Origin of the sequence: Parasphingorhabdus sp. JC815, assembly GCF_040717415.1 — a bacterium.
GTDB lineage: Bacteria > Pseudomonadota > Alphaproteobacteria > Sphingomonadales > Sphingomonadaceae > Parasphingorhabdus.
On the sequence record NZ_JBFEFM010000003.1, the window covers coordinates 1 to 115,343 of the forward strand.

Below are 115,343 nucleotides of genomic sequence, written 5' to 3' on the forward strand. Positions count from 1 at the left end.
GATGCATGACGCCGCAGACTGGCTATTGGGCGAAGCCAAAACGCATGGTGGCCGGATGCTGCCGATGCATATTACGCCTTATATCATGGGGCTGCCTTACCGGATTACGGCTTTTGAGAAACTGATCGCTGATTTTGCTGGTCGCGCTGATATTGCTTTTGCGCGCGGTGATGAAATCTTCGAAACATGGAAGGAACAGCAATGAAAGTCGTCAACCCCCGCACCGGCCAAGCTGATTATGAAATTACGCCGCTGAATGCTGATGACCTGGCTACCGAGGCGAAGCGCCTGCGAAAGGCCCAACCCGATTGGGCCGCCAAAACTCCCGAGCAGCGCGGTGAAATCATGCGCCAGTGGGCCGATGCAATCGAAGCGGCATTGCCACAGATTATACCGGCGCTGATAGCCGACACCGGACGCGGTGGTATTTCAAAAATTGAAGCCTCCGGTGTGCCGGGGCAGATCCGCCGCTGGGCCGATCAAGCACCAAAGCTTATTGCCGCGGGCCAGCCTACCGGAGAGCCGACGTCGCATGAGACAATCACGACCTCTACCCAGCTTGTTCCCTACCAACTGGTCGGTGTAATCAGTCCGTGGAACTTTCCGATGACTCTGGCATTGATCGACGCGGTTCCGGCGCTAATGGCGGGCAGCGCGGTGCTAATCAAACCGTCTGAAGTAACGCCGCGCTTTATCAGGCCGCTGATGGAAACGGTGCGTTCGATCCCTGAATTGGCAAAGGTTCTGTCGCTGATCGAAGGGGACGGAGCCACCGGCGCTGAGATGGTCGGCAATAGCGATTATATCTGTTTCACAGGTTCCGTGGCGACTGGCCGTAAGGTCGGGGAGGCCGCTGCGGCTGCCTTCATCCCAGCCAGTCTGGAACTGGGCGGTAAAGACCCGATGATTATCATGGATGATGCAGACCCTGACACAGCCGCAGCTATCGCGTTGCGCGCAAGCATTGTGAATACCGGGCAGGCTTGTCAATCAATCGAGCGGATCTATGTCGCACGCAATATTGCCGATGATTTTCTCAAGGCTTTGACAGAAAAAGCGGAGAAGGTTCAACTCAATTATCCGGACATAGAGAAAGGTCATATCGGACCGTTTATTTTTGGCAAACAGGCGCAGCTTACGCAAAGCCAGATTGATCAGGCTGTTTCCAAGGGCGCGAAAGTTCTGTCGGGTGGTAAGGTCGAAAATCTGGGCGGCGGACAATATCTGCGGCCCACCGTGCTGGCCGAAGTCACTAAGGATATGGATATTATTTCCGAAGAGAATTTCGGGCCAGTCATACCGGTGACTATCTATGACGATATTGAGGACGCGATTGCACAGGCGAATGACAGCAAATTCGGCCTGTCGGCGGCGGTGATCAGCGCCTCGATCGAACGGGCAGAAGAAGTTGCCGGCAGACTTAACGTAGGTGCGGTGTCCATCAATGACGGGTCGCTTACAGGTATGGTCTGGGAAGCCGAGAAATCAAGTTTTGGTTTTTCCGGTCTTGGCGCGTCGCGGATGGGAGCGAGCGGCTTGCTTCGCTTCTTCCGCAGTCGTGTTTTGATGCGCCAATCGGGTGATGCGGCACAGATAGCCAGCTTCGCCGAAGAGAATTTCGCATGAAGGCATATGAAATTGGTTCACAATCCGGGTTGAACAGCCTGCGCCTTGTAGAGCGTGATACACCTGTGCCGGGTCCCGGAGAAGTTGCGGTAAAGGTTCATGCTGCTTGTTTGAACCACCGTGATCTGTTGACCCTGAAAGGGCAATATGGCGCGATAAAAGCGCAAGACCGCATTCCTGTATCTGACGGAGTTGGCAGCGTGACCGGCATCGGTGAGAATGTGTCCGGAATATCAATCGGTGAGCGGGTTACAGCGCCCAATTTTGTCACTTGGCTAAGCGGCAAATTCACGCCCGCAATTTTTGCACAGGATCTGGGGATCAGCCGCGATGGCTGGTTGGCAGAAACCATTATCTTGCCTGCTGACGCCATTATCGCGCTGCCGGACAATGTTACCGATGCTATGGCCGCAGCCATTGCCGCAGCCGGCAGCACAATTTGGCATTGTATTGTGGCGTTTGGCGATGTGCAAAAGGGCGATCTTGTCCTCACCCTCGGCACAGGAGGCGTGTCGATACTGACATTGCAGATTGCCAAGGCGCTTGGCGCGCAGGTCGCAATTACTTCCTCCAGCAATGACAAGCTCGCTCGTTGTAAAGAGATGGGCGCGGATTATGGCATCAATTACCGCGAGAATGAAGATTGGGCAGCTGCGCTCATGGCGGCAACCGGCGGACGCGGCGCAGATATTATTGTGGAAACAGCAGGACTCAATTCAATTGAAGAGAGCATCGCGGCTTGCGCGCCAAATGGCCGGATAGCCCTGATAGGTGCTTTATCCGGCCAGCTTGACAACGTCCCGCAACTAGCAGGGCTAATCGGCAAAAATGTGACCATGAAAGGTATTACTGCCGGCAGTCGAGAGATGCTGAGCGAACTGGTCGCCCTGATCTCTCGCGCCGGAATAGAACCTTTAATCGACAGTAAATTCACCTTTGATAATGCGCCTGACGCTTTCGCTTATCTTGAAAGCGGCGATCATATGGGCAAGGTGATGATCACATTCTGATACTCAACGGCTTAGCGTTTTAACTCGGCCAGTTCATACCAGGTCATCATATAGCCGCCAACGCCGCCCTGGACAAAAATGCCGTCCTCGTCATCGGTGATCCACACATCATAGGGAGGATGTTCGCCTGCCATACCGCCGGTTCCCGGAATGATGCTCGCATCATCTATAAACTGGAAATGTTTACACTGGAATGTACCGGCTGGCACGGTAATTTCCTCTTTACCGATATACATTGCGCCAATTTTTACTTGAGCAATCTGTGGTGGTGTTGCTCCGCGATGATCAGGGGAGGGGAGATAGAAATTAAGCAGCTTTTTATCCCCTTCCTTCCATTCCAGAGTAGAGAGCATATAGCCGTCCGACACGATAGGGTGCGTGCCAAAGCCGGTTAGCGGCAATTCCGCTTCGACTTTTTGAGACAGGCGGCCGATTGAGGGACCGTAAGATTCCATCTCGATATGCTGGCCATCAAAACGCATCCAGCCAGTACCCATGAACATATCCCCGACTGTCAAACGCACATGCAGATCCATTGGCTGGCTGTTTTCGTCCAGCGAATAAATGATGTCGCGCATCACCGTTGGTTCCGGTTCGTATATTTCGCAATGCGCCCGCAACGTAACTTTACCGTCACCATGCCGTGTGAACATGAAGGTTTCAAAACCGCGGTTTTGACCCTCCATTTCGGGTTTGCGTGACGTATATTCTAGTCGGCCTTCAATAATTCGGTGCTTCATCAATTTTCTCCTGTGTTTTCACCATGCCAGTGCATTTTTCGCTTGCCAAGAGTAATTTGTCTGGACAAATTGCCGCATCAATTCGAGGGATGCAAAATATGGAATTTTTAATAACAAACGAGCTAAGTATTCTGCGATGGATACATATTCTCGCAATGGTTTACTGGCTGGGCGGCGAATGGGGTGTTTTCCAGACCAGCTATAATGTTACTAACCGCAATCTTAACCTTGATGAGAGGCGGCGGCATATGGAAACCGCCTATCGCATCGATATATTGGCGCGTACCGGTATAGTCTTGTTGTTACCGCTCGGCCTGCATATGGGTAAACTTTATGGCTTCGTACCGTTTCTAGAAGGAGCGGGCGTTTGGTGGATGTGGCTGTTTTTTGCTGTCTGGTTAGCAATGACCTGGGCTGCGTTCATCAAGCGGCAAACGGATATAGGTATCACAATAACCAAGGTCGAAGAATTCCTTCGCTATCCGTTGATTGCGCTGTTGTTCATCGTTGCTTTCATGGCATTCGGGGGCAACGGGCCAGTCGAAACAGGCGAAGGTAACTTCTGGTATCCTGCAAAAATCGCACTTTACGCCTTTGCTTTAATCATAGGTTTGTTCTTGCGGGTGGTTATGCGCCGGTGGACTGCCCGGTTCCAGGTTCTTGCCCAAGGGCCAAATGCCGCAGAAGAAGCAGCGTTGGAAAAAGAGATCGCACAGGCCCGGATTGCAGCTTATATCTATTGGATCACAATTTCGGGAGTTTGCTTTTTGGGTGCGGTAAAGCCGTTCTAAGGCAACGCTATAAGTATATTACAGGCGCGCCTGCGATTATTCGCATGGCGCGCCTTTTTTATGAGGCTTCCATTCTCGCAAAAGATCTAAGCCAGCGCCGTTATCTCATAAACAAAAGTTTCGGACATCGTCGCCGCATGAACTAGAAGTTCTCCGACAAAAAAGAAGCGACAATTGGCATGGCTGCACAGAGCAATTGTCTGTCCTACGCAGAAAGGCATAAAAAAGGGCTCGTGTATACGAACCCTATATGCGGCGCTTTGGCGCTATTAAGTAATCAATAATGAGCGACCGATATCGGGTCCGTTCAACCAGACCCGATATCAAGCCGTTTAATCTTTTCTAGATTTCTTTGAGTTCCGCGCTGATTTCCTCAACCGGACGGTCGGGATTTTCTATCTCCTGAACCATCTGATGCGGACCACGCATAACGCGGTAGATATATTCACGGATCATCATACCGCGTTCATAGGCCGCCTGTTTGTCAGGAGTATAGCTTTCTATATCGTCGCGCGTGATGCTGCCTTTGGTTTCCAAAAGGCGTTCGATTGTGTCCATCCGCTCACGAACGACCGAAACTTCTCCGACCACTGCCATCAGGATCGACAGTATCCGGTCGCTTTCCGGGGCATCGAAATAGCTTGGGCGCTTGCCTTTGGCTCTTTTGTTAGCTGCTGCCATCCAGTCAAAAACTTGTTCGGTCATTCCGCTGCCTCCTGCATCTGTTCACTGTTTTTCCATGCACCATAAGCGTGCCAATATGCCGCACGGCCGTGGTCTTCGGTTTCATCAGTTGGCGCTTCGGGAAAAATTTCACGGTCCACGACTGCACGGACGCCTGTTTCAAACAGCTCGCTGCGATCAAATCCGGCAGCCACCATTTCGTCTTTCATGTCGAGCGAATGCATGGACGACCAGAAAGGTTCATTATTGTTAAACGCATCCCAGTCACGCTGAAACTGTTCGAATAGCGGCATTTCGTCGCTATATTCCGGCTGTTCCAGATGCAGCATCAAGCCATCATCAGCAAGCACCCGGTAACATTCGGAAAGAATTTTCGGCAGAGCCTTGCCGCTGGTTTCGTGCAGGAACATCGTAGTCTGAACCCAGTCAAATGTTCCGTCATCCCAGCGGGACAAGTCCTCGGCATTGGCTTGAATGAATTTCAGGTTGGTCGCACCAAGCGATTGCGCGCGCGCATGAGCAAAGCGCAAAATCGGCGCAGCAGTGTCGATAGCTATGACCTCACAGTCCGGGAATGCGAGCGCCAAGGGCACGATATTATGCCCTGTGGTGCATCCTACATCCAAAATACGGCGCGGCTGCCATCCCGGGCGTTTTGCCTTGATCCACTCGACCAGTGCCTGACCGCCGCCGTCATTTAGCGCACCCAGACCACCAGCAGTAGTCGCGAAAATACCGCAATCATAATTGGCTCCGGCTGAAATATCACCGGGGCTTTCTTCACCGTGATAGCTTCCTGGCATACAGTGAATATCAACCGCGCTTTGATAAGGTGGGATTTCGATGTCAGGATTAAGTTCTAAGGTATCGCGGCCTTCGTTAAATTGACGCGCCTTGGCATTGAGCTCATCAATCTGGCGCAAAGTCATCGCGCGGCCGTTTTGCTGGCGCATTTCCATAGAATTGCGTTTCAGTGCAGACCATAATCTGTGGAAAGGATCTTCATTCATCGCATGGCGGATTTCAAACCGGTCTTTGGGGTCGCGGTTATGTTCCTTGCGGAATTTGGGCAATACGCGTGTATCATAAGCCACCTTGTTACCCGCACCAAGTGGTCCGGACATGAATTTGTTGAAATTCGCGAGAAAGTCAAAACGGGCAATTTCATCATGCGACGCGATTGGTGATACGCCATGCTGGGCCACTGCGTTATAGGGCGGCGCTACATCTAGCTTGTTATCATTACTCATATCAAACCATCCTTTATCATGCGTTCAATTGTTTCTTCCTGAGTGCGTAAGAAATAATCGCGGTCCGGGGTCTTGATGTCATTGTTCTGGATCAAACCATCGGCTTTTTGCGGTGAGTTTCCGGAATAAGTTGCGGCAAATAGCTCAAGCCTCTGCCGCGCCAGAAAATTGCTCATTGCCGGTTTGCGCCGCGTTGCACGCAGGGATTCAATGTTGATATCGGCAAAGGCGGTAAATGTTTCGCCGGTGTTCGATTCCGACAGAATACGCCCTTTGTAATCGACTACCATACTGTTGCCGTCAGCTGAGGCGAGGGGCATTGTCGTATCTTTGATACCTGCGGTGTTGGCCGATACCACATAGGCCATATTTTCCTGTGCCCGTGCACGCTTGCCAATGTCCTTTGGTGTATCCAGCGGTGAGCCTATTTCAGAACTGCTATGGGCGAATACTTCGGCCCCGCGCAGGGCCAGTGCTCTTGCGATTTCGGGATAAAGTATCTCTTCCGATGCTATGGCTGCAAGATTGCCAATCTCGGTCTTTGCGACCGGAAACACGCCGTCTATTCCGTAAATATCCAGATATTTTGACCAGACATCATGCGGCGTTGGCGCAAACATGCTGTTTAACCGCCGATAGCGCAGCACGACATCGCCCGAAGGGGCAACGATGAAACAGGTTTGGAAATAGAGGCCGGGAAAATTTTCGTCGGTTTCATAGGCATTGCCTGCAACAAACATTTTCAGGCGCTGCGCCATTGCGCCGAGGGCTTCATATTCGGGTCCATTAACTTCAAGAGCCGCCTTGTCAGCAAAATCCGGAATCGAAATCCGCCCCGGATAGCTGGTTAACAAATATTCAGGCAGCACCGCGAGCTTGACCGGACTACCGGAATATTGCTGGATGAAGATGCTGGATGAGCGGATCTTGCCCTCTACTTCACCGATCATGTTCATCATCTGCTTGCGGGCAGCTGCTTTATCGGGTGTTTTTTCAATCGAATGCGCAGCCAGTTGCATAGCGACGGCGGAATATGTCTTGGTCATGTTTGTCTCTTTACCAGTTTTGCGAGGGGCAGCCAACACGCCGGCCGGAGCGGCGGCGCAAATTGCCGCTGCCATAATCTGCCTTCGATCAAAATCCATAGCTTGTCCTATAGGCCCTTTATAAGCCCAAAGAACCGGGGTTCATCAGTCCTTTTGGATCGACTGATTTCTTCAAATCCGACAATAGCGTATCAGCGGCAGGGGACAAGCTATCGCGGTAACGATAGGTCCGGCCAATCTGCATATGCACCGCTCCTTGTTCGTAAAACAGGTCAACCAGCGCCTGCTTCATCTTTTGTGCCATTGCCCATGCTTTCGGATTGGCAGCCAGCTTTGGCAATTTGGCGAAATGGGAGTTCTCAATCGTATCTTCATGTAGCGGATTAGAGGCATCGGGCCAATAAAGGCACGGCTCGATGAGGATGCCTGAACCCCCGACTGTAGAAATCAGGGTGCCGGTAAACATTTCCACTTCGTCCATTTCAGCGCGATGTTGGTCGAACAAGGCCTCAATTGCTTTATAGCAGTCAACGGCTTTTGAATGGGAGAGCAGTCCGTGAATAGGCGCCCAGCGCTGACCACCTGCCCCGAGCATGGAGTTGAGCGGGCCAAAGGGATTCGCCCGAATGATTTTCGGTATGGTATTTTCGGTTTCGGTTGCGCCATGGGAAAGCGCTAGTTTACGAGCCCGTTCAAGATCATCATCAGCTGTGGCCTGAATGCGGCCTTCGGTGAGGACGTGGAGCGAGAATTTCGCTTCATCCATGAAGTTGCGACCCGCGGTGACAACCTTTGCGCCTTCTTTCAGGGCGCCCCAGACTGAACCTTGTTTTTTCATCATATTGCCAAGCGCCTTGGCATCGCTGCCCAGACTATCGCGCTTCATGCGGATGGCGTTCAAATTGGGGTCAAAGCCGAAACATTCTGTCGACGTGCCGGAGCGTTCAATCTCTGCCGCCGCGGTCAGGGTCTCAGCGTAGGTTTCAAAGCTAAAGCTCGCATAGGCATGCGCCTCGGCTTCCGGGATCAATCGAAGGGTAATGGTTGCCTTCATGCCAAGAGCGCCCGTGTCGCCAAGGAACAATCCGGTTAAATCAGGACCATAGGGCCGCGTAAAATCGCTGCCGGTTTCCAGAATCGTGCCGTCTGCCAGAACCACATTCATCGAGATACAGCTTTGTGCCGCAGTGCCGTAGCGTCCGGTCCCCCAGAAAATGCTGTTTTGGCTCATGCCGCCGCCAATGCTGGCTTTCAGGCCGGACAATGTGCCCCAGAACGGAGTACGCAATCCTTTGGGTTGCAATGCTTCATAAAGGCTTGCCCACGTACAGCCGGCCTCTGCCGTTACGGTCATATCCGTTTCGTTAATCTCGAGAATACGGTTCATCGCGGCCAAATCAAATAGCACTGCGCCCGGCTGGTTGGATGTATAGCCGCCAGTATAGCTCATGCCGCCGCCGCGCGGGATTACCGGAATATTTTGAGCGGTGGTGGCCGCAACAGCAGCTGAAAGCTCTTCTTTATTCTTAGGGCGCACGACGGCCAGCAAATCTGCGCCGCGTTCATACACATCATGCGCATAGAAATTTAACGTGTCGCTGTCGGTCAGGACTTCAACGCCGGCTTCGGCAATTAAATCCGTTGCATTGGAAAGAACTTTGGTTGCCATCATTTTTACACTTCTACTAATTTGTCAGTTGTGGTCGCTTCCGTTTCCGGAAAACTCTCAGGGTAACGACCAAGGAAAAGTAATAATCCGCCGCCAATGACAAACGCGAAGATGGCGACATATAATATTGAATCATAGCTTCCCGTATTATCCCGCACACTGGCGTAGATGATCGGGGAAAGCGCGTTGAAAAATCCAAAAGGCATGTAAAGCATCCCATAAATTTTTCCATAATTCGCCATGCCGAAATAGCGGCCCGTCAGATACGCAATCAGGTCGCTTTCCGCGCCTGCCGCAAAGCCGAGCAGGAAGCCCGCTATGGCTGCTATAAAGAAAGTGATATCATCACCCAGCAGCAAATAGCAGGACAATGCTGGTAAACAAAGGAGCGGAAAAGCTACAAAACCCTGCCAAAAGCGGTCCAGTAAAGCACCTGTGATCAGACGGCCTCCCAATATTCCGACACCTAATATTCCCATGATAGAAGCGGCTGACTGGGCATCCAGTCCGCGATCTGACAACATGGTTGGCAAGTTGATAAAGGCACCGCCAAATGCACCCGCGATGATAGCGACCGATAACCAGATCAGCCAGAAGCGATAATCTCTTAATGCATCGCGCAATGTAACTCCGGTGAGGTTGCCGCTATCGCTCAATATGGCTTTGGGCCGCTCATCGGGCCGTGGCTCGCGGAACAGGAAATAGCCGATTGGGAGTGCCACAAAAAGCGGTAAAATCGCTACAATTGCGAACATTTCACGCCAACCGTAATTTTCAATCGCCCATACAGCGAGCTTAGGAACAACAATCGCCGCGAGGCTGGTTCCCAATAGCAGGATACCAAGGGCAAGCCCGCGATGTTTGAAAAACCACAGGTTGATTGCTCGGCTCCAGCTAACCGGGGTTGAACCGATCCCGATCAAGCCAACCACCACCCAAAGAGCATAATAGATGTAGAGTGTAGAACTGGCCTGGGCTGTTGGTGTCAGTGATATCGCTGCGAACGAAAGCCCAAAGGCAAGCAAGGAATAAAGCGCAACTTTTCGAACGCCGTATTTATCGGCCAATGATCCAAAAAAAGGAGCCAGCAATGCAGCTATTATTCCAAAAATAGTGATCGGAAAGAGAATTTGCGTTCGGCTCCAGCCGAATTCCGCGATCATGGGTTCAACGGTAAACCCAATAACATTGAAGGGGAGGGGAGATGCGCCGCATGCGACGCCCAAAACACCCGCAAGAAGGACAGTCCAGCCTTTAGAAAACTCGTTACGGACTTCCGTATTTTCAGCCATGCGCACCTCAGGTTATTATTTGTCCGGACAACTATAACACAATATTATAGCTATGCCAGCAAAAGTCGCACAACGGGATATTTAAGGTAATTGTTGTTGGTATAACGATTTATCTACCGGGATCCCCAGCGGAATCCCGGTAGATATAGATTGTTAGCAGATTAGAATTCAAACCGGCCCTTGATAAGGAATGTCCGGGGCGCATTGAGGTATGTGTATTGCGCCAGAGATGTGGCTACAGCCTCCTGATCCAGACAGTTGGAGCATTCTGCTGAAATTGACCAGCCATCATAGCTCTTAAGGGTGATATTGCTGTTCACAATCCAGTGTGCCTCGCTGAACGATCCCACGATGAAATCGCCGTCATAGGGGTTGGATGGAAATACGGTGCCTGACGAACTGGTAATAGAGCCTGTGTAAATGCTCTGATTGTTCGTACCAACCTCGCTATCACCGCGCCAACTGACATTGATTGACGGAATAAGAGTCAGGTCGCCACCAAGGTCAGCTTTATAGCTACCGCCAAAGGCAAAACTGAAATCGGGTGTGCGAATTGGTTCAGCCAGACCGCCATCCGCTGCAACAATTCCGGCACCACAGTTAGTTGCTTCACCAGCGCCGCCTCCTGGCACAAGGCCCGCAGCCAATTGCGCCTGACATGCGGCCTGTTGGCTCGCGACCGAACTTACGCCAAAAGCATCAAACAGAGGTGCATTGCGGTCAATCTTATATTTGTCATCCTGATAACCGACAGAAGCAAAAAGATTAAGACCATCAACCGGAGCAGCATTGATTTCCAGTTCGATACCCTTGTTGACATAGTCAGCAAAATTGCGGGTAATAAATGCAACCGAACCGTCAAGACGATTAAAGCTGGAGGGAGTCTGCAAATCCGTCACATCAAGGTAGTAAGCGGTCAGGTTGACGCGCAAACGATTGTCGAGCAGTTCGGATTTTACACCTGCTTCATAACTCCACGCTTTTTCTGGCCCAAACGGCAGCAATTCGGACGGGGTTGTGCCGCGTGCGTTCCAACCACCTGATTTGAAGCCGCGCGTTGCAGAAGCAAAGAATAGTGTATCGTTATCAAGTTGATAATTTATCGCAAATCGCGGAGTCCAGATTTTCGTGGAGGTTTCACGTGGTATCGCTGTGCCGTTCTGAGCAAATAAATTAACATTACTGACGCATGTTGCTTCAACCGTACCATCGTTACAGCTAGCGCGATTATCACTGACACTGAACTTTTTTGTTTCGTCTGTGTAGCGAATGCCTGCTGTCAGGGTCAGTTGATCGGTGATGTTCAAGTCACCCTGCATATAGCCCGCGTAAGCTTTTGTTGTATTGCGCAGGGTTCTGTCGGCAAGAACAAGCGGGAATCCACCCGGTACTGTTGAAAACGGCGGAAATGGCTGTGTAGGTATCGAGAAAATATCTGCAAAATCGGTGTAATTATCTTCTTCGAAATAAAATACACCGCCCACAAGATCGACTAGACCGTCCCCAAGCGAAGCATTTACTTTTATCTCTTGGGTAAATTGTGAAAACTTGCCTTCATTGGCGACTGTAAATCCTCCAAGGGTGTATCCTCGAACAGCGGGCACAGGGGAGCTGAGACTTGGCAATGCGCGGCCATCGGCAAAGTCGAGCGCATATTCCTGAGACGTGTAAACATAGCCTGTGATGATATTCACACTAACATCTTCACCGCTACCCAATTCCAGATTGGAAGAGACAAAGTCCATGTTTGTGTCGTTTCCAAGACCGTAGCCATCTTTTTCGCCAGACAGGCGTCCGCCAAAATTGCTGTCTCTTGAAAGACCGGTTGTAACAAACCGGCCATCACAATCGGTCGGATTTGCTGGATCACAAGCGAAGTTCAGAAGGTTCATCGCCTGGGTATTGATGTGCATATAAGAGCCGGTCCAGCGAGCAGTGTCTGATAGCTCTCCGCGCAGACCCAGTCTTACACCCCAGCCATCATTTTCGTTAACACGCTCGCCGGTCGTGGTATTTTTGGCATAGCCTTCATCGTCTTGATAATATCCCGACACTTTTACTGCAAAACTATCTGCAAGAGGTATATCAACGGATGCGCGGGCCATATAGCGCTCAAAGCTGCCATAACCTGCTTCTATATAACCGGCAAACTCATTGCCCGGTTCTTTCATATACAAGTTCACGGCACCGCCTGTGGTGTTGCGGCCAAACAATGTTCCTTGTGGACCACGGAGAACTTCAACGCGCTGCACATCAAAGAGGGACAGGTTGTTCGCATTCTGGCGGCTGATGTAGATATCGTCCACATATGTGCCAATAGGCGGATCAAAGGTCGCAATCGATTCACTGTTACCGATTCCGCGAATAAAATAGGCATTAGCCGAGCCAAGACCGGTATTGTTCAGACCAACAAAGTTCGGGACATATTGCGCGATATCCAGTGCACTGGATACACCGCGACGTTCCAGTTCTGCAGAGTCGAACGCGCTAATCGCGATCGGCACGTCCTGAACGCTTTCCTGGCGACGCTGAGCGGTCACGACGATGACATTAAGGCCATCATTTTGATCGGCTTCGTCGGTGCTAACCGATTCTGCGGCCTGTTGTTCTGCAACCTGAGCGTGGGCGGGCATTGCCGCCATGCACAACGCCGTGGTAGACGTGAGGAATATTTTTTTCATTGCTTGGGCTCCCAAATATATAAAATTCTTGAAATTGCTTTATCATTTGTCCGGACAAATTTACACGATGGAATGGTGGTGGCAAGCGAATTGATTCGCCGAGTATGCAAAATCACACACGTGTGTTGCAAAAAAGTTACAAAGGTGCGGTTATGACAATCACATTTTACCAGTTGCTGGTTTACATCCATCTTTTGCTGTTCGTGCTGTGGCTTGGTGCAGATGTCGGGGTTTTCATGCTGGGGCAGCATTTCAGGAAGCGAAAGAAATATGATTTGCCGCAGCGTCTGATCCTGCTGCAACTGCTCGTTAATCTTGATATGGTCCCGCGAACAGCCTGGGCGCTCATGGTACCGTTGACGCTGACCATGGTTGATGCGGGTGGCTGGTGGGACTTGCCGATCTGGGCCATTGCGCTGGCGTGGCTGGCTGGAGGTGCGTGGATATGGCTCGTCTGGGATGCTCATAGTCATGACCAGACCGGACGGGCTGCGCGCGATCGCAAAATCGAGGGCTGGCTTAAAATTGGACTGACAGCATTTTATTTAGGCCTTGGTATCCTTTCGCTGGTCAAAGGCGCACCGCTGATGCCGGTCTGGCTTGCGACAAAAGCACTGATGTTCGGGTTGATCTTTGCTGCGGCAATCATGATTGATGTAGCGTTCAAGCCGGTCGGGCCACTACTTGGCAAGTTGATAGCCGAAGGGTCATCCGATGCCACGGAAGTTCCTTTGCTCACCACCATGAATCGCACGCGAATTTGGGTCTGGGTGGTTTACGCGCTTTTACTGGCGACGGCATTTCTGGGAAATATCAAGCCGTTCTAACCAGAAATATAGTCTGAGCGTTTGGCCGGTATATTCCGATTTGCAGAAACACAGGCAAGGAGGCCGCTTACTGTCATAATTCAAAGACAGATATAGCTGTTCAATCTGTTTAATATTGCTGCATTTTACGATTTTTTTTGGTTGGAAAGTGCAAGTAATTTTATTTTCTGGTTGACTTTATATTTGTCCGGACAAATTGTGGGGGCGCAATATGTAATTTTTATGATTTTGGGTGATATGACCAGTTTTACCAATTTTCTTTTTGTACCCGCCAATCGTCCGGAGCGCTTTGAAAAGGCGGTTTCCAGCGGTGCTGACCTGATTTGTATCGACCTGGAAGATTCGGTTCCTGGCGATCAAAAAGATAGTGCGCGTGATTCTGTCATTGCGGCACTGGCGGGGCTGGAGCGTGAAAAAGTAGCTGTTCGGATAAACGGATTGAAAACCGAAGCGGGACTTGCCGACTTGCTTGCACTGGCCAGTAGTGATCATAGTCCTTCGTTGGTGTTTATCCCAATGGTTGAAAATCCTAGCGAAGTTGAAATCGTCCAGACTATATTGGGCGAGCAGGTTGATGGTCTGGTTCCGCTGATCGAAACGGTCAAAGGTTTGCGCGCTGGTGATGCTATCGCCGCTAGTGAGGGGGTCACGGCTATGATGTTTGGCGGCGGTGATTTTTCCGCTGAACTGGGCACGAAGCTGGAATGGGAGCCAATGCTTGCTGCACGTGGGGCTTTTATCATGTGCTGCGCTACGGCGCGGGTTCTGGCGGTTGATGTGCCTTATATCGACATGGGCAATGAAGCGGGATTGGCGGAGGAATGTGCTCGCGCAAAAGCCATCGGCTTTTACGCCAAGGCAGCAATTCACCCCAAGCAGCTCCCTGCTATTAAAGCCGCCATGCAACCCACTGAAGCTGAAATTGCCGAAGCGCAAAGTGCTGTAGATGCCTATGATGCAGCAGGCGGCAAGGCAATCGCCCATGAAGGGAAAATGCTCGAGGCGCCGGTAATGGAGCGTTATCGGCGGATGCTCGCAGCAGCAAAATGAACTAAGCAAATATTTTAGAGAAAAAACAGAAGGATAAAATTATGCGTGATGGAGTAATTGAAGTTAGCCCGGGTCGGTTCCGTGAAACATTTGGCCGCTATTTTGAAGATTTCGAAGTAGGGCATATTTATGAACATCGTCCCGGTCGCACGATTACCGACACTGATAATGTGCATTTCACCTTGTTGACGATGAACACGCACCCTGCACATTTCGATTACGAATTCGCCAAAAAAACCGAATTTGAAAAGCCGCTGATCTGCTCGCCGCTAACTGTTGCGTTGATGGTCGGAATGAGCGTTTCGGATACCAGCCAGAAAGCAGTTGCCAACCTTGGCTGGGACAAGATTAAAATGACGAAGCCGATGTTCCCGGGTGACACGCTTTACGCGGAAAGCGAAGTTCTGGAAAAACGGGAATCTTCCTCGCGTCCTGAGCAAGGCATCGTCACGATCAAGACCATCGGCAAGAATCAGCACGATGATATTGTATGCACGTTTGAACGTACCATGCTGATCTGGAAGCGCGGTTTCGGTAATACGGACGATTAATTTGATTATTTGCAAGCATAGCAAAAGACGTTTTCAGGAGTATCATAATGGCTAATTCAGCCTCGGTTCCAACAGAAGAATTTATACCTCGAACGATTGACCCCGATGATGAACGGGCATTTATGGATGCCATTGAAAAATGGGTCGAAGGTGAAGTCAAGCCCGTGGTCATGGAGCATGACCACGGTGACATCTGGCCTGAAAAGCTGGTTGACCAAATGGCTGAAATGGGCTTGTTCGGTGCCACTATTGGTCAGGAATATGGCGGCCTTGGCTTGCCCGCGACCACCTATGCCAAAATCGTGACCTATGTTTCATCTTATTGGATGGCGCTGACCGGTATCTTTAATTCACATCTCATCATGGCTGCGGCGGTAGAGCGTTTTGGCACAGAAGAGCAAAAGCAGGAATGGCTGCCGAAATTCGCTAGCGGAGAAATTCGCGGCGGTCTGGCATTGACCGAACCAAATGCCGGTACCGACCTCCAAGCCATCCGTACCGTAGCTACGCGTGACGGCGATGATTATGTTATTAACGGCACCAAGACATGGATCTCAAACGGCATAAAAGGCAGCTGCTTTGCTCTGCTCGTCAAAACCGATCCCAAGGCTGAGCCGCGTTATAAGGGCATGAGCCTGATGATCGCGCCAAAGGGTGAGGGCTTTACCGTTGGCAAGAAGTTCGAAAAACTGGGCTATAAAGGTATCGACAGTGCCGAGTTGATGTTTGACAATTACCGCATCCCGGCCAAAAACCTGATCGGTGGTGTTGAAGGACAGGGCTTTTTTCAAGCCACGGGCGGTCTGGAACTTGGCCGTATCAATGTGGCTGCGCGCGGCGTTGGTCTGGCCAAAGGATCATTGCGGCTGGCAACAGAATATGCACAGCTTCGTGAAACCATGGGTAAACCTATTAGCGAGCATCAGGCCATTCAGCTTAAGCTAGGTGAAATGGTCACCCGCGCCCGTGCATCCGAATTGTTGACCATGGATGCAGCGAAAGCATATGATCGCGGTGAACGCTGTGACATGCAGGCGGGCATGGCCAAATATTTCTCTTCGGAATCTGCTGTACGGAATTCGGAAGAGGCCATGCGTATCCATGGCGGTTATGCTTATTCCAAAGAATATGAAATCGAGCGTTTCTACCGGGATGCACTGTTGATGTGTATTGGTGAAGGAACAAACGAGATGCAGCGCATGATTATCTCGAAGCAATGGGTAAAGCAGAATCCGGCATGAGTAAAAAACTTCCTTTAGAAGGCTTTCGCGTCCTGTCTGCCGAGCAATATGGTGCCGGCCCTTACGGCACCATGTATCTCGCGCAGATGGGCGCGGATGTTATCAAGATCGAACCACCGTCCAAAAACGGTAAAGGCGGCGGTGATACGGCGCGTCATGTTGGTCCGCATTGGTTGCGCGAGGAAGAGAGTCTGTATTTTCAGAGCTTCAACCTCAACAAGCGGTCATTGACTCTGGACTTGCGCAGCGAGGAAGGTGTGGAAGTTCTGCACAAGCTGGTCAAAAACTCGCATGTCATGGCCAATAACCTTCGCGGCGATGTGCCGGCGAAAATCGGTCTGGATTATGACAGTTTGAAATCGGTAAATCCGGCTATTGTATGCGCGCATTGCTCTGCTTACGGCCGCGATAATGAACGCGCCAAATGGCCCGGTTATGATTATCTGATGCAGGCTGAGGCCGGCTTCTGTTCCCTGACCGGGGAGCCTGACGGGCCACCGGTACGTTTTGGTCTGTCGATGGTGGACTTTATGTCCGGTACCCAAATGGCGGTCGGTCTCTTGGCTGCGCTGTTGGACGCACAGCGGTCCGGTGTAGGATGTGACGTCGATGTCGATCTGTTGTCCGCAGCAGTGCATCAAACAAGCTACCCCGCACTCTGGTATATGAATGAAGGGGATGTGACACCGCGGGTTACGCGCGGGGCGCATCCGTCCGCAACGCCTAGTCAAATGTTCAAGGCCTCTGATGGCTGGATGTTTGTAATGGCACAGATACCGAAATTCTGGCCGATATTGGCGAAGAAAATCGGTCACAGCGAGCTGATCGACGATCCGCGTTTTGACACACCGGCCAACCGGTTGAAAAACCGCGCTGTGCTTTCGGGCATATTGGATGATATCTTCAGCAAGCAAAGCATGGCACATTGGCAGGCTCTGCTGGAAGGTGAAGTTCCTGTTGCACCTGTTTACAATCTGGATCAGGCGCTGGATAACCCGTGGCTTGAAACCATTGGTATGCGCGATACCATCAGCCATCCTGACAAGCCGGACATGAAAGTATTGTCTAGCCCGATCAAAGTGAACGGCGAGCGTTTACCCAATAAAGCGGGGCCACTTCTGGGCGCCGATAGTGACGCGGTTTTAGCTGAAATCGGTTATGATGCAGATGCGATTGAAGGATTGCGCGCAAAGGGTGTGGTCTGAATAATGGCAAAACTCACCGGCATAAAAGTTGTCGATCTCTCGCTTTTCCTCCCCGGGCCTATGCTCACCTTGATGATGGCCGACCATGGTGCGGATGTTATCAAGGTAGAGCCGCCTACCGGTGATCCTGCGCGGCAGATGGAGCCTGTCGAGGCCGGTCAATCGGTCTGGTTCCGGAATCTGAATCGCGGAAAAAAGGCGTTGGCACTGGATTTGAAAAGCGATGAGGGTCGGGAGCGGCTTTGGGAATTGCTTTCCGATGCCGATGTGATGATCGAAGGGTTTCGTCCCGGTGTGATGAAGCGGCTGGGTTTTGATTATGAAGCGGTTGCCGCCAAAAATCCGCGCATAGTCTATTGTTCGATTTCTGCTTTCGGGCAGGAAGGCGAGATGGCGCACCATCCGGCCCATGATTTGGCCGTGCAGGCACTTTCCGGTTTTCTGTCGGTCAATGATGGTGATGACGGCATGCCGGTTGTCCCCGGCGCTCCATCAGCTGATATGGCGGCTGGACTTAATGGCTTGTCTGCGGTGCTAATGGCCCTGATCGGACGAGAGAAAACCGGTAAGGGTGATTATGTTGATATCGCAATGTTTGATTCGATGTTGCCATGGTGCGCGCACATTGCGGGCGGTGCGATAAGTGGCGACGATGCTCCGGTCTCGCAAACGCAACGCTCTCTGGGCGGTGCTGCCTTTTATAATGTCTACAATACATTGGATGGCAAATATGTTGTTTTGGGCGCCCGCGAAATCAAATTCGCAAAGACCTTGCTGACCGCGCTCGACCGCCTCGATCTTTTGCCGTTGGCCGAGGAAGAGGCCGGCCCGTTACAGAAGCCGCTGATTGACTATCTCCGTAGCACCTTTGCAAATAAAACCCGTGACGAATGGGTCAAATGGTTTGCTGATAAAGATGTCGCTTTCTCTCCAGTGCTCAATTTTCGTGAAGCATTGGAACAAGGCTTCGTGAAAGAGAGGGGGTTGCTGATTGAAGCAAATGGCTCCCATCAGATTGCACCCGCTTTCCGTTTCAAATCCGAAAAAAACTGGCAACCATCAGTCGCACCGGAACTGAAATAATGAACAGTTCTGTCTCCACCAAAGAAAGCCTGACCCAGCAGCTCTCGGCTCATTTGATGAGACCGATTGATGATGCAACGCGGCAGCGGGCGAGATACCATCTGCTTGATTGGTTGGGATGCGTCGCCGGTGCGATAAAAAGTGAGGCCGCCGGGCGATACCTAAAGCATATGGATCAACCGGAGAGCTGGCTGGGCAATATTCTGGAGATGGATGATGTCCACAGATCAGCGATATTACATCCGGGTCCGGTTATCTGGCCATCGGCATTGAAACACGAACGCGATCTGGAAAAGGCACTGAACTCCGCAATAATCGGATATGAAGCGATGATTTGTGTTGGCGCGACATTCGATAGCCATCATTACAGTCATTATCATCCAACGGCCACAGCCGGTTTTTTCGGTGCTGCTGCCACGCATATTCATCGCCATTTGGGGCAGGATATTGCTTTGGTTGACGACTATGCCTCTGCGATGGGATTGGCCGGTACTGTCTCAGGCGGTCTTTGGCAAACAAGACACGAGAATGACGATGCCAAACAGTTTCATGTTGCCCATGCGATAGAAACAGGTGAGCGTATCTCGGCATATATAGCGGGTAAGGTCAAAGGCTCCCGTTTCATTCTTGAAGGACCTCAAGGGCTTTACGCTGCCACCTGCAACAATACCAATCCGATGCGCTTGGATGATCAATGGCGTATTCATGAGGTTAGCTTTAAACCCTGGGGTGCCTGCCGACATGCACATCCGGCGATTGATGCCGCCTTGGAGCTAAAGCGCAAGACGGGCAAACTGACCGGTGAGATACGGGTCGAAAGCTATGCGGATGCGATTATATTTTGTGACCGGCCCGATCCTCAAACGGTTCTTGATGCCAAATTTTCGTTGCAGCATGCTCTGGCAGTTGTAGCTGAGCGCGGTGTCCCGACACTTTCCGATTTCGAACCGGATGCGATTAAACAGCTGGCTAGTGCCCGCACGCGGGTCAAAGTATCGGAAGCCTCCGACATTACATCGCGTTATCCGCAACATTATGGGGCACGTATCACTTGTGACGGTGAAACTTACGAGCTTGCGGATACGTTGGGTGATCCCGAACGAAGCATGAGTGAAGATCAGATTATTGATAAAGCGCGCCAGCTTATTGCCTGGGGTGGATTAGCTGACAAAGAAGCCGACCGGGCGATTGATTTGGCGTTAAAGAGTGATGATAGCACCGCCATTCAAACTATGCTGAAAGAGTGGTTGTCATGAGCAATATTCAGAAAATTCTCGACTTTGCGTGCGCTAACCACAGCCTTCCCGATCAGGCACGCTGCGATGCAGAACGCCTGTTAGCCGATACGCTGGCAGTAGGGGCCGCAGGTGCCGCTTCGCCAGAAGCGCAGGCTTTGCTTTCGACAGTGCAAAGTTGGGGCAAGAATGATGATGCACGCATTATTGGCAGCGCTCTTAAAGCTCCTGCGCCCTCAGCAGCCTTTTTTAACGGTTTTGCTATCCATTGCCTTGAATGGGATGCTGTCCACGAACCAGCAGTTGTCCACGCGCTTTCCGTTGTAACTGCTGCATTATTAGCGGCTTCGGACCGGATGGGCGGGGCCGAACCTGATGCGTTTCTTACCGCTTTAGCTGTCGGTGTAGATATTGCCAGCGGACTTGGCATTGCGGCTACTGGTCCAATGCAGTTTTTTCGTCCAGCGACAGCGGGAATAATAGGAGCATCGCTCGCGGTAGCCCGTTTGCAAGGATTGCCGCGTGAGAAAATGGCCGATGTGCTTGGCCTTGCCTACAGCCATGCTAGCGGGACGATGCAAGCTCATGTGGAGGCCTCCATAGCCTTGCCCCTGCAAATTGCCAATGCAGCGCGAGCAGCAATTTCTTCGGTTGATCTTGTCGGTACCGGAATGGATGGCCCGCATGATGCTCTGGAAGGGCCATTTGGCTATTTCAAGCTCTTTGAGCCGGGCGATCTGACGCGTTATACAGACATAATCGGTAAAGAATGGCTGATCGAGGATGTGAGTATCAAGCCGTTTCCTTCAGGGCGGGCTAGCCACGGAATATTGGGCGCTATTGATAATATGCTGCGTGACGGGACACTGGATCCGGCCGCAGTGCAATCTGTCGAAGTAGCGGCTCCGCCTCTCATCCACCGGCTGGTCGGGCGGGCTTATAAGCCCGATATGACGCCAAGCTATGCACGGTTGTGCCTGCCGTTTCTCGTTCCGTTAATGCTGCGCGACAGGATCATTGATCCGCGCTGTTTTACGGAAAAGGAGTTTGCAAATCCGGCGCTGGTCGAGCTTGGTAGGAAAGTTGTGGTCAGTATAGACGATAACCCTGACCATAATGCTCTTGCACCCCAGAAACTGGCGCTACATTTAGCGGATGGAAGTGTCATAGAACGTATAATAAATGACAATCTTGGGAGTCCATCTGCTCCAACGTCGCCAATTCAGACACAATCCAAATTTGATCTCGCACACAGTTTGGCCGGTGACAATTGCGTCCCGGCAATTTTTGACAATCCTCTAGCCTATGCAACGGAGCCACAATGAGTTTTCCAACCTACTTCGAAAGTTTTGACGCGAAAGCGATGCTAGACCAATATCCGGTCGGTGATGAATTTATCACGCGCTATACTAATATGAGCCGTGATGAGCTTTTTGCCATACAGGACAAACAGTTCAAGAAATTGATGAAACGCGGATGGGAAATCCCGTTCTACAAGCGTCTTTGGGGTAACAAGGGTATTGAGCCCGGCGATATCAAAGGGCTGGCGGACATCACGAAACTGCCGGTTTATGATAAGTCTGATTTAATGGCTTCGGTTAACGAATATCCTCCTTATGGTGATTTTGACGGACGCGGTGATACGCCTGTCGTATTTCATACAACGTCCGGAACAACGGGACGGCCGCAACCTTTGATGTTTGGACCAAAGGGTCGTGAGATTACCAACTTGCTGGTTGGGCGTATGTATCGCTGGATGGGCCTTGGGCGGGATGATGTGGTTCAATCGGTATATGGCCACGGGATGATTAATGGCGGGCATTATATCCGGGAAGCCGTGACCCATTTCACGAACTCGCTCTTCCTTAGTGCGGGAACAGGCATTGAGACGCGCTCGATAAACCAAGTAAACCTGATGGCGGATTTCAACGTTACCTGCATGGTTGGTTTCGTCGATTATGTCCGCAAACTGGCTGATGTTGCGGAAGCGGAGAAGCTGTTTGACCGGATCAACCTGAAGATGATCATCGGCCATTTGGGAACCGAGGACCGCGCATCAACCGAAGCTGCTTGGCATGGCGCAAAGGCTTATGACTGGTACGGGGTCGGTGATACCGGCACGATTGCCGGTGAAGGACCGGAACGCGATGGCATGTATGTGTGGGAAGACGCGCAATATCTGGAACTGCTGGATGTCGATACCGGCGAGCCGATTGCTCCTGGTGAAACTGGTGATATGGTCGTTACATGCCTGTTCAAGGATGACATTGCGCCGTGCATCCGGTTTAACACGCATGACATTACCGAGGAGCGGACGGATAGCAACTCGACCGGTATGGTGTTCAAGCGCATTACCGGTTTCAAGGGACGCAGCGACAATATGGTCAAACTGCGCGGCATCAACATCTTCCCGCATGCGATTGGCGCGATCATTGAAGGGCGCAGTGATCTGACCGGAGAGTATGTCTGCCGCGTGACGCGTGATGAATCGGGGCGTGATGATATGCATGTCACGCTGGAAAGTCGCGGTGGCAGTGACCGAAGCGACATTGCAGCGCTGCTACGCAAAGGCATTGGTATTGACGTTGATGTTGCTTTGGTGGGTCCGGGTGATACCGCAGATGATACCCAGATTGATACCCGTCAGAAGCCGATCAGGCTGATAGACGAACGGGGAGTATGATCCGGCAATGATCGACTGGGATGACCTGAAAGCGGCGAACAAGCCTCTTAACGCCTTTACGGACTTTGACACGGCTGCACAGTCCGCAAAGGGGCCGCTAGAGGGCATGACGATTGGCGTGAAGGCCAATATCGCCGTTGCGGGTTTACCATGGACCAGCGGCGTAGAAGCCTATCGCGACCGCATTGCCAAACGTGATGCAGAGACTGTGAAGCGGCTTCGTGATGCGGGGGCCGCAATCATTGGCTCTCTCAACATGGAAGAGGCCGCACTGGGCGCAAAGACGGACAACCCGTTCTTTGGAGCAACCCATAACCCGCACCGGATAGGCTATACGCCCGGCGGTTCATCGGGCGGTAGCGGCGCAGCGGTAGCGGCCGGGCTTTGCGATGCGGCATTGGGCACGGATACGATGGGTTCGGTGCGGATACCGGCGGCTTATTGCGGGGTCTATGGCCTGAAGCCGACCCGCGGTTCGGTCAGTCAGGACGGGCTGGAGCTGGTTGATAGCTGGCTTGATAGCATCGGACCGTTGGCGCGGTCGCTGGACTCAATGGAGACCATAGCGCGGGTTCTCGCCTCTCTTAGTGAGGGGCAAGTCATTGATAACGTTGCATTGTTGGAAAATCTAGGTGAGGTCGAGTGTGAGCGGGCTGTGCTGGACGGCTATGAAAAAGCCAAAAATATTCTGGGCGCGGAGGCAAGTTTCTCGCTTCCCTATCCGCTGACCCGTATCCGCTTTGCGGGCTTCATCATGTCTTCGCTCGGTCTGGCGAACAGCCTTAAGCAAGTACTGGCCGATAATCCGGCAGGACTCTCCGATCATCTGAAAAAGCTGCTTACCTATGGGCCGCGGCGCAGCGCGGATGATCTGGCGGAAGATAGAAAAATACTGGAAGAGACAAGCAAAGCGTTGGGCGCAGCGGTGGATAAATATGGAGCGATCCTGCTCCCCACCGCGCCGCAAGCCGCGTTCAGCCATGACGATAATGCGCCAGCCAATCAGGCCGATTTCACTTGTCTGGCCAGTATCGCCGGTCTCCCCGCGATTAGCATCCCGGCCGGATGGACCGACGATGGATTGCCCGTGGGCGTACAGATCGTCGGCGCAGCCCGTAACGAAGCCGGATTATTTGAACTGGCGCGCAAGCTGGACAATCAGCTTGATGCCTATCGCGCCCCCGATAATTTCATGAAAAACCCGTAAGGAGAAAGACTATGCGCATCATCGTTGTGTTTAATTTGAAAGACGGCGTCAGCGCGGCTGATTACGAAGCATGGGCAAAGAAAGACGATATTCCCGGCGTAAACCGTTTGAGCTCGGTCAAAGGATTTACGGTGCATAAAGCCACCGGCCTGCTGGGTTCGGAAGATCCCTCGCCCTATCAATATGTCGAAGTGCTGGACATCACCGGCATGGACCCGTTCGTAGCCGAAATTTCGACCGAAGAGTTTCAGGCGATGGCCGCACCGTTTCAGGATTTTGCCGACAACCCGCAATTCATCCTGACCGAAGATATTTGAACTGACTGCCCAAAGGATCAACTATGAAGTTTAAGGGAAAGACGATCGTTGTTACCGGCTCCGGCAAGGAAAAGGGACTGGGGCAGGGGATATTGCAACGCTTTGCCGATGAAGGGGCAAATTGCGTGGTATCGGACATTGCCATCGGAGATCAGGAAGAGGGCGTAGCCGAAGAGTTACGCGCTCGCGGTGCCAAAGTAGCGACTATTGCTTGTGATGTCAGCGACGCGCAGCAATGTCAGGCGCTGGTCGATCAAAGCGTTGATGCTTTCGGGGCTGTGGATGTTTTCGTCAATAATGCCGGTATCGGCTTTATGATGAAACCCTTGCTTGACGTTGATCCGGCGGACTGGGCATCGGTTATCGGTGTAAATCTGTCCGGTGCATTTTATTGCACGCAAGCTGCGGCAAAAGCGATGGTCAAAGCCGGAAATGGCGGACGAATTATCAATATCGCTTCGCAAGCTGCCAAAAGTGCTTTCCCCCATGTGCCAGCCTATGTCAGTTCCAAACATGGCATGGTCGGTTTGACAAGAGCCAGTGCGATGGAACTGGGCGCGCACGGAATTACGGTCAATGCGGTTTGCCCGAACCATGTAACAACCGGGCTGGGCGCAGCGCAAAACGAGTATTTTTCAAAGCTGCTCGGCTTTGCCACGGTTGAAGATTATATGGCCAATATGAAGGCCAAAAATCCCATGGGACGCCCGGGCCTGCCATCCGATACCGCAGCGGCCTGTGCGTGGCTGGCTAGCGATGACGCTTTCTATGTTACCGGAGAAGCGATCAACGTATCCGGCGGCGAGGAAATGCACTGATATAATAGCCCTCTTCCTTTCGGGGAGAGGATTGGAAGAGGGGAAGTCCTCTAAAACATTTGATTGGGCCGGAACGAGAGACTGCCCCTCTCCCCGGCTATCTTCCCTGAAGGGGAGAGGGAGACATGATGAAGCAGGAAACAATAGATTGGCCGGACGGCGCAAAAATGGCGCTAAGCATTGTCGTCAATGTGGAAGAAGGCAGCGAAATGACCATAGCGCGCGGGGATCGCGGCATGGAGCCAGTTGATGAACTGGGCATCCATATCAAATCGCCGATCCGCAACTATGGCAATGAAAGCAATTATCTTTACGGAATAAAAGCTGGTGCCCCGCGCATTGTAAAACTGCTTAAAGAATTTGACATCATGGCAAGCTGGACCGTTGCAGCGCTCAGCCTTGAAAACCATCCGGAAATTGCCGGTGCGATTGCCGAAATGGGGCATGAACCTGTCAGCCACGGCTATCGCTGGGTCCACCAGTTCAAGATGGACGAGGAAAAGGAACGCGAGTTTATTCGCAAAGCGGTTACGTCGATTGAAAAAACAACCGGAACCCGGCCCTATGGCTGGTTGTCGCGTTATTTCCATACAGACAACACGCGGCGCTTGTTGATCGAAGAAGGCTTCGATTACCATATGGATGATTATTCCGGTGATGTGCCTTTCTGGGACCGGGAAACCGTGCCGGAAAAACCCATTGCTATTGTGCCCTATCAGCTAGATTCCAACGACATGAAAATGTGGACCGATCCCGCGATGACGCCGCAAAACTGGCTGGATTATGCCAAGCGCAATTTCGATCAAATGTACCGCGAAGGCGAAGAGGGCAATCGGGGTATGATGTCGCTTGGTCTGCATCTGCGGATCATTGGCAGGCCGGGGCGCATCTGGGCATTTGAAGAGTTTTTGAAACATGTGCGGTCCAAAAAAGATGTGTGGGTGACAACCCGCCACCAGATCGCAAAGCATTTGGCGAAAGTTGATCCGGCATGAGTAATGTAAGTGATATAATTCCTCCCATTCAGGGGTGGGGGCGATGTGTAACATCGCTCGCACAGACGAACTCGGTTATTGGCGGTATCCCCCACCCCCTAACCCCCTCCCCTAAAGAGGAGGGGGGACTATGACCCTACGTCTCGAAAAAAATGGCAAAATAGCGCATCTGCTGATTGACCGTCCGGAAAAACGCAACGCTTTCACGCAAGATATGTGGGAGCTGTTCCCGGAGTTGTTGGCGGATGCAATGGCGGATGACACGGTCCGCGTGTTGACGGTCAATGCCAGCAAGAAGGACAGCGCCTTTTGTGCCGGAGCCGATATTGGCGAATTTAGCACCGGTTCTACCGATCCCGAATGGCGAGCGAAGAATCAGGCCGCGATTAGCAAGGTGCAGCATGAATTGGCACAGGCGGTAAAGCCTACAATTGCGGTGGTTGATGGCGATTGTGTCGGCGGTGGCTGCGGCATTGCCTTGGCCTGCGACATGCGGGTTGCGGGGCCAAAGGCGCGTTTTGGTATTACTCCTGCAAAACTGGGTTTGGTTTATCCGCTCCATGACACAAAATTGCTGGTGGATGCTGTGGGGCCGTCCCAGGCAAAACGCATATTGTTTACCGGGCAGATATTAGATGCCCAGGAAGCGTCGAGGATCGGCCTTGTCACCATATTGGCAGATGAGCCTTATGAAGAGGCGATGGCTTTGGCGGACACTATGGCGTCGGTCTCTTCTCATAGCCAGCAGATGAGCAAATCAATCGTCAAACGGATATTGGACGGTCAGGCAGATGATGACGCAGAGTCGCGCGCATTGTTTGATTCCGCCTTTACCAGCGATGATTTCAAAGAAGGCGTCAGCGCGTTTCTGGAAAAACGTAAGCCGCAGTTTTAGCGCCTCCCGCGGTTACAGCATATAACGGAAGAATAATATGACTCATAATTTGCAACATGGCGCCATATTGGGCGGCGTAGCAACCGTTCCGGACCTTGATGCGGCTGTGCGCGATTATCACGATGTGCTGGGTATGACGCTTGTCGAAACAGACGTTGTTTCTGATGATCTTGCGGCTAGCTGGGCCTCTCCGGCCAGCGCGGGCAAGCGAATGGCAGTGTTGCAGCCGGTCAGCGGCGCACAATGTTTCATCCGGCTGGTCGAGCAACCCGATCACCCCGATTTCAAACCGACGACGACTTATGGCTGGGCGGCTTATGAGCTAAGCGTGCAGGATGTATTCGGCTGGCCAGAGCGTTTGTCGGGCAGCGGTTTTGATATTGTCGGACCGCCAAAAGAACTCGAAGGTCTGCCATTTTTTGTACCGATGCAGGTATTGGGTACCGGGCGCGAGATGATTTACCTGAATGAAGTGCGCGAAGATATGCCCACGACCGATCTTCCCAAGGCGCGCTCGCTAACCGATCATATTTTTATCTGCATATTGGCGACGCCGGACCGGAAGAAAACCGTGGAATGGTATAAGGATAAGCTGAACCTGATCGAGACAGACACGTTTACGCTTTCCTATAGTATGATTAACAATGCCTTCGGCAAGCCAGCGGATTTCAAGACCGATCTGACCATGGTGCAATCTGGCCGCCTGCCGATTTTCGAGGTGGATGATTATCCTGCCGAGGCCACTATACGCCCGCGTCATGAGGGGATGTTGCCGCCGGGCAATGCGATGGTGACATTGGCTGTGGACGACCTTGACGAGATCGTGGTTGACTGGATTAGCCCCCCGCAAGTGCGTGAAGGCGCGCTATATCAGGGACGCAGAGCTGCGACTACCAAAGGCTATGCCGGGGAGCTACTGGAACTGATCGAAATTGGTTAGATAGGGTGAAGCCCTCACCAGATCTTTCCGCCAATCCAGTCGCCCGCAGCCGGGATAAACTCTGAAATCCGGATGTCCTGCCAGATATCAATCCGGAAATAAGGATCACTTTCGAGCAGCTTGCGGGCATGCGAGGCATCGTCAGCCTTTACGATTAACAGCGAACCAATGGTAACGCCATCCTTATCGTTCAGTGGGCCAGCGATAAGGAAATTATCAAGCGTCTTTTCAATATGCGAGAAATGCGCATCACGGGCGTCGCGGCGTTTTTGCGCTGTATCCGGCTTGTCAGTGCAATAGATGGCGAAGGTTTTCATGTGTTTCCCGATTAAAGTTTGATTTTTTCCTATGTTCTGACCGATTAGGCGGTCGCTTCACCCAGCTTTTCCATCTGTGCCAGATACAGGCGGCGGGTCAGTGGCATCATAAGCAGCGGCACGAGAGCAAACAGGATCGGCACGCTGGCTAAGGCATAGTGCAGATTATCCTCGCCAAACAGGCCGCTGGACAATTCTCCCACCGCGATGGGGCCGAGCGATCCGAACCAGCTTATCGCCAGATAATATAGCGCGACAATCTGCCCGCGAATTTGTGCAGGCGTAATCACCAGCAATGCCGTGACGCCGATGGTCGTAACCATACCGATGCCAACGATGTTCAGGCATAATATGGCAAAGGCCAATTCTCCGTTTGGCATGAAAAACGGTAGCGCAGCGGTTGGTATCAGGATGAAAAAACCGATAAAAAGAAGGCGAAGCGAGGCGTCCCGCACGCCCTTTTTGGTCCAACGGTCTGAAATCGCGCCCATAGCCAGCATGTTCACCGGCCCAATGACCAGCATCGCTAAACCATAAGCAAAAGCAAATTTTTGCGGCGACCAATCCCATGTGCGTTCAAAAGTAGGGGCAAGGAAACCCTGACTATAGGCAATAGCCGTCATTGTGCCGATGATTGACAGAAAGCCGAAATATAACAGCTTATTATCCCAGATATATTTCATCGCATCACGAAAGCCGCTGCCGCCGATAACGTCGGATGATGCGGCGACCGGACGACGAGCTGGCTCTTTGATAAACAGAAATGCCAGCGCCAATATGATACCGGGCAGGCCGACGATGATCATGGTAAACCGCCAGGGTGATAGCTCTCCGAAGAGCGGTAATGTCTGGTTACCGCTTGCAGCTGTCCACGCGATGATTGCTCCGCTTACAAGCGAAGCAATGCCCGCGCCAAGGGGCAGGGCAGCAGAATAGAAAGCAATCGGTTTGCCGCGCCGCTCGGTCGGGAAACTGTCGCCGATAATTGAAAAAGCTGCCGGACTCAGCGTCGCTTCACCGACGCCGACACCCATACGGGCGGCGAATAGCTGGACAAAGTTTTTCGCTGTGCCGGTTGCGATAGTGGCTAGCGACCATAAGGCAACACCAACGGAAACGATCCAGACACGTTTTCCGCGGTCGATGAGCCAGCCCATGAAAATTCCGACAAAGCCGTAAATCAGCGTAAAGGCGCTGAGCAGCCAGCCTATTGAGCGGTCGGACAGGTCAAATTCCGCCTTGATCGGTTCGATCAACAGTCCAAGGATATAGCGGTCCACGAAGCTGAAAATATAGGCAATGGTAAGCATTATTACTATGAACCAGCCGGTCGCAGCCCCCGGATAGGGTGGCTGGGCCGCGGTCATATTGGTTGACGGGGTTTCATTCATTCCCTGTTTGCTGACATCAACCATTTATCTTCGGGCTTTCGATAAGAAGAACCTGGCAATCAGCGATGTCTTCGCGCAGCTTTTTCACTTTGGCATATTCCGGACTGTTCCAGAATGTTTTTGCGGCTGCCTTGTCCGGCCATTCCGAAATCACCATAGAAGCGCCGTCACCAAAGCTGCCTTCCAGCAGTTCGGCTCCCGGCCCGCGCATGACATATTTACCGCCAAATTTTTCAATCAATGCGCCAGCCTGTGCGCCATAACCCGAGATAAACGCCTCTCTATCCTTTATGTTGGCGGTGACGATCATATAGGCTGGCATGAGGTAAACTTTCTATTGGAGTTGTCCGGACAAATTAGACGCAGGCGGAATGATTGCAATGTTTAATTCAGCCTGCGTCCTATTTCATAATTTACCCCTATTTAGGCCAGCGGGCTTTATCGCGCAGATGGCGCTTCGCATCGACTGTGTCTTTCGGTTGATAGCCACTGAACAGGTTCGGTCCAAATTGTGAACGATATTGCTCATATACCGGCATAAATATTTCACTATGAACAACCGGTTGACGGTGCCGTGCACGAAAATCCGCAATGGGAATGCGTGCGGGGACCAGCGTCTCAAACGCAGTTTTGGCTTTGCTTATTACCTCGCCATCGGGGCCATAAATGGCTGTGCCGCCGCCGCCTGCATCTTCAAAGAAATATTTGTTCTGCGGTGAGGCTGCATTATTCGCCACTGCGGTATATATACCGTTATAAAGGGACGTGGCCTGCATATCGACCGGAGAGAAACCGCCCGTAGCCGTACGCAACATGATTTCGGCCCCCTTCATAGCCATTGCGCGAAGCAATTCGGGTTCGCGCTGGGTTGATGTCGTGGCGATATTGCCAATCGGTGTGCGGGTAACCGGGACAACGGCATCGGCTCCATACATTTCGACATAGCGGTCCAGCACATCATAGATTGATGTGGTGAACAGTTCGAAATTCTCGCCAAACACGCCTTTGATATTGCGCGCTTTCCAATGTTTATCGACCACTTCACCCTTGTCATTCATGATGGTGGTAATGGATAGCAGACTTTCGGGCCAGTCAGGATCGCGGACATAGGATCCGAAGACCAGCCAGCAGCCATATTCGCGTGCCTTTTTGGCCAGCATCTCGGTTTCTTCGCCCGGCACTTCAATGGCAACCTTGCGCGCATCGGTAAGGTTCCAGCCTTGATAATAGCCGGTAATCGGAAATTCGTGAAAGAACAGCAGGTCTTTTCGTCCGGTAAACCCATTAGCAGCGTCAATCAAATCCATCATATGTTGAACATTCGCGCGGCGGGTTTGTTTGAGATTAGATAGTTCCACGGGCACTACACGCGATTGTACTGCGCCAATAGAAATATGCGTTTTGGCAAGCGGCACCGTCGCATAGCGGCCATCGGGAGTAATATTGAGCTTGTCCGGCCCGCCTTTTGTGCTTGCCTGCACCACATTGCTCCAGCCCAAGGCCGCAGTGGCGGCAATTCCTGCTCCTGCTCCGAACAAGCTTCTTCTCGAAAAACCTTTGTTTTCTGTCATTATTTCTCTCCTGTTAGTGTGTTGGATTGTTGCTAGCTATCAGGCTTGCCAGTCATCAGGTCGGCCAACTTTCGGGTTATCAGCCTGGATAGATTGAGCAGCATGGCGGCTGCTCCAAACCGATTTCGCGAGGGGGTGCTGCATAGAATAAAGGCCGAATCGGTGATTCGTTTTTCATTTGAGCGCCGGCAATGGCTAGCGGTGCCGGATATGTTTTCGTGAAAAGAAAAGCAGGTTTCTTTGCTGGCATCATATTCTCCTCGCGGGACCAACATCAACGAAACCTTTCAAAAAGCAAGCAATTTGTCTGGACAACTAATGATAGCCACAACAAAAAAGCGATATTTCAATCGGCGTTCACGGGATTTTTTTGTTCAGATAAGCATAAAAATACTTTTGTTTTGCTATTTGTCTGGACAAATTAAACAGACAATGAAATCTATATTCTGCAAAAGAAAATGCCACCAAAATGGTGCAGGGAGATATATTGATGAGAAAAATTACAAACAGGACGATTAAATCCACATTGATGGTGGCAACTGCCTTGGCAGTCACGCCCGCTTATGCCCAGGATGATGCCGGTGCACGAGCCGGAGCGAATTCCAACGTCATTGTTGTTACCGCGCGTAAAAAGGAAGAGAATCTTCAAACAGTACCAGTCACCGTCACCGCTTTTGGTGAGCAGATGATTGATGATGCGAATATTGCCGGTCTTGAAGAACTTTCAGATTTCACACCCGGGTTTCAGCTACAATCAGCTTTTGGCCGTAGCGGCGATCGCCCTGTCATTCGCGGTGCATCGAACATATTGTTTGCCGAGGGCAAGGTCGGTTTCTTCATCGACGGTATACCTTTTATTGGTGCTTCAACAGCGCTCGACCTGGAAAATTTTGGCAGGGTAGAGGTCGTTAAAGGGCCGCAAAGTGCAGTCTTCGGACGCGGAACACTCTCCGGCGCGGTCAACTATGTCACAAGAGGTCCGGTCAATGATCTGGGTGTTGATTTTGAATTAACCGCGGCGACGCATGACAAATATGAGGTTTTCGGACGCGTCGCTGCTCCGGTTGCTGATGGCCTCAGTGCGTTTGTTTCGGGAAAATACAGCAAGTTTGCCGGTTTCTATACCAATAGCCTGAGCGGTGAACGTCTGGGCCAGGAAACATTAAGCATTTCTGGCGGGCTGAACTATCAAAGCGATGATTTCGAAGCGAGTATCATGTACCTGCATACCGAGGATGATGATGACCATTTCGCAATCGGGCTTCAGGATTCTTCATATAATAATATATATACCGCCGGAAGTCGCGGTTATTATAAAGGTGTAGTGTCGCTGCGCGGTCCTATCGGCCTGAATACGGACGAGCTGATTGAGCCGGGTATTAACCGGAAAGCCGACCGCGTATTGGCCAAGGCGACTGCCGACCTGGGTGATTCCGGTTTTACGGCGACAGCTCTTTTTGGATATACGCATATAAATCAAAAAGCCGGTACCGATCAGACTTATGACGCGAGAACGGCATTGTTTATCTCATCGCCTTTCGTGTGCGCTAATTTCATTCCTGACTGTGCGTTTGGTGTCTCGCCATTTAACAGTGACGGTGAAACCAACCGTGAAGCAATATCTGCTGAACTGCGGTTTGCTTCTCCAGCGGACAAGCCGGTTCGTGTAGAGATTGGCGGTTTCTTTTTTGACGATACGACCAAGCGCACAGCTTATGGTCGCAAGCAAACCGAATTTGGCTATGACAAGATCGGCGAAACGGATGAGACAACAAACCTTGCTGCTTTTGGTTCAATAGCATTTGATGTCACTGAACGCCTTACAATAGGTGGTGAATTGCGTATTGGCCGGGACGAGATCGGAACCCGGCCCGGTGCTTCCTATCGACTTGGCGATCTGTTCCCCGGTGCAGCCATGCCTAACCGGATCATTGCCGGCGAAGGTGCGGTCCGTAATGCCGTATTCAAATCCATCCTGCCTCGTGTAACGGTGGATTATCAGGCAACTGATAATATACTGCTCTATGCAGTGTATTCCGAAGGAAACTCACCAGGCGGTTTTAATGAAATCGGGGCTCCTAATGCTACTTTTGGTGAAGAGCGTCTGAAAAACTACGAAATCGGTATTAAATCCGAGCCTGTCTATGGCTTGCGTATCAACGCCGCGGGCTTTTTCAACGATTATTCGGATCAGGTTCTCACAAGCACATTTACAACGCCGCAGGGTGGGGTGAATTCGTTTAGCGATAATGTTGGTGACACAGAAATCTGGGGTCTGGAAATAGATGCATCCTGGAGTGTAAACGACTTTTTGACGTTCTCGGCAACCTATGCGTTTACAGATGCGCAGATTGTAAATGGTTCCAGTCCTGAACAATCATTGCTGCTGGGTGGATCAACCGGTCTGGGCACTGTGCCTGATCCCAATAATCCCGGAGCTTTCCTGCCAACTGCCGACGGCTGTGCCAATCCGGACACGACGTTGAATGCCGGCCAGTTGCTGGGTGATGGCACATTGACGACCGGGCCAACGCCATGTTCGACCTTTGCAGATCTTTCCGGTAACAGACCGCCGCTGGTATCCAAGCATCAGGCAACTTTTTCTACTGCCATCGACCTGCCACTTGGCAACAGCGGATGGGATGTATTTGCGCGCGGTGACGTTATTTTCCGTTCGTCTTTATATGCTCAGATTCACAATCTGGCTGAAACCGGAGATTCAACGAAAGCCAATTTCATGGCCGGTTTCCGCAAGGATGACTTGTCCATTCGTTTCTGGGTAAAAAATGCGTTTCAGGATAAAACGCCGCGTGGCATCTTGCGCTATGTTGATTTTCCTGCGCCTAGGCTCAATGGAGAGTTGCAGCGTGCATTTGCCATCACACCGCCTGATAAACGCCAGTTTGGTGTGACTTTAAGCGGTAAATTCTAAAAACCGGGGAGAGCGGTTATGACTGTTTCAATTGGAAAATCAGCGGTCATGGCCGCTCTTCTTTGTTCCCCAACATATGCTTATGCGAATGAAAAAGAAAATGCAGATAATGCTATAGCGGCGGCACTGTCGCAAATCCGGGATGCGGCTCTTGCCAGCAATCCGGATATGGCAGCCTCTGTATTTGCCGAAGATCTGGCGCTCGTATCCCAATCCGGCAAGCTGTATGGCAAAGAAGCCGCGCTGTTCGATTTGCGTAACGGGTTTGAGACATGGGACAATAGCGATGTTGTTGTTCGCGAGAAGGGCGATATGACCATTGTCACATTCGTCAATAATCGGACGCGCACAAATATGGAGCCAGCCAAATTCCTCGTCATGCAGGTCTGGCGGAAAAATGCCCAAGGCTGGTTGCTCAGTGCGCAAAGCAGCACCCGGATAAAACGTAAATAACTGCAAACACCGGTCAGTCCGGTTTTGAAAGTCTCGCTATAAATTCATGCCGATCCATATGAATCGGCAGGAAGCTATGTTTGTGATTTAATATGGAGAGAATGATGAAATTGACTAACAAGCTGGCTACGCTGGCTGCTTCCGCATCGCTGCTATGCATGGCCGGACAGGCCGTGGCCCAGACAGTTCCGGCTACTGAAGCGGCTACCGAGATGCCTGTTCTTGTCCGCGCCGATGGCAGCTATCCGACCAAGCCGCTGGCCAAGGATAAAATTGTCGTGAAAGTCTTGCAGACTACAGTTGATTCACTGTCCGATTTTCCGACCGTTAAAGAAGGTCTGGATCACAATCTTACCCACATGGAAGAGATCGCACACAAAGCCTGCACTACCGGAAAGAAGCCGGATTTTCTTCTCTACCATGAATTTCCGCTGACCGGCTATTCTGCCGGAACACGTTCTGAGAAACTGAAATATACTGTTCAGGTTCCCGGGCCGGAAACCGAGCGACTAGGCAAGATCGCCAAGGAGTGCGATACGTATCTTATCTTTGGCACCTACGCGACAGACGATGACTGGCCGGGGCATATATTGAGCCTGAACACCGTTATCGGTCGTGACGGTAAAGTGGTAAAAAGCTTTTGGAAGTCACGCAATATCAAACGCCTCTATCCTGATCGTGAAATCACCACGACAACGATCGAGGCCGTGCGCGATAAATACCGGGCGATGTATGGACCGGAAGAAGAATTTCCTGTGTTGCAAACCGAATATGGCAATATCGCAGTCAGCACCGTCCAGATGGACCCGTTTATCTTTGCCGCTTTTGCGATGCGCGGCACGGAAATTATGGTTCGCACGGCAACGCTGTTTTACGAAGATGATGTGACCTCGATGGCGCGGCTTAACAATTTCTATTCGACAATGACCAATATCGCCTTTCCCTCCTCAGGCGAATATAAGGCGGGGGAATCGATTATAGTGGACCCGACCGGGAAAATAATTGCGAAAGACCCCAGTGTTGACCAGGACGGTATCATCGAAGCCGAAATTCCGATTGCGGAATTCCGCAAGGGTCGTAGGCTGCCAAGCTATGCTCTGGATATGGTAAAACCTGTATTTGACCAATATGTGCAGGAATTTCCGCTGAACCATCTGGACATTTCGCGTGAAGAACTACCCGAAACCGGAGCGGAAATGAAAGAACTGATGGAAAATGTAAGCCAGTACGACCGATAGTAGCGCCGATGCCCCTGCTGTTCACCCCTGGTTGTTCAGCAGGTGCATTGCCGTTTGTTCGCCGCTTTCCATCGCGCCTTCCATGCCGAGATTTAAATGCGAAAGATGTTCACCGGCGAAATGCAGACGCCCGGCAGAAGCACCGACATTGCCCGCGGCCCAGCCGATTTGTCCGGGAGAATAATGCATATATGCGCCGCCAGCCAGCGGATTGCTCTCCGTCCAGCGCACAATCTTGAACGCGTCGATCTTGCCCTCACTGGCCGGACGCATGCGTTTCAATTCCTCGGAACACAGCTGCACCAGTTCTTCATCTGACTTGGCGTTTAATTTGGAAGCCCCTTCGCCGTTTATCCATGCCCTGATCACACCATCGGGCTTGCCATCCTCGCCGGGCCGGGCGAGCAACCGCTCAAGCGGGCCATCGCTCCACATTGATGCCCCGAACCCGTCCTCTTCCCAGAACGGGCGCTTGGCCTGAAAATGGATCTGTATGATCTGCGTATAGGGCAGTTCATTATATGCGCGTTTTTGCACGTCGGAAAGCGGAGCATTTACCGCCATTTTTGCCAAAACAGGCAAGGGAACAGAGCAGACAACCTGTGCAGCCCGCCATATTTTTCCATCCTTGCTTTCTATTTCAACGCCGTCCGCGCCCACATCAATCCGGACGATATGCTGGCCGGTCTCCACAGATCGTGGCAGTGCTTTTGCCATCGCTTTTGCAAGGGATTGCGCGCCGTTTACAAAATAGCCGGTTTCTCCAAGAGTGCGGTCCTGTTTGAAGAGAGCGCCGGTACGGAACGCATTGAGCATGGAATAATCATCCACGCTGTTGGCATTGAACGCGTGGTCAATGGTTGCGATCCCGGCGTCATCAAAGCCCATGGATTTAAGGAAGTCCGCGGCTGAAATATCATATTTCGCAAATTCAGGTTTACGCCAGCTCGACACATCGGGAAGGGGGTTTTGGGAACCGGCCATGACGGGGAGGGCGTTGATTGGAGTCAGGTTTCTGGCCCGCCCTTCAAATGGATTGCCGCTGAAACCAGGCCAGTCTTTCTCTGCCAGCAGCTTTCCTTCCTTATGTATCGCGGTTGCCGGTGGCGCTGCGTTATAAGGGCTGATCGGAATGCCAAGCTTGTCCGCCATATAACGTATACGGGCATAGCTTCCGCCCACCTGTTCGCCGCCGCCCTCGCTTAGGCCATGATCGCTTTCAACCGTAAAAAGCCGTCCGCCAATCCGGTCGCTCCCCTCCAGCACCAGCACATCTTTGCCACCCTCCGCCAGCAAGTTGGCAGCATAAAGCCCGGACAAGCCCGCTCCGATAATAATAATCTCTGCATCGTGTTTTTTTGTCCCGATGGAACAGGCCGATAACATTGTGGTTGCAGCAATGCCGCCCAATACGGTCCGGCGACTTATGTTTCTATGGTCAAATGTTGTCATATTTGGATTTGACAACAAGCTGGAGTACAAGGCAAGGATAAATTGTCCGGACAAGTGATGTGGGAGAGTAAATCAATGTTCCGATTTTTTATATTGTTTTTGATTGCCGCGATTTCTGCGCCGCTTATGGCTGCGGAACAAGAGCCGGATGGTGCGCAAATATTGGCAATGGCGCGGGAAGCGGCCGGCGGTGATGACTGGGCCAATGCTACGACGCTGACTCTTTCGGGACATGCTGTATTTTATGGAGCACAGGGACATGAACCAAAATCCATGGCCGATGACTATCGGATGTGGAGGGAATATGATCTGGACCGGACCTCCGCGCATGGCGCAGACGGGAAAGTTAGAATAATCGCCAAATCCGGTGAAAAAACACTGTTTGAAGTCGGGTATGACGGTGAAACGACGTGGACCCAAAACGGGATAATGCCAAAAGAAAAGGCTGATAAATATTGGGCCAATAATTTCGGGTTCGGGATTATCCGTCATGCCGATAAGCCGGGTTTTTCCGCAACCCGTTTGGCGGATGACCTGTTTGATGGTCATAAAATCTATGTAGTCGAGCTGAAAGACCCACAAGGAAGCCGGACCTTATTCGGAATTGATCAGGAATCTCACGCCATCCGGACATTGGGCTTTGATACGCCCCGTGGCTGGCATCGGCGCACATACCGGGATTTCGTAACATTAAAAAATCCGCGCTGGTTACAGGCGCGCCATGTCACGCTTTATTACGACGATCGTAAATCAAACGAGGTGTTCTGGACAAAGACCAAAGTCAATGCGCCGATAGATAATGAAATATTTGCGCCACCGGAAAAATAATTGGGATTAGGGCCGGTTTTGCCCGGCGCTGACATAGCGTGGTTTATCACGATACGCGAATATGCGTGGATAGGCTTGATAAAGGTCAATGCGCCGAAATGCCTGTGAAATTAAAGCTTTGGCCAAAGCTCGTACTTATAAGATTGGAGTGAACATGCTCGAACGAGGATATATAGAATTTATTCAGTCACAAGTCCTGCCGTGGAAACGCATTGATGCGGGGCTTGCCAGGCCGGATGCTGAAATCAAGATGCTAAGCCGCGACCCCTCTGATGGAGCGTGCTCGACTCTTATGCGCTACCCTGCGGGCTGGTCGCGCAGCGGTCCGGAGCATATTCTGGCAGATGAAGAATTTTATGTGCTTGATGGATCGTTGGAAATGGACGGCCATGTTTATCCGGCTGACAGCTATGCCTATTTACCGGCAGGGTGGACAAGGCACGAGATGAGCGCGCCCAACGGTTGTGTCCTTCTGGCATTTTATAATCGCGAACCTGTCCTGATTGGCGAAAGCGGGGACGGTTCTGCGGAAATGGCCAATCGTGCTATCCGGCATCTGGATGTGGCTGCGATGGAATGGGATATGACGCTCAATGACCCTAATCTAAAGCATCTGGGCATCTCGCGTAAAAACCTTCGTACCGACCCGGATACCGGAGAACGGACTTTTCTGTCTTTGATATTACCGCAAGCCTCACCCCAGGGAGGGGAGGGGCCACAAGAAATTCATCCGGTTGTTGAAGAGGCTTATGTCATTTCAGGTTCCACCACCGGACCACAAGGAACAATGCATCCCGGCGCATATTTCTGGCGACCACCGGGCATTGCCCATGGGCCATTTGGTGCGCGATGGGGAAGCGTATCCCTGATCCGTTTTGTCGGCGGCAAGCATGTCAACCATTGGACGGACGAGAAAGCGTCCTTCCGCTATGACGCACCCTATGATCCGATTTTGCCCGATGACCTTCGGGAATTCAGCAAAATACCATGGTCGCCGCCAACAATATATTGACCGGGCTTCATAGTCTTGGGCAAAGTCCCCGATTGCGTCGGGCGCTCTGGGCGCTCGATAGCATGGGTTCGGCGCGCGGATCGCTATAGGCTGCTCAGCGCGCCGGGAAGTTTCATTCCTCCGGCTTTTTCCCGAATATAATAGCAGCCGTTTTGAATATACGCTTGGGGTGCAAGAGCATTGCTGCCAGACGCCGCAGTTCCGGTCCGCTCATCTCGACGGTGCAGGGCATGGCATTCGCCACGCCCGACAGGATCAGCTTGCCATCTTCGGTTTTGCTCTCACGAATTTCCACGCCCAGCTTGATCGCAGGTGTTTTTACCAGCATCGCTTTACTCCGCTGCTTCGACTAATTGTGCTGGTTCCAATGCGAGCGCTGCCCGCGCCGCCCCGCGCCCGGTAATCATGGCTTCGGTCAGATAGGAACCGTTCTGGTAAAGGTCGGAGAACATCGAGCCGAGTTCGCCAGCCTCAAACAGATGGGGGATGACTTGGCCGTGATGATCAAAAACCTGTCCGTCCATATCGCGCCGTGCGCCGCCACCTGTGCAGACAATTACCGGGGTGAGCGGCAATGCGTAAAATGGTCCGTTTGCAATCGGCAATAATGTGTCGGGATTGCGGCCCAAATCATCGTCATGCCCTGCTTCGCAAGCAGCGTTATATTTTGCGATTTCCGCTTCAAGAACGTCCGGATCAAGATCAATCTGCTCCGCCAGTTCGGCAATTGTGTCGGCTTTCTTGATAAGGCCTGATGCGATTTCTTCGCTATTATCTTCGCTCCACCCTTCTGCGGTGACGACAGCGCTCCATGTCATCACTTCGGTCACCATCTTGCCAGCAAGCCGCGTGCTTTCATCAAAGATCATGTGCGAGGGATGAGCAAAATGCAGCGGGACATCAATCCAGCGGCCATGCTTCTTCTCTTTATAGTGGGTCAGTTGCAGTTCGTTGGCTTCGTTATAAAAACGCTTGCCGGTGGAATCGACATCGACCCATGAAAATGCTGGCAGAAGGAAGTTACGCAAATAAGCGGTTTTTTGACCTTCAGGATGAATACCGGGCCAGATACCACCCGATTGACCCTGGTTACGCAAATGCCACATTTCGGCACCCGCTTTTTGCATGATGCGGACACCATCGCCGGTATTATAGGGCGTGCCCAGCGGCACAACATCGGAAAGCCCGTAATAGTTACGCTGCATTTCGCGGTCTGCTTCATAGCCGCCGACAGCCATGATAACGCCATTTTGCGCACGGATAGCCTTGCGCACGCCGTCATGCTCAACCCATGCACCAAATACTTCCAATGTGTCCGGATCCTGAATCAAATCAACCAGCGGGCAATCAAACCAGACCGGAATATTGCGCTTTTCGACATTGGCCTTCAAAGCAAGCCACACGCCCGACGGAATGGGGAGGATGGTTGAAGTATAGGCCACCGCGTCGCGCGCACCCAGTTCAGGGAACTCCAGTACCGCGTCCCGTTCCGTAAAGCCGGTTCCGCGCAAAAATTCAGCATCTGCATCTTTTGCGATTTGCTGAATCCATGGCTCAAGATTGACCATGCGCTCGGCCCATTCATCCAGCATATCTTCGGGGATGGGATTGGACGTGCTCATAGCACGCTGGTAATCTTTCAACGCTTCCTTATCTTTGGAGATGAGCAGGGATTGACCCGAAACCCGGCAGTTGCCACCAGCAAATTCTTGCGGCGCTTTTTCCACCACGAGCAAGCGGGCGCTGGAATCAATGTCATAAGCCTCGATTGCCGCTGATGCACCGGCACAACCATATCCGCAAATCAGGACATCAACTTCTTCGTCCCATGTTTTAACGCTCTTTAGACTCGCCATAATATATCTCCTTATTGCGATGCAGAAGAGCATATGAAGCGCATTTTGAAAACAAATGATTGTTATTATCTACAACCTATGCTTGTTGATAATATGGACTTGAAACAACTCGAAAACTTGTTGGCCATCGTGGAAACAGGTAGCTTAACAAGCGCGGCGGAGCGTGTCGGCCTGTCGCAACAAGCCATATCGCAGAGCCTGACACGGCTTGAAAAACAACTGGGCGGCAAACTTTTTGAACGTGTGCCGCGGGGAATGGTGCCGACACGGCTTGGTGAAACGGTTGCAGAACATGCCCGTGATGTTGTGGCCAGTGCCGGACGGTTACGCAGTGCGGCCTCGGCCGAAATTGGTCTGGAACGGGGCAAGTTGATTATCGGTCTAAGCCCGATTGCTGCAACATCTTCTGTAGGGATGCAGGTTGCGGCATTTGCGACGCGCTATCCGAACCTTAGAATTGATGTAGAAGCCGGTATCGACCGGGATTTTATCGCTGCGCTCAATCGGGGAGAGATTGACCTTGCGCTGTCATCGCAAAGCGGAGGGGAGCAGGAGGGAGTCTTGATCGAACGTCTAGGCAATGAAACATGGGGCGTGACCGGGCGCGAAAACCATCCGCAATTGTCAAAGGCCCGAAATCTAAAGGATATTAGCGGTTGCAACTGGATATTGGGCCGCAATACCGACTTGTTGACGGAGAAGATCGAGGATAGTTTTGCCGGGCAGAACGCACAATTCCCGCAACCGGGGATTATGACAACATCTGTGATGTTCGCGCTAAGCGCACTGGCCCGGACCGATTATCTATCAATATTGCCGCAATCCTTGTGCAATGCCGCGCACTCTTTGATGTGGCGGGATCTGGCGATGGGCAAATGGACCAGCCCCGTATTCCTGATACGCCGCAAACAGGCGCATCTGGGCTACGCCGCTCGCGCGCTGCTCAAAGAACTGAGCTATGAAGGGGAAAAGACATTGATCTAGTAGAGATAAAAGTTTGTCGATCCTTAAACAAATCGCCCAAAAATATGGTTTAAAATCACGTCAACATTCTATGGATTGACAAAATAAGCTATTTCTATGAAAATCATGCCCGTTATATTCGATGTTTATTACGTCGGTCATGACGTCATCATTTTCAGGAGACTAAATTATGCGCCTCCCGTTAGCTCTCATTGCCTTAGCCGCGACAGCACCTTTGCTTGCACAATCCGCTCCTCAAATCCCGGGTCAAATGGATGCTACCCGTGTAGTTGCCGGAAGTTATAGCACGGACCCCGACCACACATTCATTACTTGGGAAGTCAATCATTTCGGCTTTAGCGATTATATCGGCTTGTTTGGAGATGTGACAGGGACATTGACCATTGATCCAGCCAATATTTCAGCAGCCAGTGTCGATGTGACGATACCGGTTAGCAAAGTGACCACGGCGAGTGAAGTACTAACCGAGCATCTATTGCGTGCGGGCAAAGATGGCGCAAAGCCCGATTTCTTTGGTCCTGAACCTAGCGATGCGCGGTTTGTATCGACCAGTGTGAATGCAACCGGTAATAGCGCGAAAATAAACGGCAACTTAACTCTGAACGGTGTTACAAAACCAGTAACATTAGATGCCGAATTTACCGGGGCAGGGACAAATCCCTTTAACAAAAAGGTCACAGTAGGCTTTTCCGCCACGACGATGATAAAACGTAGCGATTTCGATATTATGTACGCTCTTCCGTTGGTATCGGACGAAGTGGAATTGGAAATCCATACCGCGTTCGAAAAGAACTGATCACTAATAAACCCCGCGCCATTGTCCGGATCAATGCTTTCTGAACAGCGCGGGATTAGATGTAGCGCATGACATGAGTTGTCATTGCAGCAGTGAATCGTCCGCTGCGGCAAATTCCACGCTTCCGATCTTGGTCTGTGACGCCAAAATAGATAGATATTGCGATACAGCTATGCGGAAACTGGCTTTTTCCAGATAGTCGGCGTTCTTCACGTGCAGATAGGTTGCAGCCTCTTGTACTAATGTTCTCCTCACCATTCATGCTATCAAATCAATGTGGTGATTTAAGGTTTGATATGGTTCCGTCGCTGGACAAAGGATCGCAGCATTAAAGCCTCTTGCTATGTTGTGTTTATATTCTTTGAGGCGTAACTTCGTGACATGAATGATTGTTCAACATGTGTAGTTCGCAACCGTGCGATATGTGCCAGTCTTGGTACTGGCGAGTTAAAGCTATTGGCGCAGCTTGGCTCTAAACAGAATATCAAACGTGGTGATACGCTTATGTGGGAGGGAGACTCATCGCCAGTTGTCGCTAATATTATCACGGGTGTTCTGAAACTTTCCGTGAACTTGCAGGACGGGCGTGAACAAATTGTCAGCGTTATGTATGGGTCAGATTTCATCGGGCGGCCCTTTGGTAAACATAGCCCCTATAGTGTCACAGCAATGACCGACGCAGAGCTTTGCGTCTTCACAAGATCATCTTTTGATAATTTCCTGCTGGAGTATCCTGACCTGCAAAATAAGCTGCTCCGGCGTACTCTCGATGAACTCGACCGCGCACGAGACTGGATGACATTGCTCGGCAAAAAATCGGCAAATGAACGCATTGCAACTTTGCTGATCGAATTGTCTGAGCGTCTTAATATGAACGGATGTGACCCCACCACGCCCTATCTTGATCGTTTTGAGCTGCCCATGGACCGACAACAAATTGCAGACATATTGGGCTTGACGATAGAAACTGTAAGCAGACAATTAACCCGCATCAAACAAGAAGGAATAATCGACCTTCCAGACAGGCGCGCGGTGATTATAAAAGACCGGAACCGCTTAAAATCCATAGCGGAAGTAGCATAGCTCATGGGCGGTCGCTTGTTACCATTGGCATGATTAAGAAATTCCCGGTTTGCCACAGCAGCGGCAACAGGCGCGACCGCGAAAACCGCAAGCTGGTACAGCGGTCACGGTGGTGTCTGGAACAATCAAAAGGGTTCGTGAATGATATTGGCTATTCGTTTGCAAGCATAGTTTCATCGGCATCAACCTCATCAAGCAGCAGTAGTGGCGACTCATCGGGAGGAGTGTCATCAGACGGTCGTGGCGGCGAAGGTGGCGGAGGATCGGGTTGGAAACGACGTCCACCAGATGATGGCGCCTAATCCGGCAACGCTGCTAATTATTTGATAGTTGCGATCTCTGCATGATGATCCACAGATTGGTTATATTTGGCTTAGCTGTTGCAAATAATTCGCAACAGCGTTAGTCGCCTAGGCATTCAAGCCTGAAATTGAGAGAGAATCAAACTGTGTCACGACGCGCTATAGTAACAACTCTGCTGGGAACCATTTTGCTTGCTGGCTGTTCTGACGGCAACGATAAAGCTGAAGTTGAGGAAGTGAACCTTTATTCTGCGCGGCATTATGACAGTGACTTGCCTCTTTACGATCGCTTCACCGAGGAAACCGGTATCAAGATCAATCGCATTGAAGGTAATGCTGACCAGCTCATTGCCCGTATGAAAAGCGAGGGAGAAAATAGCCCGGCAGACCTTTTCATTACCGCAGATGCAGGTGCCCTTTGGCGCGCACAAGAAGCGGGACTGTTTCAGCCTGTCGAGTCAAAGATCTTGACCACCCGTATTCCCGAAAACTTGCGTGAACCGGATGGTAACTGGTATGGTTTTATGCGCCGGGCACGCATTGTTACCTATGACTCTGCCAAGGTGAAACCTGAAGAGATTAACGATTACGCCAAACTTGCCGAGCCTCGATTCCGAGGTAAAATCTGTGTTCGTTCATCTGACAGCGTCTATAATCTTTCACTGGTCGGCGCGCTGATTGAAGCCTGGGGACAAGAGCAGGCAGGGAAATGGGTGCGCGGCATCGTTGCAAATATGGCACGTCCACCAGAAGGGGGGGATCGTGACCAGATCCGTGCGGTGGGTGCTGGCGTGTGTGAAGTCGCGCTGACCAACAGCTATTATTATATTCGTTTAGCCAACGGTGATGACGAAGCGGATCGTAAACTTACCGAGCGGGTCAAACTCGGGTTTCCAAGTCTCGACGGCAAGGGCGCGCATATAAATATATCTGGCGGAGGTGTAGCTGCGAACGCTCCGAATAAGGAAAATGCGATACGCTTACTGGAGTTTTTTACGTCGGCAGAAGTGCAAACTCACATTGCCGCCGAAAATAATGAATTTCCGGCTTCACCCGATGTTGCCGCACCGGCTCCTGTAGACGCTTATGCCGACTTCACGGCTAATCCGATGAACGTCTCTCGCTTTGCAGTACGGCAACCCGAAGCTCAATCTCTGATGAGCGAGGCCGGGTGGCGGTAGAGGCATTTTTCGCCGCCCGACGGCGTATATCCATTCCTTTCATGCTGGCGGCAATTGCCGGACTCGTGGCCCTATTGCCGTTGCTCGGTGTCATTACAACTGCACTGTTCGGAGAGACGGCTGACATCGCCGCACGCGATATTTTCCGCTATGCCGCAACCTCGGCATGGCTCGCCCTTTTTGTGGGTGGGGCTACTGCCGTTCTGGGCACGCTTGCGGCATGGCTAATCGTTATGCATCGTTTCCCAGGTAGTGATATCTTCGCTTGGGCGCTAGCTTTGCCACTCGCGGTTCCAGCTTTCGCACTTGCTTACGCTTATACAGATCTGTTCGATGTCGCAGGGCCCTTACGCATGACGATGCGCGGCAATATGGGCTTTGACCTGCCATTCGGGATGCGCGGACTTGGCGGCGCGGTGTTTGTGCTTTCCTTCGCTTTTTACCCTTATGTTTATCTCGCAATGCGTGCCGCCTTCCTTAATCAGTCGGTGAACGTCACCGAAGCGGCGCGGACGCTCGGCTGCGACGGCTGGCTTGCTTTGTACCGCGTAGCATTGCCGATGGCCCGGCCTGCGCTGGCGGCTGGTGTTGCGCTCGCTGTGATGGAGACACTCGCTGATTACGGTGCGGTACAGTTCCTCAACGTGCAGACATTGACTACGGGTATTGTGCGGGCATGGTCGGTCTATGGTTCGACCGTTAGCGCTGCACGCCTTGCACTGCCATTGCTTGCCACCGCTGCTCTGCTGTTGTGGATTGAACGCCGCGGACGGCCTGGACGCTTGCATGAGGCAGGAAATGCACGATGGCGGACGTTGCCTGTAAAAAACTTGTCAGGCCGCAGGGCTTGGCTTGCTTCGGCTTTCTGCTTGTTACTCATCACCGCCGGGCTGCTTTTGCCGGTGGGCTGGTTGCTGTTTAACGCTCTGGATACCAGCCCGGACTGGACGCGCCTGTTACGGGCGGGAAGCCATAGCCTGATGCTTGGTATCATGGGCTCAGCCGTCACTGTGGCACTTGCAACTATGCTAGCGCTCGGCACACGGCGCCTGCCGATGGCAGCGCGACTGGCTAGTCTGGGCTATGCGACGCCCGGTGCGGTGATGGCTATTGGTTTGCTTGTACCGGCCGGTATCATCTGGAATCTGATGCCGGATTCGGGCTATATCATTGCCATCGCTCTCCTTATCTATGCCTATGCCGCACGACTTATGGCCGCTGCACTTGAACCGATCGACGCGGGACTGACCCGCGTAACCCCTTCAATGATCCATGCTGCGCGTAGCCTTGGACGGAGCGAAACCAGCAGCGCTCTGGCTGTCGAGTTGCCTGTCGCACGCGGAGCCATGCTGACTGCCAGCCTCATCGTTTTCATCGACGTGCTAAAGGAATTACCAGCCACTTTGATCTTGCGGCCATTCGATTTCGACACTCTCGCGGTCGTCGCTAATAATTATGCACTCGATGAGAGGTTGGAGCAGGCCGGAACACCGTCTATTCTTATCATCCTGCTTTCACTACCGGCAGTCATCTGGTTGACACGCAAGATTGCTTTCTCCCGGCCGGGTACATAGTTGAAGGTTAATGACAGTTCCATCACTCACTGCCCGCGACGTTTCGCGAATATATGAAAATCGCAATGCCGTTGCGAATGCAACGCTTAAACTTCATGCGGGGCGCATAACCTGTTTGCTTGGACCATCAGGTTGTGGAAAAAGCACCTTATTGCGTCTGGTCGCTGGTCTAGAGCCAGTCGATAGCGGAGAAATTGAGATTGGCGGCACTATTGTATCCGCTCCTGGTAAGACGGTGGCCCCCGAAGATCGGGGTATCGGACTTGTGTTTCAGGATTTTGCGCTATTCCCGCATCTCAGCGTGGCAGACAATATTGGCTTTGGTTTAAAAAACCTGCCGGCATCCCAGCGCCGGGAGCGGGTCATGACGTTGCTGGCACAATTCCATTTGGAAGCTCTGGCTGACAAATGGCCACATACGCTTTCGGGTGGTGAACAACAACGGGTTGCTATTGCTAGAGCGCTGGCGCGGTCGCCGTCGGTGCTGTTGCTCGACGAACCTTTTTCCGGCCTCGACGGCCATCTGCGCGCGACCGTCAGGCAATCTGTGCTGGCTGATCTGCGTACCACGGGCACGGCCGTTCTTATCGTTACCCATGACCCGGAGGAGGCGATGTTGATCGCGGATGAGTTGGCGCTAATGGCGGGTGGCCGCATCCTTCAAACAGGAAGCCCGCCAGAATGTTATTTGCGGCCGGTGTCGATCGAAGCGGCGCGTCTGCTCGGTGAGGCAACGATCCTGCCTGTGCGTATTAGTGGCGGCGTGGCCAACACCCCTTTTGGTATCATTCCGGCTCCGGAAATGCCGGATGGCGAGGCCAATGCGATGATCCGGCCTGAGGCATTGCGCTTTGATATGGCCGGTGTTCCCGTAAAAGTTGTCGATGTGCGGTTCGGAGGGGCTTTCCAGACTGTCACACTCGCCGCACAGGATCTCATGATAACAGCCCGGATGAGTGGAACATCACTACCGGAAGTGGGGGCACAGATATGTGTCTCGCTCGATCCGGCACGCACGGTAATTTATCCAAGCTAATTGTCCGTCGCCAGTGCAGCCAGCGATAAAATGTCTAGGCTGGCCCTCCGGCTACGGTGATCGGGTTATCCTTCGGTTCCGTCGTAAGGATCGCACCAATGGAGGCGATAACTATACAACCGATCGCCAACCATTGCAGTCCGCTAAGCTGTTCATGGAGCAGGAATAATCCTGCAAGTGCACCGATCGCCGGTTCCGCTGAGAGCATAACACCAAAGGTCCGTTCGGGTATGTGACGCAGGGCGATCATTTCGAGTGAATAGGGCAAGGCGCTCGATACCAGAGCCACGCCTAGGCCCAGCAGCAGGACCGACGGTAAAAAAAGATCCGGGCCTGCGCTTGCAATGCCAAATGGCAGGATGACGACAGCGGCTGTGCTCATTCCTAATGCCACAGACTGACCCGCGTGCATGTGCGATAGACGCTTGCCAAATATAATATAAAGAGCCCAAAATAGGCCTGCTATAGCTGCAAAAGCCACTCCAGCGGGGTCTAGCGCGTGGATGCCGCCGCGGATAGGCAGTAATAATCCAAGGCCCAATATAGCGCAGACCACCCAAACAAAATGGATCCAGCGACGGGCATGGATTAAAGCGAGGACCAATGGTCCGGCGAATTCAATGGCAATCGCTGGTCCCAGCGGAATAGTTCGCAAGGACATGTAAAATGTCAGATTCATCAATCCCAGCACGATGCCGTACAATATCACCCGTCCGGCATCGGCCCTGTTCAGTCTGAACCTCCAGGGGCGCCATAGGCAGATCAGTATCAGGGCCGAAAGGCCGACCCGCAGGGATGATGTTCCTTCCGGGCCAATCACTGGAAACAATTGTTTCGCAAAGGAAGTCCCGACCGACAAAGACACCATCCCACCTAGCAACGCCAGATAGGGGATAGCTGCCAGAACAGGCAATGCGCGAATGTTGGTCGGTTGAGGTTTTGTCATAAGGTAACGTAGCGAACTTCAGGTAAGAATTGATGCAAAACCATCACTGCGGTTGTGTAAAAGCATCTCTCCTCTCAGCGCCTCTCACCCAGCGCTTCCACGATACGACATTCACCGATCCGTTCGCTCTCGCACGAGTCAAGAAGATGCGATAACTCCGCCCGTAATAATGTCAGGTCTTTAATCTTACGGTCGATATTGGCAATATGATCGCGGGCCATGGCATCGACACCGGCGCAGGGCTGGTCTTCATCATCCGCCAAATCGAGCAGCGAGCGCACCTGGGCCATAGTAAATCCAAGGTCGCGTGAACGCCGGATAAATGTAAGCTTTGCCAAGTGAGCGGAAGAATAATCACGATAGTTTCCGTAGGTTCGATCTGCTTCGGGTAAGATACCCTCGCGCTCGTAGTAACGGATGGTTTCCACTTTGGTATTCGTTTTTTTCGCCAATTCACCAATAAACATTTCTTGACCCTTTAGTAGCTACAGGGTGCATATGGTTTAGCGACTCGAAACTACAAGAGACGCGTTTCATGGCAAAAACCTGCTGCGATGTTCCCGCCGATACGGGAAATAACCACAATGACCTGCAATGGCGCAGAGTGCTATGGTTTGCGCTTTACGCAAATGCCGCAATGTTTGCGGTGGAAATAGTCGCAGGTGTGGCGGCGGATTCACGCGCACTGCAAGCTGACGCATTGGATTTCTTTGGCGATTCCGCCAATTACGCGATCAGTCTGTTTGTCGCTGGTATGGCTTTGAGCTGGCGTTCGCGTGCGGCGCTGGTCAAGGCCGCGACAATGCTTGCTTTTGGACTGTGGGTTATCGGTTACGCGATCTATGGCTTTTTCGCTGGATCCCAACCCGAGCCGCAGACAATGGGAGTGATTGGAACGCTAGCACTAATCGTCAATATCATCGTCGCAATTTTGCTGCTGCGATTTCGCAAAGGCGATGCCAACATGCGCTCCGCATGGGTTTGTTCCCGTAATGACGCGGTTGGCAATATCGCTGTGCTCGTTGCTGCGCTGGGTGTATTTGGCACCGGCAATGCGTGGCCTGATTTACTAGTCGCATCAATCATGGCCAGTCTGGCCATTTGGGGGAGTATCGACGTGTTTTCCCAAGCGCGCAAAGAACTTGTGCAGCTATGATCTGCATCTGAATTTACCATATCAATAACGAAAGATTTACAATGAACCATTCCCTTTTGAATTGGCGGCTGGTCGCTACTGCTGTTCCATTATTCCTATCTGCTCCGGTATTCGCACAAGATTCTTCCGTGACAGACCACCCGCAAGCGGACCATGAGGACGATCATCACAGTGAAGAAGCCGAACAGGTCATCATCGTGCAGGGAACCCGCAATCGTCGCCGAGTACAGGATGAGCCTATTCGCGTCGAAGTGATTGTGGGAGAAGAGATCGAGGAAAAGGCTATCATGCGGCCGGGTAATATTGCCATGCTGGTTGCAGAAACCGGCGGCGTCCGCGTGCAGGTCACGTCACCGGCACTTGGCGCTGCAAATATCAGGATTCAGGGACTGGAAGGGCGATATACGCAGCTGCTGGCCGATGGACTGCCGCTTTACGGCGGCCAAGCCGCGTCGCTTGGCCTGTTGCAAATACCGCCTACCGATCTCGGTCAGGTAGAAATTATCAAGGGTGCTGCCTCCGCTTTATATGGCCCTTCTGCGCTTGGCGGGGTTATCAACTTGATTTCCAAGCGGCCTGGCGATGCTTTTGAAGCCGAGATACTGGCTAACGCAACTACGCGCGACGGGCAGGATTTGACCGGATATATCTCTACCCCGTTGAACAACAATCTAGGTCTGTCGCTAACTGCTGGCTCACATCGCCAGACCGGACAGGATATTGATGGCGACGGGTGGTATGACATAGCCTCATATGAGCGTTTAACCGCCCGTCCGCGTCTGGAATGGGATGATGGCAACGGCAGTTCCCTGTATCTTACGCTCGGTGCGATGACGGAAGAGCGGATTGGCGGCACGCTGCCCGGCCAAACCGTGCCTGATGGCACATCCTTCCCGCAAACACAGGACACGGAGCGGTTCGATGCCGGGATTGTCGGTGAAACACCATTAGGTGACACCATGATCTTGCATTTCCGCGCATCCGCCATGCGGCAAAACCATCTGCACCGCTTTGGAACAATTGTAGAAGATGACCGGCACCAAAGTATTTTCACCGAAGCCTCCGTTTCGGGTGAAAGCGGAGCAACCACCTGGGTTGGCGGGGTCGCTTTCCAATCAGATGCTTTCCGTTCGGAAACATTTCCGGCGTTCGATTATAGCTATGATGTGCCCGGCATCTTCGCGCAAGTAGAACATGAGGCAACGGCAGATCTCACTCTGGCCGGAAGCGGCCGGCTGGACTTTCACGATGAATTTGGCACCCAGTTTAGCCCGCGTTTATCGGCTCTATACCGGCCCGGTAACTGGACTATCCGGGGATCGCTTGGTGGCGGCTTTTTTGCGCCCAATCCCTTTGTCGACGAAATCGAGGCTGCCGGACTTTCGCGGCTTGAACCTCTTGGCGATCTGGAAGCTGAAACCGCTGCAACGGCTTCGCTCGATATCGGCTATGCCAGCGGTCCATTTGAAGCAAGCGTGACGGTGTTCGGTGCTGATATCAAGAACGCAACACGTTTGCAGGAAATCGCGCCGGACCGCGTAGCCCTTGTTAACGTGGACGGAACGACCAAGGTGCGCGGATCAGAATTGCTCGTCCGCTATAAGCAAAACGGTTTTACCGTCACAGGCAGCTATGTTTATGTTGATGCACGCGAACCTGATTCTACCGGTTTCGGGCGGCGAGAAGTCCCCCTGTCTCCGCGCCATACTGCCGGACTAGTGGGCATGTGGGAAGAACATGGCAAGGGGCGGATCGGGATCGAAGCCTATTACACTGGCAAACAGTCGCTGGAGGATAATCCCTATCGCACTCGCAGCAAGCCCTATGTGCATCTTGGTATTCTGGGTGAGATTGTTCTGGGACGGATCAGTCTGTTCGCGAACGCTGAAAACCTGCTCAATGTGCGGCAGACACGCCACGACCCTTTATTATTGCCGCAACGGGACGCAAGCGGACAATGGACGGTGGACGCATGGGCACCGCTTGACGGATTCACCGTGAACGGAGGTATCAGGTTGCGGTTTGGGGGAGAATGAAAAGGACTGTTCGATAAGAAATGTCCTTTGAAGACAGATGTGGCATTTGCCTCGAACTGGCTATAACCTTATCTTTAGCGGATTTTCTATGCCGATCGTAAAGGTCAAAATATTCGATAGCGGGCTGTCACTCGTTCGATATATCAACGCTCGGTTTAGGAAAAAACCGGATTTACATTGAAGGAGGCGAATGTGATCTTGATGAAGATAAGTAAAGCGGTGCAGTTCGCTGCGATAATGGGTGTGCTATCGGTTATGGTGGCCTCAGGTGCTCAGGCCCAGATAGACGGGCACGGGCCCGATGCTTGGCGCGTGACTGGTGTGGCTCAAAATGATGCGCTGAACGTCCGCATGGGACCGGGCACCCAATATCCGGTTATTGAGAGCTTCTCCGCGAACGAACGCGGGCTTCAGCAGATCACCTGTGTACCGCTTTATACACCAACGCAATATAATGCGCTAACTGCTGCTCAGACCAAGGCGCTTCCGCCGCGTTGGTGTTTGATGCGTAATGCGTCAATGACCAAGGCCGGCTGGGTCGCGCAACGGTTTATCACTCCCGATCACGGCGATGCCGCGCAACGTCCGACTGCAAGAACAGCCCCGGAGACCGCATCAACCAAAACCTCGACCAGCGCTTCGCCAGTGGTCGAAGCGACCGCAATCGTCCGCAAGCTGTATGACGCTCAGGCCCGTGCCGAGCGTGGACAAGGGACCGATCCTTTGCAGGGCAGAACTGCAAGCAACTATTTCACGTCTGACATCGTCGACTTGTTGCGGGCGGGCCGGATCGGTGCCCATCCTCTATATGGGGCGCAGGATTTCGATGGCCGCGTTACCCGCATTGCCGCCGATCCCGAACAGCCAATGTTGCGCGGTATGGTGACGGTGCATGTAGATTTTACTAATTTCGGCGAGCCACAGCGCGCAACCTTCTATCTGCGTGCCGATACAACCCAGCGCGGTTCGCCGCTGCGTATTTTTCGGGTGGAGCATGATGGATGGTCCTATCCATAGCTATCATGAATAGGAAATTGTATCGCTGACACTGCGGGCTATCGGTATACTTGCGGCCCATCTGTCGATCGCCGCTAATTTCGATTGCGGGCATTTAACTGTAGCGGGGCGAACATTTACGCAGGAGATTGATGACCAAATTTCCCGGCTGCGAATAGCCGGGATAGTTAAAGACTAATGCGCCGCTATGCCCGAAGAGCTGCGACACAGTTAATTTACGAACTACTGAGACCCAATAGGAGGTGGAACTGATCCTATTCTAATGGGTTGAGTAGTTAGGATATGGAATTACCTTATAAGATATCAGAATGTCGAACTGCGGGAAATGACGTTAATCTATCTGAAAATAGCGAAACCCGCCCATGGGATTTTTTTGCTCAAAACGGTCCGGTAATCACAACCGCAATCCACGCCGGACATTCGATACGTTACGAAATCTTGCCTTGGCTAGAAATTAGTGAAGCTGACAGATTACGCGAAGAAGATCCTATGACAGATTATTTTCTGGGCGTGGGAGATAGCCACTTGCGCGCGAACCAGTCTCGTTTCGAGGTTGATTTGAACCGCCCTCGCGAAAAAGCGATTTCAACAAATCCGGACGATCAATGGGGGTTAACCATATGGAACAGCGATCTGCCCAAGGATCAAATAGAAAAATCCATGCAAATATATGACGAGTTTTACGCGATGATCCGCTTGCATTGTGACAAGATGATAGAGCGCTATGGCCGTATATTATTGCTCGATATCCATAGTTATAATCATCGCCGTGATGGTGCCGATGCTCCTGCTGCACCAAAAGATGAGAATCCCGATATTGATCTGGGAGCCACAACTATGAACCACAGCATTTATGGCAAGCTACTTAACCGCATGGCCTATCAATTGGGCAATATGCCTGTATGCGGACGACTACCGGATGTCGGGGTCAATGTGCGCTGGAAAGACGGCGGTCATTTTCCGGAATGGTTGCACAAAACCTATGGCGATGATGCATGTGTGATTACTCTGGAATATAAAAAGTCATTCATGGATGAATGGACCGGACAAGTCGATATATTGGCGCTTCAACATTTACGTGAAGGTTTGTTTCGCGCTGTTGATGTGGCTCGCGATAGTTTGCGCCATATGACAAAGGCAACTCTATGAGTAGCGAGAGTTTTGGCGCAGTGCGTGCAGATAATAGCCATAAGCGCGGAACCAGGCTTTCTGTGGTAGAGGCTCAGGTAGACGAAGAGCTTGCTAGGATGGATAGCCAAATTGATTGGCTCACGCGATTAACGCCGGTCAACATTAATGCGATCAAGCATGAATTTATTGCTTCTGGCTATCGTAATATGCCGGATAGCGAATATGGAGAAGGTTTGAGCAACGACGCGCCTGTTCTCCGGCGCAACCTATTCGCTCTTCCTATCGACAAGATTGAGAATTCTTTGATCGAAGCACTTTTGCTCGAAAAGCAACGCGAACTGGATCGGCAAATAGAGCTGGTGCGTATGCGGGATCGTGAGGGGTTTATATTGGCTAGTGTAGATTTGTTCGGAAGTGTTGACGAGCATCTACTTGAACAAGCACAAGATATAATGTCCAATGTCCCGAACAAGTCGAGCGACAAACAGGACAGCGATGCCAATGACTTTGCTAATGCGGCTCGTAAAGCGACAGCATTTTATTCTACCATAAACCCCGATTTTACCTGCGATGTCATTATCGATCCTAATCCGGGGACTGCTTTATATACCAGCTTTGGCAATCTCCATATTGCAACAGATTACCAAGTTGCACATTCGCGGATCGCGCCCTTAATCCAGCATGAAATCGGAACCCATGTGGTTACCCGTCATAATGGCCGGTGTCAGCCGCTCCATACATTGGCAGGCGGGCTTGCCGATTATGATGAGCTACAAGAAGGTTTGGCCGTTTTGGCGGAATATCTTGCAGGCTATTTGCCAGCCGACCGGCTGCGGGTTTTGGCCGCACGTGTGATCGCAGCGCATATGGCGGTTGATGAATTTAGCGGTGCTGACATTTATGCATGTTTTGTCGACGAGTTCCATATGGAATCAGAGGTGGCATTTGATACAGCACTTCGCGCCAAGCGGGGTGGAGGTCTGACAAAAGACGCACTATATTTGAAGGGTCTTTCAGAACTGCTCGCATATCTCCACCATGATGGAGAATTGGAAATACTTTTTCTGGGGAAATTTGCGCTTAAGCAACTGCATAGCCTTGAGAAACTATTGGAGCAGGGTATCATTCTGCCTCCAGATATAATTCCCCAATTTCTTTTTGACAAAGCTGCACAAAAGCGCTTGCAGCGCGTCCGGTCATTACCGCTACATGCTCTTTATCAAGAAAGCCCGGAAAATGACCAAGAATAAAATCAGAATCGCATTTGTCGTTAATGATGTGGCTACCGAAAAGGACAATTACACTACCATCCGTCTTGCTCGAAAAGCTGCTGCGCGTGGCCATGATGTCGCTTTGATAGGATTAGGTGACTTTATATATGACTGGCATGGTACGATTTGTGCGATGGCCGTAATTGCCAAAAAAACTAAGTTCAAGAACGACAAAAACTTTCTCGCGCATCTTCAATCCGATGATGCAAAGCGCCAGAGGATTGAGGTAGAGAAATATGATATACTCATGCTCCGCAGCGATCCTGCCGAGGAATTGGGTACCCGCAGCTGGGCTCCCTCATCCAGCTTATTATTCGCACAGATTGCGGGTGATCATGGTGTCATAGTGCTGAATGACCCCAGACATCTGACAGATGCAGTTAACAAAACCTACTTTCAAGGATTTCCCGAGGAGATTCGTCCGGCAACTACAATTACACGCGAACCGACCGAAATTATTGCCTTCCTCAAAGACCACGACAACAAAGGTGTGATCAAACCTCTACAAGGATCGGGCGGGCAGGGCGTTTTCATCATCAATGAGGATAACCGGCAGAATCTAAACCAGATCATGGAAGCAGTAATCCGCGATGGCTATGCAATTGTTCAAGAATATCTTCCTGCTGCAAAAGAGGGCGATTTACGCATGATCACTCTGAACGGTCGCCCTTTAGAAGTTGATGGCCATTTTGCCTGCTTACACCGGTTCAGCAAAACTGATGATCACAGATCCAATATTTCAGCGGGTGGCGAAGTTAAACTGGTGAAGCCGGATGCAGTGGCAATGCGGGTAGCTGAAATTGTCGGGCCAAAACTGATTGATGATGGTATGTATTTAACCGGCCTGGATATCGCTGGTGACAAAATGATGGAAATAAATGTCGATACACCAGGCGGACTCAATTATCTGGAAGATCTGAGTGATGTGAATTTTTCCGGCGCGATTATTGATGATCTGGAGCGTAAAGTCCGGCTTAACAAGCAATATGGCGGAACATTAAGTAATAGACAGTTGGCTGTTCTATAAGTCGGATTAGCGATAGAAGCCGAAGAAATGTTGATGATTGAGCCAATGCCTTATGGATTAGTTGCCGGAAGTAATCACCCGGCCCGCAATGCCTTAATGGGATATATGCCGCTCGGGCTCGTCAGCATGAAAAACTTATTATCACCAAGAATATTCTTGATTGCAGGATGTTCGACAGACAGGCCACCGGTATAAGCACCGAATGAAGGCAATATTATCCGTGAACTACTACAGGCGAAGCAAGGGTAGGACCGCTTCCCGCGCCCTATTTTCAAACTGGCTTTTGGATGTAAATGGCCACAAATATTAATCTGTCCCGGGCCAGCTTCAACGGGCAAATGGGTCAAGAGAAATCCTTCGACCTCCAGATGATCTTCCCGCTCCCCTTCCACAGTAGCGGGGATCTCTGGGTCGTGGTTCCCCAGAATCCATGTGAATCTGGCCGTGCTGTTAACAATGTTATTAAGCATCTCGACATGCTTCTTATCAATACGCTCACTCACTCCAGCATCATGGAAACTGTCACCAAGTGCAACGATATGTTCGGGACGAAAGGCTGCGATCGCTCTATTTAGTCGGCTTAATGTTTCCAGAGTATCATAGGGCGGGAGCAGGGCATTTCCGGCCGATTGTAAATAGCTTCCTTTTTCAAAATGGAGATCAGCGACAAGTAGCGTCCTCGATCTAGGCAGGAAGGCCGCCTTCACCGCATCCAGAACAATGGGTCCAGCGTGGCTTTCGTAAACTATGCTCTTACGCACTTAGTGTTTTTTCTACTTGTGTTAGTAGCTCTTCGCCCAAGCTCTCATAACTCGCACGGCGCAAGAGTTCCTCCTCCGCTTTCCCTCGGATTTTCTCTTTTCCTAGCTGCATCATCGACGGTATTGATAGAGGAGAGGCATGGGGCAGAGAACGGAAACGAATATGACCTTTAATATCCCGTATCCATTGAGTTAAACGCTCGACATCGAGCAGCTCTCTTTCAGCTTCTTCACGTGAAATACGAAGCAATATATGATCGGGTTCATATTTCATAAGGACATCATAAATCAGATCAGTGCTAAACATAATCTGTTTCATCGGGCGCTGTGTCCCATGCTGCCGCTGTTCCGTCAATCCGGATATCGTAGCTATTTTTCGAAAACTGCGCTTGACCATCGGGGATTCAATAATCCAGTCATGCAATTCACCCGCGACAACATCAGTCGTCAATAAATCATCGACATTCTCTACAGGTTCCAAAGTGGTAATGGTCAGTGCGTAATCAGTTATACTAAAATTTAGCGGTTTTAGATCAGCCTTCTCCATGCGGCGGGTCAATAAAAATCCCAGAGCATTGTTCACCTTCCTTCCCTCAAATGTGTGGAATATTGTGACATAATCTCCTCTATCAAAGAAGCTTTCGACCAGAACGCCGTGTGGTTTCGGCAATTCTGAAAATTTATTTTGCAACCTAAGCCAAGACTGTACTTGAGGTGCGAGATTTGCCCATTGTTCCGGGTCTGCCAGAACGCGCCGTACACCGTCTGCCAAATAAGATGATAAAGGCATCATTCCACCCCAAAAAGCGGGGACTTTAGCTCGGTGTTTGGGAGCTGGTTGCGCCTCAATCACCCTGTCTTTCATGCCTTGATAACGCAAAACCTCCCCCGCAAATACAAATGTATCGCCAGAAACAAGGTTCATAACAAATTGCTCTTCTATCTCGCCGATAATTCGTCCGCGTTTGGATTTAGGACCAGCCATGCGACGCACTTTGATTTTTGCATCTTCCACTATTGTCCCGATGTTCATGCGGTGACGCAGCGCCTGTTCACGATTGACTATTCTATATCCTAGCGATGTCGCCTGAAGGCGCTGGTACCTGTCATAGACTTTTAGAGAATAGCCTCCATTTTGTGCAAACTCCAATAATCGTTCAAAATCCCCTTCGGATAAGTTTCTATATGGGTGAGCGCTGCGTATTTCATTGTATAATTCGCGTTTCTTCACCGGACTGGCACAAGCGCGGTTGACAATATATTGCACCACAACATCCAGCGCACCACCATGATAATCCTCACCATCACGGTGGCCTTGTGCAATGGCGTCTATGGCGACTTCGCATTCAACCGCCTCTAACGGATTACAAGGTACCATAATGGCTCGAGAGGGTTCATCCATCCGATGGTTTGAACGTCCTATTCTCTGTAAAAGGCGGCTTATCCCTTTCGGCGCCCCGACTTGAATAACTTTGTCAACATCGCCCCAGTCAATACCCATTTCCAGAGCTGATGTAGACACCACAGCCCGCATGGCACCACTAGCGATGAAGGATTCTGTTTTCTCGCGTTTTTCGCGGGATAAAGACCCGTGATAAATAAGAATAGATAAATTCCGGTCATTCTTCAGCCAGAGTTGCTGAAATAAGAGCTCTGCCTGCGCCCGCGTGTTGACAAAAATAATTGCGCTTTTTGCCGATAATATTTCGTCGTAAATCTGCTTTATAGCATAATGGGGACTGTGCCCGCCTAATGGTATCCTCGCATCCGTTTCAATAACGCTTATGCTTGGCCTGGTAGATGATTTGACTTCTAGTACCTTCGCGCTCGATCCTGTGGGGCCAAGCCAACGTGCGGCATTTTCCGGGTTACTAATTGTAGCCGATAAACCAAAGCGCACATGATCTGGAGCAAGAGTTTTTAAACGCGCCAGCGCCAGCGAGGTGAAATCTCCCCGTTTGCCTGTGGCAAAACTATGCAGCTCGTCAATGATAACTACATCCAGATTAGCAAAATATTCCTCCGCATCATCATAGGACAACAAAAGCATAAGGCTTTCAGGTGTTGTAAGCAAAAAATCGGGCGGCGTTTTTCGCTGCTTGGTCCGTTGAGAACTTTTGGTATCTCCTGTGCGGACACCAATTGTGATGGGCAGGTTCATGTCTTTTATCGGCCGCGCAAGATTGCGTTCAATATCATTGGTCAAAGCACGAAGCGGAGAGATATAAAGCGTCTTAACATTCGCTTGTGATTTGGCGGGCTTGTCGAACAAAGCAATCAAACTTGGCAAAAACCCTGCCAGTGTTTTACCGCCGCCTGTCGGCGCGATGAGTAATGTATCTTCCCGTTTATTATAGGCATCAACCATCGCGCGTTGATAATCCCGAATATGCCAATTTTGATCCGCAAACCATTTTTCCATGGGAACTGGAAACTTTAACGGAACCGTTGAGCTTATATGCGGGTTATCAGTAATACTGGCAGTTGGCATTAGTATCTTTCTGTCGTGCAGATCAGGATAGTCTATAATGAATGCTCGAGCCGAAAAATGGATGCATGTAAGACCTGAAGGTCTCTATTGCGCTCCGGCAAATTGCTATATTGATCCGCATGATGCAGTTGATAGAGCCATTATCACGCATGGCCATGCAGATCATGCCCGATCGGGACATGGCGATGTATTCGCAACGCCTGAGACATTGGCCATTATGCGTACTCGCTATTCTGATATCTCTGTTAAAGGCGGCGTTTCCTTAAATTATGGACAAGGTTATGACCTTGGTAACGGGGTCACATGTTGGTTGGCACCTGCCGGTCACATTCTGGGTAGCGCTCAAGCGGTACTGGAATATGACGGGCAGAGGGTAGTGATTTCCGGAGATTTCAAACGGCATCCCGATCCAACATGCAAACCGTTCGAAGTAGTTCCCTGCGATGTATTTATAACCGAAGCCACATTTGCCCTTCCGGTTTTCCAACATCCACCTTTGGAAGAAGAAATAAGCAAACTTATTCGATCAATGGAAGTCTTTCCTGAGCGATCCCACCTTGTCGGTGTTTATGCCTTAGGGAAATGCCAACGTATCATGCTCGCACTAAGAAACGCAGGCTATTCCCATCCATTCTACATTCATGGTGCGCTTAAAAAGCTAACCGAACTCTACGAGTCATTCGGTTTTGATTTCGGCGAATGGCAACCCGTTTCAGAGATTGGCGTGAAGGATCGGGATATTTTACGGGGAAAAATTATCCTTTGTCCCCCATCCGCGTTGGGAGACAGATGGTCGCGGCGTATGCCGGACCCTTTACCGACTATGGCCTCGGGGTGGATGCAAATTCGCGCACGCGTTCGCCAGAGACGCGCTGAAATGGCGCTAATAGTATCTGATCACGCCGATTGGGATGACTTGATTGAAACAGCACTAGCTACCCGTGCTCCGGACGTATGGATTACTCATGGCCGCGTAGAAGCGTTACAATATGCATTGGAGCAGCGCGGCGTCAAAGCGAAAGCGTTGAACCTTATCGGGCGTGATGAGGAGCCGGAATAATGGAGCGATTCTCACGTTTATTAGATGATCTCTATTTTACAAATTCGACAAAAGCCAAAGAGGCTATATTTGCCGATTATCTTCGCGGGACAGCTGACCCTGACCGGGGATGGGCCACTGCCGCGATTGCTGGCACATTGAGTTTTGATTTATTCAAACGCAGCCTGACCAAACAGCTTATGATAGAACGTATGGACCCGTTCCTGTTTGATATATCGCGTGATTATGTCGGTGAACTATCGGAAACCGTTGCGCTCGCGTGGCGGCCTTCACCTGATGCGCGGAGGCTAAACCGGTTGCCAAGTCTATCCGAGGTTATCGCGCAATTTCACGCGCGAGACAAAGCAGGCATAAGCGAATATCTGACAGAGTTGCTCGATAATATGACGCCTCCCCAGCGTTGGGCTTTGCTAAAACTCGGCACACGGGGTCTGAGGGTTGGCATGTCGGCGCGATCAGTCAAACGCACTATAGCAAATATGAAAGATGTGGATCTTGATACTATAGAGGAGCTTTGGCACGCCATTAAACCCCCGTACACAGAGCTTTTCGCATGGATTGATGGAAAGGCACCTATTCCTGATGTTTCCGGTCTCTTGACCTATTCCCCGGTCATGTTGGCCCATCCAATCGAAGACAAAGACTTTTCCAGAATTGCACCGGAAACACATGCTATTGAGTGGAAGTTTGATGGCATTCGTGTCCAGATTGCAGCGAATAATTCGGAAACCAAGCTCTTTTCACGTAAAGGGGATGATATATCGCACAGTTTTCCTGACCTCATCGCAGCCTGTGATTTTACAGGGGTATTGGACGGGGAGCTTTTGGTTAGAACGGGCGAGGAGATCGGCCGTTTCAATGATCTTCAACAGCGTTTGAATAAAAAGAAACCCAGCAAGAGCATCATGGAAAAATTGCCGGCACATTTCATGGCCTATGACATGCTGGCTTTGGACGGAGAAAGCATCAAAAGTAAAAGCTTTGATGTGCGACGACAAAAGCTTGAAAAGTTTATGGCGGTGCGGAATAAAACCCGGTTCTCGATTTCGAGAATCTTGCCATTTGATGACAAATCGGACCTCGATGCTTTACGCCAAAAAGCAGCGCAAACCGGGGGGCTTATCGAAGGGCTGATGATCAAAGAACGGGCCTCACCTTATGTTGCCGGCCGCCCAAAGCACGCATGGTATAAATGGAAGCGCGATCCCTTCCTCTTGGACACCGTTTTAATGTATGCTCAGCGCGGCACTGGAAAACGATCATCATATTATTCCGACTATACATTTGGCGTATGGTCAGAGCAGGGACAACTTCTGCCCATCGGAAAAGCTTATTTCGGTTTCACAGACGAAGAACTTAAAGAAATTGATAAATGGGTTCGCAACAATAAAAAGGAACGTTTCGGACCAGTACAAGAGGTAAAAAAAGAGCTGGTTTTTGAAATCGCCTTTGACTCTGCACACCAAAGTCCACGCCATAAATCGGGTTATGCGTTGCGGTTTCCGCGGATCAACAGAATCCGTTGGGATAAACCTGCGGTAGATGCTGATACTATCGAAATGGTCGCATCAATCGTAGGCAAATAGATATGTTAATAACTCTATCCTAGCTTCGCGCTTCTGGAGCCTAGAAAAGCTATTTCACGAGTGCTTACATAGCCACGAAGATTTAATGGGGTTTATTGCCCATTGTTTCTCCCAGACGCACCAATTTCTCCGGTGCCCAGTCGGCTGAAAAAGCAATAGTGTGCGGACGGAACAGCATGACGACAGTAGAACCCAGCAGGAATCGCCCCATCTCTTCGCCTTTCTCGAGAATGATATTCTGATCAGAATATGTCCACTGTGTAATCCTGTTAGCGGGCTTTGGCTTAACTATGCCCTGCCAGACTGTTGCCATGCTGCCGACTATTGTAGCGCCGACAAGGACCATTACGAAAGTGCTGTGTTCGGGTGATTCAAACACACAGATTAACCGCTCATTTCGCGCGAAAAGCTTGGGTACTTTGCGTGAAGTGGTGGGATTAACGGAAAACAGAGTGCCTGGCACGTAAATCATACGCGTAAGCCTACCCTCGCAAGGCATATGCAATCGATGATAATCCTTAGGGGATAGATACAGATTGGCAAAGCTCCCGTTTTGAAACTTTGCTGCCAAATCTGTATCGCCACCAAGCAACTCAGTCGTCGTAAACAGATGACCTTTGGCCTGCACAATATTATGGTCATCAATCGCACCAAGCTGACTGATGACTCCATCCACAGGACAGGAAAAATCTGCATCCGTTATTGGTCGCGCTCCGTCCTTTAGCGGACGGGTAAAGAAGGCGTTGAAACTTTTATACGTGGTGATATCCGGATTGTGGGCTTCGCTCATATCAACTGCATATTTGCTAATGAACCAGCCTATTAGCCGGGTCGTCAGCTTGCCTAATTCTGCTCCGGCAATGCGGCCGGCAAAGGCAGTCAGCCCCCGCTTAGGTATGATATATTGAAACGCGACTTTCAAAGGTTCGAACAAATCTTAACTCGCTTCATATAATCAACCATTTTTTACCATTAGCCTTTCTAGAATATATTTCCGGTATAGCGCGCTTACAACTTGTGGCCCATCCTTCACCGAAAGGATAGACATATCAATAACGCACCCATCAGTGCTTATATCAGCTACATATCCTGAAGCTTAACGGCGGTGAAACCGTCAGATAAGGGATGATGTGGTGAAGTGCATCTTTTAAGATGATGCATATAATAGCGCTGGAACGTGGAAATGAAACCGCGAGTTTTAAGAATATCTCTCACTATCTAAGTTGCAACCAATGGAAGCGCCACGCGTTTACGAAAAGCTTGGGGAGTCAGATCGCTCTACTGGGTTGGATAATATCATCACGGCGGTTCTGGGATTTTCTCCGGTTGTGCACATGATGCAAGGCTACGACTTTTTGACGCAAGGATAAAAAATGGCGGCACGAGCTTATTGGAAAGGTCAAATCAGAATAGCGTTAGTTTCGATCCCCGTCGAAATCTATCCAGCAACCAAAAGCGGTGCCCAAATCTCGTTCCGCCAAATTCACGAACCGTCGGGTAAGCGCGTTAAATATGAAAAAGTCGTTCCTGGAATCGGCCCGGTTGATCGGGACGACATTATCAAGGGTTTCGAATATGAAAAGGATAGCTATGTCCTGCTGGATCAGGATGAAATCGATGCGGTGAAGCTTGAAAGCAAGAAGACCCTGATCCTGACCCAATTCGTTGACGCATCTGACATTGACGTACTCTATTACGAAAAGCCCTATTATGTCGTTCCGGCCGATGATCTGGCCGAGGAAGCCTATGTGGTGCTCAGAGATGCTCTGCGGAAAACAAAAAAAGTCGGTGTCGGTCAGTTGGCAGTTCGCGGGCAGGAGCATGTAGTCAGCCTGAAACCCTGCGGCAACGGCATGGTGCTGGAAACCCTGCGCTATGCTGACGAGGTGAGAAAAGCGCATGGCTATTTCGAAGATATTGACGACGTTAAACCCGACAAGGAGCTACTCAGTCTAGCCGAAAAACTGATTGAGGATAGAGCAGCGCCGTTCGACGCCGATGAATATAGGGACCGCTATGTCGAAGCCCTGAAAGAGCTGATTACAAAAAAACGCAAGGCGGGTGGCAAGAAAATACTTGAGGATGTGGATGAAGGTGCGGAACCGGGGGGCAATGTCATCGATTTGATGGCCGCTCTCAAAAAATCGGTCGAGAGCGAAGATAGCGGTAAAAAGCGCAAATCGGGATAAACAATGTCAAAAAAGCCCGACCCGCTCGCCGCCTATAATCACAAACGCGATTTTGACAAAACCCGCGAACCTGCTGGAAAATTGGCAAAAGCGGACGGAAACCGTTTCATTGTGCAAAAACATGCAGCTTCACGGCTTCACTTTGATTTGCGGCTCGAGATCGACAGGGTTCTCAAAAGCTGGGCAGTGACCAAGGGGCCTAGCCTTAATCCCGATGACAAGAGACTGGCCGTGCGGACGGAAGATCATCCGCTATCCTATGCCGAATTTGAAGGCACTATCCCGAAAGGCGAATATGGCGGCGGCACTGTGATGCTATGGGACACGGGTACATGGGCGCCGGTTAAGGGCAAGAGCTCCGACGATCTTGAAAAGGGCCATCTTCATTTCGTTCTCATGGGCGAGCGGATGAAGGGTGAATGGCTGCTTGTCCGGATGCGCGGGAGGAAGGGTGAAAAACGCGAGAATTGGCTGTTACGTAAGATCGACGATGAATATGCAGCCGGCAGTGATGATCTGGTCGCGGGTGAACTTGCCAGCGTGAGAACCGGTCGCGTGATGGCCGAAATAGCGGCTGACGAAGATGGCGAGTTTTCACTTGAGGAAGGCGATGATTTAGCCGGGGCGATGAAGGCGTCTGAGGACAATAATAAAACAAAGAGCAAGGCCGGGACACCGAAGAAGAAATCCGGATATGGCGCACTGCCTCAATTCCAGAAACCCCAGCTTGCGACACTGGTTGATACAGTGCCAGCGGGTAACGATTGGCTCCACGAGATCAAATATGATGGCTATCGTTGCCTGTTGGCCGTGGCAGGTGACAAGGTCAGGATTTACACTCGTTCAGGTAAGGACTGGACTGACAAGTTCCCGGAAATCGCGGAAGCTGCTGCCGGCCTCAGGCTGGATTCAGCGCTGATCGACGGTGAAATCGTCAAGCTGGACGGTAACGGGAACCCGGACTTTTCTGCGCTTCAGAAAGCACTCAAGGAAGATGCTGGCGGATTGTCCCTGTTCGTCTTTGATCTGCTGGAAAACCAAGGCGAAGATTTGACGAAACTCTCTACGATCGAGCGTAAGCACCGGCTCGAGGCGCTGATTGGAGATGGCAATGCTGCGATCCGTCTGGCTGATTATATCATTAGTGCGGGCGAGAAATTATACGATATGATGTGCGGGGCGGGTCAGGAAGGTATTATCTCCAAGCGCGTCGATGCGACGTATCGCGGTCGGCGCTCCAGAAACTGGCTTAAAATCAAATGCACCCGCCGGCAGGAATTTGTCATTATCGGCTGGCGCAAGTCGGACAAGAGAGGTCGCCCCTTTGCTTCGTTGTTGCTTGCCCAGAACGAAGGCGATGAACTGGTTTACAAAGGCCGCGTGGGCACCGGATTTACTGAAGATATGATGGAGGATCTGGCGGGAAAGATGGAGCGCCTGGCGCGCAAAACCGCTCCGGCGCAGGTGCCAAAAACCGAAAGCCGGGATGCCCGTTGGGTGACACCCAAATTAGTAGCCGAGATCGCCTTTGCGGAATTTACCGGGGACGGCCGTGTGCGCCATGGTAGCTTTCTGGGATTGCGCAGCGACAAGGCTGCCAGCAAAGTTAAACCGGAAAGGCCGGAAACTCATTCCTCAAGCATGGACGGATTAAGTTTTAAAATTTCCAGCCGCGATCGGATCATATTTCCCGAAGCCAAGGCTACCAAGGGCGATCTCGCTGATTACTATGCGAGTATTGGCGCTTTATTGCTGCCGTGGGTGGCCCATCGCCCGATCAGCTTGGTGCGATGTCCCCAGGGTCGCGCGAAAAAATGTTTTTTCCAGAAACATGATGCAGGCAGTTTCGGCGATCATGTCAAGGCAATAGCAATCACCGAAAAAAATGGCGGGGTTGCGGATTATCTCTATCTCGAAAATGTCGTCGGTATTCTCGCCTGCGTTCAGATGGGAACGATCGAGTTTCACGGCTGGGGCTCACGCACTGACCCGCTGGAGAGACCCGACCGGATGGTATTTGATCTGGACCCTGACGAGGGACTGGATTTTGACGATGTCAAAAAGGCCGCACAGGATATTCACCGGACTCTCGCTGATCTTGGCCTTGTGAGTTTTCCCATGCTATCCGGCGGCAAGGGCGTTCACATCAATGTTCCGTTAACGCCGCAGGCGGCATGGCCAAAGGTCAAGGATTTTGCCCGCCGCTTCTCTATAGCATTGGCCCGGTCAGAACCGGATCGGTTCACCGCAACCATGTCCAAAAAGAAGCGAAAGGGAAAAATATTCATCGATTGGCTCCGCAACCAGCGCGGGTCGACCTCTGTCGCGCCTTATTCTGTCCGCGCAAGGACAGGAGCGCCGGTAGCGGCTCCGGTGACTTGGGATGAACTGGGCGATTATGACTCGGCCGGACATTTCAAAATTGGCGATGTTGAACAATTAATTGATCGCGCGAATAGTCTCAACTTACGATCTTGGGGCCAAAGAGAGCAAATTATAGCTGATTTGTAAAATGGATGGTATAGCTTTGCCCGGTTCAAGATGCAGGCTTACGGATATACTATCAACTTTTAGAAACTCACCCCGACACTCATGTTCAGATGCGGGCTTTTGTCGCCACTATCCTTGCGGACCTTGTTGATCGGAAATGCACCTTCCAACTCAAAATTTACAGGGCCCAGCGAGCCGCGGATACCCGGTCCTGCTGAATATAGGCTGCCTTCGCTGGAGTCCTTCTTAATATCATTTACATATCCTACGTCTGTAAAGGCGTAGAGCTGTAGTTTGCGTATCCACGGCGTAGGACGTTTGATTTCATATCTGACTTCTCCAAGGCCATAAAAGCCCTCGTCACCGGACAACTCGCTGAAGTCATAGCCGCGCACTCTATAAGCGCCGCCAATACTCAGTTCTTCTGTAGATAGTAAGGGACGGTCGGCAATTTGGGCTTTGCCGGAAAAGTAAATTTCGACATTCTTGCTCAAGCCAGTTCTGAAGTCAGTCCAGAATACACCTTTGGTGAAAACACCGTCTCCATCACGTCGCGATGCCAGTGGATCTCCCAGACGGGTAGCACCAAAAACTCCTAAGCCTCGTACGATTGTCGACCGGGTACGCATACGTCCGCCCAGCAAAGGAAGTTCGCTACGCAAGCCCAGTGATACGGTTACGCTTGTATCGTCCCGTATCATTGATCCAAGTTCATCCTGATCAACAGTTAGATAAGCGCCTTCAGCTTCCAACCATAAACTGCCTGCCGTTGATCTTGCTAACGGATAACTGGTGATTGCTGACAAATAAAAGCTGTCTCCATTTCGGTCTCCGTTGCCAGAGCGACTTTCAGGAGCGGTGTTGCCGACCGACGCGGCAACGCCCATTCGTAATCCATTAGTGCCAATCGCGGTTTCATAATATCCACTCACATAAAAGATTTCTGATAGATCAACCGGGTTGGTTCGGATGCTAAGACCAATCTGGTCAGCATCAGTGACTACAGACTTAAACTCACCGGAAACTCTGGCTCTTATCGGCCCGAAACGCTCGGTTCCGTAATTGTCTACTTTAGCACGCAACCGATCGTTTTTCTCGTGGACCTTTACAAGTAGTATATTGCGGCCATCTTCCTGGGCAAACTCGGTTCCCCTGACTGCGATTTCCGGTATATCTCCGACCAGCAAGAGTTTTCGTTCGAGAATGTCAAGCTTCGCTACCAGCCCTTCAAGCGGCTTCAATATCCGTTCGACTTGTTTATTCTCGGATCCGATAATTCTCACTTCATCAATGACACCTTCTATCAGGTGTACTTGGACAACCCCCATTTGTATTGCTTGCTCAGGTATGGATGTAGACGCCATGATATAGCCCCGGTCCCGTGCAACTCTTGCCATCTCTTGTGACAAGGACGCAAGTTGTTCATCGGTCGCTTCTGCGCCAATCGCGGACTCTATTGCCGAAGAAAAAATGCTGATATCAATTTCTTGAGCGCCAACAACTCCCACTGCACCGATCCGAAAATTTGGCTCATTTTCTGGTTCATTTGTTGATTGATTTTGGGCAGGTTGAATAGGAGCCGTTTGATTGAGCGCGGTTTGAATGGCCGGTATCGTAGAAGATGGCTCTAAATCGTCATCCTGTTTCTCCGAATTTCTTAATAGCCAATCGCCTACTTGGTCGTCACTTTGCGGTGACATAGCGTTTGCCTGCGTTTGGGCAGGTAAAATCAAGATCGATAATATGACGCCGATTTTTGCAGATTTCATTAGAGAGCCAGTGCTGTTTTAATATCATTTTGCGTGGTTCTTCTTGCCTGAAACCAGTTAATTTTATGTTAGCGATAGTAATTATTAACCCTTTGTTATCTGTTTCTCCTAATAGTCTGTTATTCATTTAACTTATCTATATTTTTGTATCCGCTATTTAAAAGGGTATCCACTGACTTAATTCTAAATAAGTTGATTGGGGCAAATTATGACTAGAATAATTGTCAAATCTTGTGTGATTGTGAGCTTGATGACCAGTGGGGCTGCTTATGCGGGAACTCCAGGTTGGCAAATTTCGGAAATCAAGGGCGGTGTAACCGTTTCACGAAAAGGGGTTATTAAAACTGCTACCCGGTCTTCCAATCTTATTGCCGGGGATGTCATCAAAACCAGCCGGTCGGGTCGTGCTGTTCTCACACGCGAGGGTGAATATCTGGTAGTTGCCCCAGGAAGTCATATTGCGATCGCTGACCCCAAAGAAAGCGGATCTTTAACACAGATTATCGAGTATTTCGGTAATGTGATTTACCGTATAGGTAAGAAAAAAGCACCGCATTTTAGTGTCCAGACACCCTATCTCGCAGCCGTAGTAAAAGGCACAACATTCAGTGTAACTGTTTCGGATGAAGGGTCCGCTGTTCAGGTTACTGAGGGAGCGGTCGAAGTCAAAACCCTAGATGAAGGTGCTTCGCAACTTGTCACCGCTGGAATGATTGGTATGATCAATTCAGCGGATCCGTTTAGCTTGGTCGTTTTCGATGGCGAGCGTCGGACAATTGAATCTCCCAATAAACAGGAAGTCAGCACGACAGCACCACAGCAAACCGAAGCTGTTATAAAGAGTTCAATTGTCGCAGATGGGTTAACCAATAAGGGTTTCTCCGGTTCAATTACGGAAGCGATTATCGAAGAGCCGGTGGAATTGGCGACGCTGACGAATGGTCTGATTGGCGGTGAAATTCTATCGACCAGTGGCGTAGCAGCCACGTCAGAAGAAATTATATTCGATGAGACGACGGATCCCGAAACCACAGCTGACGAAGATTTTGACGATGACGACGCCGACGATGATGATGACGGCGATGATGACGACGACGGCGATGATGATGACTTAGATGATGACTTAGATGATGACGATGACGACGACGGCGATGATGATGATGATGATGACTTCGATGATGACGGCGACGACGATGACGACGATGACGACGATGACGACGATGATTTAGATGATGACGACGATGACGATGACGACGACGGCGATGATGACGACGATGACGACGATGACGACGATGATGATGACGACGATGACGACGATGACGACGATGATGATGATGTCTTCGATGATGACGGCGACGACGACGGCGATGATGACGACGATGACGACGATGATCTAGATGATGACGACGCCGCCGACGATGATGATGACGGCGATGACGATGATCTAGATGATGATGACGGCGACGATGATGACTTTGAAGATGACGATGCCGATGATGGCTATGATGAAGATGATGAAGATGGCGACGATGACGCTGATGATGACGACGGCGATACTATATTATTAGACCTGCGTTTAAAGCTGGACATACTGTAATTAATTGCTTTTCTAACGTGCCAGATTTGGTTGCTGTAAGATATGCACAGTGCGGGTTAACCTTTAATATAAACCTCTACCGTAAAGATTAGTGAAACGAGCGGTGGAGAAAATTATTGAAAGCACCATTTTTCTCAATTCATTTGAATGCGCTTCATCGCGTGCTAGTGGCTTGGGCCTTGGCTTTGAGTGCGGGGCTCGCTATGGGCGTGACCGGTGTCGGCTCCGAGGTCGAGCAGCAACTTAAAGATTTGCGCGCAGATATTCTGGAAAGGCAGGCAACCGGACAAATTGCGGTAGTAGAGATCGACGCCAAATCATTAAAAGAGCTCGACAGTTGGCCATGGCCTCGCAAATATTACGCACATTTGGTTGATAAGCTCAGTCAAGCTGGTGTCACGCAAATTGCCTTCGACGTTGACTTTTCTTCACATTCCACCGCCGAAGATGATAAGGCTTTTGCGGAATCTATAGCGCGTTCCGACGCAACGATTATCTTACCTACTTTTCGCCAGCGGGGAGCTAGTAATCAAAAGGCGGATTTTGAAAGTTTACCGATAAAAATATTACGTCAAAATGCTTTTCTTGCTTCCGTCAATGTTCATCCAGACAAGCGAGGGCAGCTTAACCAGTATAGTTTTGGAACCGAAACAGCCGGTATAGCGCGGCCATCACTGGCTAGTATGGTAGCTGAAGTATCGGGAAATATTAATGAAAATTTTGATATTGACCAGTCAATAAAATTGGAAACTATTCCGCGTCTCAGCTTTGTGGATATTTTGGCTGCGGACCAGCCGATACCGGAACTGAAAAATGCTAAAGTGATAATTGGCGCCACTGCGATAGAATTGGGTGATCGTTACCCGGTCAGCCGTTTCGGAGTGATTCCGGGCGTATTCATTCAAGCGATGGCAGCAGAAACTTTGTTGCAAGGCACTAACTTACAAAGTCTGAGTCAATATCTGCCGTTAGCGATCGCTGCGATTATATTGCTTTGTTTTTTTGCGAACAAAGGAACCGACGAAAAGGCGATTACCCGAATTACGTGGACTATCGGCATTATATTATCCGGCATCTTGATAGCTGCCGAATATGGCTCTTTATTTTCATATTCCATTGTGCCGACTTATTTATTCCTAGGAGCGTTTTTATTCCTCAAAAAACTGTTCGCGACAACTCTGGCACTCAACACGAGTCATTTCACCAATGCCATCAGCGGATTACCGAATGATAATGCGATGCTGCAATTCATGGCTGAAGGAGATAGATGCAATATCGCGACAGCAAAGCTTACCAGTTTTCATGAACTTTTGGTGGTAACTGACAAACAATCACGCTGCGAATTATTCAAAAACATTGCGGAACGTTTAAAATTTCTGTCTCTCGATGAACGTGTTTTCCATGTGGACACTGATATAATCGCATGGGTCATTAAAGATGATTATATCGCTGATATTGAAGTGCATTTTGAAACTGCCATTGTGATGCTTCAATCTCCCGTCATGGTAGGACAAGAGAAAATCAAGATAAACGCGACATTTGGTTTCAGTCGTGAAACTCTCGATAATTCTATTATTGCATCCGAGCAAGCCATTGAGGCAGGACAGAAGTGGCTTATCCACGATGTAAACGTCGATCGGTCGATTGGCGACAAGCTTCAACTGCTGGCCGACCTTGATCTGGCAATCGAGAACGAAAGTCTCACGGTGGTTTATCAGCCGAAATGGAATATGAGGTCCGACATATTGCAGGGTGCGGAAGCGCTTGTACGTTGGCACCACCCGGATCAAGGCTATATTAGTCCAGCGGTTTTCATACCGATGCTCGAAAAAGCAGGTCGAATTGATGTATTAACCCTGTTTGTCTTGAAGCAGACGTTAAAAGATCTTTCTCGATGGGGGCATGATCAAACGCAATTGAGTTGCTCGATCAATATTTCCGCCCAGTTACTCGGTGATAGCAAATTTGTGGAAAATACCATTAAGATCGTTGAATCATCGCCGGTCATCAGTAGCCAAGTTATTTTCGAGGTCACCGAAACTGCGGCGCTCGCTGACCTCGATCTTACCATAATCGCACTTAATCGCATGCGCGAAGCCGGTATCAAAATATCAATCGACGATTATGGAACCGGTCAATCGACGATGAGTTATCTCCAACGTCTGCCAGTCGATGAAATCAAGATTGATCAGAGTTTCGTCAAGACGATCAATACCGATAAAACCAACTATGTGATGGTCAAGTCCACCATCCAGATGGCCCATGCTCTGGGTTTCAAGGTAGTAGCTGAAGGGATCGAGGATCAGCAATGCATGGATACACTCACCAGACTAGGGTGTGATGTGGGTCAGGGCTGGCATATATCTAAACCGATTAAATCGGAAGTATTTCATGCACATTGGATAGGCCGCGCGGCAAAGACCAAGCTTAAAGCCGGATGAGGTATCTCGCTCGGCCCCTTGAACGGGCAGTCTAAAAGGTTCAGTTCCTTTCAGACTGCCTATATATGGAAAAGGCTGGTTCAACCGCGGTGCCAAGGAAGTGGCTGTAAAGAAGTGGCTATTTCTGTTCAGCCGCTGGTTTATACGGACTGCATCAATAGGGCTTTGCCAGTCCATTCGCTGTCGTCCACCGCATTTGCCAGAACTGCGGCCACGTCGCCTCGTGCAGCTTTCCCTTTTAAGTCGACATCATCACCGAAACGCATGTTGCGGTCGCCATCATCGTCGGTGAGGGCGACGGGCCGGACAATGGCGTAGCTGAGGCCGGACGCTTTCAGATGTTCATCTGCTTCGTGCTTTGCTTGCAGATAATGGGCAAGGTCACTTTCCGGATCGGGTTTGTCCGCGCCAGCGCTGCTGAGCATGACAAATCGTGATACACCCGCATCGACGGCCAGATCAATCAGCTGTATGGCACCATCCCGGTCGACCTTATCAGTCATGTCAGGGCCGGTCGAACTGCCAGAGCCAGCAGCAAAAATTACCGCATCACATCCATCACAGACTCCGGGCTGAAGATCGGTCAGGTCGCCCTGGCGTTTCGTCACGTCCGCTGGCAAGGAGCTGATGTCCGAGGATTGCCGGACCAGAGCGATTGGGGAATGGCCTTTGGATTTCAATTGATCGACTAGCCGTAACCCGGTGTTACCGGTCGCACCGGCGATGAGAATGTTCATAAGTCGCTCCTAATATTTGGGTTTAAAACTGTTCAATCAGTTTGCGCGTAGCTTCTGTCGACGACGCAGGGTTCTGGGCAGTATTCAGCTTGCCAACAAATATAACGCTGCGTCTGCGATTTGGTTGCATTGGTGATATCCAGACGATGACATGAGCGAAGCGATGAAATCGCCAGTGTATTATTCCAACCTAAGAAGTGCTCCTTTAGATAAACATCATCACAATACATGGAGGCTGAATGTCAATTTCGATGATAACCTATTGGAAAGCAAAACTGTTTGACAGCTCCTTTAAAAACCAAGACTATAGAGTAGTTACAGTGCAGGAGTTGATTTGAAAAAACGAGTAAAACAGCATGTAAGACGCCAAAAATCCGATGCCGCCCTGAAATCAGCTGCTGCCAAGATTATCTCGCGCGAGGGATATAATGCTGTGACATTTGAGCGTATTGGTGAAGTATCGGGGTACAGCAGAACATTGGCTTCGCAAAAATACGGCTCAAAGGATGGGCTTATTCTAGAGCTGTTGAAAAGCATTGTGCAAGCATCCAGCGAAAAATTTGAAGCTCGAATGACTTTGACAGCAGACCCTTTAGCAAAAATTCAAGGATATACAGATGAGATGCTGCAAACCGTTGGAGAAGATTTTTTAAGCGCTTATTTTGTAATCATGGCTGACGCCGTAGCCAATCGCCAACCTGCACAGCAATTTTTCAAGGATCGACATCTAGCTGTGCGGGATAAATTGGCTGAGTTGATCACTCGCGGACAGGAGGAAGGCGTGATCGATAATGATCTCGATCCGGACTCAGCAGCACTACTGATAGGAAGTTTTCAATTGGGTATAGCAGTACATTATTTGCTAGCTCCAGATACTGATATGAGCTCCTTTGCGATAACTGCCCGTAAGTTATTTTTGAAAGCCTTGTCTTCACCGTAAAGATCAATTTGTGCGAATGATAGCCCAGTTCTAATTTTGTGCAGTCAATGTAAGCCAATTAACAGCGGCAATTACTGCTAATTACAGAATTAGCAAAATGCCATTTGCATCATCGCGATCAGCTGGCTGAATAATTGCTGCCACTTTTTCTCCCGTTTACGGCTCTGGTGCTCCGATAACAGTCGCGTCACATATTCAGGATGGGAGACGAGTAAATTCTCGCTTTTCTGCGGATAAATATCAGGCGCATTTTTCATGTTTTTGTCTTGGGCCACGAATGAAAGCATTGGATAGAGTTTGTTTGGGGACTAGTAATCGGGCTGGGCAATAGAGATGTTGAATGATCCATTACAAACGCTCCTTGAGCTATCCAATAAGCCATTGATTAAAACCCCGACATCTTCAGGCTTTCAATTGTACAGTTATCCGACAAATGACGTTTATTTCACCAGCAATCTGAACGGAATTGGAAAGTTTTGACGGGCCCGGATCCAATGTTGACATTAGTTAAACGCACAACTAATTTGTTGCATAATTAATCAATCAATTAAAGTTCAGGGTAGGATATATGAAAATATTAAGATCGAGTCGCCGTGTTGCATTATTAGCGTTGCTCGGAGGTGTAAGTTTCGGCGCAATGCCCGCATTTGGTCAGGAAGATCAGTCTCAAGCTGAAGCAAAAGCCGGGGGGTTATCGGAAATTGTTGTGACTGCCCAACGACGTGAGGAACGGTTGCAGGATGTGCCTGTGGCGATCACGGCGGCGGATGCCGAAGCTTTGGCAATGGCGCGGATTGAAAATATTTCCAACATTACCAACATTTCTCCTAGCATTCAGTTTCGCTCGTCGAACATCTCATCGTCTAGTGCCAACGTCGTTATTCGCGGCTTGGGAACTACTGGTAACAGCCGTACTTTTGAAGGTGCGGTTGGGATATTCATCGATGGTGTATATCGAACCCGTGCAGCGTCAGCGCTTCAAAACTTCTTGGATATAGAGGCGGTTCAAGTGTTGCGCGGTCCTCAAGGAACGCTTTTTGGCAAAAACACATCTGCTGGTGCGGTTCTTGTCAATTCCACAACTCCTGATGTTATGGATTTAGGTGGAAATATAGAATTAGGTTATGGCAATTACAATGCGTTGGACATCAAGGGTGCTATCAATATACCTTTCAGCGAAGTTGCCGCGCTGCGTGTGGCGGCATTATACACAGAGGATGATGGCCATCTGAGTGATCCGAACTCGGGTAAGCATTACAACAGTATTGATGCACAAGCTTATAAGGCGCAACTCCTAATAGACCCGTCAAGCGATTTTACCATGCGGGTAATAGCGGATTATTCTAAATCGACAGGGAATTGCTGTTATGGGACCAGTGATTTTATTAATGGGCCTACACAACCTTTAGTAGACGCCCTTACAATAGCGCGCGGTTCAGTTTTGCCATCGCGACGTTTAAAGGACCGTGAGCAGGTCTTGACCAGCCCCTCGCGACAGAAAATAATAGATTATGGCGCGACCTTATTGGCGGACTTCGCATTGGGCGCTGGCACATTAAAATCTGTAACTTCGCTACGTGAATTCGAGCTTGTCCAATTGGATGTTGATTCTGATTTTACCGGAGCAGATATATTCTCGTTGGACGAGAGCTTTAAAAGCCAGTTTTTCTCCCAAGAACTCACTTATAATGGTCGTTTGGATGCATTAAATTCAGACTTCGTCGTTGGCGGCTTTTATTCAAAAGAACAGTTGGACATGACCCGCGATCTGTATTGGAATTCGCAAGGGCAGGCATATATCGATGCAATCGTATCAGTTGCAGTGCCTGGAGCGCCTCCCGGAACAGCTTTTGCAGCCCCCGGTAAATGGGCAGGAGAAGATATGGCTGGCACCAGTACTTCTTATGCAGCGTTTGCTCATATCAATGCTGAAATAAGTGATCAGTTCAACATCATTGCAGGACTTCGCTATTCAATTGAGAAAAAGAAGGGGTCTTTCAGAAACAGTTTCTATCGTTCCCAACCAAATGATGCTTTTCGCCTTCTGGGTATACAGCCGGGAGCTCCCTATGCAGCATCTACCACTGACAGGGCTCTTAGTGGCACATTAGGTGTCCAATATAAGCCTACCAGTGATGCCATGGTATATTTTACATATAACCGCGGATTCAAGGCAGGCGGTGTCAACATAGATGCAAACGGAGCTGGCGTACGAGCCAATAATCCTGCTGAAGTACCGGGCGCCGTGCCGCTTGATCCAAGATTCGACCCGGAAACCGTTGATGCTTTTGAAATTGGCGGTAAAATCGACTATATGAATAGAAGGGCACGTACAAATATTGCCTTGTTTTATAATAAGATATCGGATTTACAGGTCGCTCAATTCGTGGGGCTGCAATTTACAGTTCTCAACGCTAAATCTGCAGAGCTATATGGCGCAGAAATTGAAAACCTGTTTGAAATAACGCCAAGCCTGACATTAGGACTGGATGGTATCTGGTTGCCGCATGCTAAATATGGCACTGATCCTGCGCTTGCAGCAGCGCTATCGGGCCAGCGCTTTCGCTATGCTTCGAAACTTTCGGGCAACGCGAGCCTGAATCTCGATCAACCGATTAACGATGATATCAATCTGACTGGCCGTGTTCAGTATCAATATTCGTCCAGTCAGTTCATAAATACGGCATCATCGACCAAAAGAGGTGGCGTCGGTATAATGAACGGAAACATCGGAATTAAGTCCGTAGACAGTGGCTGGCAGTTGGAAGGTTGGATACAAAATATGTTCAACAAGACTTACACCAACCTCTCTTTCAATACTCCAATTCAAGCCGGCGATGAAAATGCCTATCTTGCACCGCCGCGCACCTATGGCATTACGCTACGTGGCAGTTTCTGATCATCATTGTCAGATCCATCGACTCAATAACCAGGCGCTGATTTAAGTGACGCTGATTTAAGTGAGCAGCGCCTAGTTATTTACTGACAGGGAAACTCAAAATGACTGGAAATACTATCCGTGCAGCAGTGGTCGACCGAGCCGGTGATCCTTTTGTTATCCGTGACCTCACTCTTGACAACCCCCGTGACGACGAGATTGTGGTTCGTATAGTAGGTGTCGGTTTGTGCCACACTGATATTGTAGCGCAATCAGGCGGCTTCGGTTATACCGGGGCTGGAGTTTTTGGGCATGAAGGCTCAGGAATTGTAGAAAAAACAGGAAGCGCTGTCACAAAATTCAGACCGGGAGACCGCGTGGCGATCAGTTTTCGATCATGTGGTGAATGCGTCCAGTGTAAAGATGGTTATCCTTCTTATTGTCATACTATGCCCCAGCTTAATTATGCTGGAACACGCATCGATGGATCGACATCGATTTTCAACGGCGATGAACCCGTTACCTCCAATTTTTTTGGTCAATCTTCGTTCGCCAATTTCGCTATAACTTATGAACGTAATTTAGTTCTTGTTCCTGAGAACTTTCCTTTAGAGATGGCCGGACCTCTCGGCTGCGGTATTCAGACCGGCGCTGGTGCAATCATGCGTTCCATGGCATGCGAAGAAGATTCCATATTATTAATTACCGGTGGCGGTTCTGTTGGATTGAGCGCAGTCATGGGCGCAGCAATTCAACATTGCGCGACGATCATTGTGGTAGAGCCATTGTCATCGCGACGTGAGCTGGCGCATAATTTTGGTGCGACTCATTCCATTGACCCTACTGCGGAAGAGGACTTGGCAGCTGCAATACGCAAAATCGCTCCATCTGGCGTAAATTATGCGCTGGATACTACTGGACGACCCGAAACCATTGAAGCAATCTTTGGCGCTCTGGCACCTAGGGGGCTAGTCGGATTGGTTGGTATCGCGGCGCCGGGCACGTTAATTCCCATAGATATAAATACGATTATGACTCCTGGCTCCCGGATTATGGGTATTATTGAAGGTGACAGCGATCCTGAAACATTCATTCCGGAGCTGATTGCACATTATCAAGCGGGCCGTTTGCCATTTGACCGCATGATCAAAACCTACCCCTTGTCACAAATTAATGAAGCGGTGAGCGATCAACATCAGGGGATCTGTGTCAAAGCAGTTCTATTGCCCTGAGCATTTACTTACGTCGATTTATATTTCTTCATCGATGATCAAATGTCGCGACGCGAGACGTTGTTGTGGGTCATTTGTGACAGATTTATTTCCTGCGAAGTTTGTCAGCCAAGCTGCGCCGCAGCCTGCAATCAGAGTGAGGCAGATCGCTAATCTTCTGTAGCTGATGAGAACGTGATTGGAACGATATCGCCGCTCATGCATTGATTGGTCACGACCGCTAAACTCATAAAAGCTCTCATTGAAGCAGCACAGCGAAGATTTCTGGAATATTCTATGACCGATAAGTCTATTAAAACCACCAACCCGCTTACAGAACGGACGCTTGAATCCTATGCGATGATGTCGGACGACGAGGCAATGAAGCTAGTTGAAACCAGTCATGAGGCATTTCTCGAATGGCGGCTAAAGAGCCATGAAGAGCGAGCTGAGGTCATCGCTGCTATCGCTGAGGAACTACGCAATTCAAAAGAAGAATATGCTCAGCTGATGACCGATGAAGTTGGCAAATTACTAAAGGATTCCCGCGCGGAAATTGATCTGTGCGCTCATATTTGTGACTATACGGCCAAGAACGGTCCCGAGATACTCGCCGACGAAGAACATGATGTTCCTGATGGCCGTGGGCTGGTCACCTATTCCCCGATGGGCGTGATTTATGGTATCCAGCCATGGAATTTTCCCTGCTACCAAGCAATCCGATATTCAATCGCTAGTCTGATGGTCGGCAACGGCATATTGCTTAAACATTCTGGGAACTGCACCGGCAGCGGGTTGATGCTGAGAGATATTTACGAACGGGCAGGACTGCCAAAGGGGCTGTTTGGCGTTCTGCTGATTAGCCATGACCAGTCTGACAAGATCATAGAACATGACCTCGTGAGAGGCGTAACCCTGACCGGTAGTGATAAGGCCGGTCGCACGGTAGCGCAAAAGGCAGCAGCTGTGACGAAAAAAACCGTGATGGAGCTCGGATCAAATGACGCTTATATGGTGTTCGATGATGCCGATCTCGATCTGGCGGTAAAGACCTGCGTTCAAGGCCGATTGTTCAATAATGGTCAGACCTGCGTCAATGCCAAACGCTTCATAGTCACCGAAAAAAATTATGATGCCTTCGTGGAGGGTTTTGTAGATGCCTTTAACGCCGTCATTATGGGTGATCCAAACGAGGATGAAAGCGGGCTTGGACCATTGGTATCGAGTAGCCAGCGTGAGCAGGTTCACAAGCAGGTCGAGGAAAGCGTCGCTAAAGGCGCGAAAATCGTGGTTGGTGGACAGATTCCTGAACGCACCGGCTGGTTCTATCCAGCCACAGCCTTAGTCGACGTTGCCCCGGGTCAGCCAGCCTATGATGACGAGATTTTCGGCCCGGTCGCCTCGATTATTAAAGCCAAGGATGACGAGGATGCCATGCAAATAGCCAATGATAGCCGTTATGGTTTGGGCGGAGGTATTTTTAGCAAAGATGTTGACCGCGCTATCAAGATGGCGTCGGTTCACTTTGATACCGGTATGGTCAATATCAATAATTACGCGATAGCTTCGCCAGACATGCCGTTTGGCGGCGTCAAAAATTCTGGCTATGGCCGCGAACATGGCGAGGTTGGCCTCAAGGAATTCGTCAACATCAAATCAATCACAATCGCCTCCTGATATAACCGATAACCTTGCCTGCGATATGGCAGTGATAGGACCGGCACAGCTGGACACGCAACCCATAGTGCTTTTTCAACCGAGATGATTGACATCAGTGTCGGGCGCGTCTCTCTCGACAGAGCTGCGGTGATGCAGCGCGAGCTGGACGATGGCCGGTTAATCGATGCGTGATAATCAATGCGTGGGCCATTGCGATCGCCACTGGATATTCTCCATGAATAGACAACGAATGTGCACATCAAGGTGCAAAGGCAGGTGCGCGAATTGGGATAGGAGTTTCTCAACCGCTTGCTGGAACGTCTTTTGGGGTAAGGAAACTACGGCTCTTGGTTGGGAAAGACGGTAAATTGGTCGGGACGATAGGATTCGAACCTACGACCCCCACACCCCCAGTGTGATGCGCTACCAGGCTGCGCTACGTCCCGACCTTCGGCGGCATTGCCGTCCGAGCCCGCGCATATATGGCGGCCTAGCGTTATTGGCAAGCTCTTTGGAAAAACGATAGGGCAAAAAATTGCATCAGCTTGATCTATCGCACAGTCCCTCCCATCTGGGAATGGCGTCTGGTGCGTGTTTTACCGGTTTGTTTTCTTATTGCTAATAGATTGCTTTCAAACAGGGTGCGTGATAGTGGCGCGCAGCGTTTATGTCCGGTGTTTTGGGCCAATATCTTGCCACGTGACATTGGATGAACAACTATGGCGGTCAACCAGTCTGGTGATCAGGCTATAATAATAGGTTTATTGGGGATATTGAGATGACTTCACTTTTAATCATGTCGCAGGCCGCGTCCGAGGGTGCAGGCGGATTTCTGATTTCTATCATGCCGCTGGTTCTGATTTTTGCTGTTTTCTATTTCCTGTTGATCCGTCCACAGCAAAAGAAAATGAAAGAGCATCAGAGCAAAATTGCGGCTGTTCAGAAAAATGACGACGTTGTGACCGGCGGCGGTCTGGTCGGCAAGGCGATGAAAGTCGATGATGAATATGTCGAGGTTGAAATTGCCAAGGGTATTCGCGTGAAGGCGGTTAAGGCTACATTGTCGGACGTTATGCCACGCGGCAGCGGTAAACCGGCCAACGATTAAACCTGAATAGGGAACGGATTATTTTACGATGTTAGATTTCCCGCGCTGGAAAGTCATTTCCATATCGTTGCTACTGGCTTTTGGCGTGCTGATGTCGCTTCCCAGCCTTTTCTTTGGCGAAAGCCATAAATATTGGCCCAGCTTTTTGCCGGATGAAACGATAAACCTTGGTCTTGATCTGTCGGGGGGCAGTCATATTTTGCTGGAGGCTGATCCAGCCGATGTGGCAACCACGAGACTGCTAACCATGGAAGAATCCGTGCGGGCAGAAATGCGCCGGGCAAGTCCGCGGATCAACATTGGTGATATTTCCCGTAAAGACGGCGCACTGTCTTTCATGGTGCGTGATTCGACTCAGGTGGATGCTGCCAGAGAAGTTTTATTGCCATTGACCACCGGTGCTGGCCTGACCGGGCAGCGGGATTGGAATATTGAGGTGCGCGATGAAACGCGCTTTGTGCTAACACCGACTTCAGCAGGTATCGATAACGCAGTCGATAATGCAATGGACACAGCGACTGACGTGATACGGCGGCGTATTGATGAAATGGGCACACGCGAACCGACAATCATCCGGCAGGGCGACACAAGGATCGTCGTACAAGTGCCTGGTCTGGAAGATCCGGAAGCCTTGAAAGAGTTGCTTGGAAAAACTGCCAAACTCGAATTTAAACTGGTTGATTTTGAAGCCGACCCCAACGCGATTGCCGAAGGACGTCCGCCCGTTGGCAGCCAGATATTTCCTTATCCTGATAATCCGGCGGGCGTGCCGAATATTGCGGTAAAGCGTCTTGGCGGTATTTCCGGTGATAAGCTGACCGATGCAGGGCAGGGATTTGACCCCGACACCAATGCTGCGGTCGTGAACATCACTTTTGATTCCGAAGGTGGAGCAAAATTTGCGCGGCTAACGCAAAATAATGTGGGACGGCCTTTCGCAATCATATTGGACGGCGTGGTTCTTTCTGCGCCCAATATTAATGAGCCTATTTTGGGCGGTTCTGCCCAGATTTCCGGCAATTTTACGGTTGAGGGCGCCAACCAGCTTGCCATTGCATTGCGATCAGGTGCCTTGCCGGTGGAATTACAGGTGGTGGAAGAACGGACGGTCGGTCCCGACCTTGGCGCTGATTCTATCCGTAAAGGCATGATCGCCGCGATCATTGCCAGTGTCGCAGTATTGGCGTTCATGCTTGTGTCTTATGGCCGCTTTGGAATGTATGCCAACTTTGCGCTGGCACTGAATCTGTTTCTGATCCTTGGTGTCATGGCGATTTTCAACGCGACATTGACCCTGCCCGGTATTGCCGGTTTCATTTTAACCGTTGGTTCTGCGGTTGATGCGAATGTGTTGATCAATGAACGGATCAGGGAAGAAAGGCGGCGAGGCAGGCGCGTGGTTCAGGCGGTTGAAGTGGGCTATAAAGAAGCCTCCAGAGCGATTTTTGACGCCAATATCACCACGGTTATCGCCGGTTTATTATTGTTTATTTTTGGTTCCGGTCCTGTTCGCGGTTTTGCCGTTGTCCTGATCATCGGACTTGTTACATCCGTCTTTACCGCCGTTGTAGTGACGCGGATGTTTGTTGCGCTATGGCTGCGCCGTGCCCGCCCGCAAGAGCTGGCATTATAGGAGGGAATGATTATGAAACTTCTCAAACTCGTTCCGGACGATACCAATCTCCCGTTTCTGAAATGGCGGAATGTTGCCATTGGGTTCAGCATCTTGCTGACCATTGGCGCTATGGTTCTGGTCGCCCAGCGCGGCCTGAATTTCGGCGTGGATTTTGTCGGCGGCCAAATGATCCGCACAACATTTACCCAGACCGCCGATGCTCCGATTTCGGAATTGCGGGACAAGGTTGGCGCGCTTGGCTACGGCGATCCGACGATTCAGCGTTTTGGCCAGCCCAATGAAGTATCGATCCGTATGAAATTGCCCGAAGGTTCGGGGGAGGATCCGGAATTGGCTAATAAAATGGCTGACCGGATTACCGACATGTTGAAAGCTGATTATCCCGGTGTTCGTATTGACGGGGTGGATTCTGTGTCCGGCAAGGTGTCGGAGGAGCTGTTATCCAAAGGTGTCTGGTCATTGGTTGGCGCGATGATCGCCATTTCAATATATATCTGGGTCCGGTTTGAATGGCAGTTTGGGGTTGGCGCATTGCTCTCCCTTGTTCATGACATCGTGCTGACCTTCGGTTTCTTTGCTCTGACCCAGCTTGAGTTTAATCTGAATATTGTCGCGGCTTTACTGACGATCATCGGTTATTCGCTCAATGATACAATTGTGGTATATGACCGGATCAGGGAAAATCTTAAGAAATTCCGCAAGATGGATATTATCGCTCTGCTCGATCTGTCGATCAACGAGACACTCGCCCGCACGGTTATGACGAGCTTGACCACAATAACCGCACTGACCGCTCTGCTTATTTGGGGACCGGATGTGATTTTCGGTTTTGCAGCGGCGATGACCCTTGGCGTGGTGATCGGCACCTATTCATCCGTTTATATGGCGGGGCCGGTTCTGGTCTGGTTAAAAGTTGCATCCGATAGCTTTGTACCGGCGGAATCAACCGGAAAGGCGGAAAGGGTCGGCGGTCCAGAGGAAATTGGCTGATCGTTGAAATATTATGGTAGAACTGAGACGCGACGTTGAATTTGAAGGGCCGATTGTTACCGGCTTTTCAGCGACAGGTTATAAAATTGGTGAGCAACGCTATGATAATGGCTTGTTGCTCTCACCGGAACAGGCATTGTCATGGGATGCGCCGGATCGCGCGAACCTGAATCTGGATGATATTATCGCGGCGCTAAATCTATCGCCCATGCCGGAGTTTCTACTTTTTGGTAGCGGCAGCAAAATGGAACAGCCTCCCGCAGATTTTCGCCGTGCGGCAGAGACAGTAAATATAGGTATCGAAGTGATGGACAGCCGTGCTGCTGCGCGGGCATGGGGCGTTTTACGCGCGGAAGAGCGTTGGATAATCGGCGCGTTCATGCCGCTACGCTAATATACGCGCCTCCGATTCAGGCTGTAATATGCCAGTGAATATTTTTTCCAATATGTCGCCATTGTTTTTCCAGCTAAAACCACTGACAGCTTTTCGTACTTCATCCGCGGCTGGCGGATTAGCCAATATCTCTTGGATTGCTTGTGCAATTTCCGCGCTATCCTGCTGCACGATCCGTCCGGCAGTCTCGCTTTGAACCAGCTCCCGCGCGCCGCCGGCTTCGCTGATGATGATGGGTGTGCCACAGGATAGCGCTTCTACCCACGCATTTGCCAATCCTTCCGATTTTGACGGCAGTATGGAAATATCCGCCGCAGCGACCAATTTGGGTAAATCATCATGCGGAACATTGCCGAGAAAGCGGATACGATCCTCTATGCCCAATATCCTGGCTTTGGCCCGATAAGCCTGTTCTTCCTCGCCGGTTCCGGCAAGCATTAACGTCGCATCGGGAAAAGATGCCATGGCTTCAATAACCAAATGCTGGTTTTTGCGCTTGATAAGTGCGCCGACACAGATGAACAACGGGCCTGTGATGCCCAATTGCTTTTTCACCGCCGCACGGTCAACCGGCTTGAATTTCGACTGGTCCAGCCCGGTATAATGGACAGTGATCTTGTCCCCATTCATTCCGATGGCCTGCATATCCTGCTTTAATGCGCCTGATACAGCCAGCAAGCCTGCCGCTTTGTCAGCCGCGGATAATATTTGCGCTAAGCATTTGGGCCTGCTTCCCCAATGGTGAATATCCGCCCCGCGCGCCTTGATTGTGAAAGGAATGTTCAACGCAGCCGATAACCGCATGGCTGCGGGACCATCAGGAAAGAAAAATTCCGCATCAATCAGGTCAAACGGGTTTCTGTCATGGAGCTTTTTAACCAGAGGAAGGACCGCCCGCGCAATATGAAGGGGATTTCTAGCCCCAAATTTGGGGATCAGCGGGAACCGGGGGCGATAGACATTCAGACCGCGCCACTGTTCATGGCGAGGCAAAGTAATTAGTCGCCGGTAAGGTGCCAAGTTTCTGAACGGAAAGGGCGGTATTCCGACCGGATTGATCACGGTCACATTGGCGTCCGGCCTGTTAGCCAGTTCCGCTGTTTGCCGTTCAACAAATATGCCGAAATTGGGCGAAGCCGCGTGAGGAAATAGCGTCGATAATGTTAATATGTTAATTGGGCGGGCCATAGCCACCGCCATAGCGCAAACTCTTTAAAGCGCCCTTACCAGACGCACGGCCACGCCGATCCATTCCGGATCATTTACGACCTGTTGCCGTGTGCCACTTCCCAAAGGTAAAAGATGTATTTTACCGCTATCTCGTCCGATCAAGCGGCCAAACAGGAAACGCCCGCCCGGACGCGGAACCAATATATCACGGTTTAAGGCATCGCCAAATTGATCCGGCATCCAGCGTGATAACCATATATCATCACCGGCACGATAGTCGCCAATACTGTTTTTAACACGCAAGGCGGCCATATCAGCCTCAATTGTCGGCTGGGAAACAGTCTCGGTTTTTTTGAGCGCATGTGCGCCCTTATGATCAAGAATTGCAGCGACCGGCAGTTCATCCTGATCCGGTAGCGCCAGTAATTGCGTGCTGTCTACCCCAAGCGCATCAGCTATCCGGTTGAGCCAGTCCAGTGACAATGTACGCATGCCTGTTTCCAACCGGCCAATAGTTTGCGCCGTAGTTGGCGGTTCGCAGCGCTGGGCAATTTCGTCCAGCGTCATCCCCTTGGCTTTCCGGACTTCTCTTATACGGCTAATCATAGCTATCTCCAAACCTATCTGGTTTTTTCTTTCCTACATATTTGCCAAAATGGCAAGAGTGGATTTTGTCATCGGAACTGGAGTTGAACATGCCCTCAAAAATGAAAAGCATATATAGGGATCCACGAATATTGGTCGAACGCGCTCTTCCTCACGATCCCCAGCAAGACAGCCCTAAAGCTAGCAAGCGGCGCAGCAAAAAAGGGGCAAAAAAACGGCCAGTGCGAAGCGTTAGCGTAAATCTTTCAGAGTCGCCAATAAGCTGGCTTCATGCACGGGGCCATTTGACAGATCGGCAATTAGCCAGCGGAGAAAAGCTGCGCGCTGATTGGGAGCGGGCCAATCTGGCGCCCAGTGTCACTATGGACTGGAGCATGACGCCGCCGGGCCGCGGACGGCGCGGCGCACCCGCTATGTTGCATGCAACCGAAAAGCAAATTGCGGCGAAACAGCGGTTTGACAATGCTTTGGTCTATCTTGGTAGGGATTTATCAGATATTTGCTGGCGGATTATATGCGCGGGGGAGGGCGTTCCGGTCGCTGAGAAAGGGTTAGGCTGGCCAGCGCGATCGGGAAAGCTGGTTTTGAAAATTGCTCTGGACCGATTAGGTGATTATTATCGTCTGCCTTCGTGAATATACGGATAAAAGCCGATAGACGGTTGATTGCGCTCCGCGATAGGATAAGGTTGTATATACTGATCCAATTGAACGCTAGGAGGCTCCCCATGAAAACCCGCGCTGCCGTTGCTTTTGAAGCCAAGAAACCATTAGAGATTGTAGAGCTTGATCTGGAGGGGCCAAAGGCCGGCGAAGTGCTGGTCGAGATTATGGCGACGGGTATCTGCCATACCGATGCCTATACGCTGGACGGACTGGATAGTGAGGGTAAGTTTCCCAGCGTTCTGGGCCATGAAGGGGCCGGGATTGTCCGCGAAGTCGGCGCAGGCGTTACCTCTGTTGCTCCTGATGACCATGTGATCCCGCTCTACACACCCGAATGTCGCCAGTGTAAATCATGTCTCTCCGGAAAAACCAACCTGTGCACCGCCATTCGCGCAACACAGGGGCAGGGGTTAATGCCTGATGGCACCAGCCGCATGTCCTATAAGGGGGAGACACTTTATCATTATATGGGTTGCTCCACCTTCTCCAACTTCATCGTGGTGCCGGAAATTGCTGTTGCCAAAATCCGCACGGACGCGCCGTTTGATAAAAGCTGTTATATCGGCTGCGGCGTCACCACCGGCGTCGGAGCCGTGACTAATACGGCCAAGGTTGAGCCGGGTTCTAATATCGTCGTTTTCGGTCTGGGCGGTATTGGACTTAACGTTATTCAGGGGGCACGCATGGTCGGTGCCGACAAGATTATTGGCGTTGATCTGAACAATGAAAAAGCAGAATGGGGTCGAAAGTTCGGAATGACCGATTTCGTTAACCCGACACAAATTGAAGGCGATATTGTCGAGCATCTGGTTGCTCTGACTGATGGCGGAGCGGATTACACATTTGATTGCACCGGAAATACCGACGTTATGCGGCAAGCACTGGAAGCGTGTCACCGCGGTTGGGGCGAAAGCATAGTCATTGGTGTCGCTGAAGCGGGTAAGGAAATTTCCACCCGGCCATTTCAGCTTGTTACAGGCCGGGTCTGGAAAGGGTCGGCCTTTGGCGGCGCGCGCGGGCGAACAGATGTGCCGAAAATTGTTGATTGGTATGTGAATGGCAAGATCGAGATTGATCCGATGATTACGCACACGCTTTCTCTGGAAGAGATAAACAAAGGTTTTGATTTGATGCATGCCGGGGAAAGCATTCGCAGCGTTGTGATTTTCTAAACCGTGATATTTTTAAGTAGTAATTATTAAATATAAGATCAGGAGAAATAATAATGTATAGTCATATTATGTTGGGTGCAGACGATATTGAGGAATCACGGAAATTTTACGATGCAATCCTTGGTGCGCTGGGCTATGCTCCCGGTAACATGGATGACAAAGGCCGTGTTTTCTGGATGGATAAATCCGGTATTTTTGCGATCAGCAAGCCGATTGACGGAAAGCCGGCCAGTTGCGGTAATGGCAGCACTGTCGGCTTCGCTGTTTCAGGACCAGAACAAGCAGACGCATGGCACAAGGCTGGTCTGGAAAATGGTGGTACGTCCATAGAAGATCCACCGGGTGTACGTGAAGGAGCGGCTGGTTCGCTATATCTTGCTTATTTGCGCGATCCGTCCGGCAATAAACTCTGTGCACTGCACAGGATGGGTTGAGGCAGAAATGTCGTTAAAAACATTATCGACCAATAAATCTTTCGGCGGGGTACAGGGTGTCTATTCCCACAGCTCCGCCGAAACGGGAACGGATATGACCTTCGCGGTCTTTGTTCCCGACCATCAGGATGGCACAAAACTGCCAGTGCTCTGGTATTTATCCGGCCTGACCTGCACCCATGCCAATGTCATGGACAAGGGCGAGTATCGCCGTATGGCGGCGGAACTGGGCCTTATCGTCATTTGCCCTGATACCAGCCCTCGCGGGGATGACGTGCCCAATGATGACAGCTATGATATGGGTCAGGGCGCGGGTTTTTATGTCGATGCTACAGAGCAGCCTTGGGCGGCCAATTTCCGGATGCGTAGCTACATAGAGCGCGAGCTTCCCGAAATTATCGCCCGGGAATTTCCGGCTGATATGGATCGGCAGGGCATATTTGGCCATAGCATGGGCGGTCACGGGGCGCTTACCATCGCTCTGCGAAACCCTGAACGGTTCAAAAGCGTCTCTGCTTTTGCTCCGATTGCGTCGCCCTTGCATTGCCCATGGGGGCACAAGGCGCTTGGCGGATATTTGGGTAGCGACCAAGCAAGCTGGCGGAAATATGATGCTTGCGCGTTGATTGATGATGGCGCACGGGTCAATGACATATTGGTCGACCAAGGCACGGCTGACCAGTTTCTTGAAGAGCAGCTTAAACCACAATTGTTAGTGGAAGCCTGCGACCGCGCCGCTATTCCCCTGACGCTTAATATGCGCGAAGGATATGATCATAGCTATTTCACTATTTCGACATTCATGGACGACCATTTGCGCTGGCACGCAGCGCGGCTCTAGTCTGAGCGTCCAGCGGAGTAGCTATAATGTGGACTGACACTCCAGACATTGCACAAATGCGTGAGGCAGTGCGCGCCTTGTGTAGCGATTTTTCCGGTAGCTATTGGCGGGAAAAGGACCGCGAACGCGCCTATCCCGCTGAATTTGTCGATGCGTTAACCAATGCAGGGTTTCTCGCCGCGCTTATTCCGGAAGAATATGGCGGCAGCGGTCTGGGGCTATCCGCCGCCACTGCCATTTTAGAAGAAATCCACAGCAGCGGTTGCAACGCCAGCGCCTGCCACGCACAAATGTATATCATGGGCACAATATTGCGCGACGGCAGTGATGAACAGAAACAGCAATATCTGCCCAAAATCGCGACCGGAGAATTGCGCCTGCAAGCCTTTGGCGTAACAGAACCGGGCAGTGGGACCAACACGCTTGGTCTGAAAACCACTGCGGTTCGTGTTGGCGATGATTATGTCATCAATGGGCAGAAAGTCTGGACCAGCCGCGCGGAATATAGCGACTTGATGGTCCTTCTTGCGCGCACGACGCCGCTGGATCAGGTCCAGAAACGGACAGATGGCCTTTCGGTATTCATTGTTGATATGCGCGAAGCGGTTGGTAATGGCCTGACAATCAAGCCCATTCGCACGATGATCAATCATAGCACGACCGAAGTATATTTTGATGATCTGCGCGTTCCTGCGGCTAATCTGATCGGTGAAGAGGGCAGGGGTCTGCGATATATTTTGAATGGGATGAATGCCGAGCGGGTTTTGATCGCGGCTGAATGTATCGGTGATGCGCGGTGGTTTACCGAAAAATCCTCCCATTATGCCCGCGAACGCGAAGTGTTCAGCCGCCCGATCGGGCAAAATCAGGGCGTACAGTTTCCTATTGCGCGTAGCTATGCCCAAACCGAGGCTGCGGCCCTGATGGTGCGTAAAGCAGCGGCGATGTTTGATGAAGGGCAGTCGATGGCGGCAGAAGCCAATATGGCGAAAATGCTGGCTTCCGAAGCATCATGGGCGGCTGGTGAAGCCTGTATGCAAACCCATGGCGGGTTTGCCTTTGCCGAGGATTATGACATTGAACGCAAATGGCGGGAAACACGGCTATATCAGATCGCGCCGATCTCGACGAATTTGATCCTCTCTTATCTGGCAGAACATGTGCTGGACCTGCCACGATCTTATTAGAAGGTGGCTTTATTAGCGGGTGGCCTTATTGTTTTGGCCATTAGTTTCGACCATTAGTTTGGTGAAACTTGGCGCCTGTCCATCTATAATATTTTATCGCCCGAAAGGCGCATAAAACCGAGCTATATTGAAGCAAAATATTTTCCTCTTAACGCCCGGTTTGCAGCAGTCAGACAGGCCGGTTTCAAAGAATATGTTTGACTAGAGTGTTCCTGGTTGCGACAATTCAGTCAGCGCGCTTCGATTTGAAACGCAATACCAAACGGTTTGAACATACCGTTTTCCCCTCTCAGAAAGGATATATATGGAGAATGCAAAGCAAGGCGATACAGTCGTAATCGATTATTCCGTTCGCATTGGCGATGGCACGGTTGTCGGACATACCGAAGAAACAGGCCCACAGGCAATCAAGCTTGGCGATGGCGCGGTTTTCCCGCAGGTTGAAGAAAAGCTGACGGACATGAAAGTCGGCGACAAAGAGACAGTCGCAATCGAATGTGAGAAAGCATTTGGTCCTAGACGCGAAGAAATGGTTATCGATATTCCGAGGCAGAACCTGCCAGCGGATACCGAGCCGCAGCCAGGCATGGCGCTTCAGGCACAACAGGAAGACGGTTCGACTATTACGCTTTACGTGGTGTCCGTAAACGATCAATCCGTAAAGGCCGATGGCAACCACCCGCTTGCCGGGCAAGATATTTCCTTTGATGTGACGCTTCGTGAAATAAAGGATGCAGCCTAAGATTTTCAGGGCGGTTCGGATCGGCCAACGGCTGAACGAATCGCCCGCTTACCGTCCACCTTTTGTCGTTTAAGCGGGTAAGTCACAGGAATAACGACTGTAAAGCCGCCTTGGTCAGGGAGAAGCACGGCCAGATAACAGCAAGGCTTGACTATATTTTAAGTATCGCTATGTTGCGACGCAGCAAAGGCAGATATCAACGTATATATGTCTGGCGAGAGTTCCGCGTGAGAGATGATAACATCTCGAACCATCGCCTAATTGCCTCCCCATTTTCTCGGCAGCCTGATCACGCGGGTCGTCTTAACCGACGGCGGACACGCGCATGGCAATGATGCTATGCAGTATCGTTTGCTGCTATTTTTTAAGGTATTATTTCTGACTAAATTTTCTGATTTCGCATTAGCGGAACCAATTCTGACGCGCGTGACCAAAGAAGGTTATACGACACCATCCCCCATTCAGCAGCAAGCCATTCCGCCAGCACTGGAAGGCAAGGACATTTTGGGCATCGCGCAAACCGGAACGGGTAAAACCGCTGCTTTCTCTCTCCCCTCCATTCATCACTTGCTGAAAAACAAGCGCAAGGCAGGCCGTTTTGAATGCCGGATGCTGGTGCTTGCCCCGACGCGGGAACTGGCACGGCAAATCGCTGACAATATGACCGGCTATTCCAAAGGGCTTGGCATGTATGTTACCTCAGCCTTTGGCGGTGTTCCGATTAACCGGCAGAAACGAATATTGGAACGCGGTGTCGATGTGCTGGTGGCTACACCGGGCCGTTTGCTTGATCTGGTAGACCAACGCTATCTCAACCTTTCCAAGGTCGAGATACTTGTGCTCGACGAAGCAGACCAGATGCTGGACCTTGGTTTTATCGTGCCGCTGAAAAAAATTGTGCCCTTGTTGCCTAAAAAGCGTCAGAGCCTGTTCTTCTCGGCAACCATGCCCAAAACTATTTCGCAGCTGGCCGACCAATTTCTTACCAATCCGGTGCAGGTTTCAGTGGCCCCGCAATCCTCTACGGCTGAGCGGGTTGACCAGCATGTGACCTATATCAATCAAGATGATAAACAGCGCCTGTTGAAAGATTTTATCACCAAGGAAAATCCCGATCACATGCTGGTCTTTACCCAGACCAAACATGGCGCGGACAAGGTTGTCAAAAACCTGATGGCTGTTGGTATTCATAGCGCGGCGATCCATGGCAATAAAAGCCAGCCGCAACGTGAACGTGCTTTGGGTGATTTCCGCAAGGGCAAGATTAACATATTGGTTGCGACTGATATTGCGGCACGGGGGATTGATGTTGACGGCATTACCCATGTCATCAATTTCGACATGCCCAATGTATCCGAGCAATATGTGCACCGTATTGGCCGGACGGCCCGTGCCGGAGCTTCGGGTATGTCCTATTCTCTAGTAGCACCCGATGAACGACAGTTTCTGCGCGATGTTGTGAAACTTACCGGCGTAAAACCCGAAGTGATCGCTTTGCCTGAAGGCTATGATGAACCCCCGCGTGAGGAAGTCGCACCGCGTATTTATGGGCAGAAGCCAAAGAAATATGGCGCAAAACCAACACGCGGCGGTCCGCCAAAAAATAAACATAGCGCCCGCAAAGGCCGTCCCGGTGGTAGTGGCCGTGGTGGTCCGGGATCAAAAGGTAGCGGCGATGGTCCTAAACATTGGAACAACGGCGCAAAATCTTTCAAGCGTCGTCAAGCTCGAAAAGCGGACGCTTAATCACTAAGCAACACTTTGGAGTCTGACAGGTGGGAAATTTCCTCATCGGTCAGACCCAGCCAGCTTTGCAACGCGGCAACATTATTTTCGCCGCGTCTTGCCGTTTTGGTATCGCTGTCAATTCCACTTCTGGAGTTCGAAAAGCGGTAAGGCGACTGCACCGTTCTGCGTGCATTGCCTGCGTCGTCAGTTACATCGACTATAGTGCCGAGCGTTTTTATAGCCGGTTCTTCATAGATATCAGGACCAAAAGGTTTCACTTCCCCCCAAGCCAGATTGAGCCGGTCAAGCGCGGCTGTCAGCGCATCAAAGCTCTCGTAAGACAGGATATGTTTTTCCATCGCCTCGCGCCTCAACCGTGCTTTGGTTGGTATATCCGCCCCTTGCGGCGCGGGATCCGACAAGCCGTCTTTGGTAGAAAAGACTATCCATAACCATTTCAAATCGCCGGTTATCATTATCCGGCGGTGTTCCGGCGCATCCCATACAAGATTTTCAGGTGCTTTGGGCCAGCCATTGTCAAGCGCAAGATGGGCATAATCATCGGATGAATGTAGCGCATTAAGCATCGCAAGATCGATATATTGCCCTTCTCCGCTTTGATCGCGTGTGCGTAATGCGGACAGGATGGCGATAATGGCGTGGAGCGAGCTGTAACTGTCGGCCATGGCAAATTGCATGTCCGTAGGATAAGCGCCGTTCATTTCTACCTGACGAGCGAGCAAACCTGTTTCGGCGTGCACGACTGGCGCATAGGCTGCCTTTTCTCGTTCTGGACCTGTCTGGCCATAACCGGAGATAGACAACATGATGAGACGCGGGTTAACCTGCGACAAATCATCCCAGCCAATGCCGAATTTATCCATAATTCCGGGGCGGAAATTCTCTATGACGATGTCCGCTTTGCTTGCCAGTTTTTTAATGAGCTCCGTGGCTCCGTCAGCTTTCAGGTCAACGCAGATATTCTGTTTGCCGATATTCATCTGGAGATAATATCCGCTGACCCCGCTCTCGCGCTTGTATAATTTGCGGGTGACATCACCTTCCGGTGGTTCCACCTTCAAAACCTCTGCACCCAGGTCGGATAATATACGTGTGGCATAAGGCCCTGACACCACGCGCGTGAAATCCAGGACTTTTAGCCCTGCTAAAGGAAAATTTGCCATTGCACCCTGATATTAAAGTTTCATCTGCTGTTTCATGGTCTTTTCTGTACCCTCGCCATAGGGAGGCAGGAAACCAGCAATTTTGGCTATGTTCATTTTGGGTTGACGATACACCGCTTTGGCATGGCTAAACTCCTTGAAGCCGTCCGGCCCGGTATAAGCACCCATGCCAGAAGGACCGACGCCGCCAAACGGAAGATCATGCTGTGCGATATGGAAAATTACGTCATTTAACGTGACGCCGCCGGAAATTGTCCGGTCGAGCACTTTGCGTTTGTCTTTCTCCGCTTCGCCAAAATAATATAGTCCTAGTGGACGGTCATGGTCGTTCACATAATCAACAACCTCGTCAAGATTGCGATAGGTCTTGATCGGCAATATCGGGCCGAAAATCTCTTCCTGCATCACCCGCATGTCATCATTGACATTTTGCAGCATCGTCAAGGGCATTTTATTGCTGTTGGTATTGGCAAAATCCTCATTAGCGGGATTTACTTCGGTGGGTTTTGCGCCCTTGGCTATGGCATCGTCGATCAGACCCTGTAAGCGCTCGCGGTGACGGGCGTTGATCACTGAGGTATAATCGTCATTGGTAATCAAAGTCGGATATTGCTGCGCTACATTATCTGCAATGCCTTCGACAACAGCATCCTCTTTATCTTGCGGCACCATCAGATAATCGGGCGCCAGACATATTTGTCCGGCATTCATCATTTTACCCATGGTGATACGCTGGGCCGCTTTTTGCACATCCGCATCAGGACCGATAATCGTTGGCGACTTGCCGCCCAGTTCCAGCGTTACCGGTGTCAGATTTTGTGCGGCAGCCGCCATGACATGACGGGCAATTCCGCCACCTCCGGTAAAGATCAGATGGTCCCATGGTATTTCAGAGAATGATTTGCCAGTTTCCGGGCCACCGGTGATAACCAGCATTTCTTCCGGCGCAAAATATTCCGATACCAGCTTTTTCACCAGCTCTCCGGTTTCCGGACAGAATTCGGAAAATTTTATCATCACGCGGTTCCCGGCACCAAAGGCTCCGATTGCCGGATCGAAAGCCAGATTGATCGGAAAGTTCCACGGTGAGATGACACCGACGACACCCTTGGGCTGATATTCTACAGCCGCGCTGGCACCCAGCAGGCCGAGCGGGAAATCTGTCTTGCGCTTCTCCGGTCGCATCCATTTTTTCAGGTTCTTTTTATGATCTTTTGCATGGCCAACCACCGACATCAGGTCGGTCATCACCGTCTGGACAGAGCTACGATGGCCAAAATCATTGGAAACAGCTTCGCAAAGAGCGTCCTTGTGATCGATAATCATTTGCGCGGTGCGATTGATCCGATCCATCCGGGTTTCATAGCTTACGGGTAGCTCGGCATGAAAAGCATCCCGCTGCGCCTGAAACGCGCTCATTATATCGTCTTTGCTCACTTCCCCGGCGGCGGCTTCCAATGCTTCCATGACTTCTCTCCTCCAAAGCGTCTATTGCGCTTATGACATTTGGTTTCAATTAACTACTTAAGCTATGTTTTTGGAGTTTGTCGAGGTTGATCAAACTATCCGGATGCAGATTTTATGGCTTGTGCCATCGCTATCGTCTGTTCCGCCTGATGTAGGTGGAGCAACTCTGTCATCTTCCCGTTAACGGTAATAGCTCCTTTGCCTGCATTTTCAGGTTCCTTGAAAGCAGCAATAATCGCTTCGGCTTCAGCAATCTTATCTTCATCCGGAGCAAATTCACGGTTTGCAATATCAATCTGGGCCGGATGTATCAGTGTTTTTCCATCAAAACCAAAAGCCTTGGCCTGACGACATTCCTGCTCGAACCCCACCGGATCGTTAAAGTCATTATAGACGCTGTCCAATATATTCAGTCCATATGCCCGCCCGGCCATGATGGTTTGAGCGATGGCGGGGATAAACAATGCCCGATCCTGTTCCGCGTGCATTTCCTTGGCGAGGTCGTTAAAACCCATGATGAAAGTCGTTAACCGGGTCGAGGTTGCAGCTTTGGCAATTTCGGCAATATTCAAAATAGCCAAAGGCATTTCAATCATCGCCCAAAGCTGTATGTGGCCGCCGTTATTCCCACGATCAATGATGGTGCTGATTTCGGTAATATCGGCGGCGCTGCGAATTTTGGGGACCAGAACGGCATCGGCTTTGCTGGCACAAATGCTTTCCATATCGCGGGTAAACCACGGGGTATCGGTTGCATTCACCCTTACGACCAATTCCCGTTTGGGATAGCCGCCGCTATTCACCGCCTCAACGGCTTGGTCCCGGGCTTTATCCTTAACATCGGGTGCAACCGCATCTTCAAGATCGAATAATATCGTGTCGGCCGGCAACGTCTTCGCCTTCTCCAAAGCGCGTGTGTTGGAAGCAGGCATATATAGACAAGAGCGGCGCGGACGGAAGGATGAGTTGGTCATGTTTTCCTCATAACAGTGCCATAGGTTCTATCAAGACTAACCAAATATTTCGGTCCGATATTTTAAGCCAATATTTTAGGCCAATATTTTAGGCCAATATTTTAGGAACGAGAATTCCCAAGTTAGAATGAAGCGGTTTTTTTAAGAAAATTTCAATAACCTGCCGTTAACCATAAAGCTAGCTCATACGGGCTTACGGCTATTGATCTATATTCGTGGAGTATATCACGTGAAGTCCTTAACGATGAGCGAATATAAGTCAGATAATGATTTATCGGTTTCACGCGGGCTAGCTGTTTTTGGGCTCATGGCTCTAACTCCCATATTGGCGGTTTTTCTGCCTTGGGATTTTGGCCCGATAGAGAGTGACTATCGCAAACTCATAGCGGGTAATTCTTTAGCAGTAATTCTGGTTGAGCTTTTTGTGTTCATAGTATTACTCAAGAATGAAAACCTGATATCGGATTTTGTTAAAAAACTTGACCTGAATGACAAAATTGTCGGGTCAGTATTTATATTGGCTAGCACCTATTCCTTATTCTATGTTTCTTCAGTCAAGTCATTGTTTATACTTGGGTTTTTAGCGATATTGATACATGTCCTATTTACAATTAGCCTGTTCAAAAATGCTAAATATGTCGCTGAGCGAACGCAGAATTATTTTTGGATTATTCTTGGGGTTTCAGTTGTTGTTTACACAGCACTTTGGGCGATAGATTTCTTGATTTTCCCACCCACCACTGAAGATTGGATTGATCGTGTTCCGGGTGTCACGAATATCAGGTGGGCCGGATTTTTCTGGTTATCTGTTTTCGCAGCGGGATTTGCGCTCATTAAAACGCCCGGGGCAAAATCGTTTGCACTTGCATTGTTCTTTGGTGCCTTCGGATTAACAATGACTCTATGGACAGGAACCAGAGGGTCGTTGGTGGCAATTATTTTTGGCGCGATATGTTCGATAATATTCGCGCCGACATATCGAAAATCCATTGTTAAATATTGCATAGCCAGCGCTGCTGTGGCGATTTTGATTAATATCTACGCTTCGGTACCCCATGTGCAATATGGAATAGACCGTATCATTTCGCGTGGACAACCGGCTGAAATGATTGAACGCGGAGGGAGTGGGCGAACCACACTTTGGAAACATACTGCCGAAATATCCCTCAATCATCCAGTCGTAGGTCATGGCATTGACCAGTTTCAGAAGATGGGGCCAAAAGAAACACTTGGTTTTAAAGGGCCACATAGTTTTCTGCTACAACTCTTATTCTCGGTAGGTGTGGTAGGCATATTGTCGATTTTATATGGTACATCGCGATTCTTGCAATCCTATCGGCTGGAAGTACACCGTCCTCATCAACTGGCAGCGTTCGTATTCTTCTCCGGTGGTTGTCTTTATGCAGTATATGATAATTTTGGCTATTATCCCTATCCGATTGCGATTTTTACACTTTCTGTTTTCATGTTGTTTAAGCCAAGGGACGAAGCCGGGCGTTTATCTGCTTAATTAAGCGTCACATCTCTGCTCTCTCATATTGTCCGGCATATCCAAGACATGAGTGAGGGGTGTTTCTGGCACCTGAACTGCGACCTGAAAATGAGATAACAGCAATAACGACCGGTTGTTCATTGACGGTTATGAATTGCTGCGCCAATTGGTTCCTATGGAATGGATAGAAATCAAAATATGGCTGGAAAGCACGACGGGTCTCGACCGCGATGCGCTGCATATATATTGCGCGCTGGCTATTCAGCTTTTTTGCGCCCTGTTCTTTCGTCGGGGGATGGGGAGTATCTGGCCATGGTTTGCAGTTCTTGTCATAGCCACGATTAACGAATATCTTGATTATCAAAATGTTGGTGAGAGCGAAGCCTCAATTCTGTATTTTCAGGCAGAGGCTTATCGCGATATGTGGAACACGATGCTACTTCCAACGGTTCTGACGTTTATTGCGCGTTTCTGGCCTAGGTGGATTATAGGGAAGCCGGCCCCGCAACCGGAGCAGAAAAGGCGTATTGCCTTGTCATAGGCGGGAAGCGGCAGTTTATTCTTTGTGCTGTTGTTCGCTAACGATCGTTTTGACATCTTGTGATCGCCCCCGCGGCATTACCATGATTTTGTTACCGCTGGCGATAATAATCAAATCATTGACACCTAGCGCCGCGACCTCATATCCGTCGGCGTGTATAAGGTTGTCCGTAGCATCAATGGCCATGACATCGCCGGTGATGACGTTGGATTGATCATCGGGCTTGCTGATCTCGAACAAGGCGTCCCAGCTGCCGACATCTGACCAGCCGGGATCAACCGGCGTAACAGCGACCTGACCGGCTTTTTCCATCACTGCATAATCAATAGACTCTGACGGAGAGAGAGAAAAGCTGGCTGCATCAGGTGTAATCATTAGGACATCCCTCTGAGCCTGCTCCATCGCATTTTGAGCCGCTGTGAGCATATCAGGAGCATGTGTGCCCAAAGCGTGCAAATAGCTATCCGCTCTCATGAGGAAAATACCGGCATTCCAGTGATAACCGCCGTCATTCAGCATTTTTTCGGCATTCTTACGATTGGGTTTTTCGACAAATCGTTGCGCGGCAAAACTGCTACTGTTCTTAATAGCTTCACCTTGTTGAATATAGCCATATCCGGTTTCAGGGCCGCTTGGCGCTATGCCAAAGGTCACGAGCCAGCCCGCTTTGGCCAACGGCAGTGATCGTTGTACAGCATCCTGAAAAGCCGATATATTTTTGATCATATGGTCGCTGGGCATAACCAGCATCACCTTTTGCGGGTCTACGCACGCAAGGGCAGCCAATGCGATGGCCGGAGCGGTGTTTCTGGCGCAGGGTTCCAGAATATGCGCTGCCACTTGGACATCCATTTCTGCTATCTGTTCATTGGCTAGCGCTGCATGTCTTGTCCCGCCAACAATGATTGGCAGGTCGAACAGGTCCGGTGCCTGACATCTTTCCAACGTCATCTGGAACATGCTGCGGGGGCCGAGGAGGTTCAGAAACTGTTTGGGCCGCTCTTCGGTGGAGACAGGCCATAGACGTGTTCCAGATCCACCCGACAGGATCACAGGGGTTATGAGGTCAGGATGTTTCATATGGACTGACTCATTTCACGGTACATGCGATCAGGGCTTTGATATTGCCGGATAAATCAATTTCCGAAGCCTTGGTACAAAGTCCGCATTCTCCGGCGCGAATGGTTTTGCCCCTGACTGTCACTTGTCCTTCCAGCGGCAATACATGCCATTCCCCTGCGGCAGTGCCGCTTAATATATCATGATCATCAGCCATGATCTGAAATAGCCGGAAATACGGGCCGTCCACCAATTTTGCTGATTGGTCCGGCGCTATTTCAAGATGGTTTTTCATATCATAGGGCGAGGGGGTCGCTATTGCTAAGGCATCGTCCAGATGTAAATCGCGCGCTCTGCCATAATCGTAGAGGCGATAGGTTATATCAGAGTTTTGCTGCACCTCGATAAGCTGTATTCCCGAACCAATCGCGTGAATTGTACCAGCGGGAATATAAAAAACATCACCCTGTTTAACAGGTTTCCAATCGACAAGCTCTTCAATTTGGTCGCAAACAACAGCAGCATGTAACTTTGTTGTGCTCACCGGCTTGGTCAGGCCGATGCCGATGACTGCATCCGGCTCGGCATCCAATATGTACCAACACTCCTCTTTTCCATGGGAAAAGCCTTGCCGGCGTGCTTGACGCTCATTGGGGTGAACCTGAATCGAAAGTTTTTCAGTGGTGAATAAATATTTGACCAATAATGCAGGCGTAATAGCTTTGGACGCCGAAAACCAGATTTCGCCGATTTTCTCCTTTTGCACACCGCCAAAGACTTCGGGCAGGGTCGATTGCCCCCATGGTTTTGGAACTTTCCTCTGTCTTAGTTTCATGTTCCTGCCACTGATATTAGCCTCGGCCAATACTCGTATATTCCAACCCGCTTTTGGCGACATCGTCAGGATGATATATATTACGCAAGTCCACCAGCGCTTTACCGGCCATGGATGAGGATAGCTTGTCGAGATCAAGGGCCCGAAACACGTTCCATTCAGTTACAATAACCACGGCATCTGCATCTTTAGCGGCGTCATAGCTGCTATTCATCATCCTAACGTCGGGCATTATTTCTGCCGCAATTTCCATGCCTTCGGGGTCATAAGCACTGACCGATGCTCCCGCATCAATCAAAGTTTGTACTATCGCTATGGACGGAGCATCGCGCATGTCATCTGTATTGGGTTTGAATGTAAGACCCAGTATCGCTACTTTCTTATTGCGGGCATCGCCTCCCAATGCCTGTATGACCTTGCGCCCCATGGCTCTTTTGCGTTGGTCATTAACCTGCACAACCGCTTCCACAATCCGTATAGGGCTTTCATTGTCCTGGGCGGTTTTCATCAAGGCCAATGTGTCCTTGGGGAAGCAGCTACCACCGTAACCGGGGCCGGCATGCAAGAACTTCGACCCGATCCGGTTGTCCAGTCCGATGCCGCGCGAAACTTCTTGAACGTCTGCGCCCACTTTTTCGCACAGATCTGCAATTTCGTTAATGAACGTGATCTTGGTCGCCAAAAACGCATTGGCGGCATATTTAATTAGCTCTGCTGTGCGGCGGCCGGTAAATAATATGGGTGATTCATTCAAAAACAGTGGCCGGTAAATCTCGCTCATCACCTCTTTGGCCCACTCGGTTTCAGCACCGATCACAATGCGGTCGGGCCGTTTGAAATCATTTATAGCAGCGCCTTCCCGTAAGAACTCGGGGTTGGAAACCACAGCAAATTGGTCAGCGTCCAGCTTTTTCGATAATATCAGCTCGACTTCATCACCTGTGCCCACGGGAACTGTGGATTTCGTCACGACTACGGTCGGTTTGTTGATGGCATCGGCAATTTCTTCGGTGGCGGCATGAACATAACTTAGGTCGGCATGACCATCGCCGCGCCGTGAAGGTGTGCCGACCGCGATAAATACCGCATCACAATCTTTTACCGATTGTGTCAGATCGCCGGAAAACGACAGCCGACCTCCATTGACATTACGCTCAACCAAGCCAGCAAGGCCGGGTTCGAAAATGGGCATAATATTCTTGTTAAGCTGCTCTATTCTGACCGGATCTTTATCAACACAAATAACTTCGTGACCAAAATCAGCGAAGCAAGCGCCAGAAACCAAGCCGACATAGCCGGAACCGATCATAGCAATTTTCATAATTGTCCTTTTGGCTGAATATTATCAATAGGATGACGCAGCCCTGCGTCGCTGTCTCTCTGGCCTGATCCCGTTTTCCGGTCAAGCAAGCTAATGTGTTCCAACTCCCATGCAGTGCATTCCATCTTTTTTTGATAGAAGATTTAAACTTTTGTCTTCTTATAATCTGGTAGTGCACGGCTAAAGTTAAAAAGCTTTTGCCATTTCAAATAAATTATCACGTCTGGTTAGCTTTGCGTCATTATATCATTGGTTCTGTTGTAGTTGCCCGGTTACGGTCCACTGGTTAGAAAAGAGAGTAGTTCAATAAATATTAATACAGAATTTGGAAAAGCCGAAACCATGATCGCTGTTATTACTACGATTTTGGAACGCATAGCGAATCTCTCGCGCCGACAAAAGCAGGCTATCGTGCTGATGCTGGATATGGTCATTTGTATCCAGTCCATCTGGATAGCTTATTCTTTGCGTATCGGTGTCTGGATTTATTGGGACCTGGCGATCCAGAAAATCGTCCTTGCTGCTTTGTTGACGATGATACCGGTGTTTTATTTTGTCGGTGTCTACAATGCGATTTTTCGTTATGCCGGTTCTGGCATGATGAAGACCCTGGTCAGGGCGTTCATCTTCTATACTGTTCCGATGGTTGTTCTGTTCTCGATCATCGGGATTGCGGGAGTCCCAAGGACAATCGGTATTCTCCAACCAATAATTTTCTTTATTATGGTTGGTTTTTCGCGTGTGATGGCCCGCTATTTAATGATCGATCTGTTAGGGCGGAGCCGCTTTGGCGGGCCGGTCAAATCGGTCCTGATATATGGTGCTGGCAACGCCGGACAGCAATTGGCCGCATCCATGCGGTCTGAGCCCGCAATGGCATTGCGCGGCTATATTGACGATGACCGGCGGCTGGATGGTCAAAAACTGGATGGTGACAAGGTTTTCTGGAGCGGCAATTTAGAGGAAGTCATCCATAAACATGGAGTCTCCGACATTTTGCTGGCGCTTCCGAATATCTCTCGTAAAAAACGACGGGCGATTGTTGATCAAATTCAACAGTTCAAGGTTCATGTCCAAACCCTGCCGAACATGAAAGAGATCATGGATGGTAAAGTATCGTTTAACGATATCCGTGAATTGGACATAGAGGACTTGCTTGGCCGCGAACCGGTTGCGCCCAATGAATTGCTCTTGGGCCGGACAATCGTTGGCAAAACCGTTATGGTCACCGGCGCTGGCGGTTCGATCGGCAGTGAGCTGTGCCGGCAAATTGTTAAATTCGGAGCACATAAGCTGATTTTATTCGAGCGGTCGGAATTTTCGCTCTACGCCATTGAAACAGAGCTGCGGAAATATGTGGCGGATCATAATATTGATAATATCGAGATTATACCCGTTCTGGGATCGGTCGCAGACGCAGATCGCTTGGCAGAAGTGTTCGCTTTTTGGCACCCGGATACCGTTTTTCACGCCGCGGCTTATAAACATGTTCCTCTGGTTGAGGCTAATCCGGTTGAAGGGATTAGAAATAATATATTAGGCACTTATGAAATGGCCTATGCGGCCCATATTGCCAAGGTCAGTGATTTCATCCTGATCAGCACAGATAAAGCAGTGCGCCCGACCAATGTCATGGGGGCGACCAAACGCGGTGCCGAACAGATTGTTCAAGCTCTGGCTGAGGAGAGCGAGACCCGGTTTTCCATGGTGCGCTTTGGCAATGTTCTGGGGTCCAGTGGTTCGGTAGTGCCCCTGTTCCGGCAACAGATACAGGCCGGTGGACCGATTACGCTGACACATAAGGATGTCACACGTTATTTCATGACGATTCCCGAAGCGGCGCAATTGGTTATACAGGCTGGTGGCATGGCCAAAGGCGGTGAGGTTTTTGTACTGGATATGGGTAAATCGGTTCGCATCATGGATCTGGCCAAAACCATGGTTCAACTGTCGGGCCTGACTATTCGAGACAAATCTACGCCAGACGGTGATATTGAAATCGTGGAAATCGGGTTGCGTCCCGGCGAAAAACTATATGAAGAGTTGATCATCGGCAATGATCCGCAATCGACTGTTCATAACCGCATCATGATGGCGCGTGAAAGCCATCTGGGACAAGATAGTTTGGCGAAGCTGTTAAACGAATTCCAGAAATGCCGCAATTCGGAAGAAGCGGTTAGACTGCTTAAAGAGCTTGTCCCGGAATTTGAACATGAGCGGGATAATGTAAAAGTTGAAAAGGTGTCATAAAGTTAAAACCTGCGAACGATTGACCTAAGACAAAGTTGTTTGGCTTGTAAAAACGCTTTCCTACATAGCTGCGCTCATGATACGCCCAGTGCGGCTCCTTCTCAGTAAGAATATTTATTTCCGCCCGGTATGAGAACCGGCGGCAGGATGTTTCTCCGTTACCAGTGGCTCACAGAATGTTGGAAATATTCTGAAAAATCAAAAATTGGCTGTAAAACACTGTTTCTTGGTGTGAACTTAGTGAACTTAGCGATGGTAAAGCTTAAAATACCAGCATCTGCATAAGCGCAAAAGGCGTGCAAAATATTTATCCGCCCGGGACAAGTCCAGGACTATCGGTTGCCTTGTTCAAGGGGGGTAGCAAGCCCGTTTACAAGTTTCAGAACCCTGTCTGCATCCTGTGCATGGCAAATCAGCAGGTCCGGTAAATATGTATCCTTCTGGTTATAGATCAGGGCGCTGCCATCCATGCGTGAGCAATGCAGTCCGTGCGCCTGTGCAACTGCTACCGGCGCACAATTATCCCATTCATATTGGCCGCCCGAATGAAGGTAAATATCGGCTTCTCCGCGAACAACCGCCATGGCTTTGGCACCGGCTGACCCCATTGGGATTAGGTCCGCGTCTAATATTTCTGCAATGGCGAGCGCTTCGCTCGGCGGGCGGGAACGGCTGACCACCATGCGCGGTTTGCTTGCATGGGCGGGCAGGGTGATTGGTAAATCGCTTCGCAACGTCAAACCAAGCGCGGGTAAAGCAACCGCTCCAGCGGCGGCTTTCCCGTTTACTGACAATGCAACATGCACTGCCCAGTCATCACGTCCTTCGCTATATTCGCGGGTTCCGTCCACCGGATCAATGATCCAGACGCGGTCGCTGTTCAGCCGTTCCAGCGTATCTTTGCATTCTTCAGAAAGCAGCCCGTCATCAGGTCGTAAAGTACGCAGCGCCGCAACCAGCATCTCATTAGCTGCCTTATCGCCAGCATCACCGAGTTGCTTGCCAGTCAAAGGCGACTCTTGGCGCAATTCCAACAGCAATGCGCCCGCGTCCTTGGCGAGCTTTGCCGCGAGTTCTGCATCGGTCATATAGTATAAGCCCAACTGCCAACGATTTTATCGACGATCAATTCAGCGGCCTCATCCGGTTTCATTTTGGTTGTGTCTATGCGTATATCTGCATTTTCGGGAGCCTCATAGTCGCTATCGATACCGGTAAAGTTTTTAAGTTCTCCGGCCCGGGCCTTTTTATACAGTCCCTTCACGTCGCGTTCTTCTGCGACAGACAGTGGCGTATCGACAAATATCTCGAGGAATTCCCCTTCCGGCAGCATCGACCGGACAAGTTGGCGTTCTGCCCTGAAGGGCGAAATAAAGGCGGTGAGCACGATCAGCCCCGCATCAGCCATCAACCGGGCCACTTCGCCGATCCGGCGGATGTTTTCTACCCGGTCGGCATCTGTAAAACCAAGGTCTTTGTTCAGCCCATGACGAACATTGTCACCGTCCAGAAGGAAGCTGTGTTTGCCCAGCGCGTAAAGACGTTTTTCGACCATGTTAGCGATAGTCGATTTTCCTGAGCCTGACAGGCCCGTGAACCATATCACGCGTGGTTCCTGATGCTTTTGCAGGGCGTGAGCAGTGCGGTCGATGTCAATATTTTGCCAATGGACATTTTGCGAGCGCCGCAAACTGAAATGAAGCATACCGGCAGCAACTGTCGCGTTGCTGATTTTGTCGATCAAGATAAAGCCACCAAGATCACGATTATCAGCATAAGGTTCAAAAATAATCGGTCGGTCTGTCGCAATTTCGGCAACGCCAATAGTATTAAGCTGTAGCGTTTTGGCTGCAAGCTGTTCCATATTATTAACATTGACCTGATATTTGGGTGGCTGGATCGTCGCACTGACAAATTGAGCTCCGATTTTCATCCAGTAGCTACGGCCCGGTAATAATTCTTCTTCACCCATCCAGACAATGGTGGATTCAAATTGGTCTGCCACCTGCGGCGGTGCATCGGCTGCGGCAATCACATCTCCGCGCGAGCAATCAATTTCATCATTCAAGGCCAGCGTTACGGATTGACCCGCTACGGCCCTGTCGAGATCTCCGTCCATGGTAACAATGCGTTTCACTGTCGATATTTTGCCAGAAGGTAAGACGCGCACTTCATCGCCCGGCTTGACTGTTCCACTGGCAATCTGACCGCTAAAGCCCCGGAAATCGAGATTGGGACGATTGACCCACTGCACCGTCAAACGCAGTGGGCCGCTCTGATTGGCGGTATTCATTACCTCGACATTTTCCAGATGTTCGATAAGGCTTGGGCCTTTATACCACGACATATTGCTGGATTGGCTGGTAATATTATCACCGGCCAGCCCGGATATCGGAATAGGCGTAAAGGCTTCTATGCCCATTTCCTTGGCAAAAGCGGCATATTCGCTAATGATCCGGTTATAGACCGTTTCGTCATAATCAACGAGGTCCATTTTGTTCACGGCAACGACAAGATGTTTGATACCGATAAGATGCGCCAGATAGCTGTGGCGGCGTGTTTGCGTTAAAATACCCTGCCGCGCATCAATTAATATGATCGCAAGATCAGCGGTGGATGCGCCGGTTATCATATTGCGGGTATATTGTTCATGGCCCGGCGTATCCGCGACGATAAACTTGCGTTTCTCGGTCGCAAAGAAACGATAGGCGACGTCAATCGTAATGCCCTGTTCGCGCTCGGCAGCGAGACCATCGACCAGCAGCGCAAAATCAATCTCTTGGCCTTGTGTACCAACTTTTTTGCTGTCGGCTTCCAGAGAGGCAAGCTGATCCTCGAAAATCATTTTGGAATCATAGAGCAACCGCCCGATCAGCGTCGATTTGCCGTCATCCACCGAACCACAGGTAATGAACCGTAGCATGGTTTTATGCTGGTGTGTTTCAAGATAGCTATCAATATCCGAAGCAATCAGCGCGTCGGTTTTGTAAATTATATCAGGATTATCCATCAGAAATATCCCTCCTGCTTCTTTTTCTCCATTGAAGCGGCCTGATCGTGGTCAATCGCCCGCCCTTGCCGTTCCGACGTGGTGGTGAGGAGCATTTCCTGAATAATCTGGGGCAGGGTGGTTGCCTCGCTTTCAACAGCGCCAGTCAGTGGATAGCAACCCAGAGTACGGAAACGGATGGAGCGCTCGACCGGTTTTTCACCGTCCTCAAAGCGGAAACGATCATCATCCACCATCAAGAGCATTCCGTCGCGTTCTACAGTCTGGCGCGGTGCCGAGAAATAAAGCGGGACGATTTCAATATTCTCAAGATGGATATATTGCCAGATATCAAGCTCGGTCCAGTTGGACAAAGGAAAGACCCGTATGCTTTCGCCTTTGGATTTTCGCGTATTATAGAGTTTCCAGAGTTCTGGCCGCTGGTTTTTAGGATCCCAGCGGTGATTGGCGGAACGAAAAGAAAAAATCCGCTCTTTTGCCCGGCTTTTCTCTTCATCGCGCCGTGCACCGCCAAATGCGGCATCGAAACCATATTTATCCAGCGCTTGCTTTAGCCCTTGGGTCTTCCACATATCTGTATGGAGTCCGCCATGATCAAAGGGGTTGATACCGCGCTCCACGGCTTCGGGATTCTGGTAGATCAGCAATTCCATACCAGCATCATTGGCAGCTTTTTCACGCAGCTTATACATGTCCTGAAATTTCCAGGTTGTGTCAACATGTAACAATGGAAATGGCGGCGGCGAAGGGAAAAATGCCTTTTTGGCAAGATGCAACATCACCGCGCTATCTTTGCCAACAGAATAAAGCATCACGGGATTTTCTGACTCCGCCGCAACCTCCCGTATGATGTGGATCGCCTCGGATTCAAGTCGTTGGAGATGGGTTAGCGGTGTTGTGGTTGCTGAATGATGCACTAGAAAGTTCCGATAATATTTGGATAATGAAAATCACATAGCAAATCCCCGCCAATAGCGGGCACAACAAATTCTTATCAGAACGAAACATCTGTTATATTTGGTCATGCAATAATATTTAGCTTATCCGTTAGGGCGATAGTGAACTGCGCTAACCTATTTTCCAATTAATGAAATCCTTAGAATTTTTATGTTACGTTATGTTACTTTTTCCATTCGAAAAATGAGGGCGTTTGTTTGTGACACATCATGGGGGTACAGATGTATTGCTAACTGTTGATACTGAGCTTTCCGCCGGTTTACATCAACAAGGGTTTAGTCCTGTAGACAATTTCAACAGTTCGATATTGGGTCGCTGTGATGCAGGTGATTTCGGGATTGTCCATCAAATGGAATGCCTTGACGAATATGGACATAAGGGAGTGTTCTTCGTCGATCCCATGCCAGCCCTGGTTTATGGTGAGCAGATCATCGCGGATATCGTCGGTCCGATTATTGAACGCGGACATGAGGTCCAGCTTCATATACATACGGAATGGTTAGAATGGGCCAAACATTCTCCTGTCGAAAATCGCCAGGGACGCAATTTGTCGGATTTCGACATTGGCGATCAAATCCGGTTATTAACACTAGCGAACAATATTTTAACCAATGCCGGCGCGCAGCGGCCAACGGCCTTTCGGGCGGGAAATTTCGGTGCAAATGATGATAGCCTTCGCGCCTTGCACCATGCTGGCCTGATTTGGGATTCAAGCTTTACGCCTTGTTCTGCAATAACTAATTGTAAAATTGATATTTCTGAAGACCAGATTGCTCCGATTCAAAAGCATGACATAGTTGAGCTACCGGTTGCCGGAATAATGAGCAGCCCTGAGAAGATAAGACCGGCCCAAATTTGCGCTCTATCATCCGCTGAAATGGAAGCAGCTATGGATCATGCCAGTGCAGAGGGTCATCCTGTGTTTGTAATTGTAACGCACAGTTTTGAAATGCTTTCGCGGGACCGCTTCAGGGTTAATCATCTGGTGGTGAAAAGGCTCGAACAAATAGCAGCACATATAGCTGCCTGTGATAATTTGCAGACATCGGGCTTTGCACAATTATCGTCCAAAAAAATGCTGGCAGATCGAGAAGGTTTAACCCGACTAAATCCGAAAAAATTCCGCACGACCATGCGTATGGCAGAGCAATTATGGTCAAGATGGCGTTTTGAACGCAGTTTAAATCCGGTTTAACAGCCGCTGGCTATTTCATTGTTTTCAGTAACGATTATTCAGGCGAAAACTTCGGCTAATGTGCTGCTGTCTGTACCTTCTTTGGCTGTGCGTAGATCAACATAGATTGAAGCAGTACCAGCCCCTTGTAGCGCTCCGGTAATCATATTCGCGATCAACGCGAAAATGATGGAAGTTGTGGCGTTGAAAAAACCTAGCGATGCGCTGATCGCGCTAATGATCATGGCTACAATGAAAAATATTATTACCAATAGAAAAATCATGCCTTTAGATCCGGAGGTTAATGCGGCGCTGCGCTTCAAGGAAGCGATGATCCCTCGGTTTTCTGCGATCATCACCGGCGCTGCAACAATCCACATTAAAAAAAGTATGACCCCGGGCACGATAAACAGCATGAAGCCGAAACTGATACCCAAACCAAAGAACAGTCCAAGCCCCAGCAGCGGCAGGAACTTCCGGATCGCCTGATTGATACAATCTCCCAGATTGATTTCCTTATTAGCTAAATCATTCAAAGTGGCGACAATCAATGTCGCCTGTAAAACGATTGAAAGAAACAGAAATACGAAAAAGCCGATCAGTCCTGTAAGAATGGCAGCCGATGAGGAAAACGAGCCTGCTATTGCAGCTGGACTACCCTGAATATACTCCATGGCAGCATTGGGAAGGCCGACAATCAACAGCGATAGCCCAAGGAAAACCACAGGATTGCGGCTTATCACTCCGACTGTATTGTTAACGACCCGGCTGATATCAATTTTTCTTGATCCCTGCGCCATGTTTCTTTTTCCTTACAAATATTGATGGTTAGATTGTCAGACCGGGATGACATCGTAAAGCCCGACAAGCACAGGAATCTTCTTACTTGCTCCCGCCTTATGTTTCTGTAACATCCAGCCAGTGGCAAAAGACGCAATAGTTCAGGGTGATAACGGGAACGCTTCTTTTGACGCCGCGTGGAAAGACGTACGCGCGGATAGTGATATTCAATTTACCAATATTGTTCCGGAACCTAAGCAGGAACCGCCAGAATGGTGGACCGACTTTTTGCAATGGCTTAATGACGCGCTTGCCCCTGTCGCAGATGTGATGGTCACGGCATGGCCGGTGCTCAGGATTATATTTCTGGCCCTATTGGCCGCTGGCGTGCTGACTTTATTGTGGGTGATATTGTCGCCCTATTGGCAGGAATGGCGCAACCGTAAAGCAGAAACAAAAGAAGAGTGGCGACCGGATCAGGAGGCGGCCCGCCAGTTGCTAGATGAAGCGGATGCTCTTGCGGCAAAAGGGCAATTTGCCGAGGCTGCTCATCTTCTGCTATTTCGCAGCATTGCGGAGATTGAGGAGCGCCGCCCGGACCTGCTCCGCCCGTCCAATACCGCGCGCGAGATCGAGCAATTTGATGCTCTACCGGAAAATGCGCGCGCTATGTTTGCGGTGATAGCCGGACATGTCGAGCGCGGGGTTTTTGCTGCTGCTCCCATTGGTGAAGAAGGCTGGGCAGCATCGCGGCATGCTTATGGTGCGTTCGCTTTGCCCGAAACATGGCTAAAGCAGGATGATGGCCTACAATGAGTATTCAGGCCAATCCGTTCAAACGCACGACGATCATCATCATGTTCGTCATCGGTTTCATCGCTTTTGTTGCGCTGCTTTATGGATTGGGGATGGGCAACCATCTGGCTTCCGGTAAAAACGGGCAGGCGCATGGCGCGTCAAACAGCCTCGTGGGCTATCAGGCGCTGGTAGATATTATGCGCGATACAGGAAAAAATGTGCAATATTCGAGAACAGCCGGCGGATTTGATAATCCTGGCTTGCTGGTCTTGACTCCAGCCCCAGATACCAACGCCGATGATATTGCGAAGGTGATAAAGGAACGCGCCTTTATCGGACCTACGATTATAATTTTGCCTAAATGGCGAGTTGCGCCGCTTTCTGGCCCTACAGCAAGAAAAGGATGGGTTCAGCGCTTTGAAACCCTGGACCCTGCTTTAGGAGAGGAAGTTCTGAAAAACATTGCGGATATTAAAATCAAAGTTCCCAAGAATATTGCCAAAGTAGAACCGGATCAGCGTCCTTTGCTTCATTCGACGATCGGCGGATCGGTTAAACTGCCTGCTGCTCCTGTTACCATAAGTAGCGATTATATACATGCCATTGTGCCCGGTTTGAACGGTGACGATGCGTTGATTGGCTATCTGGATAGAGGCTTTAGCGAAGGTAATTTTCCATTGGTGTTAGTCGCGGATGCCGATCTGTTGAATAATAGCGGGATGGCAAACCGGCAAACCGCCAAACACGCGCTTGCCTTGATGGATGCAGTTTCAACCGGACCAGATTTCCGAATTACTTTCGACCTGACCTTTAACGGGCTTGGCAATTCGCAAAATCTGTTAACTCTGGTGTTTAAGCCTCCATTTTTATCAGCCACAATCTGTCTGATAATTGCTGCGCTGGCTGCGGCATGGGCTGCGTTTAATCGTTTTGGCCCGCCGGTCCGTGAACAGCGCAGCATCAATTTTGGTAAAACAGCATTGGTCAATAACAGCGCCGGCTTGATACACAGGATGCGGCGCGAGCATCTTGTCACTCACCCATATGTAGAGTTTATCCGGACTGACGCCATTCATGCTCTTGGTCTGACAGATATTGATCGGGAGGATCAGGATCATAAACTCGACATGTTGGGCGAGGTGGACGGCCAACGCTTCACTTCTTTGTTCAATAGCCTGACTAGCGCCCACGATTCTTACGAAATCGCGCGCCGGGCTGCGGCGCTCCATCATTGGAAAAAGGAACTTATCGGATGAATATCGGGGAACTTAAAACGCTAGCGGACAATATCCGTGGTGAGGTTGCAAAAGCGATAATCGGTCAGGAGGATGTTGTCGATCACCTGTTGATTGCGCTATTTTCCCATGGTCATGTCCTATTAGAAGGTCCACCCGGAACAGCCAAGACGTTTGTAGCGCAATGTTTCGCTGCGACGCTCAATCTGGATTTCGGGCGGATTCAGTTTACTCCCGACCTGATGCCCGGCGATATTATCGGGTCCAACCTGTTCAATTTTCAAACCAGCACATTCACCCTCACGCGTGGTCCGGTTTTTTGTGACTTGCTGCTTGCCGACGAAATAAACCGTACGCCGCCCAAAACTCAGGCTGCGATGTTGGAAGCGATGCAGGAGCGCGCTGTCACTCTGGACGGGGAGACGCATAAGCTGTCCTCGCGGTTCATGGTGGTCGCTACACAAAACCCGATAGAACAGCAGGGCGTCTATCCGCTGCCCGAGGCGCAACTGGATAGGTTTTTGTTCAAGCTGCTGATTGATTATCCCGCAATGGAGGAAGAGAAGAAAATTGTTGCCCAATATGGCGAGCGGGTCGGCGCTCCTGAACCTGAAAACTTCGGGATAAGTGCACAGGCCGATGAAAAAGCCTTGGCCGCGGCTGCGGCTGCGGTCCAATCGGTCAAACTGGTAGAAGATGTTACTGATTATATCGTGCGGCTGGTGAGAGCGACCCGTGAAACGGCTGATCTTGAAAATGGCGCAAGTCCGCGGGCAGCGATCATGCTTGCTACAGCAGCGCGGGCAAAGGCGGCGATTTCGGGGCGTGACTATGTGGTGCCGGATGATGTTAAAATGCTTGCGCCATCCGTCTTGCGGCACCGGACAATTCTGGCTCCGGCGGCAGAAATTGAAGGTCTCTCTGTTGATGCGATAATAGAGGCTTTGGTTGAGCGGACGGAAGCACCGCGTTGATCTATCCCACGGCCCGTGCTTTGCTGCTGATTGCGATTGGCGCGCCAGTCACGGCGGTGATGGCTGCGCTGTTCCCCGGGCTTTGGGCGATCGGTATTGCATGGGCAGTGATGCTGGTTTTACTATTTGTCGTGGATGGCCTGATCGCAGCCAGAATACGCAGTGTTGATATTCGCGCTCCCCTGACAACGGAAATCGGTGCGCCGCTGCATATTGGGGTAGATACCGAATTTGACGGCCTGATGATGCCGCAACAAATATATGCTAATTTAGGTGTAGATGACAGATTATCTGACGATGGCCGAATTGCTTTTACGCTTGAGCATATCCAATCCCAAGTAGCCGGCTATAGCGGCGTCGCCACGACAATAGCGGGCCGACGGGGAACAGGCGATATCGGTAAACTCTGGCTGCGGTGGGAAGGGCCGCTCGGCCTTGCATGGCGGCAAACCTCCAGAATGAATAATCGCTCGATAGCGGTCGTGCCTAACATCTCTGCGGTGCGTAGCCCGGATGTGAAGATTTTTTTGCGCGATTCCGTCTTTGGTTTGCTCGCCCGCAAATTTCGTGGAGAAGGGAGCGAGTTTGAAGCGCTGACCGAATTTCAACCGGGTATGGACCGGCGCAGCGTCGATTGGAAAGGGTCGGCGCGTCATAGCAAATTACTGGCCAAGGAATATGATACCGACCGCAATAACCAAATTGTTTTTGCGCTGGATTGTGGATCGGAGATGTGTGAACCGATTGACGGCCTGCCACGCATTGATCGCGCAGTATCGGCAGCGCTGCTAACGGCGTATGTCGCACTTAAATCCGGTGATAGAACCAGCCTGTTCAGCTTTGCCGCAAAACCAGAGATATCCACACCGTTTTTTTCCGAGAGCCGTAATTTCTATCGGCTCCAGCAGGAGGCTGCAAAGATTGATTACCGGCATCAGGAAAGCAATTATACCTTGGCTTTGTCGGCTCTGTCTGGCCGGTTACAGCGGCGCTCTCTGATAATTATATTTACCGACTTTACCGATCCGACCAGTGCTGATTTAATGTTGGAGGCTGCGGGACGGTTAATTGACAAACATCTGGTTCTTTTTGTCGTACTTGAAGATGAGGAGCTATCCGGATTTATCACAAAGCAACCAAAAACTGCCGAAGATGTGGTGCGTAGCGTTACTGCACAAAGCCTGTTGGATCAGAAAAGGCTGGTCGTTACCCGGCTGCGACATCTGGGCATTGATGTCGTCGAAGGCCCGCACAGCAAAATCGGCCCGCGGCTGATTAACAGCTATCTGAAAATAAAGCAGCGGGGGGCAGTTTGATGGTAAAAATGTCGGTTGATTCCACAGCACAGCAAACGATTCAAACGGCTGCCTTGAAAAGCGACCGTTTCCGTTTGGAACGGGAAGCGGACTGGATCCGGCTTGATGAAATTATTACCAAAATGGAAAAGGGAAAAGCGCGACGGTTAAGTGATGATGATATTCTCGCGCTTCCCGCTTTATACCGGACAACATTGTCAAGCCTCTCCATTGCTCGTGATAGCTCGCTGGATGCTGATCTTATCGCCTATCTCGAAGGATTGGCACTGCGATCCTATTTCACGGTTTATGGTACGCAGACCAGTTTTGCCAGGTGGTTGAAAGAGTTTTTCAGCGGGAGCTGGAGCCGGGCGGTCCGGGAAATAAAGTTGGATATTTGGATTGCGCTGTCCGTGATGATTGCTGGGACTCTGCTAGGTTATACGCTGGTGGCGGGCGACAGTGATTGGTTTTACGCGCTGGTCCCCGGCAATTTCGCGGATGTCCGTGTGCCCGGCGCCAGTGAAGAGGCGTTGCGCGGGACATTGTTTAGCGCAAAAGAACAAGATGGTCTGGGCGTATTCGCGGCTTATTTGTTTAGCAATAACGCGCAAGTCGCGATTCTTGCCTTTGCGCTGGGATTTGCCTTTGCGGTGCCCAGCATTTTATTGTTAATCCACAATATGGCGCTGTTGGGAGCCATGTTATGGGTTTTTGCCCAGCGCGGATTATCCACCGAATTTATCGGCTGGCTTTCCATTCATGGCACGACGGAATTGTTCGCTATTCTACTGGCCGGGGCTGCCGGTATTCATGTCGGGCGTTCAATAGCTTTTCCGGGGGCAAAATCCCATTTGGTCGCCGCTAAAGAAGCGGGCATGCGGTCTGCGGTGGTAATGGTTGGTGTGGTCATCCTGCTGATTTGCGCCGGATTGCTCGAAGGGTTCGCTCGACAGCTAATTATCGATACTGCGCTACGATATGTAATTGGCGGCAGTATGCTCGTTTTCTGGTTATTATATTTCTTCGTATTTCGACATAACCAAATGGAGAGCGGTCAGTGAGCATCGTCAAAACCGATCCGTCGAT

102 protein-coding genes, 1 tRNA gene and 1 pseudogene (1 of these 104 running past the window's edge) are annotated in these 115,343 nt (G+C 50.5%); 68 read left to right on the forward strand and 36 right to left on the reverse strand.

Annotation, left to right across the window (positions count from 1 at the left end):
- The 3 genes and pseudogenes from AB1K62_RS08155 to AB1K62_RS08165 all read left to right on the forward strand — a co-directional run.
- A pseudogene (locus AB1K62_RS08155) lies at positions 1-205 on the forward strand (polysaccharide deacetylase); the annotation flags it as partial.
- A complete protein-coding gene (locus AB1K62_RS08160; RefSeq protein WP_367002818.1) occupies positions 202-1,626 on the forward strand; it encodes an aldehyde dehydrogenase family protein in 1,425 nt (474 codons plus the stop codon). The pseudogene AB1K62_RS08155 and the gene AB1K62_RS08160, both read left to right, overlap by 4 nt.
- Positions 1,623-2,636: an NAD(P)-dependent alcohol dehydrogenase gene (locus AB1K62_RS08165; RefSeq protein ID WP_367002820.1), complete on the forward strand. Its 1,014-nt coding sequence runs from the start codon at positions 1,623-1,625 to the stop codon at positions 2,634-2,636. The genes AB1K62_RS08160 and AB1K62_RS08165 overlap by 4 nt, the downstream gene beginning before the upstream one ends.
- A gap of 11 nt (positions 2,637-2,647) precedes the next feature.
- Here the strand turns inward: AB1K62_RS08165 and AB1K62_RS08170 are convergent, their stop codons facing one another.
- Positions 2,648-3,376, reverse strand: a complete 729-nt coding sequence (locus tag AB1K62_RS08170) for a hypothetical protein (protein WP_367002822.1) — start codon at positions 3,374-3,376, stop codon at positions 2,648-2,650.
- A gap of 98 nt (positions 3,377-3,474) precedes the next feature.
- Here AB1K62_RS08170 and AB1K62_RS08175 point away from each other — a divergent pair, with 98 nt between their 5' ends.
- Positions 3,475-4,167: a hypothetical protein gene (locus AB1K62_RS08175; protein ID WP_367002824.1), complete on the forward strand. Its 693-nt coding sequence runs from the start codon at positions 3,475-3,477 to the stop codon at positions 4,165-4,167.
- 342 nt (positions 4,168-4,509) lie between these two features.
- Here the strand turns inward: AB1K62_RS08175 and AB1K62_RS08180 are convergent, their stop codons facing one another.
- The 6 genes from AB1K62_RS08180 to AB1K62_RS08205 form a co-directional block, all read right to left on the reverse strand.
- Complete coding sequence (locus tag AB1K62_RS08180; RefSeq protein WP_367002826.1) at positions 4,510-4,872, reverse strand: hypothetical protein; 363 nt, start codon at positions 4,870-4,872, stop codon at positions 4,510-4,512.
- Positions 4,869-6,101 carry a class I SAM-dependent methyltransferase gene (locus AB1K62_RS08185; RefSeq protein WP_367002827.1) on the reverse strand — a complete coding sequence of 411 codons (1,233 nt, stop codon included), beginning with the start codon at positions 6,099-6,101 and terminating at the stop codon, positions 4,869-4,871. The genes AB1K62_RS08180 and AB1K62_RS08185 overlap by 4 nt, the downstream gene beginning before the upstream one ends.
- Positions 6,098-7,147: a nitrilase-related carbon-nitrogen hydrolase gene (locus AB1K62_RS08190; protein ID WP_367002829.1), complete on the reverse strand. Its 1,050-nt coding sequence runs from the start codon at positions 7,145-7,147 to the stop codon at positions 6,098-6,100. Before AB1K62_RS08190 ends, AB1K62_RS08185 begins: the two co-directional genes overlap by 4 nt.
- Before the next feature lie 118 nt (positions 7,148-7,265).
- Positions 7,266-8,819, reverse strand: coding sequence for an FAD-binding oxidoreductase (locus AB1K62_RS08195; protein WP_367002830.1), 1,554 nt, complete (start codon positions 8,817-8,819; stop codon positions 7,266-7,268).
- Between the two features lie 2 nt (positions 8,820-8,821).
- Positions 8,822-10,108, reverse strand: coding sequence for an MFS transporter (locus tag AB1K62_RS08200; protein WP_367002832.1), 1,287 nt, complete (start codon positions 10,106-10,108; stop codon positions 8,822-8,824).
- Positions 10,109-10,269: 161 nt separating this feature from the next.
- Positions 10,270-12,789, reverse strand: a complete 2,520-nt coding sequence (locus AB1K62_RS08205) for a TonB-dependent receptor (RefSeq protein ID WP_367002834.1) — start codon at positions 12,787-12,789, stop codon at positions 10,270-10,272.
- A gap of 152 nt (positions 12,790-12,941) precedes the next feature.
- Between AB1K62_RS08205 and AB1K62_RS08210 the strand changes: the two genes are divergently transcribed.
- From AB1K62_RS08210 to AB1K62_RS08280, 15 genes are all read left to right on the forward strand, one after another.
- Entirely contained in the window at positions 12,942-13,616 is a 675-nt protein-coding gene (locus AB1K62_RS08210; RefSeq protein WP_367002836.1) for a hypothetical protein, read from the forward strand.
- Between the two features lie 222 nt (positions 13,617-13,838).
- Positions 13,839-14,666 carry a CoA ester lyase gene (locus tag AB1K62_RS08215; protein ID WP_367002837.1) on the forward strand — a complete coding sequence of 276 codons (828 nt, stop codon included), beginning with the start codon at positions 13,839-13,841 and terminating at the stop codon, positions 14,664-14,666.
- A gap of 41 nt (positions 14,667-14,707) precedes the next feature.
- The gene (locus tag AB1K62_RS08220) at positions 14,708-15,217 is read left to right on the forward strand and encodes a MaoC family dehydratase (protein ID WP_367002839.1); all 510 of its coding nucleotides are present in this window, start codon (positions 14,708-14,710) and stop codon (positions 15,215-15,217) included.
- A 47-nt stretch (positions 15,218-15,264) separates the two neighbouring features.
- Positions 15,265-16,458: an acyl-CoA dehydrogenase family protein gene (locus AB1K62_RS08225; protein WP_367002841.1), complete on the forward strand. Its 1,194-nt coding sequence runs from the start codon at positions 15,265-15,267 to the stop codon at positions 16,456-16,458.
- Complete coding sequence (locus tag AB1K62_RS08230) at positions 16,455-17,663, forward strand: CoA transferase (protein WP_367002843.1); 1,209 nt, start codon at positions 16,455-16,457, stop codon at positions 17,661-17,663. Before AB1K62_RS08225 ends, AB1K62_RS08230 begins: the two co-directional genes overlap by 4 nt.
- 3 nt (positions 17,664-17,666) lie before the next feature.
- Entirely contained in the window at positions 17,667-18,746 is a 1,080-nt protein-coding gene (locus AB1K62_RS08235) for a CoA transferase (protein WP_367002846.1), read from the forward strand.
- The gene (locus AB1K62_RS08240) at positions 18,746-20,002 is read left to right on the forward strand and encodes an MmgE/PrpD family protein (protein WP_367002848.1); all 1,257 of its coding nucleotides are present in this window, start codon (positions 18,746-18,748) and stop codon (positions 20,000-20,002) included. Before AB1K62_RS08235 ends, AB1K62_RS08240 begins: the two co-directional genes overlap by 1 nt.
- Positions 19,999-21,306: an MmgE/PrpD family protein gene (locus AB1K62_RS08245; RefSeq protein ID WP_367002850.1), complete on the forward strand. Its 1,308-nt coding sequence runs from the start codon at positions 19,999-20,001 to the stop codon at positions 21,304-21,306. Before AB1K62_RS08240 ends, AB1K62_RS08245 begins: the two co-directional genes overlap by 4 nt.
- Complete coding sequence (locus tag AB1K62_RS08250; protein WP_367002852.1) at positions 21,303-22,664, forward strand: phenylacetate--CoA ligase family protein; 1,362 nt, start codon at positions 21,303-21,305, stop codon at positions 22,662-22,664. Before AB1K62_RS08245 ends, AB1K62_RS08250 begins: the two co-directional genes overlap by 4 nt.
- 7 nt (positions 22,665-22,671) lie before the next feature.
- Positions 22,672-23,871, forward strand: coding sequence for an amidase (locus AB1K62_RS08255; RefSeq protein WP_367002853.1), 1,200 nt, complete (start codon positions 22,672-22,674; stop codon positions 23,869-23,871).
- Positions 23,872-23,882: 11 nt separating this feature from the next.
- Positions 23,883-24,188 (forward strand): REDY-like protein HapK, encoded by a 306-nt coding sequence (locus AB1K62_RS08260; protein ID WP_367002854.1) that lies wholly within the window; start codon positions 23,883-23,885, stop codon positions 24,186-24,188.
- Between the two features lie 23 nt (positions 24,189-24,211).
- Positions 24,212-25,006, forward strand: coding sequence for an SDR family NAD(P)-dependent oxidoreductase (locus AB1K62_RS08265; RefSeq protein ID WP_367002855.1), 795 nt, complete (start codon positions 24,212-24,214; stop codon positions 25,004-25,006).
- Between the two features lie 125 nt (positions 25,007-25,131).
- The gene (locus tag AB1K62_RS08270) at positions 25,132-26,001 is read left to right on the forward strand and encodes a polysaccharide deacetylase family protein (protein WP_367002856.1); all 870 of its coding nucleotides are present in this window, start codon (positions 25,132-25,134) and stop codon (positions 25,999-26,001) included.
- A gap of 130 nt (positions 26,002-26,131) precedes the next feature.
- Complete coding sequence (locus tag AB1K62_RS08275) at positions 26,132-26,896, forward strand: enoyl-CoA hydratase-related protein (protein ID WP_367002857.1); 765 nt, start codon at positions 26,132-26,134, stop codon at positions 26,894-26,896.
- A gap of 37 nt (positions 26,897-26,933) precedes the next feature.
- Entirely contained in the window at positions 26,934-27,836 is a 903-nt protein-coding gene (locus AB1K62_RS08280; protein WP_367002859.1) for a VOC family protein, read from the forward strand.
- A gap of 14 nt (positions 27,837-27,850) precedes the next feature.
- Here AB1K62_RS08280 and AB1K62_RS08285 read toward each other — a convergent pair whose 3' ends face one another.
- The 4 genes from AB1K62_RS08285 to AB1K62_RS08300 all read right to left on the reverse strand — a co-directional run bounded on the left by AB1K62_RS08285 (position 27,851) and on the right by AB1K62_RS08300 (position 31,115).
- A complete protein-coding gene (locus AB1K62_RS08285) occupies positions 27,851-28,153 on the reverse strand; it encodes a YciI family protein (protein WP_367002860.1) in 303 nt (100 codons plus the stop codon).
- Between the two features lie 44 nt (positions 28,154-28,197).
- Positions 28,198-29,544, reverse strand: coding sequence for an MFS transporter (locus AB1K62_RS08290; protein ID WP_367002861.1), 1,347 nt, complete (start codon positions 29,542-29,544; stop codon positions 28,198-28,200).
- Between the two features lie 16 nt (positions 29,545-29,560).
- Positions 29,561-29,854, reverse strand: a complete 294-nt coding sequence (locus AB1K62_RS08295) for a DUF1330 domain-containing protein (RefSeq protein ID WP_367002864.1) — start codon at positions 29,852-29,854, stop codon at positions 29,561-29,563.
- 109 nt (positions 29,855-29,963) lie between these two features.
- Positions 29,964-31,115: a nitrilase-related carbon-nitrogen hydrolase gene (locus AB1K62_RS08300; RefSeq protein WP_367002866.1), complete on the reverse strand. Its 1,152-nt coding sequence runs from the start codon at positions 31,113-31,115 to the stop codon at positions 29,964-29,966.
- A 490-nt stretch (positions 31,116-31,605) separates the two neighbouring features.
- On the opposite strand from AB1K62_RS08300, the gene AB1K62_RS08305 reads away from it, so the two are divergent.
- The 3 genes from AB1K62_RS08305 (at position 31,606) to AB1K62_RS08315 (ending at position 35,738) form a co-directional block, all read left to right on the forward strand.
- Positions 31,606-34,047, forward strand: a complete 2,442-nt coding sequence (locus AB1K62_RS08305; protein WP_367002869.1) for a TonB-dependent receptor — start codon at positions 31,606-31,608, stop codon at positions 34,045-34,047.
- An 18-nt stretch (positions 34,048-34,065) separates the two neighbouring features.
- Positions 34,066-34,500: a nuclear transport factor 2 family protein gene (locus AB1K62_RS08310; RefSeq protein WP_367002870.1), complete on the forward strand. Its 435-nt coding sequence runs from the start codon at positions 34,066-34,068 to the stop codon at positions 34,498-34,500.
- 101 nt (positions 34,501-34,601) lie between these two features.
- A complete protein-coding gene (locus AB1K62_RS08315) occupies positions 34,602-35,738 on the forward strand; it encodes a nitrilase-related carbon-nitrogen hydrolase (protein ID WP_367002872.1) in 1,137 nt (378 codons plus the stop codon).
- A gap of 21 nt (positions 35,739-35,759) precedes the next feature.
- On the opposite strand, the gene AB1K62_RS08320 is transcribed toward AB1K62_RS08315, so the two are convergent.
- Positions 35,760-37,190 (reverse strand): NAD(P)/FAD-dependent oxidoreductase, encoded by a 1,431-nt coding sequence (locus AB1K62_RS08320; protein WP_367002874.1) that lies wholly within the window; start codon positions 37,188-37,190, stop codon positions 35,760-35,762.
- A 75-nt stretch (positions 37,191-37,265) separates the two neighbouring features.
- On the opposite strand from AB1K62_RS08320, the gene AB1K62_RS08325 reads away from it, so the two are divergent.
- Entirely contained in the window at positions 37,266-38,018 is a 753-nt protein-coding gene (locus AB1K62_RS08325) for a hypothetical protein (RefSeq protein ID WP_367002875.1), read from the forward strand.
- Between the two features lie 154 nt (positions 38,019-38,172).
- Positions 38,173-39,030, forward strand: coding sequence for a cupin domain-containing protein (locus AB1K62_RS08330; RefSeq protein WP_367002876.1), 858 nt, complete (start codon positions 38,173-38,175; stop codon positions 39,028-39,030).
- A gap of 112 nt (positions 39,031-39,142) precedes the next feature.
- Here the strand turns inward: AB1K62_RS08330 and AB1K62_RS08335 are convergent, their stop codons facing one another.
- Together AB1K62_RS08335 and AB1K62_RS08340 are read right to left on the reverse strand one after the other, a co-directional pair.
- The gene (locus AB1K62_RS08335; protein WP_367002877.1) at positions 39,143-39,358 is read right to left on the reverse strand and encodes a hypothetical protein; all 216 of its coding nucleotides are present in this window, start codon (positions 39,356-39,358) and stop codon (positions 39,143-39,145) included.
- Between the two features lie 4 nt (positions 39,359-39,362).
- The gene (locus AB1K62_RS08340; RefSeq protein WP_367002879.1) at positions 39,363-40,886 is read right to left on the reverse strand and encodes an FAD-binding protein; all 1,524 of its coding nucleotides are present in this window, start codon (positions 40,884-40,886) and stop codon (positions 39,363-39,365) included.
- Positions 40,887-40,979: 93 nt separating this feature from the next.
- On the opposite strand from AB1K62_RS08340, the gene AB1K62_RS08345 reads away from it, so the two are divergent.
- On the forward strand, positions 40,980-41,870 hold the full coding sequence (locus AB1K62_RS08345) for a LysR family transcriptional regulator (RefSeq protein ID WP_367002880.1): 891 nt from the start codon (positions 40,980-40,982) through the stop codon (positions 41,868-41,870).
- A 169-nt stretch (positions 41,871-42,039) separates the two neighbouring features.
- Positions 42,040-42,666, forward strand: a complete 627-nt coding sequence (locus AB1K62_RS08350; RefSeq protein ID WP_367002881.1) for a YceI family protein — start codon at positions 42,040-42,042, stop codon at positions 42,664-42,666.
- Between the two features lie 81 nt (positions 42,667-42,747).
- Here the strand turns inward: AB1K62_RS08350 and AB1K62_RS08355 are convergent, their stop codons facing one another.
- Entirely contained in the window at positions 42,748-42,924 is a 177-nt protein-coding gene (locus AB1K62_RS08355) for a hypothetical protein (RefSeq protein WP_367002882.1), read from the reverse strand.
- 123 nt (positions 42,925-43,047) lie between these two features.
- On the opposite strand from AB1K62_RS08355, the gene AB1K62_RS08360 reads away from it, so the two are divergent.
- The 5 genes from AB1K62_RS08360 (at position 43,048) to AB1K62_RS08380 (ending at position 47,842) form a co-directional block, all read left to right on the forward strand.
- Complete coding sequence (locus AB1K62_RS08360; protein ID WP_367002884.1) at positions 43,048-43,749, forward strand: Crp/Fnr family transcriptional regulator; 702 nt, start codon at positions 43,048-43,050, stop codon at positions 43,747-43,749.
- A 29-nt stretch (positions 43,750-43,778) separates the two neighbouring features.
- A complete protein-coding gene (locus AB1K62_RS08365) occupies positions 43,779-44,051 on the forward strand; it encodes a hypothetical protein (protein ID WP_367002885.1) in 273 nt (90 codons plus the stop codon).
- Positions 44,052-44,197: 146 nt separating this feature from the next.
- Positions 44,198-45,232 (forward strand): extracellular solute-binding protein, encoded by a 1,035-nt coding sequence (locus tag AB1K62_RS08370; protein ID WP_367002887.1) that lies wholly within the window; start codon positions 44,198-44,200, stop codon positions 45,230-45,232.
- Entirely contained in the window at positions 45,223-46,806 is a 1,584-nt protein-coding gene (locus AB1K62_RS08375) for an iron ABC transporter permease (protein ID WP_367002889.1), read from the forward strand. Before AB1K62_RS08370 ends, AB1K62_RS08375 begins: the two co-directional genes overlap by 10 nt.
- A gap of 10 nt (positions 46,807-46,816) precedes the next feature.
- The gene (locus AB1K62_RS08380) at positions 46,817-47,842 is read left to right on the forward strand and encodes an ABC transporter ATP-binding protein (protein ID WP_367002890.1); all 1,026 of its coding nucleotides are present in this window, start codon (positions 46,817-46,819) and stop codon (positions 47,840-47,842) included.
- Between the two features lie 34 nt (positions 47,843-47,876).
- Here the strand turns inward: AB1K62_RS08380 and AB1K62_RS08385 are convergent, their stop codons facing one another.
- Together AB1K62_RS08385 and AB1K62_RS08390 are read right to left on the reverse strand one after the other, a co-directional pair.
- A complete protein-coding gene (locus tag AB1K62_RS08385; RefSeq protein WP_367002891.1) occupies positions 47,877-48,788 on the reverse strand; it encodes a DMT family transporter in 912 nt (303 codons plus the stop codon).
- 74 nt (positions 48,789-48,862) lie between these two features.
- A complete protein-coding gene (locus AB1K62_RS08390) occupies positions 48,863-49,255 on the reverse strand; it encodes a helix-turn-helix domain-containing protein (RefSeq protein ID WP_367002893.1) in 393 nt (130 codons plus the stop codon).
- A 68-nt stretch (positions 49,256-49,323) separates the two neighbouring features.
- On the opposite strand from AB1K62_RS08390, the gene AB1K62_RS08395 reads away from it, so the two are divergent.
- The 6 genes from AB1K62_RS08395 to AB1K62_RS08420 all read left to right on the forward strand — a co-directional run bounded on the left by AB1K62_RS08395 (position 49,324) and on the right by AB1K62_RS08420 (position 56,426).
- Positions 49,324-49,944 (forward strand): cation transporter, encoded by a 621-nt coding sequence (locus AB1K62_RS08395; RefSeq protein WP_367002895.1) that lies wholly within the window; start codon positions 49,324-49,326, stop codon positions 49,942-49,944.
- A 41-nt stretch (positions 49,945-49,985) separates the two neighbouring features.
- Positions 49,986-51,980, forward strand: a complete 1,995-nt coding sequence (locus tag AB1K62_RS08400; protein WP_367002897.1) for a TonB-dependent receptor — start codon at positions 49,986-49,988, stop codon at positions 51,978-51,980.
- 201 nt (positions 51,981-52,181) lie between these two features.
- A complete protein-coding gene (locus tag AB1K62_RS08405) occupies positions 52,182-52,997 on the forward strand; it encodes a hypothetical protein (protein ID WP_367002899.1) in 816 nt (271 codons plus the stop codon).
- Positions 52,998-53,279: 282 nt separating this feature from the next.
- The gene (locus AB1K62_RS08410) at positions 53,280-54,146 is read left to right on the forward strand and encodes an N-formylglutamate amidohydrolase (protein ID WP_367002901.1); all 867 of its coding nucleotides are present in this window, start codon (positions 53,280-53,282) and stop codon (positions 54,144-54,146) included.
- Complete coding sequence (locus tag AB1K62_RS08415; protein WP_367002902.1) at positions 54,143-55,378, forward strand: tyrosine/phenylalanine carboxypeptidase domain-containing protein; 1,236 nt, start codon at positions 54,143-54,145, stop codon at positions 55,376-55,378. Before AB1K62_RS08410 ends, AB1K62_RS08415 begins: the two co-directional genes overlap by 4 nt.
- Positions 55,365-56,426: a glutathione synthase gene (locus AB1K62_RS08420; RefSeq protein WP_367002905.1), complete on the forward strand. Its 1,062-nt coding sequence runs from the start codon at positions 55,365-55,367 to the stop codon at positions 56,424-56,426. The genes AB1K62_RS08415 and AB1K62_RS08420 overlap by 14 nt, the downstream gene beginning before the upstream one ends.
- Before the next feature lie 74 nt (positions 56,427-56,500).
- On the opposite strand, the gene pdeM is transcribed toward AB1K62_RS08420, so the two are convergent.
- Both pdeM and AB1K62_RS08430 read right to left on the reverse strand, forming a co-directional pair.
- On the reverse strand, positions 56,501-57,187 hold the full coding sequence (pdeM, locus tag AB1K62_RS08425) for a ligase-associated DNA damage response endonuclease PdeM (protein WP_367002906.1): 687 nt from the start codon (positions 57,185-57,187) through the stop codon (positions 56,501-56,503).
- Positions 57,180-59,678 (reverse strand): ligase-associated DNA damage response DEXH box helicase, encoded by a 2,499-nt coding sequence (locus tag AB1K62_RS08430; protein WP_367002907.1) that lies wholly within the window; start codon positions 59,676-59,678, stop codon positions 57,180-57,182. The genes pdeM and AB1K62_RS08430 overlap by 8 nt, the downstream gene beginning before the upstream one ends.
- 37 nt (positions 59,679-59,715) lie before the next feature.
- On the opposite strand from AB1K62_RS08430, the gene AB1K62_RS08435 reads away from it, so the two are divergent.
- Positions 59,716-60,738 (forward strand): ligase-associated DNA damage response exonuclease, encoded by a 1,023-nt coding sequence (locus AB1K62_RS08435; RefSeq protein ID WP_367002908.1) that lies wholly within the window; start codon positions 59,716-59,718, stop codon positions 60,736-60,738.
- Positions 60,738-62,324: a cisplatin damage response ATP-dependent DNA ligase gene (locus AB1K62_RS08440; RefSeq protein ID WP_367002909.1), complete on the forward strand. Its 1,587-nt coding sequence runs from the start codon at positions 60,738-60,740 to the stop codon at positions 62,322-62,324. Before AB1K62_RS08435 ends, AB1K62_RS08440 begins: the two co-directional genes overlap by 1 nt.
- Before the next feature lie 82 nt (positions 62,325-62,406).
- Here AB1K62_RS08440 and asd read toward each other — a convergent pair whose 3' ends face one another.
- On the reverse strand, positions 62,407-63,258 hold the full coding sequence (asd, locus tag AB1K62_RS08445) for an archaetidylserine decarboxylase (protein ID WP_367002911.1): 852 nt from the start codon (positions 63,256-63,258) through the stop codon (positions 62,407-62,409).
- Positions 63,259-63,697: 439 nt separating this feature from the next.
- Here asd and AB1K62_RS08450 point away from each other — a divergent pair, with 439 nt between their 5' ends.
- Both AB1K62_RS08450 and ligD read left to right on the forward strand, forming a co-directional pair.
- The gene (locus tag AB1K62_RS08450; RefSeq protein ID WP_367002913.1) at positions 63,698-64,513 is read left to right on the forward strand and encodes a Ku protein; all 816 of its coding nucleotides are present in this window, start codon (positions 63,698-63,700) and stop codon (positions 64,511-64,513) included.
- 3 nt (positions 64,514-64,516) lie between these two features.
- Entirely contained in the window at positions 64,517-67,024 is a 2,508-nt protein-coding gene (gene ligD / locus AB1K62_RS08455) for a DNA ligase D (protein ID WP_367002915.1), read from the forward strand.
- Positions 67,025-67,083: 59 nt separating this feature from the next.
- On the opposite strand, the gene AB1K62_RS08460 is transcribed toward ligD, so the two are convergent.
- Positions 67,084-68,772, reverse strand: coding sequence for a ShlB/FhaC/HecB family hemolysin secretion/activation protein (locus AB1K62_RS08460; RefSeq protein WP_367002916.1), 1,689 nt, complete (start codon positions 68,770-68,772; stop codon positions 67,084-67,086).
- 208 nt (positions 68,773-68,980) lie between these two features.
- Between AB1K62_RS08460 and AB1K62_RS08465 the strand changes: the two genes are divergently transcribed.
- Positions 68,981-70,369, forward strand: a complete 1,389-nt coding sequence (locus AB1K62_RS08465) for a FecR family protein (RefSeq protein WP_367002917.1) — start codon at positions 68,981-68,983, stop codon at positions 70,367-70,369.
- Between the two features lie 116 nt (positions 70,370-70,485).
- Positions 70,486-72,810, forward strand: a complete 2,325-nt coding sequence (locus AB1K62_RS08470) for an EAL domain-containing protein (RefSeq protein WP_367002918.1) — start codon at positions 70,486-70,488, stop codon at positions 72,808-72,810.
- A 140-nt stretch (positions 72,811-72,950) separates the two neighbouring features.
- Here AB1K62_RS08470 and AB1K62_RS08475 read toward each other — a convergent pair whose 3' ends face one another.
- The gene (locus AB1K62_RS08475) at positions 72,951-73,547 is read right to left on the reverse strand and encodes an SDR family oxidoreductase (RefSeq protein WP_367002920.1); all 597 of its coding nucleotides are present in this window, start codon (positions 73,545-73,547) and stop codon (positions 72,951-72,953) included.
- Positions 73,548-73,881: 334 nt separating this feature from the next.
- On the opposite strand from AB1K62_RS08475, the gene AB1K62_RS08480 reads away from it, so the two are divergent.
- Positions 73,882-74,487 carry a TetR/AcrR family transcriptional regulator gene (locus tag AB1K62_RS08480; RefSeq protein WP_367002923.1) on the forward strand — a complete coding sequence of 202 codons (606 nt, stop codon included), beginning with the start codon at positions 73,882-73,884 and terminating at the stop codon, positions 74,485-74,487.
- Between the two features lie 89 nt (positions 74,488-74,576).
- On the opposite strand, the gene AB1K62_RS08485 is transcribed toward AB1K62_RS08480, so the two are convergent.
- The gene (locus tag AB1K62_RS08485) at positions 74,577-74,744 is read right to left on the reverse strand and encodes a hypothetical protein (protein ID WP_367002925.1); all 168 of its coding nucleotides are present in this window, start codon (positions 74,742-74,744) and stop codon (positions 74,577-74,579) included.
- Between the two features lie 311 nt (positions 74,745-75,055).
- Between AB1K62_RS08485 and AB1K62_RS08490 the strand changes: the two genes are divergently transcribed.
- From AB1K62_RS08490 to AB1K62_RS08500, 3 genes are all read left to right on the forward strand, one after another.
- Positions 75,056-77,386 carry a TonB-dependent receptor gene (locus AB1K62_RS08490; RefSeq protein WP_367002927.1) on the forward strand — a complete coding sequence of 777 codons (2,331 nt, stop codon included), beginning with the start codon at positions 75,056-75,058 and terminating at the stop codon, positions 77,384-77,386.
- 101 nt (positions 77,387-77,487) lie between these two features.
- Positions 77,488-78,597, forward strand: coding sequence for an NAD(P)-dependent alcohol dehydrogenase (locus AB1K62_RS08495; protein WP_367002929.1), 1,110 nt, complete (start codon positions 77,488-77,490; stop codon positions 78,595-78,597).
- A 276-nt stretch (positions 78,598-78,873) separates the two neighbouring features.
- Positions 78,874-80,253 (forward strand): NAD-dependent succinate-semialdehyde dehydrogenase, encoded by a 1,380-nt coding sequence (locus AB1K62_RS08500; RefSeq protein ID WP_367002930.1) that lies wholly within the window; start codon positions 78,874-78,876, stop codon positions 80,251-80,253.
- A 351-nt stretch (positions 80,254-80,604) separates the two neighbouring features.
- Here AB1K62_RS08500 and AB1K62_RS08505 read toward each other — a convergent pair.
- Positions 80,605-80,681, reverse strand: a tRNA-Pro gene (locus AB1K62_RS08505).
- A gap of 332 nt (positions 80,682-81,013) precedes the next feature.
- On the opposite strand from AB1K62_RS08505, the gene yajC reads away from it, so the two are divergent.
- From yajC to AB1K62_RS08525, 4 genes are read left to right on the forward strand one after another with little or no spacing between them, the layout of a single operon-like run.
- On the forward strand, positions 81,014-81,343 hold the full coding sequence (gene yajC / locus AB1K62_RS08510) for a preprotein translocase subunit YajC (protein WP_367002932.1): 330 nt from the start codon (positions 81,014-81,016) through the stop codon (positions 81,341-81,343).
- Between the two features lie 28 nt (positions 81,344-81,371).
- On the forward strand, positions 81,372-82,976 hold the full coding sequence (secD, locus tag AB1K62_RS08515) for a protein translocase subunit SecD (RefSeq protein ID WP_367002934.1): 1,605 nt from the start codon (positions 81,372-81,374) through the stop codon (positions 82,974-82,976).
- A gap of 12 nt (positions 82,977-82,988) precedes the next feature.
- Positions 82,989-83,969 (forward strand): protein translocase subunit SecF, encoded by a 981-nt coding sequence (gene secF, locus AB1K62_RS08520; protein ID WP_367002935.1) that lies wholly within the window; start codon positions 82,989-82,991, stop codon positions 83,967-83,969.
- Between the two features lie 13 nt (positions 83,970-83,982).
- A complete protein-coding gene (locus tag AB1K62_RS08525) occupies positions 83,983-84,363 on the forward strand; it encodes an MTH938/NDUFAF3 family protein (RefSeq protein WP_367002937.1) in 381 nt (126 codons plus the stop codon).
- On the opposite strand, the gene AB1K62_RS08530 is transcribed toward AB1K62_RS08525, so the two are convergent.
- Positions 84,355-85,551: a glycosyltransferase gene (locus AB1K62_RS08530; protein WP_367002940.1), complete on the reverse strand. Its 1,197-nt coding sequence runs from the start codon at positions 85,549-85,551 to the stop codon at positions 84,355-84,357. The two genes, AB1K62_RS08525 and AB1K62_RS08530, sit on opposite strands and share 9 nt — an antisense overlap.
- Positions 85,552-85,575: 24 nt before the next feature.
- Positions 85,576-86,139 carry a helix-turn-helix transcriptional regulator gene (locus AB1K62_RS08535; protein ID WP_367002942.1) on the reverse strand — a complete coding sequence of 188 codons (564 nt, stop codon included), beginning with the start codon at positions 86,137-86,139 and terminating at the stop codon, positions 85,576-85,578.
- A 101-nt stretch (positions 86,140-86,240) separates the two neighbouring features.
- Here AB1K62_RS08535 and AB1K62_RS08540 point away from each other — a divergent pair, with 101 nt between their 5' ends.
- The 7 genes from AB1K62_RS08540 to AB1K62_RS08570 all read left to right on the forward strand — a co-directional run bounded on the left by AB1K62_RS08540 (position 86,241) and on the right by AB1K62_RS08570 (position 92,926).
- The gene (locus AB1K62_RS08540; protein ID WP_367002944.1) at positions 86,241-86,774 is read left to right on the forward strand and encodes a DUF6456 domain-containing protein; all 534 of its coding nucleotides are present in this window, start codon (positions 86,241-86,243) and stop codon (positions 86,772-86,774) included.
- A 92-nt stretch (positions 86,775-86,866) separates the two neighbouring features.
- Positions 86,867-87,976: an S-(hydroxymethyl)glutathione dehydrogenase/class III alcohol dehydrogenase gene (locus AB1K62_RS08545; RefSeq protein ID WP_367002946.1), complete on the forward strand. Its 1,110-nt coding sequence runs from the start codon at positions 86,867-86,869 to the stop codon at positions 87,974-87,976.
- A 53-nt stretch (positions 87,977-88,029) separates the two neighbouring features.
- Entirely contained in the window at positions 88,030-88,410 is a 381-nt protein-coding gene (locus AB1K62_RS08550; protein WP_367002948.1) for a VOC family protein, read from the forward strand.
- Between the two features lie 7 nt (positions 88,411-88,417).
- Positions 88,418-89,251 (forward strand): S-formylglutathione hydrolase, encoded by an 834-nt coding sequence (fghA, locus tag AB1K62_RS08555; protein WP_367003345.1) that lies wholly within the window; start codon positions 88,418-88,420, stop codon positions 89,249-89,251.
- A 26-nt stretch (positions 89,252-89,277) separates the two neighbouring features.
- Complete coding sequence (locus tag AB1K62_RS08560) at positions 89,278-90,438, forward strand: acyl-CoA dehydrogenase family protein (protein ID WP_367002949.1); 1,161 nt, start codon at positions 89,278-89,280, stop codon at positions 90,436-90,438.
- Positions 90,439-90,742: 304 nt separating this feature from the next.
- Positions 90,743-91,180: an FKBP-type peptidyl-prolyl cis-trans isomerase gene (locus AB1K62_RS08565; protein WP_367002951.1), complete on the forward strand. Its 438-nt coding sequence runs from the start codon at positions 90,743-90,745 to the stop codon at positions 91,178-91,180.
- 339 nt (positions 91,181-91,519) lie between these two features.
- Positions 91,520-92,926, forward strand: a complete 1,407-nt coding sequence (locus AB1K62_RS08570; RefSeq protein WP_367002952.1) for a DEAD/DEAH box helicase — start codon at positions 91,520-91,522, stop codon at positions 92,924-92,926.
- Here the strand turns inward: AB1K62_RS08570 and AB1K62_RS08575 are convergent.
- The 3 genes from AB1K62_RS08575 to AB1K62_RS08585 form a co-directional block, all read right to left on the reverse strand.
- A complete protein-coding gene (locus AB1K62_RS08575) occupies positions 92,923-94,092 on the reverse strand; it encodes a CaiB/BaiF CoA-transferase family protein (RefSeq protein ID WP_367002953.1) in 1,170 nt (389 codons plus the stop codon). The genes AB1K62_RS08570 and AB1K62_RS08575 overlap by 4 nt on opposite strands.
- A 12-nt stretch (positions 94,093-94,104) precedes the next feature.
- The gene (locus tag AB1K62_RS08580) at positions 94,105-95,559 is read right to left on the reverse strand and encodes a coniferyl aldehyde dehydrogenase (RefSeq protein WP_367002954.1); all 1,455 of its coding nucleotides are present in this window, start codon (positions 95,557-95,559) and stop codon (positions 94,105-94,107) included.
- A 95-nt stretch (positions 95,560-95,654) separates the two neighbouring features.
- Positions 95,655-96,533 (reverse strand): CoA ester lyase, encoded by an 879-nt coding sequence (locus AB1K62_RS08585; protein WP_367002955.1) that lies wholly within the window; start codon positions 96,531-96,533, stop codon positions 95,655-95,657.
- Between the two features lie 244 nt (positions 96,534-96,777).
- On the opposite strand from AB1K62_RS08585, the gene AB1K62_RS08590 reads away from it, so the two are divergent.
- Together AB1K62_RS08590 and AB1K62_RS08595 are read left to right on the forward strand one after the other, a co-directional pair.
- The gene (locus AB1K62_RS08590) at positions 96,778-98,043 is read left to right on the forward strand and encodes an O-antigen ligase family protein (RefSeq protein ID WP_367002956.1); all 1,266 of its coding nucleotides are present in this window, start codon (positions 96,778-96,780) and stop codon (positions 98,041-98,043) included.
- Between the two features lie 115 nt (positions 98,044-98,158).
- Entirely contained in the window at positions 98,159-98,566 is a 408-nt protein-coding gene (locus AB1K62_RS08595) for a hypothetical protein (RefSeq protein WP_367002957.1), read from the forward strand.
- 15 nt (positions 98,567-98,581) lie between these two features.
- Here the strand turns inward: AB1K62_RS08595 and AB1K62_RS08600 are convergent, their stop codons facing one another.
- From AB1K62_RS08600 to AB1K62_RS08610, 3 genes are read right to left on the reverse strand one after another with little or no spacing between them, the layout of a single operon-like run.
- Positions 98,582-99,646 carry a mannose-1-phosphate guanylyltransferase/mannose-6-phosphate isomerase gene (locus tag AB1K62_RS08600; RefSeq protein WP_367002959.1) on the reverse strand — a complete coding sequence of 355 codons (1,065 nt, stop codon included), beginning with the start codon at positions 99,644-99,646 and terminating at the stop codon, positions 98,582-98,584.
- Positions 99,647-99,656: 10 nt separating this feature from the next.
- Positions 99,657-100,460 carry a class I mannose-6-phosphate isomerase gene (locus AB1K62_RS08605; RefSeq protein WP_367002960.1) on the reverse strand — a complete coding sequence of 268 codons (804 nt, stop codon included), beginning with the start codon at positions 100,458-100,460 and terminating at the stop codon, positions 99,657-99,659.
- 16 nt (positions 100,461-100,476) lie between these two features.
- Positions 100,477-101,781, reverse strand: a complete 1,305-nt coding sequence (locus AB1K62_RS08610; protein WP_367002961.1) for a UDP-glucose/GDP-mannose dehydrogenase family protein — start codon at positions 101,779-101,781, stop codon at positions 100,477-100,479.
- Positions 101,782-102,123: 342 nt separating this feature from the next.
- On the opposite strand from AB1K62_RS08610, the gene AB1K62_RS08615 reads away from it, so the two are divergent.
- On the forward strand, positions 102,124-104,031 hold the full coding sequence (locus AB1K62_RS08615; RefSeq protein WP_367002963.1) for a nucleoside-diphosphate sugar epimerase/dehydratase: 1,908 nt from the start codon (positions 102,124-102,126) through the stop codon (positions 104,029-104,031).
- A 332-nt stretch (positions 104,032-104,363) separates the two neighbouring features.
- Here AB1K62_RS08615 and AB1K62_RS08620 read toward each other — a convergent pair whose 3' ends face one another.
- Genes AB1K62_RS08620 through cysD form a run of 3 tightly spaced genes read right to left on the reverse strand, consistent with a single transcriptional unit; the run spans position 104,364 to position 107,958 of the window.
- Positions 104,364-105,119, reverse strand: a complete 756-nt coding sequence (locus tag AB1K62_RS08620; protein ID WP_367002966.1) for a 3'(2'),5'-bisphosphate nucleotidase CysQ — start codon at positions 105,117-105,119, stop codon at positions 104,364-104,366.
- On the reverse strand, positions 105,116-107,041 hold the full coding sequence (gene cysN / locus AB1K62_RS08625) for a sulfate adenylyltransferase subunit CysN (protein WP_367002967.1): 1,926 nt from the start codon (positions 107,039-107,041) through the stop codon (positions 105,116-105,118). The genes AB1K62_RS08620 and cysN overlap by 4 nt, the downstream gene beginning before the upstream one ends.
- Entirely contained in the window at positions 107,041-107,958 is a 918-nt protein-coding gene (gene cysD / locus AB1K62_RS08630; RefSeq protein ID WP_367002969.1) for a sulfate adenylyltransferase subunit CysD, read from the reverse strand. The genes cysN and cysD overlap by 1 nt, the downstream gene beginning before the upstream one ends.
- Before the next feature lie 239 nt (positions 107,959-108,197).
- Here cysD and AB1K62_RS08635 point away from each other — a divergent pair, with 239 nt between their 5' ends.
- Complete coding sequence (locus AB1K62_RS08635) at positions 108,198-109,193, forward strand: hypothetical protein (RefSeq protein WP_367002971.1); 996 nt, start codon at positions 108,198-108,200, stop codon at positions 109,191-109,193.
- Positions 109,194-109,231: 38 nt separating this feature from the next.
- Here AB1K62_RS08635 and AB1K62_RS08640 read toward each other — a convergent pair whose 3' ends face one another.
- Positions 109,232-109,972: a hypothetical protein gene (locus tag AB1K62_RS08640; RefSeq protein ID WP_367002973.1), complete on the reverse strand. Its 741-nt coding sequence runs from the start codon at positions 109,970-109,972 to the stop codon at positions 109,232-109,234.
- 121 nt (positions 109,973-110,093) lie between these two features.
- Here AB1K62_RS08640 and AB1K62_RS08645 point away from each other — a divergent pair, with 121 nt between their 5' ends.
- The 6 genes in view from AB1K62_RS08645 to AB1K62_RS08670 are tightly spaced (each overlapping or abutting the next) and all read left to right on the forward strand, a layout consistent with a single transcriptional unit that may run on beyond the window.
- Entirely contained in the window at positions 110,094-110,768 is a 675-nt protein-coding gene (locus AB1K62_RS08645) for a hypothetical protein (protein WP_367002974.1), read from the forward strand.
- On the forward strand, positions 110,765-112,006 hold the full coding sequence (locus AB1K62_RS08650; RefSeq protein ID WP_367002975.1) for a hypothetical protein: 1,242 nt from the start codon (positions 110,765-110,767) through the stop codon (positions 112,004-112,006). Before AB1K62_RS08645 ends, AB1K62_RS08650 begins: the two co-directional genes overlap by 4 nt.
- On the forward strand, positions 112,003-112,959 hold the full coding sequence (locus AB1K62_RS08655; RefSeq protein ID WP_367002977.1) for a MoxR family ATPase: 957 nt from the start codon (positions 112,003-112,005) through the stop codon (positions 112,957-112,959). Before AB1K62_RS08650 ends, AB1K62_RS08655 begins: the two co-directional genes overlap by 4 nt.
- Entirely contained in the window at positions 112,956-114,275 is a 1,320-nt protein-coding gene (locus AB1K62_RS08660; RefSeq protein ID WP_367002978.1) for a DUF58 domain-containing protein, read from the forward strand. The genes AB1K62_RS08655 and AB1K62_RS08660 overlap by 4 nt, the downstream gene beginning before the upstream one ends.
- Positions 114,275-115,318: a stage II sporulation protein M gene (locus tag AB1K62_RS08665; RefSeq protein ID WP_367002980.1), complete on the forward strand. Its 1,044-nt coding sequence runs from the start codon at positions 114,275-114,277 to the stop codon at positions 115,316-115,318. Before AB1K62_RS08660 ends, AB1K62_RS08665 begins: the two co-directional genes overlap by 1 nt.
- Positions 115,315-115,343, forward strand: partial view of an RDD family protein gene (locus tag AB1K62_RS08670; RefSeq protein WP_367002982.1) — the 5' end (the start) only. 952 nt of this gene lie beyond the right edge of the window; 29 of the gene's 981 nt are visible here — the first part of the coding sequence; it begins with the start codon at positions 115,315-115,317; its stop codon lies off the right edge, out of view. The genes AB1K62_RS08665 and AB1K62_RS08670 overlap by 4 nt, the downstream gene beginning before the upstream one ends.

Coding starts and splice junctions, on each gene's coding strand:
- AB1K62_RS08160 (WP_367002818.1), top strand. CDS start 202: ATGAAAGTCGTCAACCCCCGCACCGGCCAAGCTGATTATGAAATTACG.
- AB1K62_RS08165 (WP_367002820.1), top strand. CDS start 1,623: ATGAAGGCATATGAAATTGGTTCACAATCCGGGTTGAACAGCCTGCGC.
- AB1K62_RS08170 (WP_367002822.1), bottom strand. CDS start 3,376: ATGAAGCACCGAATTATTGAAGGCCGACTAGAATATACGTCACGCAAA.
- AB1K62_RS08175 (WP_367002824.1), top strand. CDS start 3,475: ATGGAATTTTTAATAACAAACGAGCTAAGTATTCTGCGATGGATACAT.
- AB1K62_RS08180 (WP_367002826.1), bottom strand. CDS start 4,872: ATGACCGAACAAGTTTTTGACTGGATGGCAGCAGCTAACAAAAGAGCC.
- AB1K62_RS08185 (WP_367002827.1), bottom strand. CDS start 6,101: ATGAGTAATGATAACAAGCTAGATGTAGCGCCGCCCTATAACGCAGTG.
- AB1K62_RS08190 (WP_367002829.1), bottom strand. CDS start 7,147: ATGACCAAGACATATTCCGCCGTCGCTATGCAACTGGCTGCGCATTCG.
- AB1K62_RS08195 (WP_367002830.1), bottom strand. CDS start 8,819: ATGATGGCAACCAAAGTTCTTTCCAATGCAACGGATTTAATTGCCGAA.
- AB1K62_RS08200 (WP_367002832.1), bottom strand. CDS start 10,108: ATGGCTGAAAATACGGAAGTCCGTAACGAGTTTTCTAAAGGCTGGACT.
- AB1K62_RS08205 (WP_367002834.1), bottom strand. CDS start 12,789: ATGAAAAAAATATTCCTCACGTCTACCACGGCGTTGTGCATGGCGGCA.
- AB1K62_RS08210 (WP_367002836.1), top strand. CDS start 12,942: ATGACAATCACATTTTACCAGTTGCTGGTTTACATCCATCTTTTGCTG.
- AB1K62_RS08215 (WP_367002837.1), top strand. CDS start 13,839: ATGATTTTGGGTGATATGACCAGTTTTACCAATTTTCTTTTTGTACCC.
- AB1K62_RS08220 (WP_367002839.1), top strand. CDS start 14,708: ATGCGTGATGGAGTAATTGAAGTTAGCCCGGGTCGGTTCCGTGAAACA.
- AB1K62_RS08225 (WP_367002841.1), top strand. CDS start 15,265: ATGGCTAATTCAGCCTCGGTTCCAACAGAAGAATTTATACCTCGAACG.
- AB1K62_RS08230 (WP_367002843.1), top strand. CDS start 16,455: ATGAGTAAAAAACTTCCTTTAGAAGGCTTTCGCGTCCTGTCTGCCGAG.
- AB1K62_RS08235 (WP_367002846.1), top strand. CDS start 17,667: ATGGCAAAACTCACCGGCATAAAAGTTGTCGATCTCTCGCTTTTCCTC.
- AB1K62_RS08240 (WP_367002848.1), top strand. CDS start 18,746: ATGAACAGTTCTGTCTCCACCAAAGAAAGCCTGACCCAGCAGCTCTCG.
- AB1K62_RS08245 (WP_367002850.1), top strand. CDS start 19,999: ATGAGCAATATTCAGAAAATTCTCGACTTTGCGTGCGCTAACCACAGC.
- AB1K62_RS08250 (WP_367002852.1), top strand. CDS start 21,303: ATGAGTTTTCCAACCTACTTCGAAAGTTTTGACGCGAAAGCGATGCTA.
- AB1K62_RS08255 (WP_367002853.1), top strand. CDS start 22,672: ATGATCGACTGGGATGACCTGAAAGCGGCGAACAAGCCTCTTAACGCC.
- AB1K62_RS08260 (WP_367002854.1), top strand. CDS start 23,883: ATGCGCATCATCGTTGTGTTTAATTTGAAAGACGGCGTCAGCGCGGCT.
- AB1K62_RS08265 (WP_367002855.1), top strand. CDS start 24,212: ATGAAGTTTAAGGGAAAGACGATCGTTGTTACCGGCTCCGGCAAGGAA.
- AB1K62_RS08270 (WP_367002856.1), top strand. CDS start 25,132: ATGATGAAGCAGGAAACAATAGATTGGCCGGACGGCGCAAAAATGGCG.
- AB1K62_RS08275 (WP_367002857.1), top strand. CDS start 26,132: ATGACCCTACGTCTCGAAAAAAATGGCAAAATAGCGCATCTGCTGATT.
- AB1K62_RS08280 (WP_367002859.1), top strand. CDS start 26,934: ATGACTCATAATTTGCAACATGGCGCCATATTGGGCGGCGTAGCAACC.
- AB1K62_RS08285 (WP_367002860.1), bottom strand. CDS start 28,153: ATGAAAACCTTCGCCATCTATTGCACTGACAAGCCGGATACAGCGCAA.
- AB1K62_RS08290 (WP_367002861.1), bottom strand. CDS start 29,544: ATGAATGAAACCCCGTCAACCAATATGACCGCGGCCCAGCCACCCTAT.
- AB1K62_RS08295 (WP_367002864.1), bottom strand. CDS start 29,854: ATGATCGTCACCGCCAACATAAAGGATAGAGAGGCGTTTATCTCGGGT.
- AB1K62_RS08300 (WP_367002866.1), bottom strand. CDS start 31,115: ATGACAGAAAACAAAGGTTTTTCGAGAAGAAGCTTGTTCGGAGCAGGA.
- AB1K62_RS08305 (WP_367002869.1), top strand. CDS start 31,606: ATGAGAAAAATTACAAACAGGACGATTAAATCCACATTGATGGTGGCA.
- AB1K62_RS08310 (WP_367002870.1), top strand. CDS start 34,066: ATGACTGTTTCAATTGGAAAATCAGCGGTCATGGCCGCTCTTCTTTGT.
- AB1K62_RS08315 (WP_367002872.1), top strand. CDS start 34,602: ATGATGAAATTGACTAACAAGCTGGCTACGCTGGCTGCTTCCGCATCG.
- AB1K62_RS08320 (WP_367002874.1), bottom strand. CDS start 37,190: ATGACAACATTTGACCATAGAAACATAAGTCGCCGGACCGTATTGGGC.
- AB1K62_RS08325 (WP_367002875.1), top strand. CDS start 37,266: ATGTTCCGATTTTTTATATTGTTTTTGATTGCCGCGATTTCTGCGCCG.
- AB1K62_RS08330 (WP_367002876.1), top strand. CDS start 38,173: ATGCTCGAACGAGGATATATAGAATTTATTCAGTCACAAGTCCTGCCG.
- AB1K62_RS08335 (WP_367002877.1), bottom strand. CDS start 39,358: ATGCTGGTAAAAACACCTGCGATCAAGCTGGGCGTGGAAATTCGTGAG.
- AB1K62_RS08340 (WP_367002879.1), bottom strand. CDS start 40,886: ATGGCGAGTCTAAAGAGCGTTAAAACATGGGACGAAGAAGTTGATGTC.
- AB1K62_RS08345 (WP_367002880.1), top strand. CDS start 40,980: ATGGACTTGAAACAACTCGAAAACTTGTTGGCCATCGTGGAAACAGGT.
- AB1K62_RS08350 (WP_367002881.1), top strand. CDS start 42,040: ATGCGCCTCCCGTTAGCTCTCATTGCCTTAGCCGCGACAGCACCTTTG.
- AB1K62_RS08355 (WP_367002882.1), bottom strand. CDS start 42,924: ATGGTGAGGAGAACATTAGTACAAGAGGCTGCAACCTATCTGCACGTG.
- AB1K62_RS08360 (WP_367002884.1), top strand. CDS start 43,048: ATGAATGATTGTTCAACATGTGTAGTTCGCAACCGTGCGATATGTGCC.
- AB1K62_RS08365 (WP_367002885.1), top strand. CDS start 43,779: ATGATTAAGAAATTCCCGGTTTGCCACAGCAGCGGCAACAGGCGCGAC.
- AB1K62_RS08380 (WP_367002890.1), top strand. CDS start 46,817: ATGACAGTTCCATCACTCACTGCCCGCGACGTTTCGCGAATATATGAA.
- AB1K62_RS08385 (WP_367002891.1), bottom strand. CDS start 48,788: ATGACAAAACCTCAACCGACCAACATTCGCGCATTGCCTGTTCTGGCA.
- AB1K62_RS08390 (WP_367002893.1), bottom strand. CDS start 49,255: ATGTTTATTGGTGAATTGGCGAAAAAAACGAATACCAAAGTGGAAACC.
- AB1K62_RS08395 (WP_367002895.1), top strand. CDS start 49,324: ATGGCAAAAACCTGCTGCGATGTTCCCGCCGATACGGGAAATAACCAC.
- AB1K62_RS08400 (WP_367002897.1), top strand. CDS start 49,986: ATGAACCATTCCCTTTTGAATTGGCGGCTGGTCGCTACTGCTGTTCCA.
- AB1K62_RS08405 (WP_367002899.1), top strand. CDS start 52,182: ATGAAGATAAGTAAAGCGGTGCAGTTCGCTGCGATAATGGGTGTGCTA.
- AB1K62_RS08410 (WP_367002901.1), top strand. CDS start 53,280: ATGGAATTACCTTATAAGATATCAGAATGTCGAACTGCGGGAAATGAC.
- AB1K62_RS08415 (WP_367002902.1), top strand. CDS start 54,143: ATGAGTAGCGAGAGTTTTGGCGCAGTGCGTGCAGATAATAGCCATAAG.
- AB1K62_RS08420 (WP_367002905.1), top strand. CDS start 55,365: ATGACCAAGAATAAAATCAGAATCGCATTTGTCGTTAATGATGTGGCT.
- AB1K62_RS08430 (WP_367002907.1), bottom strand. CDS start 59,678: ATGCCAACTGCCAGTATTACTGATAACCCGCATATAAGCTCAACGGTT.
- AB1K62_RS08435 (WP_367002908.1), top strand. CDS start 59,716: ATGAATGCTCGAGCCGAAAAATGGATGCATGTAAGACCTGAAGGTCTC.
- AB1K62_RS08440 (WP_367002909.1), top strand. CDS start 60,738: ATGGAGCGATTCTCACGTTTATTAGATGATCTCTATTTTACAAATTCG.
- AB1K62_RS08450 (WP_367002913.1), top strand. CDS start 63,698: ATGGCGGCACGAGCTTATTGGAAAGGTCAAATCAGAATAGCGTTAGTT.
- ligD (WP_367002915.1), top strand. CDS start 64,517: ATGTCAAAAAAGCCCGACCCGCTCGCCGCCTATAATCACAAACGCGAT.
- AB1K62_RS08460 (WP_367002916.1), bottom strand. CDS start 68,772: ATGAAATCTGCAAAAATCGGCGTCATATTATCGATCTTGATTTTACCT.
- AB1K62_RS08465 (WP_367002917.1), top strand. CDS start 68,981: ATGACTAGAATAATTGTCAAATCTTGTGTGATTGTGAGCTTGATGACC.
- AB1K62_RS08475 (WP_367002920.1), bottom strand. CDS start 73,547: ATGAACATTCTCATCGCCGGTGCGACCGGTAACACCGGGTTACGGCTA.
- AB1K62_RS08485 (WP_367002925.1), bottom strand. CDS start 74,744: ATGAAAAATGCGCCTGATATTTATCCGCAGAAAAGCGAGAATTTACTC.
- AB1K62_RS08490 (WP_367002927.1), top strand. CDS start 75,056: ATGAAAATATTAAGATCGAGTCGCCGTGTTGCATTATTAGCGTTGCTC.
- AB1K62_RS08495 (WP_367002929.1), top strand. CDS start 77,488: ATGACTGGAAATACTATCCGTGCAGCAGTGGTCGACCGAGCCGGTGAT.
- AB1K62_RS08500 (WP_367002930.1), top strand. CDS start 78,874: ATGACCGATAAGTCTATTAAAACCACCAACCCGCTTACAGAACGGACG.
- yajC (WP_367002932.1), top strand. CDS start 81,014: ATGACTTCACTTTTAATCATGTCGCAGGCCGCGTCCGAGGGTGCAGGC.
- secD (WP_367002934.1), top strand. CDS start 81,372: ATGTTAGATTTCCCGCGCTGGAAAGTCATTTCCATATCGTTGCTACTG.
- secF (WP_367002935.1), top strand. CDS start 82,989: ATGAAACTTCTCAAACTCGTTCCGGACGATACCAATCTCCCGTTTCTG.
- AB1K62_RS08525 (WP_367002937.1), top strand. CDS start 83,983: ATGGTAGAACTGAGACGCGACGTTGAATTTGAAGGGCCGATTGTTACC.
- AB1K62_RS08530 (WP_367002940.1), bottom strand. CDS start 85,551: ATGGCCCGCCCAATTAACATATTAACATTATCGACGCTATTTCCTCAC.
- AB1K62_RS08535 (WP_367002942.1), bottom strand. CDS start 86,139: ATGATTAGCCGTATAAGAGAAGTCCGGAAAGCCAAGGGGATGACGCTG.
- AB1K62_RS08540 (WP_367002944.1), top strand. CDS start 86,241: ATGAAAAGCATATATAGGGATCCACGAATATTGGTCGAACGCGCTCTT.
- AB1K62_RS08545 (WP_367002946.1), top strand. CDS start 86,867: ATGAAAACCCGCGCTGCCGTTGCTTTTGAAGCCAAGAAACCATTAGAG.
- AB1K62_RS08550 (WP_367002948.1), top strand. CDS start 88,030: ATGTATAGTCATATTATGTTGGGTGCAGACGATATTGAGGAATCACGG.
- fghA (WP_367003345.1), top strand. CDS start 88,418: ATGTCGTTAAAAACATTATCGACCAATAAATCTTTCGGCGGGGTACAG.
- AB1K62_RS08560 (WP_367002949.1), top strand. CDS start 89,278: ATGTGGACTGACACTCCAGACATTGCACAAATGCGTGAGGCAGTGCGC.
- AB1K62_RS08565 (WP_367002951.1), top strand. CDS start 90,743: ATGGAGAATGCAAAGCAAGGCGATACAGTCGTAATCGATTATTCCGTT.
- AB1K62_RS08570 (WP_367002952.1), top strand. CDS start 91,520: ATGCAGTATCGTTTGCTGCTATTTTTTAAGGTATTATTTCTGACTAAA.
- AB1K62_RS08575 (WP_367002953.1), bottom strand. CDS start 94,092: ATGGCAAATTTTCCTTTAGCAGGGCTAAAAGTCCTGGATTTCACGCGC.
- AB1K62_RS08580 (WP_367002954.1), bottom strand. CDS start 95,559: ATGGAAGCATTGGAAGCCGCCGCCGGGGAAGTGAGCAAAGACGATATA.
- AB1K62_RS08585 (WP_367002955.1), bottom strand. CDS start 96,533: ATGACCAACTCATCCTTCCGTCCGCGCCGCTCTTGTCTATATATGCCT.
- AB1K62_RS08590 (WP_367002956.1), top strand. CDS start 96,778: ATGAGCGAATATAAGTCAGATAATGATTTATCGGTTTCACGCGGGCTA.
- AB1K62_RS08600 (WP_367002959.1), bottom strand. CDS start 99,646: ATGAAACATCCTGACCTCATAACCCCTGTGATCCTGTCGGGTGGATCT.
- AB1K62_RS08605 (WP_367002960.1), bottom strand. CDS start 100,460: ATGAAACTAAGACAGAGGAAAGTTCCAAAACCATGGGGGCAATCGACC.
- AB1K62_RS08610 (WP_367002961.1), bottom strand. CDS start 101,781: ATGAAAATTGCTATGATCGGTTCCGGCTATGTCGGCTTGGTTTCTGGC.
- AB1K62_RS08615 (WP_367002963.1), top strand. CDS start 102,124: ATGATCGCTGTTATTACTACGATTTTGGAACGCATAGCGAATCTCTCG.
- AB1K62_RS08620 (WP_367002966.1), bottom strand. CDS start 105,119: ATGACCGATGCAGAACTCGCGGCAAAGCTCGCCAAGGACGCGGGCGCA.
- cysN (WP_367002967.1), bottom strand. CDS start 107,041: ATGGATAATCCTGATATAATTTACAAAACCGACGCGCTGATTGCTTCG.
- AB1K62_RS08640 (WP_367002973.1), bottom strand. CDS start 109,972: ATGGCGCAGGGATCAAGAAAAATTGATATCAGCCGGGTCGTTAACAAT.
- AB1K62_RS08650 (WP_367002975.1), top strand. CDS start 110,765: ATGAGTATTCAGGCCAATCCGTTCAAACGCACGACGATCATCATCATG.
- AB1K62_RS08655 (WP_367002977.1), top strand. CDS start 112,003: ATGAATATCGGGGAACTTAAAACGCTAGCGGACAATATCCGTGGTGAG.
- AB1K62_RS08665 (WP_367002980.1), top strand. CDS start 114,275: ATGGTAAAAATGTCGGTTGATTCCACAGCACAGCAAACGATTCAAACG.